Origin of the sequence: Nocardioides malaquae, assembly GCF_015070385.1 — a bacterium.
GTDB classification, from domain to species: domain Bacteria; phylum Actinomycetota; class Actinomycetes; order Propionibacteriales; family Nocardioidaceae; genus Nocardioides; species Nocardioides malaquae.
Map to the genome: position 1 here is coordinate 56,111 of NZ_JADCSA010000005.1, position 112,820 is coordinate 168,930.

At 70.7% G+C, this 112,820-nt stretch carries 114 protein-coding genes and 1 pseudogene (2 of these 115 running past the window's edge); 83 read left to right on the forward strand and 32 right to left on the reverse strand.

Going from position 1 to position 112,820, the window contains the following annotated elements:
* Positions 1-858, reverse strand: partial view of a universal stress protein gene (locus IEQ44_RS06485; protein ID WP_193637629.1) — the 5' portion only. 12 nt of this gene lie to the left of the window's left edge; the window shows 858 of its 870 coding nt (coding positions 1-858); it begins with the start codon at positions 856-858; the stop codon falls past the left edge of the window.
* Positions 859-969: 111 nt separating this feature from the next.
* Between IEQ44_RS06485 and IEQ44_RS06490 the strand changes: the two genes are divergently transcribed.
* Complete coding sequence (locus IEQ44_RS06490; RefSeq protein ID WP_193637630.1) at positions 970-1,308, forward strand: cupin domain-containing protein; 339 nt, start codon at positions 970-972, stop codon at positions 1,306-1,308.
* A gap of 88 nt (positions 1,309-1,396) precedes the next feature.
* On the forward strand, positions 1,397-1,669 hold the full coding sequence (locus IEQ44_RS06495; RefSeq protein WP_193637631.1) for a DUF7218 family protein: 273 nt from the start codon (positions 1,397-1,399) through the stop codon (positions 1,667-1,669).
* A gap of 41 nt (positions 1,670-1,710) precedes the next feature.
* On the opposite strand, the gene IEQ44_RS06500 is transcribed toward IEQ44_RS06495, so the two are convergent.
* Positions 1,711-2,115: a DoxX family protein gene (locus IEQ44_RS06500; RefSeq protein WP_193637632.1), complete on the reverse strand. Its 405-nt coding sequence runs from the start codon at positions 2,113-2,115 to the stop codon at positions 1,711-1,713.
* 109 nt (positions 2,116-2,224) lie between these two features.
* Between IEQ44_RS06500 and IEQ44_RS06505 the strand changes: the two genes are divergently transcribed.
* From IEQ44_RS06505 to IEQ44_RS06515, 3 genes are read left to right on the forward strand one after another with little or no spacing between them, the layout of a single operon-like run.
* On the forward strand, positions 2,225-3,079 hold the full coding sequence (locus IEQ44_RS06505) for a TspO-related membrane protein (RefSeq protein WP_227487039.1): 855 nt from the start codon (positions 2,225-2,227) through the stop codon (positions 3,077-3,079).
* A complete protein-coding gene (locus IEQ44_RS06510; RefSeq protein ID WP_193637633.1) occupies positions 3,079-4,092 on the forward strand; it encodes a DNA topoisomerase IB in 1,014 nt (337 codons plus the stop codon). Before IEQ44_RS06505 ends, IEQ44_RS06510 begins: the two co-directional genes overlap by 1 nt.
* Positions 4,093-4,150: 58 nt before the next feature.
* Complete coding sequence (locus IEQ44_RS06515; protein WP_193637634.1) at positions 4,151-5,116, forward strand: TIGR03557 family F420-dependent LLM class oxidoreductase; 966 nt, start codon at positions 4,151-4,153, stop codon at positions 5,114-5,116.
* Positions 5,117-5,135: 19 nt separating this feature from the next.
* On the opposite strand, the gene IEQ44_RS06520 is transcribed toward IEQ44_RS06515, so the two are convergent.
* Positions 5,136-5,315 carry a hypothetical protein gene (locus IEQ44_RS06520; RefSeq protein ID WP_193637635.1) on the reverse strand — a complete coding sequence of 60 codons (180 nt, stop codon included), beginning with the start codon at positions 5,313-5,315 and terminating at the stop codon, positions 5,136-5,138.
* A gap of 146 nt (positions 5,316-5,461) precedes the next feature.
* On the opposite strand from IEQ44_RS06520, the gene IEQ44_RS06525 reads away from it, so the two are divergent.
* From IEQ44_RS06525 to IEQ44_RS06580, 12 genes are all read left to right on the forward strand, one after another.
* Entirely contained in the window at positions 5,462-5,656 is a 195-nt protein-coding gene (locus IEQ44_RS06525; RefSeq protein ID WP_193637636.1) for a CsbD family protein, read from the forward strand.
* A gap of 76 nt (positions 5,657-5,732) precedes the next feature.
* Positions 5,733-6,353 carry a trimeric intracellular cation channel family protein gene (locus IEQ44_RS06530; protein WP_193637637.1) on the forward strand — a complete coding sequence of 207 codons (621 nt, stop codon included), beginning with the start codon at positions 5,733-5,735 and terminating at the stop codon, positions 6,351-6,353.
* An 82-nt stretch (positions 6,354-6,435) separates the two neighbouring features.
* Positions 6,436-7,593 carry an exonuclease SbcCD subunit D gene (locus IEQ44_RS06535; protein ID WP_193637638.1) on the forward strand — a complete coding sequence of 386 codons (1,158 nt, stop codon included), beginning with the start codon at positions 6,436-6,438 and terminating at the stop codon, positions 7,591-7,593.
* Positions 7,590-10,478, forward strand: coding sequence for an AAA family ATPase (locus tag IEQ44_RS06540; protein WP_193637639.1), 2,889 nt, complete (start codon positions 7,590-7,592; stop codon positions 10,476-10,478). Before IEQ44_RS06535 ends, IEQ44_RS06540 begins: the two co-directional genes overlap by 4 nt.
* Before the next feature lie 63 nt (positions 10,479-10,541).
* Positions 10,542-12,521 (forward strand): threonine--tRNA ligase, encoded by a 1,980-nt coding sequence (gene thrS / locus IEQ44_RS06545; protein ID WP_193637640.1) that lies wholly within the window; start codon positions 10,542-10,544, stop codon positions 12,519-12,521.
* A gap of 4 nt (positions 12,522-12,525) precedes the next feature.
* A complete protein-coding gene (locus tag IEQ44_RS06550) occupies positions 12,526-13,065 on the forward strand; it encodes an HIT family protein (protein WP_193637641.1) in 540 nt (179 codons plus the stop codon).
* Complete coding sequence (locus IEQ44_RS06555; RefSeq protein WP_193637642.1) at positions 13,062-13,844, forward strand: inositol monophosphatase family protein; 783 nt, start codon at positions 13,062-13,064, stop codon at positions 13,842-13,844. Before IEQ44_RS06550 ends, IEQ44_RS06555 begins: the two co-directional genes overlap by 4 nt.
* 11 nt (positions 13,845-13,855) lie before the next feature.
* Positions 13,856-14,485, forward strand: coding sequence for a phosphatidylinositol phosphate synthase (gene pgsA, locus IEQ44_RS06560; RefSeq protein ID WP_193637643.1), 630 nt, complete (start codon positions 13,856-13,858; stop codon positions 14,483-14,485).
* Positions 14,486-14,538: 53 nt separating this feature from the next.
* The gene (gene pdxS / locus IEQ44_RS06565) at positions 14,539-15,450 is read left to right on the forward strand and encodes a pyridoxal 5'-phosphate synthase lyase subunit PdxS (protein WP_193637644.1); all 912 of its coding nucleotides are present in this window, start codon (positions 14,539-14,541) and stop codon (positions 15,448-15,450) included.
* On the forward strand, positions 15,447-16,004 hold the full coding sequence (locus IEQ44_RS06570; RefSeq protein WP_193637645.1) for a DUF6891 domain-containing protein: 558 nt from the start codon (positions 15,447-15,449) through the stop codon (positions 16,002-16,004). The genes pdxS and IEQ44_RS06570 overlap by 4 nt, the downstream gene beginning before the upstream one ends.
* Positions 16,001-16,603: a pyridoxal 5'-phosphate synthase glutaminase subunit PdxT gene (pdxT, locus tag IEQ44_RS06575; RefSeq protein WP_193637646.1), complete on the forward strand. Its 603-nt coding sequence runs from the start codon at positions 16,001-16,003 to the stop codon at positions 16,601-16,603. Before IEQ44_RS06570 ends, pdxT begins: the two co-directional genes overlap by 4 nt.
* Before the next feature lie 38 nt (positions 16,604-16,641).
* Positions 16,642-17,406, forward strand: coding sequence for a YebC/PmpR family DNA-binding transcriptional regulator (locus IEQ44_RS06580; protein WP_193637647.1), 765 nt, complete (start codon positions 16,642-16,644; stop codon positions 17,404-17,406).
* Positions 17,407-17,409: 3 nt separating this feature from the next.
* On the opposite strand, the gene IEQ44_RS06585 is transcribed toward IEQ44_RS06580, so the two are convergent.
* Positions 17,410-19,515, reverse strand: coding sequence for a PhoX family protein (locus IEQ44_RS06585; RefSeq protein WP_193637648.1), 2,106 nt, complete (start codon positions 19,513-19,515; stop codon positions 17,410-17,412).
* Between the two features lie 213 nt (positions 19,516-19,728).
* Between IEQ44_RS06585 and ruvC the strand changes: the two genes are divergently transcribed.
* From ruvC to IEQ44_RS06615, 6 genes are all read left to right on the forward strand, one after another.
* Entirely contained in the window at positions 19,729-20,310 is a 582-nt protein-coding gene (gene ruvC / locus IEQ44_RS06590) for a crossover junction endodeoxyribonuclease RuvC (protein ID WP_193637801.1), read from the forward strand.
* Positions 20,307-20,900, forward strand: coding sequence for a Holliday junction branch migration protein RuvA (gene ruvA / locus IEQ44_RS06595; RefSeq protein WP_193637649.1), 594 nt, complete (start codon positions 20,307-20,309; stop codon positions 20,898-20,900). Before ruvC ends, ruvA begins: the two co-directional genes overlap by 4 nt.
* The gene (ruvB, locus tag IEQ44_RS06600; protein WP_193637650.1) at positions 20,897-21,985 is read left to right on the forward strand and encodes a Holliday junction branch migration DNA helicase RuvB; all 1,089 of its coding nucleotides are present in this window, start codon (positions 20,897-20,899) and stop codon (positions 21,983-21,985) included. The genes ruvA and ruvB overlap by 4 nt, the downstream gene beginning before the upstream one ends.
* Before the next feature lie 80 nt (positions 21,986-22,065).
* Positions 22,066-22,356 (forward strand): preprotein translocase subunit YajC, encoded by a 291-nt coding sequence (yajC, locus tag IEQ44_RS06605; RefSeq protein ID WP_193637651.1) that lies wholly within the window; start codon positions 22,066-22,068, stop codon positions 22,354-22,356.
* A gap of 77 nt (positions 22,357-22,433) precedes the next feature.
* Positions 22,434-22,952: an adenine phosphoribosyltransferase gene (locus IEQ44_RS06610; protein ID WP_227487069.1), complete on the forward strand. Its 519-nt coding sequence runs from the start codon at positions 22,434-22,436 to the stop codon at positions 22,950-22,952.
* A 97-nt stretch (positions 22,953-23,049) separates the two neighbouring features.
* Entirely contained in the window at positions 23,050-25,281 is a 2,232-nt protein-coding gene (locus IEQ44_RS06615) for a RelA/SpoT family protein (protein ID WP_227487070.1), read from the forward strand.
* A gap of 16 nt (positions 25,282-25,297) precedes the next feature.
* Here the strand turns inward: IEQ44_RS06615 and IEQ44_RS06620 are convergent, their stop codons facing one another.
* Positions 25,298-26,536, reverse strand: coding sequence for a DUF349 domain-containing protein (locus IEQ44_RS06620; RefSeq protein ID WP_193637654.1), 1,239 nt, complete (start codon positions 26,534-26,536; stop codon positions 25,298-25,300).
* Positions 26,537-26,644: 108 nt separating this feature from the next.
* Between IEQ44_RS06620 and IEQ44_RS06625 the strand changes: the two genes are divergently transcribed.
* The 21 genes from IEQ44_RS06625 to IEQ44_RS06725 all read left to right on the forward strand — a co-directional run bounded on the left by IEQ44_RS06625 (position 26,645) and on the right by IEQ44_RS06725 (position 48,663).
* On the forward strand, positions 26,645-27,367 hold the full coding sequence (locus IEQ44_RS06625) for an MBL fold metallo-hydrolase (RefSeq protein ID WP_193637655.1): 723 nt from the start codon (positions 26,645-26,647) through the stop codon (positions 27,365-27,367).
* 1 nt (position 27,368) lies between these two features.
* The gene (gene hisS / locus IEQ44_RS06630; protein ID WP_193637656.1) at positions 27,369-28,724 is read left to right on the forward strand and encodes a histidine--tRNA ligase; all 1,356 of its coding nucleotides are present in this window, start codon (positions 27,369-27,371) and stop codon (positions 28,722-28,724) included.
* On the forward strand, positions 28,721-30,511 hold the full coding sequence (gene aspS, locus IEQ44_RS06635) for an aspartate--tRNA ligase (RefSeq protein ID WP_193637657.1): 1,791 nt from the start codon (positions 28,721-28,723) through the stop codon (positions 30,509-30,511). The genes hisS and aspS overlap by 4 nt, the downstream gene beginning before the upstream one ends.
* Positions 30,512-30,586: 75 nt before the next feature.
* On the forward strand, positions 30,587-31,480 hold the full coding sequence (locus IEQ44_RS06640) for an ABC transporter permease (protein WP_193637658.1): 894 nt from the start codon (positions 30,587-30,589) through the stop codon (positions 31,478-31,480).
* A 56-nt stretch (positions 31,481-31,536) separates the two neighbouring features.
* A complete protein-coding gene (locus IEQ44_RS06645) occupies positions 31,537-33,252 on the forward strand; it encodes an ABC transporter substrate-binding protein (protein ID WP_193637659.1) in 1,716 nt (571 codons plus the stop codon).
* Positions 33,253-33,286: 34 nt separating this feature from the next.
* Positions 33,287-34,324, forward strand: coding sequence for an ABC transporter permease (locus IEQ44_RS06650; RefSeq protein ID WP_319804531.1), 1,038 nt, complete (start codon positions 33,287-33,289; stop codon positions 34,322-34,324).
* Between the two features lie 12 nt (positions 34,325-34,336).
* The gene (locus tag IEQ44_RS06655; RefSeq protein WP_438861842.1) at positions 34,337-35,713 is read left to right on the forward strand and encodes a replication-associated recombination protein A; all 1,377 of its coding nucleotides are present in this window, start codon (positions 34,337-34,339) and stop codon (positions 35,711-35,713) included.
* A gap of 11 nt (positions 35,714-35,724) precedes the next feature.
* Positions 35,725-36,228 carry a hypothetical protein gene (locus tag IEQ44_RS06660; protein WP_193637660.1) on the forward strand — a complete coding sequence of 168 codons (504 nt, stop codon included), beginning with the start codon at positions 35,725-35,727 and terminating at the stop codon, positions 36,226-36,228.
* Positions 36,225-36,527 (forward strand): DUF6167 family protein, encoded by a 303-nt coding sequence (locus tag IEQ44_RS06665; RefSeq protein WP_193637661.1) that lies wholly within the window; start codon positions 36,225-36,227, stop codon positions 36,525-36,527. Before IEQ44_RS06660 ends, IEQ44_RS06665 begins: the two co-directional genes overlap by 4 nt.
* Positions 36,527-39,241 (forward strand): alanine--tRNA ligase, encoded by a 2,715-nt coding sequence (alaS, locus tag IEQ44_RS06670; RefSeq protein WP_193637662.1) that lies wholly within the window; start codon positions 36,527-36,529, stop codon positions 39,239-39,241. Before IEQ44_RS06665 ends, alaS begins: the two co-directional genes overlap by 1 nt.
* Before the next feature lies 1 nt (position 39,242).
* Positions 39,243-39,704: a Holliday junction resolvase RuvX gene (gene ruvX, locus IEQ44_RS06675; protein ID WP_193637663.1), complete on the forward strand. Its 462-nt coding sequence runs from the start codon at positions 39,243-39,245 to the stop codon at positions 39,702-39,704.
* Positions 39,697-40,848: an endolytic transglycosylase MltG gene (mltG, locus tag IEQ44_RS06680; protein WP_193637664.1), complete on the forward strand. Its 1,152-nt coding sequence runs from the start codon at positions 39,697-39,699 to the stop codon at positions 40,846-40,848. The genes ruvX and mltG overlap by 8 nt, the downstream gene beginning before the upstream one ends.
* Positions 40,849-40,851: 3 nt before the next feature.
* Positions 40,852-41,685: a shikimate dehydrogenase gene (locus IEQ44_RS06685; protein WP_193637665.1), complete on the forward strand. Its 834-nt coding sequence runs from the start codon at positions 40,852-40,854 to the stop codon at positions 41,683-41,685.
* Complete coding sequence (locus tag IEQ44_RS17870) at positions 41,682-42,413, forward strand: prepilin peptidase (RefSeq protein WP_193637666.1); 732 nt, start codon at positions 41,682-41,684, stop codon at positions 42,411-42,413. The genes IEQ44_RS06685 and IEQ44_RS17870 overlap by 4 nt, the downstream gene beginning before the upstream one ends.
* Before the next feature lie 98 nt (positions 42,414-42,511).
* Positions 42,512-43,690: a chorismate synthase gene (aroC, locus tag IEQ44_RS06695; RefSeq protein ID WP_193637667.1), complete on the forward strand. Its 1,179-nt coding sequence runs from the start codon at positions 42,512-42,514 to the stop codon at positions 43,688-43,690.
* Complete coding sequence (locus tag IEQ44_RS06700) at positions 43,687-44,190, forward strand: shikimate kinase (protein ID WP_193637668.1); 504 nt, start codon at positions 43,687-43,689, stop codon at positions 44,188-44,190. The genes aroC and IEQ44_RS06700 overlap by 4 nt, the downstream gene beginning before the upstream one ends.
* Positions 44,187-45,302 (forward strand): 3-dehydroquinate synthase, encoded by a 1,116-nt coding sequence (aroB, locus tag IEQ44_RS06705; RefSeq protein ID WP_193637669.1) that lies wholly within the window; start codon positions 44,187-44,189, stop codon positions 45,300-45,302. The genes IEQ44_RS06700 and aroB overlap by 4 nt, the downstream gene beginning before the upstream one ends.
* A complete protein-coding gene (locus tag IEQ44_RS06710; protein WP_193637670.1) occupies positions 45,299-45,739 on the forward strand; it encodes a type II 3-dehydroquinate dehydratase in 441 nt (146 codons plus the stop codon). The genes aroB and IEQ44_RS06710 overlap by 4 nt, the downstream gene beginning before the upstream one ends.
* A 95-nt stretch (positions 45,740-45,834) precedes the next feature.
* Positions 45,835-46,398, forward strand: coding sequence for an elongation factor P (gene efp / locus IEQ44_RS06715; protein WP_193637671.1), 564 nt, complete (start codon positions 45,835-45,837; stop codon positions 46,396-46,398).
* 22 nt (positions 46,399-46,420) lie between these two features.
* Positions 46,421-46,828, forward strand: a complete 408-nt coding sequence (gene nusB, locus IEQ44_RS06720; RefSeq protein WP_193637672.1) for a transcription antitermination factor NusB — start codon at positions 46,421-46,423, stop codon at positions 46,826-46,828.
* A gap of 146 nt (positions 46,829-46,974) precedes the next feature.
* Complete coding sequence (locus IEQ44_RS06725) at positions 46,975-48,663, forward strand: glycoside hydrolase family 16 protein (RefSeq protein ID WP_193637673.1); 1,689 nt, start codon at positions 46,975-46,977, stop codon at positions 48,661-48,663.
* A gap of 13 nt (positions 48,664-48,676) precedes the next feature.
* Here IEQ44_RS06725 and IEQ44_RS06730 read toward each other — a convergent pair whose 3' ends face one another.
* A complete protein-coding gene (locus tag IEQ44_RS06730; RefSeq protein ID WP_193637674.1) occupies positions 48,677-49,384 on the reverse strand; it encodes a TetR/AcrR family transcriptional regulator in 708 nt (235 codons plus the stop codon).
* A gap of 47 nt (positions 49,385-49,431) precedes the next feature.
* Here IEQ44_RS06730 and IEQ44_RS06735 point away from each other — a divergent pair, with 47 nt between their 5' ends.
* Positions 49,432-50,445, forward strand: a complete 1,014-nt coding sequence (locus IEQ44_RS06735) for a DNA-3-methyladenine glycosylase family protein (RefSeq protein WP_319804532.1) — start codon at positions 49,432-49,434, stop codon at positions 50,443-50,445.
* 12 nt (positions 50,446-50,457) lie between these two features.
* On the opposite strand, the gene IEQ44_RS06740 is transcribed toward IEQ44_RS06735, so the two are convergent.
* From IEQ44_RS06740 to IEQ44_RS06765, 6 genes are all read right to left on the reverse strand, one after another.
* Entirely contained in the window at positions 50,458-51,711 is a 1,254-nt protein-coding gene (locus IEQ44_RS06740; RefSeq protein WP_319804533.1) for a phospholipase D-like domain-containing protein, read from the reverse strand.
* Positions 51,712-51,774: 63 nt separating this feature from the next.
* Positions 51,775-52,155: a DUF742 domain-containing protein gene (locus tag IEQ44_RS06745; RefSeq protein WP_193637675.1), complete on the reverse strand. Its 381-nt coding sequence runs from the start codon at positions 52,153-52,155 to the stop codon at positions 51,775-51,777.
* Positions 52,156-52,279: 124 nt separating this feature from the next.
* Positions 52,280-52,867: a GTP-binding protein gene (locus IEQ44_RS06750; protein ID WP_193637676.1), complete on the reverse strand. Its 588-nt coding sequence runs from the start codon at positions 52,865-52,867 to the stop codon at positions 52,280-52,282.
* Positions 52,848-53,213, reverse strand: coding sequence for a DUF742 domain-containing protein (locus IEQ44_RS06755; RefSeq protein ID WP_193637677.1), 366 nt, complete (start codon positions 53,211-53,213; stop codon positions 52,848-52,850). The genes IEQ44_RS06750 and IEQ44_RS06755 overlap by 20 nt, the downstream gene beginning before the upstream one ends.
* Before the next feature lie 11 nt (positions 53,214-53,224).
* On the reverse strand, positions 53,225-53,644 hold the full coding sequence (locus IEQ44_RS06760) for a roadblock/LC7 domain-containing protein (RefSeq protein WP_193637678.1): 420 nt from the start codon (positions 53,642-53,644) through the stop codon (positions 53,225-53,227).
* A complete protein-coding gene (locus tag IEQ44_RS06765) occupies positions 53,641-56,814 on the reverse strand; it encodes an ATP-binding protein (RefSeq protein WP_193637679.1) in 3,174 nt (1,057 codons plus the stop codon). Before IEQ44_RS06765 ends, IEQ44_RS06760 begins: the two co-directional genes overlap by 4 nt.
* Positions 56,815-57,015: 201 nt before the next feature.
* Here IEQ44_RS06765 and uvrB point away from each other — a divergent pair, with 201 nt between their 5' ends.
* The 5 genes from uvrB to IEQ44_RS06790 all read left to right on the forward strand — a co-directional run bounded on the left by uvrB (position 57,016) and on the right by IEQ44_RS06790 (position 63,420).
* Positions 57,016-59,145 carry an excinuclease ABC subunit UvrB gene (gene uvrB / locus IEQ44_RS06770; protein ID WP_227487040.1) on the forward strand — a complete coding sequence of 710 codons (2,130 nt, stop codon included), beginning with the start codon at positions 57,016-57,018 and terminating at the stop codon, positions 59,143-59,145.
* Positions 59,146-59,222: 77 nt separating this feature from the next.
* On the forward strand, positions 59,223-60,206 hold the full coding sequence (locus tag IEQ44_RS06775; RefSeq protein ID WP_319804534.1) for an NAD(P)/FAD-dependent oxidoreductase: 984 nt from the start codon (positions 59,223-59,225) through the stop codon (positions 60,204-60,206).
* A gap of 148 nt (positions 60,207-60,354) precedes the next feature.
* Complete coding sequence (locus tag IEQ44_RS06780) at positions 60,355-61,605, forward strand: glycosyltransferase family 4 protein (protein ID WP_193637680.1); 1,251 nt, start codon at positions 60,355-60,357, stop codon at positions 61,603-61,605.
* Position 61,606: 1 nt separating this feature from the next.
* Positions 61,607-62,326 carry a class I SAM-dependent methyltransferase gene (locus tag IEQ44_RS06785; protein WP_193637681.1) on the forward strand — a complete coding sequence of 240 codons (720 nt, stop codon included), beginning with the start codon at positions 61,607-61,609 and terminating at the stop codon, positions 62,324-62,326.
* Positions 62,326-63,420 carry a prenyltransferase/squalene oxidase repeat-containing protein gene (locus IEQ44_RS06790; protein WP_193637682.1) on the forward strand — a complete coding sequence of 365 codons (1,095 nt, stop codon included), beginning with the start codon at positions 62,326-62,328 and terminating at the stop codon, positions 63,418-63,420. The genes IEQ44_RS06785 and IEQ44_RS06790 overlap by 1 nt, the downstream gene beginning before the upstream one ends.
* Here the strand turns inward: IEQ44_RS06790 and IEQ44_RS06795 are convergent.
* The 4 genes and pseudogenes from IEQ44_RS06795 to trxA form a co-directional block, all read right to left on the reverse strand.
* Entirely contained in the window at positions 63,391-64,074 is a 684-nt protein-coding gene (locus IEQ44_RS06795; protein WP_319804535.1) for a class I SAM-dependent methyltransferase, read from the reverse strand. The genes IEQ44_RS06790 and IEQ44_RS06795 overlap by 30 nt on opposite strands.
* Positions 64,071-65,387: an alpha/beta hydrolase fold domain-containing protein gene (locus tag IEQ44_RS06800; protein WP_319804536.1), complete on the reverse strand. Its 1,317-nt coding sequence runs from the start codon at positions 65,385-65,387 to the stop codon at positions 64,071-64,073. The genes IEQ44_RS06795 and IEQ44_RS06800 overlap by 4 nt, the downstream gene beginning before the upstream one ends.
* Positions 65,369-65,683 (reverse strand): rhodanese-like domain-containing protein, encoded by a 315-nt coding sequence (locus tag IEQ44_RS16850; protein WP_369074438.1) that lies wholly within the window; start codon positions 65,681-65,683, stop codon positions 65,369-65,371. Before IEQ44_RS16850 ends, IEQ44_RS06800 begins: the two co-directional genes overlap by 19 nt.
* A pseudogene (gene trxA, locus IEQ44_RS16855) lies at positions 65,666-66,025 on the reverse strand (thioredoxin); the annotation flags it as partial. The gene IEQ44_RS16850 and the pseudogene trxA, both read right to left, overlap by 18 nt.
* A 286-nt stretch (positions 66,026-66,311) precedes the next feature.
* Between trxA and IEQ44_RS06810 the strand changes: the two are divergent.
* Positions 66,312-67,163: a hypothetical protein gene (locus IEQ44_RS06810; RefSeq protein WP_193637684.1), complete on the forward strand. Its 852-nt coding sequence runs from the start codon at positions 66,312-66,314 to the stop codon at positions 67,161-67,163.
* Positions 67,164-67,173: 10 nt separating this feature from the next.
* Here the strand turns inward: IEQ44_RS06810 and IEQ44_RS06815 are convergent, their stop codons facing one another.
* Entirely contained in the window at positions 67,174-67,848 is a 675-nt protein-coding gene (locus IEQ44_RS06815) for an MBL fold metallo-hydrolase (protein WP_193637685.1), read from the reverse strand.
* A gap of 176 nt (positions 67,849-68,024) precedes the next feature.
* On the opposite strand from IEQ44_RS06815, the gene uvrA reads away from it, so the two are divergent.
* The 12 genes from uvrA (at position 68,025) to IEQ44_RS06875 (ending at position 80,630) form a co-directional block, all read left to right on the forward strand.
* Entirely contained in the window at positions 68,025-70,940 is a 2,916-nt protein-coding gene (gene uvrA / locus IEQ44_RS06820) for an excinuclease ABC subunit UvrA (protein WP_193637686.1), read from the forward strand.
* A gap of 3 nt (positions 70,941-70,943) precedes the next feature.
* Positions 70,944-71,360, forward strand: coding sequence for a Rieske (2Fe-2S) protein (locus tag IEQ44_RS06825; protein ID WP_193637687.1), 417 nt, complete (start codon positions 70,944-70,946; stop codon positions 71,358-71,360).
* Between the two features lie 63 nt (positions 71,361-71,423).
* A complete protein-coding gene (locus IEQ44_RS06830) occupies positions 71,424-71,840 on the forward strand; it encodes a Rieske (2Fe-2S) protein (protein WP_319804537.1) in 417 nt (138 codons plus the stop codon).
* Positions 71,841-71,895: 55 nt separating this feature from the next.
* Positions 71,896-73,863 (forward strand): excinuclease ABC subunit UvrC, encoded by a 1,968-nt coding sequence (uvrC, locus tag IEQ44_RS06835; RefSeq protein ID WP_193637688.1) that lies wholly within the window; start codon positions 71,896-71,898, stop codon positions 73,861-73,863.
* Positions 73,863-74,729: an RNase adapter RapZ gene (rapZ, locus tag IEQ44_RS06840; RefSeq protein WP_193637689.1), complete on the forward strand. Its 867-nt coding sequence runs from the start codon at positions 73,863-73,865 to the stop codon at positions 74,727-74,729. The genes uvrC and rapZ overlap by 1 nt, the downstream gene beginning before the upstream one ends.
* A 29-nt stretch (positions 74,730-74,758) precedes the next feature.
* On the forward strand, positions 74,759-75,685 hold the full coding sequence (locus tag IEQ44_RS06845) for a gluconeogenesis factor YvcK family protein (protein WP_193637811.1): 927 nt from the start codon (positions 74,759-74,761) through the stop codon (positions 75,683-75,685).
* 87 nt (positions 75,686-75,772) lie between these two features.
* Complete coding sequence (gene whiA / locus IEQ44_RS06850; protein ID WP_193637690.1) at positions 75,773-76,759, forward strand: DNA-binding protein WhiA; 987 nt, start codon at positions 75,773-75,775, stop codon at positions 76,757-76,759.
* Positions 76,760-76,886: 127 nt separating this feature from the next.
* Positions 76,887-77,882 carry a type I glyceraldehyde-3-phosphate dehydrogenase gene (gene gap / locus IEQ44_RS06855; RefSeq protein ID WP_193637691.1) on the forward strand — a complete coding sequence of 332 codons (996 nt, stop codon included), beginning with the start codon at positions 76,887-76,889 and terminating at the stop codon, positions 77,880-77,882.
* Positions 77,883-77,911: 29 nt separating this feature from the next.
* A complete protein-coding gene (locus tag IEQ44_RS06860) occupies positions 77,912-79,111 on the forward strand; it encodes a phosphoglycerate kinase (RefSeq protein WP_193637692.1) in 1,200 nt (399 codons plus the stop codon).
* Positions 79,112-79,178: 67 nt separating this feature from the next.
* Positions 79,179-79,970, forward strand: a complete 792-nt coding sequence (gene tpiA, locus IEQ44_RS06865) for a triose-phosphate isomerase (RefSeq protein ID WP_193637693.1) — start codon at positions 79,179-79,181, stop codon at positions 79,968-79,970.
* Positions 79,971-79,999: 29 nt separating this feature from the next.
* Positions 80,000-80,233, forward strand: coding sequence for a preprotein translocase subunit SecG (gene secG / locus IEQ44_RS06870; protein ID WP_193637694.1), 234 nt, complete (start codon positions 80,000-80,002; stop codon positions 80,231-80,233).
* A 37-nt stretch (positions 80,234-80,270) separates the two neighbouring features.
* On the forward strand, positions 80,271-80,630 hold the full coding sequence (locus IEQ44_RS06875; protein ID WP_193637695.1) for an RNA polymerase-binding protein RbpA: 360 nt from the start codon (positions 80,271-80,273) through the stop codon (positions 80,628-80,630).
* Positions 80,631-80,636: 6 nt separating this feature from the next.
* Here IEQ44_RS06875 and pgl read toward each other — a convergent pair whose 3' ends face one another.
* The 6 genes from pgl to tkt are packed head-to-tail and all read right to left on the reverse strand — an operon-like array spanning position 80,637 to position 88,724.
* The gene (pgl, locus tag IEQ44_RS06880) at positions 80,637-81,362 is read right to left on the reverse strand and encodes a 6-phosphogluconolactonase (protein ID WP_193637696.1); all 726 of its coding nucleotides are present in this window, start codon (positions 81,360-81,362) and stop codon (positions 80,637-80,639) included.
* A complete protein-coding gene (locus IEQ44_RS06885; RefSeq protein WP_193637697.1) occupies positions 81,359-82,270 on the reverse strand; it encodes a glucose-6-phosphate dehydrogenase assembly protein OpcA in 912 nt (303 codons plus the stop codon). The genes pgl and IEQ44_RS06885 overlap by 4 nt, the downstream gene beginning before the upstream one ends.
* The gene (gene zwf / locus IEQ44_RS06890; RefSeq protein WP_193637698.1) at positions 82,270-83,808 is read right to left on the reverse strand and encodes a glucose-6-phosphate dehydrogenase; all 1,539 of its coding nucleotides are present in this window, start codon (positions 83,806-83,808) and stop codon (positions 82,270-82,272) included. Before zwf ends, IEQ44_RS06885 begins: the two co-directional genes overlap by 1 nt.
* Positions 83,805-85,448: a phosphoglucose isomerase-related protein gene (locus IEQ44_RS06895; protein WP_193637699.1), complete on the reverse strand. Its 1,644-nt coding sequence runs from the start codon at positions 85,446-85,448 to the stop codon at positions 83,805-83,807. Before IEQ44_RS06895 ends, zwf begins: the two co-directional genes overlap by 4 nt.
* Positions 85,445-86,551: a transaldolase gene (gene tal / locus IEQ44_RS06900; protein ID WP_193637700.1), complete on the reverse strand. Its 1,107-nt coding sequence runs from the start codon at positions 86,549-86,551 to the stop codon at positions 85,445-85,447. The genes IEQ44_RS06895 and tal overlap by 4 nt, the downstream gene beginning before the upstream one ends.
* A 52-nt stretch (positions 86,552-86,603) precedes the next feature.
* Positions 86,604-88,724 carry a transketolase gene (gene tkt / locus IEQ44_RS06905; RefSeq protein ID WP_193637701.1) on the reverse strand — a complete coding sequence of 707 codons (2,121 nt, stop codon included), beginning with the start codon at positions 88,722-88,724 and terminating at the stop codon, positions 86,604-86,606.
* Between the two features lie 102 nt (positions 88,725-88,826).
* Here tkt and IEQ44_RS06910 point away from each other — a divergent pair, with 102 nt between their 5' ends.
* On the forward strand, positions 88,827-89,786 hold the full coding sequence (locus IEQ44_RS06910) for a heme o synthase (protein ID WP_193637702.1): 960 nt from the start codon (positions 88,827-88,829) through the stop codon (positions 89,784-89,786).
* Positions 89,787-89,823: 37 nt separating this feature from the next.
* Here the strand turns inward: IEQ44_RS06910 and IEQ44_RS16860 are convergent, their stop codons facing one another.
* The 4 genes from IEQ44_RS16860 to IEQ44_RS06930 all read right to left on the reverse strand — a co-directional run bounded on the left by IEQ44_RS16860 (position 89,824) and on the right by IEQ44_RS06930 (position 93,782).
* Positions 89,824-91,050, reverse strand: a complete 1,227-nt coding sequence (locus IEQ44_RS16860; protein ID WP_227487042.1) for a L,D-transpeptidase family protein — start codon at positions 91,048-91,050, stop codon at positions 89,824-89,826.
* A 104-nt stretch (positions 91,051-91,154) separates the two neighbouring features.
* Positions 91,155-92,084 carry a COX15/CtaA family protein gene (locus tag IEQ44_RS06920; RefSeq protein ID WP_193637703.1) on the reverse strand — a complete coding sequence of 310 codons (930 nt, stop codon included), beginning with the start codon at positions 92,082-92,084 and terminating at the stop codon, positions 91,155-91,157.
* A gap of 4 nt (positions 92,085-92,088) precedes the next feature.
* Positions 92,089-92,853, reverse strand: coding sequence for an ABC transporter permease (locus tag IEQ44_RS06925; protein WP_193637704.1), 765 nt, complete (start codon positions 92,851-92,853; stop codon positions 92,089-92,091).
* Positions 92,850-93,782, reverse strand: a complete 933-nt coding sequence (locus IEQ44_RS06930; RefSeq protein ID WP_319804538.1) for an ABC transporter ATP-binding protein — start codon at positions 93,780-93,782, stop codon at positions 92,850-92,852. The genes IEQ44_RS06925 and IEQ44_RS06930 overlap by 4 nt, the downstream gene beginning before the upstream one ends.
* A 129-nt stretch (positions 93,783-93,911) precedes the next feature.
* On the opposite strand from IEQ44_RS06930, the gene IEQ44_RS06935 reads away from it, so the two are divergent.
* The 10 genes from IEQ44_RS06935 to IEQ44_RS06980 all read left to right on the forward strand — a co-directional run bounded on the left by IEQ44_RS06935 (position 93,912) and on the right by IEQ44_RS06980 (position 101,767).
* A complete protein-coding gene (locus IEQ44_RS06935; RefSeq protein ID WP_193637705.1) occupies positions 93,912-94,589 on the forward strand; it encodes a helix-turn-helix transcriptional regulator in 678 nt (225 codons plus the stop codon).
* 2 nt (positions 94,590-94,591) lie between these two features.
* Positions 94,592-96,010: a Fe-S cluster assembly protein SufB gene (sufB, locus tag IEQ44_RS06940; protein WP_193637706.1), complete on the forward strand. Its 1,419-nt coding sequence runs from the start codon at positions 94,592-94,594 to the stop codon at positions 96,008-96,010.
* 50 nt (positions 96,011-96,060) lie between these two features.
* The gene (gene sufD / locus IEQ44_RS06945; protein WP_193637707.1) at positions 96,061-97,254 is read left to right on the forward strand and encodes a Fe-S cluster assembly protein SufD; all 1,194 of its coding nucleotides are present in this window, start codon (positions 96,061-96,063) and stop codon (positions 97,252-97,254) included.
* Positions 97,254-97,589, forward strand: coding sequence for a non-heme iron oxygenase ferredoxin subunit (locus IEQ44_RS06950; RefSeq protein ID WP_193637708.1), 336 nt, complete (start codon positions 97,254-97,256; stop codon positions 97,587-97,589). The genes sufD and IEQ44_RS06950 overlap by 1 nt, the downstream gene beginning before the upstream one ends.
* 33 nt (positions 97,590-97,622) lie before the next feature.
* A complete protein-coding gene (gene sufC, locus IEQ44_RS06955) occupies positions 97,623-98,381 on the forward strand; it encodes a Fe-S cluster assembly ATPase SufC (RefSeq protein ID WP_193637709.1) in 759 nt (252 codons plus the stop codon).
* A gap of 2 nt (positions 98,382-98,383) precedes the next feature.
* Positions 98,384-99,646 carry a cysteine desulfurase gene (locus IEQ44_RS06960; protein WP_193637710.1) on the forward strand — a complete coding sequence of 421 codons (1,263 nt, stop codon included), beginning with the start codon at positions 98,384-98,386 and terminating at the stop codon, positions 99,644-99,646.
* A gap of 2 nt (positions 99,647-99,648) precedes the next feature.
* Positions 99,649-100,113: a Fe-S cluster assembly sulfur transfer protein SufU gene (gene sufU / locus IEQ44_RS06965; RefSeq protein WP_193637711.1), complete on the forward strand. Its 465-nt coding sequence runs from the start codon at positions 99,649-99,651 to the stop codon at positions 100,111-100,113.
* A gap of 128 nt (positions 100,114-100,241) precedes the next feature.
* Positions 100,242-100,592 carry a metal-sulfur cluster assembly factor gene (locus IEQ44_RS06970; RefSeq protein WP_264674444.1) on the forward strand — a complete coding sequence of 117 codons (351 nt, stop codon included), beginning with the start codon at positions 100,242-100,244 and terminating at the stop codon, positions 100,590-100,592.
* Positions 100,593-100,601: 9 nt separating this feature from the next.
* Positions 100,602-101,162, forward strand: a complete 561-nt coding sequence (locus IEQ44_RS06975; RefSeq protein WP_193637713.1) for an NYN domain-containing protein — start codon at positions 100,602-100,604, stop codon at positions 101,160-101,162.
* 11 nt (positions 101,163-101,173) lie between these two features.
* A complete protein-coding gene (locus IEQ44_RS06980) occupies positions 101,174-101,767 on the forward strand; it encodes an acVLRF1 family peptidyl-tRNA hydrolase (protein WP_193637814.1) in 594 nt (197 codons plus the stop codon).
* Positions 101,768-101,785: 18 nt separating this feature from the next.
* Here the strand turns inward: IEQ44_RS06980 and IEQ44_RS06985 are convergent, their stop codons facing one another.
* Complete coding sequence (locus IEQ44_RS06985) at positions 101,786-102,427, reverse strand: DUF3140 domain-containing protein (protein WP_319804539.1); 642 nt, start codon at positions 102,425-102,427, stop codon at positions 101,786-101,788.
* 64 nt (positions 102,428-102,491) lie between these two features.
* Here IEQ44_RS06985 and IEQ44_RS06990 point away from each other — a divergent pair, with 64 nt between their 5' ends.
* Positions 102,492-103,412, forward strand: coding sequence for a phosphotransferase (locus tag IEQ44_RS06990; protein ID WP_193637715.1), 921 nt, complete (start codon positions 102,492-102,494; stop codon positions 103,410-103,412).
* An 11-nt stretch (positions 103,413-103,423) separates the two neighbouring features.
* On the opposite strand, the gene ypfJ is transcribed toward IEQ44_RS06990, so the two are convergent.
* Positions 103,424-104,380 (reverse strand): KPN_02809 family neutral zinc metallopeptidase, encoded by a 957-nt coding sequence (gene ypfJ, locus IEQ44_RS06995; protein WP_193637716.1) that lies wholly within the window; start codon positions 104,378-104,380, stop codon positions 103,424-103,426.
* Positions 104,381-104,449: 69 nt separating this feature from the next.
* On the opposite strand from ypfJ, the gene abc-f reads away from it, so the two are divergent.
* The 5 genes from abc-f to IEQ44_RS16865 are packed head-to-tail and all read left to right on the forward strand — an operon-like array spanning position 104,450 to position 109,449.
* A complete protein-coding gene (abc-f, locus tag IEQ44_RS07000) occupies positions 104,450-106,048 on the forward strand; it encodes a ribosomal protection-like ABC-F family protein (RefSeq protein WP_193637717.1) in 1,599 nt (532 codons plus the stop codon).
* 50 nt (positions 106,049-106,098) lie between these two features.
* Positions 106,099-106,890, forward strand: coding sequence for an enoyl-CoA hydratase/isomerase family protein (locus IEQ44_RS07005; RefSeq protein WP_227487044.1), 792 nt, complete (start codon positions 106,099-106,101; stop codon positions 106,888-106,890).
* Between the two features lie 11 nt (positions 106,891-106,901).
* Positions 106,902-108,809 (forward strand): ABC transporter ATP-binding protein, encoded by a 1,908-nt coding sequence (locus IEQ44_RS07010; protein ID WP_319804540.1) that lies wholly within the window; start codon positions 106,902-106,904, stop codon positions 108,807-108,809.
* 27 nt (positions 108,810-108,836) lie between these two features.
* Complete coding sequence (locus tag IEQ44_RS07015) at positions 108,837-109,286, forward strand: SDR family NAD(P)-dependent oxidoreductase (protein ID WP_227487045.1); 450 nt, start codon at positions 108,837-108,839, stop codon at positions 109,284-109,286.
* Positions 109,186-109,449: an SDR family oxidoreductase gene (locus IEQ44_RS16865; protein WP_264674443.1), complete on the forward strand. Its 264-nt coding sequence runs from the start codon at positions 109,186-109,188 to the stop codon at positions 109,447-109,449. Before IEQ44_RS07015 ends, IEQ44_RS16865 begins: the two co-directional genes overlap by 101 nt.
* On the opposite strand, the gene IEQ44_RS07020 is transcribed toward IEQ44_RS16865, so the two are convergent.
* Positions 109,393-110,235, reverse strand: a complete 843-nt coding sequence (locus IEQ44_RS07020; RefSeq protein ID WP_193637719.1) for an SURF1 family cytochrome oxidase biogenesis protein — start codon at positions 110,233-110,235, stop codon at positions 109,393-109,395. The genes IEQ44_RS16865 and IEQ44_RS07020 overlap by 57 nt on opposite strands.
* A gap of 55 nt (positions 110,236-110,290) precedes the next feature.
* Here IEQ44_RS07020 and moaA point away from each other — a divergent pair, with 55 nt between their 5' ends.
* Positions 110,291-111,280, forward strand: a complete 990-nt coding sequence (moaA, locus tag IEQ44_RS07025) for a GTP 3',8-cyclase MoaA (protein ID WP_193637720.1) — start codon at positions 110,291-110,293, stop codon at positions 111,278-111,280.
* Positions 111,281-111,305: 25 nt separating this feature from the next.
* On the opposite strand, the gene IEQ44_RS07030 is transcribed toward moaA, so the two are convergent.
* Both IEQ44_RS07030 and IEQ44_RS07035 read right to left on the reverse strand, forming a co-directional pair.
* Complete coding sequence (locus IEQ44_RS07030; protein ID WP_193637721.1) at positions 111,306-111,515, reverse strand: acetone carboxylase; 210 nt, start codon at positions 111,513-111,515, stop codon at positions 111,306-111,308.
* Entirely contained in the window at positions 111,512-111,859 is a 348-nt protein-coding gene (locus IEQ44_RS07035; protein ID WP_193637722.1) for a DUF3099 domain-containing protein, read from the reverse strand. Before IEQ44_RS07035 ends, IEQ44_RS07030 begins: the two co-directional genes overlap by 4 nt.
* Positions 111,860-111,934: 75 nt before the next feature.
* Between IEQ44_RS07035 and IEQ44_RS07040 the strand changes: the two genes are divergently transcribed.
* Positions 111,935-112,663 (forward strand): beta-ketoacyl-ACP reductase, encoded by a 729-nt coding sequence (locus IEQ44_RS07040; RefSeq protein ID WP_193637723.1) that lies wholly within the window; start codon positions 111,935-111,937, stop codon positions 112,661-112,663.
* Between the two features lie 50 nt (positions 112,664-112,713).
* Positions 112,714-112,820, forward strand: partial view of an enoyl-ACP reductase FabI gene (gene fabI / locus IEQ44_RS07045; RefSeq protein WP_193637724.1) — the beginning only. Its footprint extends 664 nt past the window's final position; 107 of the gene's 771 nt are visible here — the first part of the coding sequence; its start codon is at positions 112,714-112,716; the stop codon falls past the right edge of the window.

Below are 112,820 nucleotides of genomic sequence, written 5' to 3' on the forward strand. Positions count from 1 at the left end.
CGAAGGCACGACGGGCACCACGGCGACCGAGCTCCGGGAGCGTTCGATGACCGCGCTCGCCACCGACCCGGTGACCAGCCGTGTCAGGCCCGACATGGGGTGACGCCCCACGACGACCAGCTCCCACGCTCCTTCTTTGGGGGCCAGGGCCTGGTCGGTCAGCCCGTGCTTGAGGCTCAGCGTGACCTCGACGTCGGGAAACTGCTCAGCCAGACCCGCGACGGCGGTGGCGAGGCCTGCGCGCAGCTCCTCCAGCTCGGGGTCCTGCACGTCTTCCCCCAACGCCTGGCGGTGCTGGGCCAGCGCGGCCGCGGCGTCCCAGTAGGAGTGCAGGACGGTCAACGGCAGGTCGCGCAGGGCGGCCTGGCGGTAGGCGAACTCCAACACCGGCCGTGACTCCGGGGCGCCGTCCGCGCCGACGACGATGCCGCGCCGCAGCGGCAAGTCGCCCGGTGGCCGCGACACCACGACGGGACAGCTCGCCCGGTGGCTCACCGCGGCGCCGACCGAACCCAGCAGCATGCTGCGCACCGTGCCGCGCCCCCGCGACCCGACCACCAGCAGGTGGGCGTGCTCAGAGACGTCCACGAGCACGTCACGAGGATCACCCGGCTGCACCGCGACCGTCACTCCTGTGGAACCGACGCCTGGCTCGAGTGAGCTCAGGGTCCGCGACAGGCTCTCCGTGTCGTCGGGATCGGTCAGGACGACGCCGAGTCGTCGATCCTCCAGGGCTGCCTGGTTGCTCGCCCACCGCAGGGCTCGCTCGGCGTGCGCGGAACCGTCCCACCCCACGACGACGTGGTCGCGGAGCTCGCGGAGGTCTGAGGTGTGACGGGGGCCCATGTCGGTGTCCATGCCATGAGGGTGGCGCTGCCGTCGTGTTGCCGCAACCCTTCCGTCCCACGTGTCGGGGATCGGCGTTGCGTAGGGTGGGCGGGAAACTGACTGCTGGAGGAGAGGAACGACATGGAGAGCGTCGGACTGGTCGACCTGGTAGGGAACCTTCTCGAGAAGGCGCGCAGCGCCAGTGCGGGCCGGAGCGCCCAGACGGTGCACGGCGGTCAGGACCACCACCTGCGTCAGACAGTCATCGCCCTGGCCGGGGGTCGCGCACTCGGGGAGCACGAGAGCCCGGGTGAGGCCACCCTGCAGGTGCTCGAAGGAACGGTGCGACTCCACGCGGGGGACGAGAGCTGGGAAGGCGCGGCGGGCGACTTCGTGCTCATCCCGCCGGTGCGTCACGACCTCGAGGCGGTCACCGACGCCGCGGTGCTTCTCTCGGTCGCGGTGCACGACATCTCCTGAGCCGGACCGGGGCGGCACCCGGGTCAGGGTTGACGCGCGAACGCCGGGGGTATGCGGTCCGAAACTGCGATCGAGGCGGAGGTGTGCCATGCCCGCACGGAAGGACCCCGGGCCCAGCGTCAAGGATCCCGAGCTCTACGAGTCGTTGCGTGACGACGGCGCCAGCAAGGAGAAGGCGGCAAGGATCGCCAACGCAGCTGCGCGTTCGTCGCGCGCGGAGGTCGGACGACGGGGTGGCGAGTCCGGCTCCTACGAGGACTGGACGGTCCAGGAGCTGCGCGACCGTGCGCGGGAGCTGGAGATCGAGGGCCGGTCGGGGATGCGGAAGTCCGAGCTCATCGACGCCCTGCGCCATCACTGACCGCCCGCGTCCGACCGCCCGCGTCGGGGCGGCGTACGCCCTCAGTCGCCCTGCTGGCGGCGCCGGAGCAGGCCACCGGCGAAGAGCGCCCAGAGCACCAGCAGGGGCTGGAAGAAGAGCCGGACCAGACGCTTGCGGTCGGTGTCGAGACCGAAGGCGTCGGTGCCCTCCACGTACTGGGCCACGTTGCCGGGGAAGATGACGACGAAGAACGCGGCGAGCAGGGCGCCGAAGAGGCGCTTGTGCCGTGGGAGGGCGACGAGGCCCGCGCCCAGCGCGATCTCGACGACGCCGGAGCCCACGACGGTGAGGTCCTCGTCGATCGGGAACCAGTCAGGCACCTGGGCCTGGAACTCCTGGCGCTGGGTCGTCAGGTGCATGACTCCCGCCCCGACCATCACGGAGCCGAGGGAGAGGCGGGCGACGGTCTGCGGCAATGAGGTCATGCGCGAAGCGTAGGCCCGCACGCAAGCAGAGTTTCGCCTCTCGGGGCGCCGGGTAACGCCTTGGTCAGGCGGTCGGAGCAGGTCCGGTCGCCGTGATCGGAGGCCCCGCATGGCAGGACGGACGACCGAGCGCAGCCACACGGGGGCCGGAACACCCACCTCAGGGTCTGCCGGGACTGCGAAGGCCTCGGCGGCGGATCGTGTCCGCCAGGCGGCGGTGCTGCTCGCGGCGGTCGTGTGCATCCTGGGTGGCGTGCTCGGTTCAGGTGTGTGGATCGGCGAGCCGGTGGCCGAGGCCGCAGGTGGTGCGCTCTCCGCCGACGCCACCTTCCTGGCTCCCGCGGGCGCGGCCTTCTCCGTCTGGTCGGTGATCTACGCCGCCCTCGTCGTCTTCACGGTCTGGCACACGTTGCCCGGCCGGGCCGCTGACGCGCTCGCGCGGACGGTCGGCTGGTGGGCCGCTGCCTCGATGGTGCTCAACGCAGTCTGGCTGTTGAGCATCCAGACCTCCTACCTCTGGCTCAGCATCCTCGTGATCCTCGGCCTCGCCCTCGTCCTGGGGCTCCTCCTCGTGCGTGCCAACGGCGTGGAGGGGGCCGGTGCCGGGCCGGTGGTCGTCGGGGTCACCTTCGGCCTCTACCTCGGATGGACGTCGGTTGCCACCTGCGCCAACGTCGCCGCCGTCCTGGTCGACGCCGGGGTGGACCCCGGGCGGCGCGTGGGCGAGCTGGTGGGGGTGGGCGTGCTCGCCGTGGTCTGCCTGCTGGTCTGGCTCCTGGCGACCCGGGTCGGCGTGGCGCGGTGGGCGGTCGTGGCCACCGTCGTGTGGGGGCTCGCCTGGATCGCCGTCGGACGTCTCGGTGACGAGCCGGAGTCCTTGGTCGTGGGAGTCGCCGCCGTCGTGGCGGCCGGAGCGAGCGTGCTCCTGACCGCCCTCGCCTCGCGGACCGTGCGCAGGTCGTGATGGCGCTGCGCCAGAGCTCCCCGGAGGAACCGGGCTGGACCCGGAGAAGATCCGGGAAGGGGTTCTCGTGGCGTGACGCCGACGGACACCTGCTCGGTCCTGCCGACCGGGACCGCGCGAAGGCACTGGTGATCCCGCCGGCCTGGGAGGACGTGTGGGTCTGCGCCGACCCGAACGGACACCTGCAGGCGGTGGGCACGGACGCTGCTGGCCGTCGTCAGTACCTCTACCACCCGCAGTGGCGCGCGCAGCGCGACGCCGAGAAGTTCGAGCGCTCCCTCGCCTTCGGGCAGGCCCTCGGTCGGGCCCGGGGCCTGGTGAGCAAGCACCTCGCGGACGAGGACGTCACCGCCCGGCGCGCGTGCGCCGTGGCCTTCCGGCTCCTCGACCGGGGCAGCTTCCGCATTGGCTCCGACGTGTACGCCGACGAGAACGGCAGCTTCGGCCTCACCACCCTCAGGCCCGACCACGTCAGGCTCAGCAAGGGGGTCCTCACCTTCGACTTCGTCGGGAAGTCCGAGGTGGAGCACCACGTCGAGGTCGACGACCCCGACGTCATCGATGCCATCTGCACGATGCGACGGCGCCGCTCCGCCAAGGGCACGCTGCTGGCCTACCGCGACGGGAGCGTCTGGCGCCAGCTCGCGCCCGAGGCGGTCAACGACTACATCCGGCAGGTCACTCGCCTCGACGTGACCGCCAAGGACTTCCGCACCTGGCACGGCACGCTGGTGGCCGCCGCCACGCTCGGTCTGGCGGGTCCCCGGAGCAGCGAGAAGGAACAGCAGGTGGAGATCCGCGGCGCGGTGCAGGCGGCGGCAGACCTGCTCGGCAACACTCCCGCCCTGGCGCGCAGCGCCTACGTCGACCCGCGCGTCCTCACCGCCTACGAGGAGGGTCGAGTGGTCCCTGCCGCCTGTGCCCGGCGCGCCCTCGGGGACGTGGCGCGGCTGCGCCCGCTGGAGCTGGCGCTCCTCAAGCTCATCCGGGCGGGTGAGGCCGTCGCCGCATGAGCCGGGCGGGCCCGGGGTAGGCGGACCGTCAGTGACGACCACCACCCAGGAGGCACGCATGACACGGTTCGGATACTTCCTCACCTGCGAGGAGTACACACCCGACGAGCTCATCGAGCAGGCAGTGCTGGCCGAGGAGGCCGGCTTCGAGGCCCTCTGGATCAGCGACCACTTCCACCCGTGGAACGACGAGCAGGGCGAGAGTGCCTTCGTCTGGTCGGTGATCGGGGCCCTCTCCCAGGCGTGCAACCTGCCCGTCACCACCGCAGTCACCTGCCCCACGGTGAGGATCCACCCCGCGATCGTGGCCCAGGCGGCAGCGACCAGCGCGGCGATGCTCAAGGGCAGGTTCATCCTGGGGCTGGGCAGCGGCGAGGCTCTCAACGAGCACATCCTCGGTGACCCGTGGCCGTCTGCGGACATCCGGCTCGAGATGCTCGAGGAGGCGGTCGAACTCATCCGCGAGCTGTGGAAGGGCGACTTCGTCACCCACCGCGGGGAGTACTACACCACCGACACCGCCCGGATCTACACCCTGCCGGAACAGCCGCCCGAGATCTGGATCTCGGGTTTCGGGCCCAAGGCGACCGACCTGGCGGCGCGCATCGGCGACGGCTACGTCACCACAACTCCGGACCGTGAGCTGTTGCAGCGGTTCCTCGACGGCTCGGGCGGCAAGCCCGCGATGATCGGGATCAAGGTCAGCTGGGCTCCCACGCAGGAGGAGGGCATCGACCACGCGCACCGTCTCTGGGGCACCAGCGGGTTGCCCGGTGAGCTCGCGCAGGTGCTCCCGTCGCCGCGTCACTTCGAGCAGGGGGCCGAGCTCGTGACCAAGGAGCAGACGGCCTCGACCGTCACGTGCGGGTCTGACCTCGACGCCCATGTCGCCGCACTCACGGAGTGTGTGGAGGCGGGGTTCGAGGAGGTCTACGTCGCCAACATGGGCCCGCACTGGCGCGAGATGATCCGCGAGTACGGGAAGTCCGTCCTGCCGCGACTGCGCGGGGAGGGGTCGGCCTGAGCGCCTCCCCGCGCGGCGGTCACGGCTTGCGGCGGCCCTTCGGGTCGCTGTCGGGCGTCACGTCCTGGCGGTCCGGGTCGTGGGCGACCTTCTCGGAACGACGGGCGTCGAGCCACCAGAGGAGGAAGAAGAGCCCGGCGAGGGCCACGACGGGGATGAGGTAGATCAGCACGGTGTCCATGGTGGTCTCGTTACCCACCTGCTCGAGGGTCTACGCACGGGGGATTCATCCGTCGGACAGCGGCCACCGTGAGCAGAAAGTCGCACCCGTCGAGTGTGGAACGTCGGTGAGCGGGTAGGTGGAGTGCCGTACGCCCGAGAGACACACCGACCCAGGAGGTAACGATGGGCTTCGACGACAAGGCCAAGCACAAGGTCGAGGACATGGTGGGCCGTGGCAAGGAAGCCACCGGCGCCGCGACGGACGACGACTCCCTGCGCGCGGAGGGCAAGGCCGACCAGACCAAGGCGGGCGTCAAGGACAAGGTGACCGACATCAAGGACAAGGTCAACGACAAGATCGACGACATCGGTTCCTGACCCTCCGTCAAAGGCCCCGCCCCACCACGTGTGCAACGTGGTCGGAGGCGGGGCTTCGTCGTGCTAGACACATGGGGTGCCGTCGTTCCCGCCCCTCTTCGTGGTCCTGGACCTCTGCGGCGTCCTGGCGTTCGCCGTCAACGGCGCGCTGACCGCCCTCCGTCTGACCCGCCTCGACGTCGTGGGGGTGGTCACCCTCGCCATGTTCACGGCTCTGGGCGGGGGCATGGTCCGCGACATCGTCCTGGGCGACCTGCCGCCTGCCAGCTTCCTCGACTGGCGTTACCTGGCCGTGGCGGCGACGGGAGGACTGGTTGCCTTCGTGTTCGGACGTCATCTCGAACGAGTCTCCGGACCCATCACCGTGCTCGACGCCGCGGGCTTGAGCCTCTTCGCGGTCGTGGGCGCCGCCAAGGCCCTCGAGTTCGGTACCGGTCCGGTGCAGGCGGTGATCCTCGGGACCGTCACCGCCGTCGGTGGAGGGACGTTGCGCGACGTCCTGATCCGGGAGGTGCCCACGGTCCTGGCCAGCGACCTGTACGCCATTCCCGCCATGCTGGGTGCGTCGCTCCTGGTGGCCTGCGCGGCCCTGGGCGTTCCGGCCCTCGCCGCTGCGGGCGTCGCGGCTCTCGGGTGCTTCACGCTGCGGATGGTCGGCGTGCGGTTCAACCTCCACGCGCCCGCACCGCGACGGTGATCGCCGCCGAACGACGCGGTGCCGACGCCCGCTCGAGCACCGCCCCGGACAGACTGTCGGTGGTCGTCCCTAGCCTGAAGGCATGAGGATCCTCCACACCTCCGACTGGCACATCGGGCGCACCTTCCACCAGCACTCGACCCTCGAGGCCTTGGGCCAGGTGCTCGACGCGCTGGTCGACCTGGTGGCCCGCCACGAGGTCGACATGGTCGTGGTCGCCGGAGACGTCTTCGACTCCTCCATGCCGTCCGCAGACGCGGTCCGGGAGCTCGACCGCGTCCTCGTGGCGTTGAGCCGCACGGGCGCCACCGTGCTGGTCACCAGTGGCAACCACGACTCACCCGTACGCCTCGGCGCCCGCGCCGCGTTCACGGCGGAGGTGGGGGTCCACGTCCTCACCCGCCCCGAGGAGCTGGCCCGGCCGGTCACGGTCCACGACGCCCACGGACCCGTGCACGTCTACGGCATCCCGTTCCTCGAGCCCACGTTGGTGCGGCACCTGTGGCCGGCCGAACGGGGGCGCAGCCAGGCCGCGGTCATGCGCTGTGCCCTGGCCGAGGTGCGCTCCGACCTGGAGTCCCGCGGCGGGGGCCGCTCGGTCGTCGTGGCGCACACGTTCGTCAACGGCGCCGAGGGGGAGTCCTGTGAGTCCGAACGCGGGATCACCTCCGGTGGGGTCGATCGCGTGCCGGTGCCGGCCTTCGACGGGTTCGACTACGTCGCTCTCGGCCACATCCACGGTCGGAGCACGTTGGCCCCGGGTGTCCGCTACAGCGGTGCACCCCTGCACCTCTCCTTCTCCGAGCAGGACAAGCCACGGGGGGCCTGGCTCGTCGACCTGGGGGAGGAGGGGCTGGAGGCCGTCACCTGGCTCGACCTGCCGGTCCCGCGACCGCTGGTGACGGTGGAGGGCGAGCTGACCGACCTCCTGGAGGATCCGGACCTCGCTGTCCACGAAGGCGCATGGGTACGAGCGCGTCTGACGGACCGCACCCGCCCCCTGGACCCGATGCGGCGTCTCCAGGTCCGGTTCCCCCACTGCGCGGTGCTGGACTTCGTCGGCAGGACACCGTCCTCTCCCGAGAGGACGGACCGGCAACGTCTGGTGACGCTCTCCGACGACGAGGTGGTGGGTGAGTTCCTGCGCCACGTGCGTGAGGGTGAAGGCCCGTCCGAGGCCGAGGAGGCCCTGGTGCACGAGGCGCTGGGTGCGGTGCGGGCCGGGGTGTCGTCACGATGAGGATCCACAGTGTGGAGATGGTGGGGTTCGGTCCGTTCCTGGCTCCCCAGCGGGTCGACTTCGAGGCCTTCGCCGACCACGGGATCTTCCTGATCCAGGGGCGGACGGGGGCGGGCAAGTCGAGCGTCCTCGACGCCGTGGTCTACGCCCTCTACAACAGCGCTCCCCGTTACGGCACACGAGCGGCCGACCAGCTGCGCAGTCACCACTGCGGCCCGTCGGACCCCACCTGGGTCGAGCTGGAGTTCACGGTGGGTCGTGAGCGCTACCGCCTGCGGCGCTCACCCGAGTTCGAGCGCCCCAAGAGTCGGGGCGAGGGGCTGACCACCGAGCGCGCCGCAGCGACCCTGTGGCGCGCTGACGGCGGGGAGTGGGTCGCGCTCGAGGCCAGCCCTCGGACGGTCGCCCAGCGCCTCGACGACCTGTTGCCCTTCAACCTGGCCCAGTTCCTGCAGGTGGTGATGTTGGCCCAGGGCCAGTTCGAACGCTTCCTCGTGGCCGAGAGTGCCGAGCGCCGGAGGCTGCTCAGCAAGCTCTTCGACACGCAGCGGTTCGACGACCTCGACACCTACCTGCAGGAGCGCGTCACGCAGCGACGCGTCGAGATCGAGCGTGCCGTCTCCACGAGTGACACCCTCGTGGCCACCCTGGCGGGGCACCTCGACGTCGACGCGCCCGAAGAAGTCGGTCACGACTGGCTGGAGGAGGTGGTGGCCCGGTGCGCCTCCGACGAGGCGACCGCCGCCGGTCGGCGCGCGGAGAGTCACCAGGTGCTGGACCGGCGGCGGGCAGAGGTGGAGGCCGCGCGTGACCTGCGTCGTCGACAGGTGCGGCTGACCGAGCTGCTGGGCCGCGAGGCCGCGCTGCACGGGGAGCGGGAGCAGGTCGAGCACTGGCGTCACCGGCTCGAGCGCGCGGGGGCTGCGCGGGCGGTCAGGTCCAGTCGGCTGGACCGCCAGCGGGCGGGTCGGCGTCTCGCCGACGCCGAGGAACAGATGGGGAAGGCGTCCGCGCTCCACGCCGAGGTCTTCGGTCATGAGGCGCCGGAAGGTCTCGACCAGCAACGCGACTCGCTCGTCGCAGCCATTCCGACTCTCGAGAGAGCTGCCCGTGCGGAGGCGCAGCTCGGGCGTGCGACGGCCGAGCTGGAGCAAGGTCGCCGTGAGCTGGACGAGCACCAGCGGCGCATCGCCCTCCTCGCCGAGGAGTCCACGCTCCACCGTGCAGTGGTGGCTCGTCCCCTCGAGGCAGAGCCCGAGGAGGTGGAGCGAGCAGTGCACGAGCTGCTGGCGGAGGTGGCGCGGGCCGGTCGGCTCGCACAGGCTCGGGAAGCGCGCGAGAAGGCCGAGCGCGCGGCCCTCGCCGCGGGTGAGCGCCGCACCCGGGCCTCGGCCGGGCTCGACGACCTCCGACGCCGGAGCATGGAACAGGTCGCGGGACGCCTGGCGGCAGACCTCGTCGACGGTGAGGCGTGCCAGGTCTGCGGTGCGACGGCCCATCCCGCTCCAGCGCAGCCCGTCGGCGACCAGGTCAGCCAGTCCGATCTCGACGCGGCCCAGGAGACGCTCGACGCGGCCCAGGCCGCGTGTCTCCGGGCCGAGGCGGACCTCGCGGCCGCCCGGGAGCAGGAGAGGGTGCACGCCGGACCCCTCACCCTCGAACGCGCTCGCACCCTCCTGACCGAGGCCACCGAACGCCAGAGTCGCGTGCGCGAGGCGGTCGCGGCCCGTGCGCGCGCCGAGGAGGAGCTGGCCAGGGCCGAGCGTGAGCGCCAGGAGGCCGAGGTGGCGGTTGCCGCGTTGACGGCCACCCAGGAGTCGCGCAGCGAGGGTGTGGAGGAGCTTCGCCACGAGGTGGAGCTGGCGCGGGGAGGCGCAGAGAGCGTGGCCGAGCGCCTCGAGGGGGTGCGTGGGCAGCTGGACGTCGTCAACGAGGTGCTGGCCTCCATCCGGGTCCTGGACCAGGCCGTTGCGGACCACGTCGCCGCGACCGCACGCCTGGATGCAGACCTCGCGAGTCACGGTTTCGCCTCTGCGCAGGAGGCGGAGGAGGCGGACCTCCCGGCAGACGTGGTGACCGACGCGCAGGAACGCGTCCGGGCACACGACGCAGAGTCATCGGTGGTCCGAGCCGCGCTGGCCGAGCCGCAGATGCAGGGGCTGCCGACGGACCTCGTCGACCTCTCAGGTCCCGAGGAGGCGCTGCGCGTCGCCTCCGAGGAGTACGACCTCGCGGCGGCAGCCGCCGGAGTCGCGCGCCAACGTCACCAGACCGCGCGCGAGATGGCTGCCCGGATCGTGGCCGCATGGTCGGAGCAGGCGGAGGACCGGCGCGAGTTCGACGTCCTGCGGCGTCTGGCGGCCACGGTGCACGGGGAGTCGCCCAACACGCGGCGGCTCCGGTTGGAGAGCTACGTCCTCGCCGTCGAGCTGGACCAGATCGTGCGCGCGGCGAACCGCAGGCTCGGCCTGATGTCGGAGGGTCGCTACGAGCTGGTGCTCGACGACCGGGTCGCGACGCGCGGCAACAACGCCGGCCTGGGCGTCCGGGTCCTCGACCAGCACACGCAGGAGGGTCGCGCACCGGAATCCCTCTCCGGGGGAGAGAAGTTCCTGGCCTCCCTCGCCCTGGCCCTCGGGTTGGCGGAGGTCGTCACGGAGCGCGCCGGTGGCGTCACGCTCGACACGCTCTTCATCGACGAGGGGTTCGGCTCCCTGGACGTCGAGACGCTCGACCTCGCGATGCATGCGCTCGACCAGCTGCGCGAGCACGGGCGTACGGTCGGCGTGATCAGCCACGTGGAGGCGATGAAGGAGCGCGTGCCGGCCCAGCTCGTCGTCGAGTGCACCGCCGGGGGCTGGAGCACGGTGCGCACCGTCGTCTGACTCCCACCCGCAGCGGCCGATAGCATCACCCCCGACCGTCCCACCCCAGCCCCAGGAGCGTTCGTGCCCGACATCAAGGTCCTCCGCGTCCACGCCGGCGAGCAGGAGGAGCGACCCGTCGCCACGGGCACGAAGGCGTGGGAGCTCTTCACCGACGTCCCGGACGTGATCGCGGCCCGCGTCGGCGGTGAGCTGAAGGACCTGTCCTACGTGCTGGAAGCAGGTGACGAGGTCGAGGGGGTCGAGATCGCCTCGCCCGACGGCCGCGACATCCTGCGCCACTCGACCGCGCACGTGCTGGCCCAGGCCGTGCAGCAGCTCTTCCCCGAGGCCAAGCTGGGCATCGGCCCCCCGGTCAAGGACGGCTTCTACTACGATTTCGACGTCGAGACGCCCTTCACGCCGGACGACCTCGCGAAGATCGAGACCGCGATGCGCAAGATCGTCAAGGAGAACCAGCGTTTCGAGCGCCGGGTCACCAACGACGACGACGCGCGCGTCGAGCTTGCCGACGAGCCCTACAAGATCGAGCTGATCGGTCTCAAGGGCAACTCCGCCGAGGCGGCCGAGGGTGCCTCCGCCGAGGTCGGTGCCGGTGAGCTCACCATCTACGACAACATCAACCGCAAGGGCGAGGTCGCCTGGAAGGACCTCTGCCGCGGCCCCCACCTGCCCACCACCAAGCGCATCCCTGCGTTCAAGATCATGCGCTCCGCGGCCGCCTACTGGCGCGGCGACGAGAAGAACAAGATGCTCCAGCGCATCTACGGCACGGCCTGGGAGTCCAAGGAGGCCATGGAGGAGTACCTCCACCGCCTCGAGGAGGCGGAGCGTCGCGACCACCGCAAGCTCGGCCGTGAGCTCGACCTCTTCTCGTTCCCCGACGAGCTCGGCTCGGGTCTTCCCGTCTTCCACCCGCGCGGTGGGGTGCTCAAGCGCGTCATGGAGGACTACGTCCGCCAGCGGCACATCGAGGAGGGGTTCGAGTACGTTGGCACGCCGCACATCTCCAAGGACGGCCTGTTCCACACCTCCGGCCACCTGCCGCACTACGCCGAGACGATGTTCCCGCCGATGGAGTTCGAGGGATCGAACTACCAGCTCAAGGCGATGAACTGCCCGATGCACAACCTCATCTACCGCAGTCGCGGCCGCTCCTACCGTGAGCTGCCCTTGCGGCTCTTCGAGTTCGGGTCGGTCTACCGCTACGAGAAGTCGGGCGTCATCCACGGCCTGACCCGGGTCCGTGGCTTCGCGCAGGACGACTCGCACTCCTACTGCACGCCCGAACAGGCCCCCGACGAGGTCAAGCACCTGCTCGAGTTCATGTTGTCGGTGCTGCGCGACTTCGGTCTCGACGACTTCTACCTCGAGCTCTCCACGCGCGATCCCGAGTCCGACAAGTTCATCGGCTCCGACGAGCAGTGGGCCGCCGCCACCCAGGTCCTGGAGGACGTGGCCGCCGAGACCGGTCTCGAGCTCGTCCCCGACCCCGGCGGCGCAGCGTTCTACGGACCCAAGATCTCCGTCCAGGCCAAGGACGCGATCGGGCGCACCTGGCAGATGGGCACCGTCCAGTACGACTTCAACCAGCCCGCCCGGTTCGAGCTCGCCTACCAGGCGGCAGACGGCTCGCGGCGGGAGCCGGTGATGATCCACTCGGCCAAGTTCGGCTCGATCGAGCGCTTCATCGGCGTGCTCGTCGAGCACTACGCCGGCGCGTTCCCGCCCTGGCTGGCGCCGGTGCAGGTCGTCGGCATCCCGATCGCCGAGCGCCACGACGACTACCTCAAGGGCATCGTCGCCGACCTCAGGGCGGCAGGGCTGCGCGCCGAGGTCGACCTCTCCGACGACCGGATGCAGAAGAAGATCCGCAACGCGCAGCTGCAGAAGGTGCCCTTCATGGTGATCGCCGGGGACGCCGACGTCGAGGCGGGCGCGGTCTCCTTCCGCTACCGCGACGGCCGGCAGGACAACGGGGTGCCCGTGGCGGAGGCCGTGGAACGCATCCGGGCCGCCGTCGACAGTCGCGAGCAGGTCTGAGCCCATGGAGCACGAGGGCGTGGAGCAGGGCGGTCTGGGGGAGTCCGACGGACTGCAACGGCTCTGGACGCCGTACCGGATGGCCTACATCCGCCGCGACGTCGGTGCGCCGCCCGACCGCGCGCAGGAGTGTCCCTTCTGCGCGATCCCGAGTGGGGACGACGCCGAGGGACTCGTGCTCGCGCGCGGGTCCGAGTGCTACGCCGTGCTCAACCTCCACCCCTACAACCCGGGCCACCTCATGGTCATCCCGTACCGCCACGTCGCGGAGCTCGAGGACCTCACCGAGGGCGAGGCCCACGAGCTGATGAGCATGACCCAGGCGGCCGTGCGCACCATCAAGAAGGTGAGCCAGCCCCGGGGGGTCAACGTGGGGCTCAACCTGGGCTCCGCCGCGGGCGGGTCGCTCTCCTCCCACCTGCACCAGCACGTGGTGCCCCGCTGGGTCGGGGACGCCAACTTCATCACCGTCACCGGCAACACCAAGGTCATCCCGCAGCTGCTGGGGCAGACGCGGGACCTTCTCGCCGAGGCCTGGGGATGAGGTCGCCGGGCGGCCACCTCTCCGACGCCGAGGTCGGGAGGGAGCTGGTCGCCGTCGGCGTCTCGACCGCCTACTCGGCGTGGTTGTCGGCGGGGCGGCAGGGGGTCCGCACGAAGTCGGACCTGACCGACGTGGTGAGCGTCGCCGACGAGGCGGCGGAGGCCGCCATGGTCTCCCTCCTGCGCCGGCACCGCCCCCGCGACTCGGTGCTGGGGGAGGAGGGCACGGCTCGTGAGGGGACGTCGGGTCGCACCTGGGTCCTGGACCCCCTGGACGGTTCGTGGAACTTCACCCGCGGCTCGGAGCGCTGGTGTTCCGCAGCGGCGCTCGTGGTGGACGACGAACCCGTGCTCGGCGTCGTCGCGAGTGGCACTGCGCACCGCACCTGGGTCGGCGGCGTGGACGTGCCGGTCACCGAGGACGAGCAGCCGCTGCCGCCGCTGGCCGACCGGCCCCTGGGCGAGTCGCAGCTGTTGACCTACCTGCACCCCCCGCACCACGCCACCGAGGTGGGACAGGCATGGCGACGCCTGGCCCATGCCGTGGCGACGCTGAGGATGACCGGTTCGGGGAGCCTGGACGCCACCGACGTGGCGGCCGGCCGGGCGGAGCTGAGCGTCCAGCACAGCGTGCCCCTCTGGGACGCGGCGCCCGGTGAAGCCCTGGTCCGGGCTGCCGGGGGCATCTCGCGCCGCGTACAGGCGGCCGGGGTGGAGTGGTTCCTGCTCGGGACCCCGCGCGCGGTGACCGAGGCCGAGCGCCTGCTCGTCGACCGGTAGCGTGACGTCTCGTGCTCGACAGGTTCAAGGACTTCTGGCAGGGCGTCGTGCTGGCGCCGATCGTCCGACTCCTCCTCTGGATGCGGGTGAGTCCTGACCTCGTCACCCTGGTGGGGACCCTGGGTCTGGTCGTCGCCGCACTCTGGTTCTTCCCTCGAGGAGACCTGCTCGTCGGCGTGCTGGTGATCACGGCGTTCGTCTTCTCCGACCTCGTCGACGGCGCGATGGCGCGGACATCGGGGCGCAGCTCGGTCTTCGGTGCCTTCTGGGACTCGACCCTCGACCGCTTCGGCGACGCCGCCATCTTCGTCGGCCTCGCCCTCTACTTCGCCGGCCCGGGAGATCACTGGATCAACCTGTGCCTGTCCCTCTACTGCCTCGTGACCGGATCGGTGACCTCCTACGCCCGGGCCCGGGCCGAGTCGCTGGGCATGGACGCCAAGGGGGGCATCGCCGAGCGCGCAGACCGTCTCGTGCTCATCCTCGTCGCCACCGGTCTGTCGGAGCTGCTGGACCTGCCCGTGCTGGTGCCGATCGCCCTGTGGGTGCTGGCCGTGGCCAGCTCGGTGACCGTCGCCTACCGCATCGTGAAGGTCTACCGGCAGGCGCGCGCCCTCGACGGTGTGGGCGTCATCACCTGACCGGATCGCGGGCAGGGTGTGGTCGGTGCACACCCCCACTTACCATTTGGGGCATGACTGACACCCCCGTCTCCGAGACCACTCCCGCCACCGGCACGACGCGCGTCAAGCGCGGCATGGCCGAGATGCTCAAGGGCGGAGTGATCATGGACGTGGTCACCCCCGACCAGGCCAAGATCGCCGAGGACGCCGGAGCCGTGGCGGTCATGGCGCTGGAGCGGGTGCCGGCCGACATCCGGGCCCAGGGCGGCGTCTCGCGCATGAGCGACCCCGACATGATCGACGGCATCATCGAGGCCGTCTCGATCCCCGTCATGGCCAAGGCCCGCATCGGCCACTTCGCGGAGGCGCAGGTCCTGCAGAGCCTGGGCGTCGACTACATCGACGAGTCCGAGGTGCTCACCCCGGCTGACTACGCCAACCACATCGACAAGTGGGAGTTCACGGTCCCCTTCGTCTGCGGGGCGACGAACCTGGGCGAGGCGCTGCGACGGATCACCGAGGGCGCGGCCATGATCCGGTCGAAGGGCGAGGCGGGCACCGGTGACGTGTCCAACGCCGTGACCCACATGCGTACGATCCGGGCCGAGGTCCGTCGCCTCGGCGCCCTCGCCGACGACGAGCTCTACGTGGCGGCCAAGGAGCTGCAGGCGCCCTACGACCTCGTGGTCGAGGTGGCGCGCACCGGCAAGCTGCCCGTCGTGCTCTTCACCGCCGGAGGCATCGCCACCCCGGCTGACGCCGCGATGATGATGCAGCTCGGTGCGGAAGGTGTCTTCGTCGGATCCGGCATCTTCAAGTCCGGCAACCCGGCGCAGCGCGCCGAGGCGATCGTCAAGGCCACCACGTTCCACGACGACCCCGACGTCGTCGCCAAGGTCTCCCGGGGGCTGGGGGAGGCCATGGTCGGCATCAACGTCGACGAGATCCCGCAGCCGCACCGGCTCTCCGAGCGCGGTTGGTGAGCGCCCCCGTCGGGCGCGACGAGGCGGAGCTGCGCGACCTGGCCCGGCTGCACGTGCGCGCCGGGCTCAGGTCGGGTGACGACCTGCGCGCCACGATGGTCGAGGCCGTCGAGGTGCAGATGCCCGGCACGGACGCCGACGTGCTGGCGCGCGCATGGGTGGCGGCTGCCCAGCGCGACCTCGCCGCCGAGGCCGCGACCTGGTCCGCGCCGACGGACCACGACCGGCTGGTGGCGGCGCTGGACGAGTGCCGGGACCACGGGGTCGTCGTCCTCGTGGGCGTCGACGACCCGGCCCGGGTCCGCGCTGCCGTGGAGGCGGCCCCCGCGACGCCCAGGGGGGCTCTCTGGTTCGGTGAGCAGGCCGTGTGGCGATCCGTCGACGACGCCGTCCTCACCCTGGGGCTGCACCACCCGGACGGATCGCTCGCCGGCCCGCAGTCACCGTTCACCGTCGCCGTGCTCGCCTGCCTCGCCCGTCACGGGATCACTGCCCGGTGGCACGAAGGTCGCCTCGAGGCACGCGTCCGCTGGCAGAGACGGCCCGGGCGGTGAGCCCGCGACCCAAGGTCGGCGTCCTCGCCCTGCAGGGCGACGTGCGCGAACACCTGGCTGCCCTGACCGCTGCGGGCGCCGACGCCGTGGGCGTGCGACGCCCCAGGGAGCTGGCTGCGGTCGACGCGCTGGTGGTGCCCGGCGGGGAGTCGACCACCATCTCCAAGCTGGCGGTGCACTTCGACCTGATGGAGCCCCTGCGCGACGTCGTGGTGCGCGGCCTCCCCGTGCTGGGGACCTGTGCCGGCATGGTGCTGCTCGCGGACCGGATCGTCGACGGCACGGCCGACCAACGGACCATCGGGGGGCTGGACGTCACGGTGCGGCGCAACGGATTCGGCCGGCAGGTGGACTCGTTCGAGCAGGACCTCGACATGGTCGGGGTCGAGGGTCGGGTGCACGCCGTCTTCATCCGTGCGCCGTACGTCGTCGACGTCGGGCCCGGCGTCGAGGTGCTGGCCGCGCTGGAGGACGGTCGGGACCCCGGTAGGATCGTCGCCGTCCGCCAAGGCTCCCTGATGGCCACCTCCTTCCACCCGGAGGTCGGTGGGGACTCCAGGGTGCACGGGTCGTTCCTCGACCTGGTGCGATCGGCCTGAGTGCGGGCGCGAGACGACCGACACGAGAGGGACCACCCATGGCAGGCCACTCCAAGTGGGCGACCACGAAGCACAAGAAGGCGGCGATCGACGCCAAGCGCGGCAAGCTCTTCGCCAAGCTGATCAAGAACATCGAGATCGCGGCCAAGACGGGCGGTCCTGACCCCTCCGGCAACCCGACGCTCTTCGACGCCATCCAGAAGGCGAAGAAGCAGTCGGTGCCCAGCAAGAACATCGACGCAGCGGTGAAGCGCGGTGGCGGCCTCGACGGGGGTGGCGTCAACTACGAGTCGATCATGTACGAGGTCTACGGCGCAGGTGGAGTGGGCCTGCTGGTCGAGTGCCTGACCGACAACAAGAACCGGGCAGCCATGGAGACCCGCACCGCCGTGAGCCGCAACGGCGGCACCATGGCCGACCCCGGCTCGGTCTCGCGCCTCTACGAGCGCAAGGGCGTCGTCGTGGTCGCCAAGGCCCAGGAGGGCAAGGACGTCACCGAGGACGACGTGCTCGAGGCGACGCTCGACGCCGGTGCCGACGAGGTCAAGGACCACGGCGAGAACTTCACCGTCATCTCCGACCCCAGTGACGTCGTCGCCGTGCGCACGGCGCTCCAGGACGCCGGCCTCGACTACGAGTCGGCCGAGGTCGAGTTCGTGGCCACGATGGACATCCCCGTCGACGCCGACGCCGCCGCCAAGGTCTTCCGGCTGATCGACGCGCTGGAGGACCTCGACGACGTGCAGAACGTCTTCGCCAACGTGGACGTCCCCGAGGACGTGCTGGCCGAGCTCGACGCCTGAGCCTCAGGCTCGACGTACGACGACGACGCCGGGGCGTGGCCACGCGTGGGTGTGGGGCCACGTGCTGGCCGGCGCCTCGAAGGAGGCACCGTCCACCTCGCCGGGATGCTGCACGGCGATGAGCACGGCCTGCTGGTCCGCGGTGACGAACGGCCCGCAGGTCTCCGCTCCCAGGGGCACGGTGAGGAACTGGTGGACCTGCCCCCGGCGGGGGCCGTCGACCGGCACGCGGAAGAGACCGTCGTTGGACCCCAGTGCGTTGCCGTCGGTGGAGACCCAGAGGTTGCCGACCGCGTCGAAGGCGACGTTGTCGGGGCAGCTGATGGGGCTGACCAGCTGCTTCGGGAAGCCGGCGAACCACGTCTCCTGGGCGTGCGGGTCGCCGCAGACGAGCATCAGGTCCCACGTGAAGTCGGACGCCGTGTGGTCGCCGCGCCGAGGCATCATCTCCAGCACGTAGCCGTTGCGGTTGCCCGACGCCGGTGTGAGGGGCGCGTCGAGTGAGCTGCGCACCATCGAGCGGGTCACCGGGTTGGCCTCGTCGGCGGGCAGCGCCGTGCCGCGCTGGGAGTTGTTGGTGAGGGCGACGTAGACCCGCCCGTTGACCGGGTTGACCTCGACGTCCTCGGGGCGGTCCATCCGGGTGGGGGAGACCCTGTCGGCCGCCAGCCGGGTGTCGATGAGCACGTCCGCCAGCGACATGCCCGGGACGTACGAGCGCCTCCAGTCGGCCAGCCTGATCCACTCGCCGGTCCCGTCGTGGCGCCCGTCCTCAGTGCCGTCGCCGGTCAGGCGGGCCACCGACAGGGTGCCGGCGCTCAGCAGGGTGAGGTTGTGCCGACGGGCACGGGTGGAACGACGGGGGTCGAAGCGGTCGCGCGAGACGAACCGGTAGAGGTAGTCGCCGCGCTCGTCGTCGCCCATGTAGGCCACCACGTGCCCGCTGCGGGCCACCGTGACGTTGGCGCCCTCGTGCTTGAAGCGTCCGAGCATCGAGTGCTTCCTCGGTGTCGATCGCGGATCGAGTGGGTCCACCTCCACGACCCAGCCGAACCGGTAGGGCTCGTTCGGCTCCTGCGCGAGGTCGAACCGCTCGTCGACCTGGCTCCACCCGCGCCCCTGGCCCGAGATGCCGTACCGCGCGAAGGACTCGCGACGACCAGCCGGCACCTCGCCGTCGAAGTACTGGTTGAAGTTCTCCTCGCCGCTCAGCACGGTGCCCCACGGGGTCGTGCCCCCGGCGCAGTTGTTGAAGGTGCCGAGCACTCTTCGCCCGGTGGGGTCGGCGGTGGTGCGGAGCCGCGGGTCACCTGCCGCGGGGCCGGTGACCTCGAAGGTGGTGCGGTCGTGCAGCCGTCGGTTGTAGCGCGCGGCGCGGGGGGAGACCACGCTCCACTGACCCGGCCTGCGCCCCTGCTGCACCTCCACGACCGACATGCCGTGGTTGGCGATGGCGACCTCCAGGACCTCCTCGGGAGTATGGGTGCCCGCGGGGAACATGAGGGGTTCGTCGGTGTACTCGTGGTTGACGACCAGCAGGGCCCTGTCCCGACGGGCCGGGTGGGGCACCAGGCCCACGTAGTCGTTGTTGTAGCCGAACTGGGTGCGGGCGGCGCGCGCGGTCTGTCGACGGACGTCGAAACGGACGGCGTCACGAGTGACCGGGTCGCCCCAGGCGATGAGGAGGTCGGCCGTGAAGCCGGGAGGCACGGTGACCTGGTCAGCGCGGTTGGGTGCCACGGGGTCGAACGTCCACGTGCCGGCGCCGGAGGCGGCACGACCCCGCCCGCGACCAGCACCTCGGCCGCGCTCCGGGTGGGCAGCCGCTGCTCCCGGCGACAGCGTCATCACGCCCACGGCACCGGCCGCCAGCCCGGTGCCGAGCACCGTACGACGGCCCACCACGCAGGCCGCGACGTCCTGGAAGGCCTCGGCGCCCGAGGTGTTCGGCACCGGTGCGTCGCACGCGTTGCCGCACCGGAAGGCACAGGTCATGGCGCTGCGCGATCCGTGCGGGCCCTGCTGGCGCGGCACCAGGGTGAGCACCGTGCGGGAGGTGGAGTCGGGGGCAACGGGCACGTCGGGGGTGGCGGGGCACTGCGGGGTCATGCGGTCCTCCGAGACGGTGGGGGTCGCACTCCACGACCCGGTGCCACGACCCTCGTGGCGGTGGCCGACGTGGGCGTGACCCGGGCGTGAACTGTCGTCGAACTGTCGTCGGACGCGTGTCGTCCCCGGTCATGGTGGAGGCACGGGCTAGCGTGGTGGTGCGAACAGGTGTTCGGACGTTCGCGCCACGGGATCGACACGGAAGGAGCGCCAGTGCGCGTGCTCGGCATCGACCCCGGCCTCACCCGGTGCGGCGTCGGAGTGGTGGAGGGGGCCCTCGGAAGGCCGCTGACCATGGTCGACGTCGGCGTGATCCGTACGAGCTCCCACCTGCCGGTCGCCGAACGGCTCGTCACCGTGGAGAAGGGCATCGACGCCTGGCTCGACGAGCACCGGCCGGACGCCGTGGCCGTGGAACGGATCTTCGCCCGCTCCGACTCCAGCACCATCATCGGCACCGCCCAGGCGAGCGGCATCGCGCTGGTCGCGGCGGCTCGCCGCGGACTTCCCGTCGTGCTCCACACCCCCAGCGAGGTGAAGGCGGCGGTCTCCGGCAGCGGTCGTGCCGACAAGGCCCAGGTGACCGCGATGGTGACGCGCATCCTGCAGCTCGACGCCCCACCGAAACCTGCCGACGCCGCCGACGCCCTCGCCCTCGCCATCACGCACCTGTGGCGTGGCGCGGCGGCCGAACGACTCGACCGGGCCGCGCTGCGCGCAGCCACCGCGCCCGCCCTGCCGGCGCGCACCACCCACCTCGTCACCACCAGCAGGATCCCCAGGAGTCGCCCGTGATCGCGTACGTCCGTGGCACCGTCGCCGCCGTCTCCCTCACCTCCGCCGTGGTCGAGGTGGGGGGAGTGGGGCTGCAGGTGCTCTGCTCGCCGGCCACCCTGGCCTCGCTGCGTCACGGCCAGGAGACGCAGTTGGCCACCAGCTTCGTGGTGCGGGAGGAGTCGATGACCCTCTTCGGCTTCCTGGACGACGACGAGAAGGCCTGCTTCGAGCTGGTGCAGACCGCCTCCGGCGTGGGACCCAAGCTGGCCCAGGCCGTGATGGCAGTGATGACCCCGGACGCCCTGCGACGCGCCATCGCCGACGACGACGTGAAGGCGTTGACCCGGGTGCCGGGCATCGGCCAGAAGGGCGCGCAACGCATCATCCTCGAGCTCAAGGACCGGATCGGTGTGCCGGCGACGGTCGGTGCCGACCGGTCCGTCGCGACCGACGACCGTCGGGACCAGGTGACCCAGGGACTCGTCGGCCTGGGCTGGTCGACGAAGGACGCCGAGAAGGCGCTCGACACGGTCACCGCAGAGTTGCCCGCCTCCGCCGACGTCGGTGCGCTGCTGCGCGCCGCCCTGCGCCACCTGGGCAAGGCATGAGCGCGGGGGAGGAGTGGGAGGACCCCGCGCTCCGTCAGGCTGAGGAGACCTACCTGCGCTCGCTCGTCGACGCCGAGGCGGAGGGTGACGAGCGTGCCGTCGAGGCCGCCCTGCGACCGAAGTCGCTCGACGAGGTCGTGGGCCAGCAGCGGGTGCGTGACCAGCTGGGACTCGTGCTCGAGGCGGCCAGACGACGGGGTCGGGCCCCCGACCACGTGCTGCTCTCCGGGCCCCCCGGACTCGGCAAGACGACGCTGGCCATGATCATCGCGGCCGAGATGCAGACTCCGCTCCGGGTCACCAGTGGTCCGGCGATCACCCACGCCGGTGACCTGGCGGCCATCCTCAGCGGCGTCAACGAGGGTGACGTGCTCTTCGTCGACGAGATCCACCGGATGTCGCGGCCGGCCGAGGAGATGCTCTACATGGCGATGGAGGACTTCCGCGTCGACGTCGTCATCGGCAAGGGCGCGGGCGCCACCGCCATCCCCCTGGACATTCCGCCCTTCACGCTGGTGGGTGCGACCACGCGCGCGGGTCTGCTGCCGGGTCCGCTGCGTGACCGGTTCGGCTTCACTGCCCACCTGGAGTACTACGAGCCCTCCGAGCTCGACCTGATCGTGCGGCGCTCCGCCGGGCTGCTCGGCGTCGACCTGACCAGCGAGGGAGCGGCAGAGATCGCGTCGCGCTCTCGCGGCACCCCGCGCATCGCCAACCGTCTGTTGCGCCGCGTGCGCGACTTCGCCCAGGTACGCGCCGACGGAGTGCTGGACCGCAAGGTCGCCCGCGCCGCGCTGGAGCTCTACGAGGTGGACGAGCTGGGCCTCGACCGGTTGGACCTCGCGGTGCTCGACGTGCTGTGTCGCCGCTTCGGTGGCGGTCCGGTGGGGGTCTCCACCCTCGCGGTGGCCGTGGGCGAGGAGCGCGAGACCGTCGAGGAGGTCGCCGAGCCGTTTCTGGTGCGCAATGGTCTGCTGGCGCGCACCCCGCGGGGACGGGTGGCGATGCCGGCGGCGTGGCAGCACCTGGGCCTGACGCCGCCGTCCGGTTCGTTGGGTGCCCAGCAGGCGCTGTTCGAGGACTGAGCCGCGGCACCGTCGTGCCCCCGGACGCAGGACCGTAGACTCGACGGGTTGCCGTCCCCCACTGGTTCGAGGTCTTTCGCGTGGAGTTCCTGCCCCTGCTCGCCGTCGTCGTCGTCTTCTGGCTCCTGATCGTGCGCCCCGCGTCGCGTCGCCAGAAGCAGCTGCAGCAGCTGCAGGCCGGGTTGGCGACGGGAGACCGCATCGTCCTGGCCTCCGGTCTCTACGGCACGGTCGACGGACTCGACGTCGAGAAGGTGCGCGTCGAGATCGCGCCGGGGGTCGTGGTCGACGTCGCCCGCGGTGCCGTCGCTGCGGTGGAGTCCGGTCCCGCGGACGCGACCGGTGACGTGCCGACCCACGAGGAGGGCTGATGTCCTCGCACCCCGCCCCCGAGGCGCCCAGTCTCGCGCCCCACGCGTCCCGGCACCGGGCCGCCGCGCTCGAGGCGATGTCACGCCTGGTCGTCGACGTGCCCGACTACCCCCAGCCCGGCGTCGTCTTCAAGGACATCACCCCGCTGCTCGCCGACCACGACGGCTTCCACGCCGCCATCCTCGCGCTCGCAGAGTCGGGCCGCGACGAGTCCGGCACCGTGGTGGTCGACAAGGTGCTCGGCATGGAGGCCCGGGGCTTCATCCTCGCTGCACCTGTCGCCCTCGACCTCGAGGCCGGGTTCGTGCCCGTGCGCAAGGCGGGCAAGCTGCCGCGTGCCTGTCTGTCGGAGTCGTACGCCCTCGAGTACGGCACGGCCACCCTCGAGATGCACGTCGACGCGGTGCAGCCGGGCGACCGGGTCCTGCTGGTCGACGACGTGCTGGCCACCGGAGGGACCATCGCGGCCACGCGTCGACTGGTCGCCGACGCCGGGGGCGTGGTCGTGGGGGCCGCGGTCCTGATGGAGCTGGGCTTCCTCCAGGGGCGTCGGGTGCTCGACGACGTGCCCTGCACCGCGCTCATGGAGATCTGAGCCCGACTAGACTGGACCAATGGTCGACGACAACCGCACCGCCGTGGATCGGGCCCGGCCCGCCGACTCCGGCGCCTCCGGGTCCTCCGCCCGGTCGATGCGCGCCCGGTTGGCCCGGATCGGGACGCGCAGCCAGTCGGCCAACCCGGTGCTCGAACCGCTCTTCAGGGCCGTTCGCACCAACCATCCCAAGGCTGACCTCGCGCTGCTCGAGCGGGCGTACCGCACCGCGGAGCGGCTGCACGCGCCGCAGAGGCGCAAGAGCGGCGACCCCTACATCACCCACCCGCTCGCCGTGACCACGATCCTCGCCGAGATCGGGATGACCGAACCGGTGCTGGTGGCCGCCCTGCTGCACGACACCGTGGAGGACACCCCCTACACGTTGGAGGAGCTGACCGCCGACTTCGGTGAGGAGGTCGCCCTCCTCGTCGACGGCGTGACCAAGCTCGACAAGGTCAAGTACGGAGCGGCCGCCCAGTCGGAGACGATCCGCAAGATGATCGTCGCGATGTCCAAGGACATCCGCGTGCTGGTCATCAAGCTCGCCGACCGCCTGCACAACATGCGCACCCTGCGCTACGTGCCGCAGGCCAGTCAGGAGCGCACCGCGCGCGAGACGCTGGACATCTACGCGCCCCTGGCCCACCGCCTCGGCATGAACACCCTCAAGTGGGAGCTCGAGGACCTGGCCTTCGCCACGCTGCACCCCAAGATCTACGACGAGATCGTCCGCCTGGTGGCCGAGCGGGCGCCGTCGCGGGACCAGTTCCTGGCCCAGGTCATCGCCCAGGTGGAGCAGGACCTGAAGGACGCGAAGATCCGGGCCAAGGTCACCGGACGCCCGAAGCACTACTACTCGATCTACCAGAAGATGATCGTCGGCGGTCGCGACTTCTCCGAGATCTACGACCTCGTCGGGATCCGCGTGCTCGTCGACGACGACCGTGACTGCTACGCGGTCATGGGTGTCCTGCACGCCCGGTGGAACCCGGTGCTGGGGCGTTTCAAGGACTACGTCGCCATGCCGAAGTTCAACATGTACCAGTCGCTGCACACGACGGTCATCGGCCCCACCGGCAAGCCCGTGGAGATCCAGATCCGCACCTTCGCGATGCACCGCCGCGCGGAGTACGGCGTCGCGGCCCACTGGAAGTACAAGGAGGACTCGCGGGCCGGTGCCGACACCGACCGGCCGGCCGAGAAGGACGACATGGCCTGGCTGCGCCAGCTCATGGACTGGCAGAGCGACGTCGAGGACCCGGGGGAGTTCCTGGACTCCCTGCGGTTCGAGATCAACCGGGCGGAGGTGTACGTCTTCACCCCGCGCGGCGACGTGATCGCACTGCCGACGGGCGCCACCCCCGTCGACTTCGCCTACGCGGTGCACACCGACGTCGGGCACCACACGATCGGCGCCCGGGTCAACGGGCGGTTGGTGCCGCTGGAGTCGGCGCTCGACAACGGCGACGTGGTGGAGGTCTTCACCTCGAAGGCGGCCACCGCCGGGCCCTCGCGTGACTGGCTCAACTTCGTCAAGTCGCAGCGGGCGCGTTCCAAGATCCGCCAGTGGTTCACCAAGGAGCGCCGCGAGGAGGCCATCGAGCGCGGCAAGGACGAGATCGCCCGGCTGATGCGCAAGGAGGGCCTGCCCCTCAAGCGTCTGCTCTCGCACGAGGCCCTCATGCAGGTGGCCGAGCACTTCAAGCTCGCTGACGTGACGGCGCTCTACGCCGCGGTCGGCGAGCACAACATCTCGGCCCAGACCGTGGTGCAGCGCGTCATGGCGTTGCACGGCGGCTCCGAGGGCGCCGCGGAGGACATGGCCGAGGCGGTCACCATCACGGGGCGCCGCAACCGGGGCACCCAGGCGACTCCGACCCACAGTGGGGTGGTCGTGCAGGGCAGCAGCGACGTCTGGGTCAAGCTGGCCAAGTGCTGCACGCCGGTGCCTCCCGACGAGATCCTCGGGTTCGTGACCAAGGGGGGCGGGGTCTCGGTCCACCGTCGCGACTGCACCAACGCTGCGAGCCTGGAGGCACAGGCCGAACGCCTCGTCCAGGTGCAGTGGGAGCCGAACGGTCAGAACACGTTCCTGGTCAATATCCAGGTGGAGGCGCTCGACCGCGCCCGCCTGCTCTCCGACATCACCATGGCGCTGGCCGACACCCAGGTCAACATCCTCAGCGCCACCCTCCAGACCACCCGCGACCGGGTGGCGAAGAGTCGCTTCACCTTCGAGATGGCCGACGCGACCCACCTCGACAACGTGCTCCGATCGGTGCGGGGCGTCCCGGGCGTCTTCGACGCCTACCGCGTGACCCAGTGACGCCCCCGCGCCGCGATCAGCCGGAGAACTCCTCGGCTGCCTTGCGGGCCATGTCGAGGAACGCCTGACGCGAGGCGAGGTTCTCCTCGAGGTCGCGCACCTTCTTCTCGTCGCCGGCAGCACGCGCCCGGTCCAGCTGAGCCTGCAGGTCGTCGATCGCGGCCTGGAGCTTTCCGACCATGTCGTCGGCCCGAGCGGACTTCTCCGGGTCGGTGCGGCGCCAGTTCTCGTCCTCCACGCCGCGGATGGCCTGCTCGACCTTCCGCATCCGACCCTCGAGGTCGCGAATGCGGTCGCGCGGCACCTTGCCCGCCTCGTCCCAGCGGTCCGCGATGTCGCGGAAGGCGGCCTTGGCGGCGTCCAGGTCGGTGACGGGCAGCAGTGCCTCGGCCTCGGCGAGGAGCGCCTCCTTGACGGTGGCGTTCTCGGCGAACTCCGCGTCCATGGCGGCGTTGGCGGCGTCGCGGTTGCCGAAGAAGGTGTCCTGCGCGCCACGGAAGCGCTTCCACAGCTTGTCCTCGAACTCGCGCGGCGCCGGCCCGGCGGCCTTCCAGTCCCTCATCAGGTCACGGAAGCGGCCCGAGGTGGGCCCCCAGTCGGTGTTGTCGGCCAGTGCCTCCGCCTCCGCAACGAGCCGCTCCTTGACGGCGCGCGCCGCGTCCCGCTTCTCGTGCTGCTCGGCGAAGTGCGCCTTGCGGTGCCGAGTGTAGGTGGTGCGTGCCGTGGAGAAGCGACGCCACAGCGCGTCGTCGGCCGCCTTGTCCAGACGCGGGAGCCCCTTCCAGGCCTCCAGCAGGTCGCGCAGGCGGTTGGCGCCGTCGCGCCAGTTCGTGCCCCGGGCCAGCTCCTCGGCCTCGGCGACGATCTTCTCCTTGGCGACCTTGGACTCGGCCTGCTTCGCCGCCCGCTCGGCCTTGCGGGCCTCGCGCTGGGTGGCGATCACGGGGCGCAGGGCGTCGAGGCGGGCCACCAGCCCGTCGAGGTCGCCCACGGCGTTGGCCTCGAGCACCTGGGCGCGGACGGTCTTGACGGCCGTCGTCGCCTCGTCGGGGGAGATCTTCGCGGCGTTGACCCGTTGGACGAGCAGCTGCACCTCGAACTCCAGGGCTGCGAACCGCTCGGTGAAGAACGCCAGAGCCTCCTCGTGCGTCCCCTCGGGGAAGGAGCCGACGGCCCGCTCACCCGTGCTGGTCCTGACGAATACGGTGCCGTCCTCGGCCACGCGGCCCCACTCGGACTGCTTCTCAGCGCTCATGGTCGCCCATGCTAGTCAATGCCGCGAGGTGGCTCGGTAGGCTGACTCCCTGCCAATGCGTCGCGAACCCCCGAAGTTCGCTGCTCCGTCGAACCGAAGGTCCCTCACGTGTTCATCGCCGGCTTCCCCGCAGGTCCCTGGGGAACCAACTGTTATGTCGTCTCCACCGGCCCCGGCAACGAGTGTGTCGTGGTCGATCCCGGCAAGGACGCCGCCAGCGGCGTCGCCGAGGTCGTGCGCGAGCACCGGCTCAAGCCGGTCGCCGTCCTGGTGACCCACGGGCACGTCGACCACATGTGGTGCGTCGCCCCGGTTGCGGGCACCTACGACGCCACGGCATGGATCCACCCGCGGGACCGGCACCTCCTCACCGACCCGATGGCCGGCATGTCACGGGAGACCAGCCAGATGTTGCTCGGCACCGGTCAGCAGTGGGCCGAGCCCGACGACGTGCGCGAGCTCTCCGACTCCCAGCGTCTCGAGCTGGCCGGGATCGAGTTCACCGTCGACCACACTCCCGGGCACACCGAGGGCTCGGTCACCTTCCGCACCCCCTACGGCGCGATGACCGGCACCACCGACGTCTCCGAGGTCATGTTCTCGGGCGACCTGCTCTTCGCCGGCTCGATCGGGCGCACGGACCTGCCCGGCGGTGACACCCCGACGATCATGCGCAGCCTGCGCGACAAGGTCCTGCCGCTGGCCGACGACGTGGTGGTGCTGCCGGGCCACGGCGAGCAGACCTCCATCGGGCGGGAGCGGGCGACCAACCCCTACCTGCTGGACCTGCTCGACGGCGGTACGCCCGAGCCCGCCGCACGGGGCCTGTGACATGAGTCGTCCCGGCCCGCTCAGCGGGTTCCCCGAGTTCCTGCCCGCCCAGCGCAGCGTCGAGGTCGAGGTCATCCAGACCCTGACCCGCACGTTCGAGCTCCACGGCTTCGCCGGCATCGAGACGCGCGCAGTCGAGCCGATGGACCAGCTGCTGCGCAAGGGCGACACCTCCAAGGAGGTCTACGTCCTGAAGCGGCTGCAGGACACCGAGGCCGGCGCCGACGCCGGCATGGGGCTGCACTTCGACCTCACGGTGCCCTTCGCCCGCTACGTCCTGGAGAACGCCGGCAAGCTCGAGTTCCCCTTCCGTCGCTACCAGGTCCAGAAGGTCTGGCGGGGGGAGCGGCCCCAAGAGGGGCGGTTCCGGGAGTTCACCCAGGCCGACATCGACATCGTGGGCCGTGACGACCTGCCGTTCCACCACGACGTCGAGGTCACCCGCGTGATGCTCGAGGCGTTGGCGCAGCTGACCTTCCTGCCCGGCTTCCGGCTGCAGGTCAACAACCGCAAGCTGCTCCAGGGGTTCTACGCCGGTCTCGGCCTTGCCGACGTCGACGAGGCGATGCGTCTGGTCGACAAGCTCGACAAGCTTCCTGCCGAGAAGGTCCGCGAGCTGCTCGTGGCCGAGGCCGGCCTCTCCGAGCAGCAGGCCGACAAGGTCCTCGGGCTCGCCGAGATCTGCACCGACGACGACTCCTTCGTCGAGCGGGTCCGGGCCCTGGGCGTGGAGCACCCGCTGCTCGACGAGGGCCTCGACGAGCTCGCACGCCTGGTCCGTGAGTGCCAAGACCTGGTCACCACCAGCGTTCGCATCGTGGCCGACCTCAAGATCGCGCGTGGCCTCGACTACTACACCGGCACCGTCTTCGAGACTCGCCTGGACGGCTACGAGTCGCTCGGCTCGATCTGCTCCGGCGGTCGCTACGACGCGCTCGCCTCGGACGGCCGGAACACCTACCCGGGCGTCGGCATCTCGCTGGGCGTCAGCCGGGTCCTGGTGCCGTTGCTGTCCAAGGGCGTGCTGGTCGCCGACCGACAGGTGCCGAGCTCCGTGCTGGTCGTCCTCGTCGACGAGGAGTCACGTCCCGCTTCGACGGCCGTCGCGACGGCGCTGCGGGCCAACGGCGTACCGTGTGAGGTCGCTGCCAGCGCCGCGAAGTTCGGCAAGCAGATCCGCTACGCCGAGCGACGTGGCATCCCCTACGTCTGGTTCACCCGCGACGACGGGACGCACCAGGTCAAGGACATCCGAACCGGCGAGCAGGTGGAGGCCGACCCCACCACCTGGATGCCGCCCGCTGCCGACCTGCGCCCGCAGGTCGTCACGCACACCCCCGAGAAGGAGCACCAGTGATCCGCACCCATGACGCCGGCACCCTGCGCGTCGAGCACGTCGGCCAGACCGTCACCCTCGCGGGGTGGGTCGCTCGCCGGCGCGATCACGGGGGAGTGGCCTTCCTGGACCTGCGTGAGGCCTCGGGCGTGGTGCAGGTGGTGGTGCGCGACGAGGACGTGGCGCACAGCCTGCGCAACGAGTTCTGCCTGAAGGTCGTCGGCGACGTCGTTGCCCGCAGCCCGGAGAACGTCAACGCCAACCTGGCCACCGGCGAGGTGGAGGTGGTGGCGACCTCCATCGAGGTGCTCAACACGGCGGCGCCGTTGCCGTTCCCGATCGATGACGCTGCCGCCTCCAAGGGTGGCGAGGTCGGTGAGGAGACCCGCCTCAAGTACCGCTACCTCGACCTGCGCCGCTCCGAGCCGCAGCGCCTCCTGCGCCTGCGCAGCAAGGTCAACAAGGCGATGCGCGACGTGCTCGACCGCCACGACTTCGTCGAGGTCGAGACGCCGACCCTCACCCGTTCGACCCCCGAGGGTGCGCGTGACTTCCTGGTGCCGGCCCGGCTCCACCCGGGCAGCTGGTACGCCCTGCCGCAGAGCCCGCAGCTCTTCAAGCAGCTCTTGATGGTGGGTGGCATGGAGCGCTACTACCAGATCGCGCGCTGCTACCGCGACGAGGACTTCCGTGCCGACCGCCAGCCCGAGTTCACGCAGCTCGACATCGAGATGTCGTTCGTCGACCAGGACGACGTGATCGCCCTGATGGAGGAGCTGATCGTCGAGGTCTGGGCCCAGGGCGGCCACCAGGTCCAGACGCCGATCCCGCGGATCACCTACGCCGACGCGATGGCGCGCTTCGGCTCCGACAAGCCCGACCTGCGCATGGGTCAGGAGCTCGTCGACTGCACCGACTACTTCGCCGACACCAGCTTCCGCGTCTTCCAGGCCCCCTACGTCGGTGCCGTGGTCATGCCGGGTGGTGCCGACCAGCCGCGTCGTCAGTTCGACGCCTGGCAGGAGTGGGCCAAGCAGCGCGGTGCGCGCGGCCTCGCCTACGTGACCATCTCGGCCGCGGGTGAGCTCGGCGGCCCGGTCGCGAAGAACCTCTCCGACGCCGAGAAGGAGGGCCTGGCCGCCCACGCCGGGGCCAACCCCGGCGACTGCATCTTCTTCGCCGCCGGTGCACCGAAGGCGAGCCGTGCGCTGCTGGGAGCCGCTCGGCTCGAGATCGGTCGCCGTTGCGACCTCATCGACGAGTCGGTCTTCGCCTTCACGTGGGTCGTCGACGCCCCGCTCTTCGAGCCGGCCGACGACGCGGTGGCCAGCGGTGACGTGGCCGTGGGGGCCGGTGCCTGGACCGCCGTCCACCACGCCTTCACCTCGCCGAAGCCGGAGTTCCTCGAGACCCTCGAGCAGGACCCGGGGGCCGCGCTGGCCTACGCCTACGACATCGTCTGCAACGGCTCCGAGCTCGGTGGCGGGTCGATCCGAATCCACCGCGAGGACGTCCAGAAGCGGGTCTTCGACATCATGGGCATCACGCCCGAGGAGGCCGACGAGAAGTTTGGCTTCCTGCTCGAGGCCTTCAAGTTCGGCGCTCCGCCGCACGGGGGCATCGCGCTCGGCCTCGACCGCGTGGTCGCCATCCTCGGTGGCGCCGACTCGATCCGCGACGTCATCGCGTTCCCGAAGTCGGGTGGCGGCTTCGACCCGTTGACCGCGGCCCCGGCGCCGATCACCGCTCAGCAGCGCGAGGAGGCCGGCGTCGATGCCTCTCCGGAGGACGACGTCGACGACGCCTGAGCCGGCCCCCGCACGCCCCGTCCGACGCCCCCGGTCATCGACCGCGGGGCGTCGGGCTGCTCTAGGCTCACGCAGGTGGACCGCGTCACGACTGCAGCCTCGGGGCTCCTGCTCCTGGTGGCCGCGTGTGCGCTGGCGACACCACTCCTGCTGACCTGGGGGTGGCTCGACCCCTACACGCCGGCGCAGCACCTGCTCGACGAGGACGGGATGCCGCGCGTCGGTGTCTCGTGGACGCACTGGCTCGGTGTCGAACCCGGTCTGGGTCGCGACGTCCTCTCCCGACTGTGGCTCGGCACCGCGCTCTCCTTGGCGGTCGCCGCAGCCGCCACGGCCCTGGCGGTCGCGCTGGGCGTGCTCGTCGGCCTCACTGCCGGCATGCAGGGCGGCTGGGTCGACGCCGTGCTGGCTCGTCTGCTCGAGCTCACGCTGGCCTTCCCCCAGGTCCTGCTGCTCGTGGCACTCGACGTCGTCGCCGTGACCGTCCTGGTGGAGGTCGTCGGACTTCCGGAGGGGACGCCGTCGCGGGGGATCTACGTGGTGCTGGTGCTCGGGCTCTTCGGGTGGACCGGCATCGCCGGGGTCGTACGCAGCCAGGTGCTCGCCCTGCGTGAGCAGGAGTTCGTCGTGGCGGCCCGGGCCTACGGAGCGTCGACCGCCCGTGTCTGGTGGCGCGAGGTGCTGCCCAACCTGCGTTCGACCGTGCTGGTGCAGGCCACGCTGCTCCTGCCCGCCTGCGTCGCCGCCGAGGCCGCGGTGGGCTACCTCGGGGTGGGCATCCAGGCGCCCACGCCCACGCTCGGCAACCTGCTCCAGGACGCGCTGCGCCACGCCGAGTCCGCGCCCCTCTACTTCTTCGCTCCCGCCGTGGTGCTCACCGTCGTGGTGCTCGCCCTCAACCTGGCCGGTGACGGGTTGCGCGATGCCGGTGACCCGCTGCTGCGCCCGGGGGCGGGGACGGCGCGGTAACGTCCGTCTCCGACCGGCAGTCAGCCACGGCCCGGCGTCGAGGTGAGGAGAAGTCCATGGTGGGAACCTGGCGCAGGGCCGGAGCCCTGGTCGTGAGCACGGTCCTGGGGGCGACGCTCGCAGGGTGTGGTTCGGACGACTCCGGCGCCGACGCGGGCACCCTGACCGTTCTCCACCACCAGCCCTACGAGAGCGCGGACCCGCAGCGCATCTACGTCGGCGCGCAGCTGGCCCACTTCCGTCGGCTCGTCTACCGCAGCCTCGTCGCCTTCCCGATGTCGGAGGACGAGGTGGAGGCGAGCACCCCGGTGCCTGACCTCGCCACCGACACCGGCACCTCCCGTCGTGGCGGCCGTGAGTGGAGCTTCACCCTCAAGGACGGCGTGACCTGGGAGGACGGCAGCGAGCTGACCTGCGAGGACGTGCGCTACGGGACCTCTCGCAGCTTCGCCACCGACGTCATCACCGGTGGCCCCACCTACATGGTCAACCGTCTCGACGTGCCGCGCGACCGCAGCGGCCGGCCCGTCTACCGGGGCCCCTACTCGGGGGTGGGGCAGCGCCACTTCGACCGCGCCGTCACCTGCGAGGACGACACCATCACGTTCCGCTTCGCCGAGCCCTGGGTCGACTTCCCGTTGGCCGTGGCCGCGACGATGATGGTCGATCCTTACCGCGAGTCGGAGGACCAGGGCGCCCGGTCGCAGTGGCGCGTCTTCTCGAACGGCCCTTACCGGGTCGAGGGCGGAGAGTGGTCACGCACGGAGGGCGCGACCCTGGTGCGCAACGAGGAGTACGACTCGGCGACGGACTCGCCCGAGGAGCTGCGCCGCGCGCTGCCCGACCGGATCGAGATGGTCGTCGAGGCCTCGGAGACGGCCGGCGAGCTCTTCAACGAACGACTCATCGAGGACGCCCCCGCCGACCGGCGCTCGATCACCATCGCCCGCGTGGGTCCGGCGCAGCTGCCGCGACTGACGGGCGACGTGGCGCGACGCTACGTCCGTTCTCCCTCGCCCTTCACCGGGTTCCTGGTGCCCAACACCGAGCGTCTCGACGACGTCGCGGTGCGACGGGCGTTGGCCCTCGCGACGGACACCGAGGGCTGGGTGACCGCCCTCGGAGGAGAACGGGTCGCCGAGCCGTCGGAGAACCTCGTCAACCCCTCGATCCCCGGGTGGACGGAGCTGGATGCGTTCTCCGGCAGCAACAGCGGAGACCCCGAGACCGCGCGCGACATGTTGCGCCGCGCCGGGGTGCGGACACCCGTCCCGCTCAAGGTCGCCTACCTGGGTGGTCCGACGACCGACAAGGCCATGGCGGCCCTCAAGGCCGGGTGGGACGCCGCCGGCTTCGAGACCACGCTCGACCCGTTGGGAGCCACCTACTACGACGTCATCTCCCGGCGCGACGACGAGTACGACCTCACCTGGGCGGGCTGGGCGGCTGACTGGCCCACGATGGCGGCGGTGCTGCCGCCGCTCTTCGACAGCCGGCCCAACTTCTCACCAGGCTCCTGCGGCCAGAACTTCGGCTGCTACCAGAGTGAGGAGTTCGAGACGCTGGTCGACCGGGCGCTGGCCGCGACCGACGTCGAGGAGCAGACCCGCATCCTCCAGGAGGCCAATGAGGTCCTCGCCCGCGACGTCGCCTACATCCCGCTCGAGGTCTCGACCACCAGCTGGGTGCACGGTTCGGAGGTCACTGGCTTCACGGTGACGGCGGCGTCCAACCACTTCCCCGAGATCGGCCTGATCGGCGTCGAGGACTGATCCGGCCCCTGACGAGGAGGAGGGAAGAGGGACCGTGGGGCTGGCCGGGTGGGCGCTGCGCCGGGTGGCGACCGGGATCGTGCTGCTGCTCGCGCTCTCGCTCGCGACCTTCGCGCTCTTCTTCGCCGCCCCCGTCGACCAGGCGCGGTTCGCCTGCGGCAAGGGCTGCACCGTCGACGAACGTGCGGAGGTCGCCCGGGCGCTGGGCTACGACCGCTCCGTCGCCGAGCAGTGGGGCGACTTCGCCCGGGGTGTCGTCGTCGGCCGCGACTATCCAGCAGACCCCGAGCTGCGCCGGACGAGCCCGGAGATCGTGACCCACTGCGAGGCGCCCTGCCTGGGCTGGTCGCACGTGAACGGTCGCACGGTGAACTCGCTGCTCGCGGACGCCGCCCCGGTCACGGCTTCGCTCGCGCTGGTGGCGTTCGCGTTCTGGGTGCTGGCGGGCGTCGGACTGGGCGTCCTGGCGGCCCGCATGGCCGGCTCGCCGCTCGACCGGGCCCTGGTGGGAGCCTCGATGCTGGCCTACGCCTTCCCGACGTTCGTCGTCGGCATCGTCGCGCTCAAGTACGTGGTGATCCGCTGGGACTGGGTGCCCTACCCGCAGTACGTGCCACCCACCGACGGGGTCGCCGCCTGGCTCGGAGGCCTGCTGCTGCCGTCGGCGGTGCTGGGCCTCGTCTTCGTCGGCGGCTACGTGAGGATGACCCGCTCGTTGGTGCTCGACGCCGCGGGGCAGGCGCACCACCTGACCGCTCGGGCCAAGGGGTTGGCGCCGTCCCTGGTGCTGCGCCGCCACGTGCTGCGCCCCGCGCTGCTGCCCCTGCTCGCCCTCGCTGGCATCGACCTGGGCGCCCTGCTGGGCGGCGCCGTGGTCACGGAGTCGGTCTTCGGCTACGACGGGCTGGGTCTGTTGACGCTGCGCGCCGGGCGGGAGCAGGACCTGCCCACGTTGGTGGGGGTGGTGCTGGTGGGCGGCGCCTTCGTCATCGTGACCAGCATGGTGGTCGACCTCCTCCACGCCATGCTGGACCCACGGGTACGCCTCGCCGGTCGGCATGGGGTCTCCTGACACACTGACCCGGTGGACCCAGAAGCCCTCTTCGACACCCCGGGACGCACGCCCTCCGGCGCGGCGTCCGGCGCTGGATCGCTGAGCGCGAGGACCCACGCGGCGCCGCTCGCGGTGCGGATGCGTCCCCGTGACCTCGACGACCTCGTGGGCCAGTCGCACCTGCGGGCCGAGGGCTCCCCGCTCCGCCAGCTGGTCGAGGGAGACCAGTCGATGTCGCTGGTCCTGTGGGGTCCACCCGGCACCGGCAAGACGACCATCGCGGGCATCGTGAGTCGGCAGACCGACCGGCGGTTCGTCGAGGTGTCCGCCGTCTCCGCCGGCGTCAAGGAGGTCCGGGCAGCCATCGACTCCGCGCGGGCCGAGCTGGTCGCCGGTGGGCGGGAGACCGTGCTCTTCGTGGACGAGGTGCACCGCTTCTCGAAGGCCCAGCAGGACGCCCTCCTGCCGGGCGTGGAGAACCGCTGGGTCACCCTCGTGGCTGCCACGACCGAGAACCCCTTCTTCTCGGTGATCTCGCCGTTGCTCTCGCGCAGCCTCCTGCTGCGCCTGCAGACCCTGGACGACGGTGACATCCACGAGGTGATCACGCGTGCCCTCGCCGACGACCGGGGACTGCGCGGGAGCGTGGAGCTCGACGACGACGCGCGGGAGCATCTCGTCCGGCTCGCCGGGGGTGACGCCCGCAGGGCCCTGACCTACCTGGAGGCGGCTGCGACGGCTGCCTCGAGCACGGGCGGGCAGGTGATCACCCTCGAGGTGGCCGAGACGGCGGTCGACCGGGCTGCGGTGCGCTACGACCGTGACGGCGACCAGCACTACGACGTGACGAGCGCCTGGATCAAGTCCATGCGGGGGTCCGACCCCGACGCCGCCCTGCACTACCTGGCCCGCATGGTCGAGGCGGGGGAGGACCCGCGCTTCATCGCCCGACGCCTGGTCGTGCACGCCAGTGAGGACGTCGGCCTCGCCGACCCCACGGTCCTGCAGACGGCCGTCGCGGCCGCCCAGGCCGTGCAGCTGATCGGCATGCCCGAGGCGCGGCTCAACCTCGCCCAGGCGACCCTGGCCGTGGCCACCGCACCCAAGTCCAACGCCGTCTACGCCGCCTACGAGGCCGCGGCCGCCGACGTCCGCGCGGGCAGGTCGGGCACGGTCCCGGCCCACCTGCGGGACTCCCACTACGGCGGCGCCAAGAAGCTCGGCCACGGAGAGGCGTACGTCTACCCGCACGACCGCCCGCACGGCGTGGCGACCCAGCAGTACCTGCCCGACTCGTTGGAGGGGGCGACCTACTACCGCCCGACCACCCGGGGAGTCGAGGGGCAGCTGCGCGAGACGTGGGAGCGCATCAGGAGCATCGTGAGGGGCGTACGCCCCGACAGGTAGGGTTCCTTCTCGTGAACGAGTGGAGCACGACGACCGTGGTGGCCGCGGCGGCCCTCGCGGCGGCGGCGCTGCTCCTGGCCCTGGTGGTGGCCCTCGTGGTCTCCGGTCGCCGGACGCGCGCCGAGCTCGCTGCCACCCGCCGTGCCCAGGCTGAGCTGTTGGAGCGGGTGGACGCCCTCGCGGTGACGTCCGCTGCGCGGCACCCCGACGTCGAGGCAGCCGAGTTCGTGATCACCGACGTGGGCAGCGACGCCTCCGTCGACGGCCCGGACACGTCCGGCCCGGCCCCGGGTCGCATCGACGGACGACTCTTCGCCGACATCGTGGCCCGCGAGACCGTGGTCAAGGCCGCGTCGTGGAGCTACGGCCTGCGGCGCGCGCTCTCCGCGGAGAACCGCAACCGGATCCGCTTCGAGGTCAGGCGCGAGACCAAGCGCGCCACCAAGCAGCGCCGGGCCGACGTCAAGGAGGCCCTGCGCCAGTACTACGCGCGCCAGGGAGGTGACGCCGCGTGAGCCGCGGACTCTGGTTCGTGGCCGGTGCCGGCGCCGGGGCCTACGCCCTCACCCGCGCCCGCCGGATGGCCGAGTCGATGACCGCCGAGGGCCTGAGGGCCAGGTGGCAGGGGCTCGCCCACGGTGCCCGGCTGCTCTCCGAGGACGTGCGCACCGAGCAGGCCCGGCGCGAGGTCGAGCTCCGCGAGTCGCTCGGCCTCCCCGCGCCACCGCCTCCCGACCGCCAGCTCCCGGGCCCCGCCAGCACGGTGCGCCCCTCCCTGGTCCCCCCGATCGACGACAGGAAGAACGACCACTGATGGACACCTCCGAGATCCGCCGCCGCTTCACCGCGCACTTCGAGGCGGGGGGCGCCTGGGGTGCCCACACCGTGGTTCCGTCGGCGTCGTTGCTGCTCGACGACCCCAACCTGCTCTTCGTCAACGCCGGCATGGTGCCCTTCAAGCCCTACTTCCTGGGCCAGGAGAGCGCGCCCTACCCGCGGGCCACCAGCGTGCAGAAGTGCGTGCGTACGCCCGACATCGAGGACGTCGGCAAGACCACCCGCCACGGCACGTTCTTCGAGATGTGCGGCAACTTCTCCTTCGGCGACTACTTCAAGCAGGGGGCCATCGAGCTGGCCTGGGACCTGCTCACCAAGCCCGTGGCCGACGGCGGGTTCGGGCTCGAGGAGAGCCGGCTCTACCCGTCCGTGCTCGCCGGCGACGACGAGGCCGCCGAGCTGTGGATGAAGGCGACCGGGCTCCCGCGCCACCGCATCGTGGGCCTCGGTCGCAAGGAGAACTACTGGTCCATGGGCATCCCGGGCCCGGGTGGTCCGTGCTCGGAGATCCTCTACGACCGTGGTCCCGAGTACGGCCCGGACTTCGACCCCGCCACCCTGGGCCCCGACATGCCCGTGGAGCTCGAGGACCGCCTCCTCGAGATCTGGAACCTCGTCTTCATGCAGGACGAGCTCAGCGCCGTCCGGTCGAAGGAGGACTTCGACGTCGCCGGCCAGTTGCCGAAGAAGAACATCGACACCGGCATGGGTCTGGAGCGCGTCGCGTTCCTGCTGCAGGGCAAGCAGAACATGTACGAGATCGACGTGATGTATCCCGTGATCGCGCGTGCCGAGGAGCTCACCGGCCGGCGCTACGGTGCCGACAAGGTCGACGACGTGCGCCTGCGCGTCGTGGCCGACCACGTGCGCTCCTCCATGATGCTCATCGGTGACGGCGTCACCCCGGGCAACGACGGTCGGGGCTACGTGCTGCGTCGCCTCCTGCGGCGCGCCGTGCGTTCGATGCGCCTGCTCGGCTTCGAGGACCGCGCCCTGCCCGAGCTGATGCCGATCAGCCGCGACCGGATGGGGGAGACCTACAGCGAGCTCGTCACCGACTGGGACCGCATCGCCCAGGTGGCCTTCGCCGAGGAGGACGCCTTCCGCAAGACGCTGCAGGCCGGCACCCAGATCTTCGACCTCGCGGCCACGGAGGTGAAGTCCAGCGGTGGCGGCGTGCTCACCGGCGACAAGGCGTTCGCGCTGCACGACACCTACGGCTTCCCGATCGACCTCACCCTCGAGATGGCGGCCGAGCAGGGCCTGGCCGTCGACGAGGAGGGTTTCCGTGGCCTGATGGCCGAGCAGCGCCAGCGTGCCAAGGCTGACGCCCGGGCGAAGAAGGGCCAGCACGCCGACACCTCGGTCTACCGCGGCATCCTCGACGCCCACGGCCCGACCGAGTGGCTGGCCTACGAGACCCTGACGACCGAGTCGAAGCCCCTGGCGCTGCTGCGGGAGGGTCTGGCGGTGCCGGTCCTGGGCTCCGGCGAGGTGGGCGAGCTGGTGCTCGACCGCACCCCGTTCTACGCCGAGTCCGGCGGTCAGGCCGCCGACGCCGGTCGGATCGAGTTCGACGGTGGCGTGCTCGAGGTCCTCGACGTGCAGCGACCGGTGCGTGGGCTCGTCGTCCACCAGGTTCGCGTGCTGGAGGGTGAGGTGCCCGCGGACGTCCGCGAGCTGCACGCCAAGGTCGACCCCGAGTGGCGTCTGGGCGCCCGCCAGGCGCACTCCGGGACCCATGTCGTCCACGCGGCGCTGCGCGAGGTGCTCGGACCCACGGCGTTGCAGTCCGGCTCCTACAACCGGCCCGGCTACCTCCGGCTCGACTTCGGCTGGACGACGTCGCTGACCCCCGAGCAGCTGCGCGACGTGGAGCAGGTCTCCAACGAGGCCCTGCGCGCCGACCTGCCGGTCGGGTGGCAGTACATGACGCTGACCGAGGCGAAGGAGTGGGGCGCCATCGCGCTCTTCGGCGAGACCTACGACGACACCAAGGTGCGCGTCGTGGAGATCGGCGGCCCCTGGTCGCGCGAGCTCTGCGGCGGCACGCACGTCGACCACTCCTCCCAGATCGGCACCGTCGTGGTGACGGGGGAGTCCTCCGTGGGTTCGGGCAACCGGCGCGTCGAGGCCTTCACCGGTGTCGAGGGGTTCCGCTACCTGGCCCGGGAGCGCGACGTGGTGGCCCAGCTCACCGGCATGCTCAAGGCCCAGCCCGACGACCTCGTCTCCCGCATCGGTGACATGGTCGACCGGCTCAAGGCCACCGAGAAGGAGTTGGAGAAGGTCCGTCTGGCCCAGCTGCTCGCGGGGGCCGGCGAGATCGCGGGCGCGGCGCGCGACGTCGGTGACGTGGCCGTGGTGGCGCGCCGCCTCGACGGCGCGGGCGGCGGCGACGTGCGTACGCTCGCCACGGACGTCCGCGCGCGGCTGGACGCCGGGCGCCCCGGTGTCGTCGTGCTCCTCGGCGTCCAGGACGGGAAGGTCTCGGTCGTGGCCGCCACCAACGACGCGGCACGAGCAGCCGGACTCTCCGCCAACGACCTCGTACGCGCCACCGCGCCGCACATCGCCGGGAAGGGCGGCGGCAAGCCGGACATGGCGCAGGGGGGCGGCACCGACGTCACCGGCGTCGACGCGGCTGTCGAGGCGGTGCTCGCCGAGGTCGGCCGGGTGCGGGGCGCCTGACGTGCGACCAGGCGTACGCGTCGGCATCGACCCCGGAGACGCCCGGATCGGCGTGGCGCGCAGCGACCCCTCCGGGGTGCTGGCCACGCCGGTCGAGACGGTCCCGCGGGGCAAGGGCGACGTGCGCCGCATCGCTCGCATCGTGCGGGACGAGGAGGCCGTGGAGGTCGTCGTCGGACTCCCGAGATCGCTGAAGGGAGGCGAGGGCCCGGCCGCGCTCAAGGTCCGTGACTTCGCCGCCACCTTGGCCGCGCGGGTCGACCCCGTCGTCGTCCGCCTGGTCGACGAGCGCTTGACCACGGTCACCGCAGAGACCATGCTTCGCGACCAGGGTCGCAAGGGGGGCAAGCGGCGCGCGGTCGTCGACATGGCGGCCGCTGTCGTGATCCTGCAACACGCACTTGACACGGAGCGTGCCAGCGGCACCGCCCCGGGAGAGATCATCGAGGTCGACCATGCATGACGACGGCGCAGCCGCCACCCACGAGCGCAGCCATCCGCCGGAGGGAGGTGCGCGCAAGGCGAGGAAACGCCGCGGCCCCGTGGGGATCGTGGTGATCCTCCTGGTCGTGGCGCTGGCCTGCGCGGGGCTCTACCTCGGCGTGAGCAAGGGCGTCGACTGGGTCCAGGCCCAGTTCGGAGCGGCCGAGGACTACTCGGGTGCCGGCGCCGGCGAGGTCCTCTTCGAGGTGAAGCCCGGCGACTCGGCGGCGGCGATCGGCCGTGGCCTGAAGGAGGCCGGCGTGGTGGCCTCCGTGGACGCCTTCATCAACGCCGCCACTGCGGACTCGCGCTCGTCTGGCATCCAGGTGGGTCACTACCGGATGCGGGAGCAGATGAGCGCGACGCAGGCGCTCGAGACTCTCCTCGACCCGGCCAACCAGGTGCGCAACACCGTGACCGTGCCCGAGGGGCTGCGGGTCGTGGACATCGTCGACATCCTCGTCGAGAAGACCGACTTCGGGCGGGGGCAGTTCGAGAAGGCGCTCGACGACCCCGAAGCGCTCGGCCTGCCCGACTACGCGCAGGGGAACCCGGAGGGCTACCTCTTCCCCGCCACCTACGACGTGGGGCCGAAGGACCGCCCCGCCGACATCCTGGCCGCGATGGTCGACCGCTGGCGTCAGGCCGCCGACGACGCCGACCTCGAGGGACGCGCCGACGCGATGGGCATCTCGCCCGCCGAGCTGATGACCGTTGCCTCACTCGTCGAGGCCGAGGGCCGGGGCGACGACATGCCGAAGATCGCCCGGGCCATCTACAACCGGCTCGAGCCCTCGAACACCGAGACGAACGGCCGGCTGCAGATCGACGCGACCGTCAACTACGCGCTGGGACGCAAGGGCATCGTGACGGTCGACGCGGACGACCGGGCGGTCGACTCGCCCTACAACACCTACGCCAACGCTGGCCTGCCGCCGACGCCGATCGAGGCTCCCGGCGACGACGCCATCTCGGCGGCGGCGAACCCGGCCGAGGGACCGTGGCTCTACTGGGTCACGGTCAACCTCGCCACCGGGGAGACGAAGTTCGCCGAGACGTTGGCCGAGCACAACGTCTACGTGGCGGAGTACCGCGAGTACTGCACCACCTCCGACGCCTGCTGACCGATGACGGCCCATGTCTGCGGGGTCCTGGGTGATCCCGTCGCCCACTCCCTCTCACCCGTGCTGCACCGGGCGGCCTACCAGGCGCACGACCTGGACTGGACCTACGACGCCCACCGGGTCGGCGCGGGCGGCCTCCAGCAGTTCCTCGCCGGGCTCGACGAGTCGTGGCGCGGCCTCTCCCTGACGATGCCGCTCAAGCGCGAGGCCATGGGTCTGGTGGACACGCTGAGCGACGTCGCCAGGGTCTCGTCGGCGGTCAACACCGTCGTCATCGAGCACCAGGGTGGGAGTCGTGTCCTGCACGGTGACAACACCGACGTACCCGGAGCGGTGGCCGCCCTGCGGGAGCGTGGCGGTGCCGAGGGACCCCAGCGGGCCACCATCCTGGGCGGAGGCGCGACGGCGACCTCGGTGGGCCTGGCGCTCCTGTCCATGGGGGTCCGGGAGATCGACCTGCTCGTCCGCACGCCAGAACGTGCGACGGAGACCCGTGACGTGCTGGTCGGGTGGGCCGCGGACGCCCGGGTCCGCGTGCTCTCCCTCGACGCAGTCGTGGTCCCGGGTGACGTGGTGGTCTCCACCGTGCCGGCGGCGGCCCAGGGGGAGGCGCTCGTCGAGCGTCTGGCGGGTGCTGCGGTGGTCTTCGACGTGGTCTACGACCCCTGGCCCACTCCGCTCGTCGCGGCGTGCGACGGTGTGGTGGTCTCGGGGCTCGACCTCCTCGTGCACCAGGCCACCTTCCAGTTCGAGCTCTTCACCGGGCGGCCGGCACCGCTCGCGGTGATGAGGGCCGCGGGCGAGCAGGCCCTCGCGGCCAGGAACGCCGGTCGGTGAGCGCCGTCTGGGGAGTCGCGCTCATCTGTGCCCTGGGGGGACTGCTCGTCGCCCCGCTCGTGCGACGCATCCCGGAGCCCGAACCCGAGCCCGATCCTGAGTCAGCAGCCGGCGAGTCGGGGGAGCCCGGACATCCGGCGGAACCAGCCAAGGAGCTCTACCGCGACATCGGCTCCCGTCGCGGCCTCCCGGCGCTGGCCGTCCTCCTGTCGGCGGGGGCCGGGGGAGTCCTGGGGTGGTGCCTGGGCTGGTCCTGGTCGCAGCTCTTCCTGGTGCCGCTCGTCCCGGTCCTGGTGGCGTTGGCGGTGGTGGACTGGCGTACGCGCCTGTTGCCCACCTGGCTCATCGCCCGCACCTACGCCGCGCTCGTGCCCCTGGTCCTGCTGGTCGGCGTCGTGACGCAGGAGTGGGACGACGTCATACGCGCAGGGTGGGGCTGGCTCATCACCGGGGCGCTCTACTTCGTGCTCTGGTTCGTGAACTCCTCCGGGCTCGGCTACGGAGACGTCCGGCTCTCCGGGGTCCTGGGTATGGCGCTCGGCCACCTGGGCTGGGGAGAGCTCTTCGCGGGCGTCTACGCCGCCTTCATCCTCGGTGGGGTCGTCGGCGGGGTGCTGGCGCTCGCGAAGGTCGTGGACCGCCGAGGAGTGCCGTTCGGGCCCTTCATGGTGGCGGGGGCGCTGGTGGGCGTCCTGCTGGGGCCCTGGACGGCCGGCCGCTTCGGCTGACCTCCCAGCAGCGCACGCCGTGGGCCTGCATGCTGCCGCCATGGACACAGCGCGGTCCCGCGAGGCCGGCCCTCACGAGGCATGGAACAATGCGGCCCATGTTGCGTTGGCTCACTGCGGGTGAATCCCATGGCCCCTCACTCGTCGCGATCCTCGAAGGACTTCCGGCCCACGTCGCCGTCACGACCGCCGACGTCGACGACTCGTTGGCCCGCCGCCGGTTGGGGTACGGCCGCGGCGCCCGGATGAAGTTCGAGCAGGACGTCGTCACCTTCATCGGAGGTGTGCGCCACGGCGCCACCCAGGGTGGGCCGGTCGCCATCCAGGTCGGCAACAGCGAGTGGCCGAAGTGGGAGAAGGTCATGTCGGCCGACCCCGTCGACCCCGACGAGCTGGCCGCAATGGCACGCAACGCACCGCTGACCCGTCCGCGCCCCGGCCACGCCGACCTGGTCGGGATGCAGAAGTACGACTTCGACGAGTCCCGCCCCGTCCTGGAGCGCGCCTCGGCGCGCGAGACCGCGGCCCGCGTCGCCCTGGGCCGGGTGGCTTCCAACTTCCTCGAGCAGGCGGTGGGTGCGCGGATCGTCTCCCACGTCGTCGAGCTCGGGGGTGTGCCTGCCCCGGCCGGCCTCGTGCCCGTGGCCGACGACGTGGCCCGACTGGACGAGGACCCCGTGCGCTGCCTCGACCCCGAGGCCTCGGCTGCGATGGTCGCCCGCATCGACCAGGCCCACAAGGACGGCGACACGCTGGGCGGCGTCGTGGAGGTCGTGGTCCACGGGCTTCCGCCCGGCCTCGGCTCCCACGTGCACTGGGACCGGCGGCTCGACGCGCGCCTGGCCGGCGCGCTGATGGGCATCCAGGCGATCAAGGGTGTCGAGGTCGGTGACGGCTTCGAGCTGGCGGCGACCCCGGGCTCGCAGGCGCACGACGAGATCGTCACCACCGACGACGGCCTGCGACGCACCTCCGGACGCTCGGGCGGCACCGAGGGCGGCATGAGCACCGGCGAGGTGCTCCGCGTCCGCGCCGCCATGAAGCCCATCGCCACGGTCCCTCGCGCCCTGCGCACCGTCGACGTGGCCACGGGTGACGCTGCCGTCGCCCACCACCAGCGCTCCGACGTCTGCGCCGTGCCCGCGGCGGGCATCGTCGCCGAGGCGATGGTGGCGCTGGTCCTCGCTGACGCCGTGGTGGAGAAGTTCGGTGGCGACTCCGTCGCCGAGACCCGTCGCAACGCCGAGTCCTACCTCGCGCACCTGAAGTTCCGGTGACGGGTCCGCGAGTCGTCCTGGTCGGCCCGATGGGGGCCGGCAAGTCGACGGTGGCCGAGGTACTCGGCGAGGCATGGGGGCTCGAGGTCCGCGACACCGACCAGGACATCGTGGCAGCCCAGGGCCGTTCGGTGCAGGACATCTTCGTCGACGACGGTGAGGCGCACTTCCGCGAGCTCGAGGTGGCAGCCGTCGCGAAGGCGCTTGACGAGCACCACGGCGTGCTGGCCCTGGGCGGCGGCGCAGTCCTGGACCCGCGCACCCGTGAGGCCCTTGCCGGCCACCGGGTGGTCTTCCTCCGCGTGGGTCTCGCAGAGGCGGTCAAGCGCGTCGGCCTGGGCACCGGGCGCCCGCTGCTGCTGGGCAACGTGCGAGCCCGGGTGAAGGCCCTGCTCGACGAACGGACCCCCGTCTACGAGTCGGTCGCGCGGCTGACCGTCGACACTGATGAACGGACCCCTCAGCAGGTGGCCGAGGAGATCATGGAGGCCCTGGCATGACGCAGCCGCAACCCCGCGACGTCGAGATCCTGCACGTCGGTGGCGCCTCGCCCTACGACGTCGTCGTCGGACGCGACCTGGCAGCCCTGCTGCCCGACCTGCTCGGCAGCGGCGTCCAGCGGGTGGCCCTGCTGTACGCGGGTGGTCTCGGCGCGCTCGCCCAGCCGGTCGCCGACGTGCTGGCGCAGCACTACGACGTGCTGGCGCTCGGGCTCCCCGACGGTGAGCAGAGCAAGACCTCGTCGGTGGCCAACGACTGCTGGGAGGCGCTGGGGGAGGCGGGCTTCACCCGCTCGGACGCCGTGGTGACACTCGGCGGCGGCGCCACCACGGACCTGGGCGGGTTCGTCGCCGCCAGCTGGCTGAGGGGCGTGCGCGTCGTGCACGTGCCGACCACGGTGCTGGCCATGGTGGACGCAGCCGTGGGTGGCAAGACCGGCATCAACACCGGCGCCGGCAAGAACCTCGTCGGCGCCTTCCACGAACCAGCTGGCGTGCTCTGCGACGTGTCCCTGCTCCAGACCCTGCCACGCGAGGAGCTGGTCGCTGGTCTCGGCGAGGTCGTCAAGTGCGGCTTCATCGCTGACCCCGAGATCCTGGCGATCGTCGAACGCACCGACCCGGCCGCACTGACCCACGACTCCGCGGAACTGCGCGAGCTGGTGCAGCGGTCGATCCAGGTGAAGATCGACGTCGTCGTCGACGACCTGCGTGAGGTGGGTGGCCGCGACGGGCATCCCGGTCGCGAGGTGCTGAACTACGGCCACACGATGGCCCACGCCATCGAGCGCGCCACGGGCTACGAGGTCCGTCACGGGGAGGCCGTGGCGATCGGCTGCGTCTTCGTGGCCGAGCTGGCCCGCCGTGCCCAGGGGCTGGACGACGACCTGGTCACCCGGCACCGCACCGCCTTCTCACGCGTGGGCCTGCCCACCGGCTTCTCCGGCGCATCCTACGAGGAGCTGCGCGCCGCCATGGCGGTCGACAAGAAGTCGCGCGGCGACCAGCTGCGCTTCGTCGTGCTCGAGGGACTCGCGACACCCCGCGTGCTCGCCGGACCCTCGGAGGAGCACCTGCGAGCTGCGTACGACGTGATGGTGGGGCTCGCGTGACCCGCCGCGTCCTCGTGCTCAACGGCCCCAACCTGGGCCGGCTGGGCCGACGTCAGCCCGAGATCTACGGCACCACGACCCACGACGAGCTGGTGGAGCTCTGTCGTGGCTGGGGTCGCGAGCTGGGGCTGGAGGTCGAGGTCCGTCAGACGAACCACGAGGGCGAGCTGCTCGACTGGCTGAACACCGCGGCCGACGACGCGGTGCCGGTGGTCCTCAACGCCGGGGCCTGGACCCACTACTCGCTCGCTCTTCACGATGCCTGTGCCCAGCTCGAGGCGCCGCTGGTGGAGGTGCACATCTCCGATCCGCGCCGCCGGCCCGAGTCGTTCCGGCACGTCTCCTACGTCGAGCCCCACGCGGTGGCGACGATCGCCGGGCGCGGGGTCGACGGCTACCGGGCGGCCCTGGAGCTGCTGGTTCCCGCAGGCTCCTGACGCCACGCCCGCCCGCCGGTTTACGCGCAGGTCCCGGCCGCCACTAGACTCCTGCGACGGCTCTCCATCCCCGAGACGAAGGCGACTCTGCGCACATGGCATCGACGAACGACCTCAAGAACGGCATGGTTCTGAACCTGGAGGGCCAGCTGTGGTCCGTGGTGGAGTTCCAGCACGTCAAGCCCGGCAAAGGACCGGCCTTCGTCCGCACCAAGCTGAAGAACGTGGAGTCCGGCAAGACCGTCGACAAGACGTTCAACGCCGGCACCAAGGTCGAGACGGCCAACGTCGACAAGCGCACCATGCAGTACCTCTACAACGACGGCAGCTCCTACGTCTTCATGGACACCCAGACCTACGACCAGCTCGAGGTCGCGCCGGAGAGCGTGGGCGACGCCAAGAACTTCCTCCTGGAGAACCAGGAGGCCATCGTGGCCACCAACGAGGGGCGTGTGCTCTACGTCGAGCTCCCGGCCTCGGTCGAGCTCCTGATCGCCGAGACCGAGCCCGGCCTGCAGGGCGACCGGTCGACCGGTGGCACGAAGCCGGCCACCCTCGAGACCGGCCACGTCATCCAGGTGCCCCTCTTCATCACCAGCGGCGAGAAGGTCAAGGTCGACACGCGCGACTCGTCCTACCTCGGCCGCGTCAAGAGCTGACGGCGAGCGGTTCCCCACGACCATGACTGCCCGCAGCAAGGCGCGCAAGCGCGCGCTCGACATCCTCTTCGCCTCCGAGATGCGAGGCGAGGATCCCGTGCAGGCTCTCGAGACGGCGGTGGCCGCGGGTGAGGGGCCGACCAACCCCTACACCGAGGTGCTGGTGCGTGGCGTGCAGCAGCACCGCGCCCGCATCGACGAGGTGCTCGCCGACTACGCCCAGGGCTGGACGCTGGACCGGATGCCCGCGGTCGACCGCAACGTCCTGCGCATCGGCGCGTACGAGCTGCTGTGGAGCGAGGACGTGCCGGCGGAGGTGGCGGTGAGCGAGGCCCTGGGCCTGGTGAGCGACCTGTCGACCGACGATTCACCCGCCTTCGTCAACGGTGTCCTGGGCGCGGTGCAACGCGACCGCGCCCACCTCGTCTGACGACCGATCCTCCGGGCCCCGGTGCACCGCGCCGGGGCCCACCCATGTTCGACCGGCTGCAATTGCACCAAACCGCCGGAGCTGACCCCCGACCTCTGGGAGCATCAGGGGCGGTACCCCTGCCCGACCCATCTCCCGGAGACACCATGAGCAACCAGAAGCGGCGCGGACTCGCCGCCCTCATCACCCTCAGCGTCCTGACGGGCGGTGCACTGAGCGTCACCACCAGCTCCTCGGCCTCCTCCGGGGGCGACGACCGTGGGGCCGCGGTGGCGGCCGCCTCCCCTGCGGCTGCCCCGGCCCGCTTCGCGCTGGACCCGGTCGTGCCCGACACGGTGATTCGCAACACCCAGGTGCGCGTCATGGGGCGCCTCGGCGAGAAGTCCGCACGCAAGGTCGTCCTCGAGATCCGCACCTCGTCGAAGCGTCGTGTGCTGGCCAAGGGGAAGTCGAAGAAGAACGGCACGTTCGCCTTCTCCAAGGTCAAGCTGACCGAGACGGGGCAGCTCGTGGCGGTCTCCCCGAAGCAGACCGTGAAGGGTGACACCAGCAAGGCTGCCAAGCGTGCGCTGGCCAAGGCCAAGGCGAAGCAGAAGGCAGCCGCCAAGAAGGTGCGCCAGACGAAGGCCGCCGTCAAGAAGGCCCGCTCGAAGAAGGCCAAGATCAAGGCGCAGAAGGCTCACAAGGCGGCAGTGAAGGCACTGAACCGCGCCAAGAAGGCGACCCAGAAGGCCAAGGACCGGATCCGTAAGGTCTACAAGCGCTCCGAGTCGAACCCGGTCCCGGTGGCCGTCGTCGCGGGGCAGTCGTCGACCGCCGCCGCGCTTCCGCCCGTGGCCCAGGCCGGTGCCACGCCTGCGGCCCCGCGCACCGACGCCGTGGTCTCCTTCAAGTTCGTGCCCGCCCGGGCCGGACGCACGGTGCGCCTGGAGGAGCTGGTCAACGGCAGCTGGAGCCAGGTGGCGACCCAGGGACAGGACCGTTCGGGCCACGCCGTCTTCAGCGTGCCTGCCGGGCGCACCTACCGGGCGCGCACCGACCGCACCACCGAGCTCGCCCAGGTGGTGAGCTCGGTGGTGACGACGAAGTCCTACACCCTCGACTTCTCCGACACCTTCGACGGCTCCGCCCTCGACCCGAGCACCTGGGTCGCGCAGCAGCGACCCGTGGGCACGGGCATGCGCAGCTGTGCCCGCACCGACGGCTCGTCCTACAGCGTCGGCGGCGGGGTCCTGCGCCTGGGCGTCTCCTACGACCCGACCCGGTCGGACGCCTGCAGCTACGTCGACGGCAAGGGCCAGACCCACCTGCTTCCCTACATGCGCAACACCCAGATCGCCACCGAGCGCAACTACACCTACCAGTACGGCACGCTCGCCGCCCGCGTGAAGGTGCAGTCGGCCGTGGGCATGCACTCGGCCGTCTGGAGCCAGCCGCTGCAGGGGACCGTGCCGGGGGACCCCGCCCGCGGCATCGAGGCCGACGTCATGGAGTACTTCGGTGACTCCCTGGGTGCCGACACGCCTGTCGCGTCGTTCCAGCACGTCCTCCGGGCCGACGGCACCCTGGAGAAGATCGGCGGCACCTTCCCCGAGTCGGCGAAGATGAAGGGCACGGAGGCGTTCTCGGCGAACTACCACGTCTTCTCGCTGGAGTGGACGCCGACGGCGTACGTCTTCCGCGTCGACGGTCGGGAGTACCACCGCAGCACGCGCGACATCTCGCACACTCCGCAGTACCTGCTGCTGTCGAACCTCACCTCCAGCTACGAGTTGGTCAACCTGACCGACGTCGACGACGTCGCCTCGGTCGACTGGGTCCAAGTCTGGAAGTGAGCCGCGGCACGCCTCAGGCCTGCGGGGGCCGATAGGTCGCCAGCGCCACCGCGGAGTGCACCAGGTACTCCTTGGTCTGGGCGACCGTGATGGGACGGACCACCGGGTGGTCACCGGAGTGCTCGACCTGGAGCCCGACCCTGGCCAGCTGGAGCGTGCCGAGCCCGGTGGCGTAGAGCAGGTTGGCCACCGTCTCCGGTGAGTCGACGTGGAAGTCGCCGGTCCGGCGGCCGGCGTCCAGGATCGTCGCCAGCAGCCCGAGCGGTGTCGCCATCGCCCGGCCGAGCCGTAGGGCTGCATCCTCGCTGACCTCCTCGAGCAGCTCGGTGCCGGTCCGCCGCATGAGGGACTGGGCGCAGTCGACGAACGCCGGGTGGGCCACCCCGAAGTCGACGAACGCGCCCACCACCTGCGCGAGTCGTGCGGCAGGCGGCTGCTCCGGGGCGTCGACGGCCGCCAGTGCCGCGTCCAGCTCCTCGAGGTAGGTGACGAGGGTCAGCGCGAAGAGCTCCTCCTTGCCGGAGAAGTGGCGGTAGACGATCGCGCGGTTGATGCCCACGGCCCTCGCCACGTCCTCGATCTGGGCCTCGCCCAGCCCTCGCTCGTCGAAGAGCGCCCGGGTGGCGGCCAGGATCTCCTGGGTCCGTGCACGCCTGCGCGACGCCGTCGCCGTGCGTGGACTTCTCGCCCGTGGGGCCGGGGCGGCACTGCTCTGCTCCATGGAGCGAAGTGTAATTCTTTGTGCAACTCACTGTGACACTGAGCAGCGTGACACTGAGCGGTGTGACGCTGGGCGGTGCGACGCTGGGCGGTGCGACGAGGGCGCCTGCTGGTGGCGACGCGTACCGTGGCGATGTGGCTGACTCGACGATGGAGCGGACGTGGCGCCCGGGGTGGCCCTGCCCCGTGACGACCGTGCTGCGCCAGCAGCGACGGGGAGCCGGCGACCCGACCTCCCGCTTCGCGCCCGACGGCGTCTGGCGTACCGCGCGTGCCCCGAGTGGGCCGGCCACCCTGCGCGTCGTCGTCCTCCCGGCCGGGGAGGTTCGGGCCACGGCGTGGGGGCCCGGTGCGCAGTGGGTCCTCGACGGACTGCCGGCGTTGCTGGGAGCCGACGACGACGTGAGCACGTTCGACCCGCGCACGGAGGTGGTCCGTGAGGCGTGGCGACGCCAACCCCACTGGCGACAGGGCCGGACCGGTCTCGTCCTGGAGTCGCTGGTGCCCTCGATCCTGGAGCAGAAGGTCACGGGCCAGGAGGCGTTCGCGGCCTTCCGCCGCCTCGTCCTGCGTCACGGTGAACCGGCGCCCGGGCCCGGGGCGGAGCTCGGGCTGCGGGTGCAGCCGACGGCGCCGACCATCGCGTTGCTGCCTTCCTGGGAATGGCTACGACTCGGGGTGGACCAGGCGCGGTCGGCCACGGTGGTCCGCGCAGCCCAGGTGGCCGACTCCCTCCAGCGCATCGTCGAGCAGCGTCCGCACGACCTGGACGAAGCACTACGCTCCGTCCACGGCATCGGTCGCTGGACGAGCGCCGAGGTCACCCAGCGGGTGCTGGGAGACGTCGACGCCGTCTCCTACGGCGACTACCACCTGGCGACCCAGGTTGGTTGGGCGCTGGGGCACACCCGCTTCTCCGACGCCGACATGGAGGCCTACCTCGAGCCGTGGCGCCCACACCGCGGCCGGGTCGCCCACCTGCTCCGTGGCATCGGCATGTCCCGCCCGCGACGGGGGCCACGGATGGCGCCCCGCACGCACCTCCCCACGCGTGGACACTGACTCCGGGACGCGTCAGAGCAGCGGACCAAGGGGCGCCAGCACGGCCTCGGTGAACTTCCGGTGCCACTCGCGTCGGTCCCACTCCTCCCGGGTGAGCTCCACGCAGTTGGTGAGGTCGACGCGGAAGATCTCCTCCATCGCCCGAGCCATCGACTCGTCGATGATCTCGACGTTGATCTCGTAGTTGCCGGTGAGGCTGAGTCGATCGATGTTGGCCGTGCCGACGGTCGTCCAGTTGCCGTCGATCGTGGAGGTCTTCGCGTGGACCATGGCCCCCTGGTAGCGGAAGATCCGCACCCCGGCCGCCAGGAGCTGACCGTAGTAGCCTCGCGAGATCCAGTCGGCCACGATGTGGTTGGAACGGTGGGGGAGCAGGATCCGGATGTCGACCCCCCGGTCGGCGGCCAGCAGGAGGGCGTCGACGAAGTCCTGGTCGGGGATGAAGTAGGCGTGGGTCATCCAGATGCGTTCACCGGCACGGTTGATCGCGTCGAGGTACATCGACCGGATCGGGAACATCATCAGCCGGGGTACGTTGCGCGAGAGCCGGATGTGCGCCTGCCACGGAGCCTTGGCCTCCAGCAGGAGCGGCTGCTCGCTGGGGCGCAGACGGTGACGGCGGTGGAGGTTCCAGAAGTCGGCGAACGCACGCATGACGTCCCAGACCGCGGGCCCTGTGATCGCCACGTGGGTGTCGCGCCACTCGGTGGCGTAGGGGGCTCCGATGTTGTAGCCGCCGAGGAACGCGACCGTGTCGTCGACGACCATGATCTTGCGGTGGTCACGTCCGTAGTGGCGGAAGTCCCAGAACCGGAACCCGGCGTTGTAGATCGGGAACCGGAGGACGTTCACGTTGGAGGGAAAGCGCTTGAAGCGCGGGGAGACCACCAGGTTGGCGAAGGCGTCGTAGACGCAGTAGACCTTCACTCCCCGGTCGGCTGCCGCAGCCAGAGCCCGCTTGAAGGACTCGCCGACCTCGTCGCCCTTCCAGATGTAGGTCTCGAACAGGATCTGGTGCTGGGCCCCGTCGATGGCCGCGAGCATGGCGTCGTAGAGGTCCTGGCCGTAGGTGTAGACGGTCACGCTGCCGTCCTCGACCTCCACCTCGGTGGGGACGCTCCGAGGGAAGGGGGAGCTGTTCTTGCCCTCGCGCCGGTAGCGGTCCACGAGCGTGAGCCCGATCGCGAGCGCGAACGGCGTGACGAAGAGCGCGAGAAGGAGTCGTCGCACCACGCGGACGGCACTGAACGACTTGGGGGAACTCACGCCGTCAGCCTATCCGGACGATGAGTGCGCAAGGCGCGCGCCGACGGCGCGCCGCAGGCCACGTCAGCTGACGAGAAGACCGGCGAGGGTGCGCTGCAACAGGTCGCGGCGCTCGTCGAGCGACGTGTCGTCGGTCAGGGTGCGACGCACCTCGACCTTGCCGTCGGCGACGAGGTCGCCGACGAGGACGCGCACGACGCCGATGGGCAGGTCCATCTCGGCCGCAATCTCGGCTACGGAACGGCCGTCGCACAGCTTGAGGGCCTCGGCGTGCTGGCCGCGGACGGGGGAGTCAGGGTTCTTGTCTGTCACGACGAGTGTGGCCTCGAAGGGGAGGTCGACCCGGGGAACTGCGCGCCCCCGAGTGAGCGTGAATGAGCGGACGAACGCCGGCGGAGCAGGCTCGGCGGCGTGCCTTCCGTGGGTGACGTCACGATGGCTCATGGAGTCATGATGAGCCATGGGACCAAGTCCGGGCCAATTCCGGGGTCCGCTGGGTGGACACCGGTCTGGCCCGGGGCCACGGCCGGCCCCTGCGGACCGGCCGTGTGACGTCCCCCGGAAGGGTTCAGCTGACGGGCACCTGGCTGGCGAGTCGCTCCAGGGCGTACTCGGTGACCCGGATCAGGGCGCCCTTGGCGGACTCGCGGTCACGCGCGTCGATACGGATCATCGGCACGTGGGCCGGGAGGGCCAGGGCCTCACGGACGGCCTCGAGCTCGAACTGGGGCCCCTGGTCGAACTGGTTGAGCGCCACGATGAAGGGCAGGCCCTTCTCCTCGAAGTAGTCGAGCGGCGAGAAGGCCTCGTCCAGGCGGTTGGTGTCGACCAGGACGATCGCGCCGATCGCACCGAGGCAGAGGTCGTCCCACATGAACCAGAAGCGCTTCTGGCCGGGGGTGCCGAAGAGGTAGAGGATCAGGTCCTCGCCCAGGGTGATGCGGCCGAAGTCCATCGCGACCGTGGTCGTGTGCTTCGTGGGCACCTGGGAGATGTCGTCGACACCCTCCGACTCGTCGGTCACCAGCGCCTCGGTGCGCAGGGGGTCGATCTCGGAGACGGAACCGACCAGGGTCGTCTTGCCGACGCCGAAGCCGCCGGCGATGACGATCTTGGTGGACGCGGCGCCACGGTTGTTAGAAGGCTCGAAGTCCACGGAGGGTCCTTTCGATGAGGTCGCGACGCTGGTCACTGGTGGAGTTGGCGGAGATGGTGGCCTGCACGGCGACGTGCCCGGCCTCGATGAGGTCGGCGAGCAGCACGCGGACGACCCCGATGGGCATGGAGACCAGGGCCGAGACCTCGGCGACCGACCGGAGGTGGCACACGTCCACGACGTGGGCGATGGAGGCGTTGGGCCAGGAGCGGCCGTGGGCGTGCTCCTGCAGGCGCAGGGTCGCCTCGACCGGGAGGTCGACCTTGGGTCGCGTGCGACCTGCAGTGATCGTGAAGGGGCGGACGATGCGCGGTGCAGGCGCGTCGTCCCAGTCCTCGTCAGCCATCGTCAATCACCTCATGAAGTGGGCTGGGGCACCCGAGCCTGCGCCTGGACCATACGGCCCACGCGCTCGACCAGGAGCGCCATCTCGTAACCGACCTGGCCGATGTCGGCCGAGTCCTGGGTGAGCACCGCGAGGTTGGAGCCGTCGCCGACCGCCATCAGCAGCAGGTAGCCCAGCTCCATCTCGATCACCGTCTGCAGGACCGGCCCACCCTCGAAGAGGCGGGAGGCACCCACGGCGAGCGACGCGAGACCGGAGGAGACCGCTGCCACCTGCTCGGCCCGGTCCTCGGGCAGCCGGTCGCTGGCGGCCATCAGCAGGCCGTCGGCGGAGACGAGCACCGCGTGCGCGGTCCCGGGGACCTCCTGGATGAACTTCGTGACGATCCAGTTGAGCCCGGAGTCCTGAGCAGGTGCGCTTTCGTTGGTCATGCCGGACCTTCCTTCTGGGTGTTGGCGTTGGTGGTTGCGGTGCGGCCGCGAGAGACACCGGCCGCGTGCGCCGCCAGACGCTTGCGGATTGCTTCCGGGTCACGGGTGGGGGCAGTACGCGTCGGGGCGACGCTGCCGGGGACGAGACGGCGGCCGGGCTGACGCTGGGGCAGTCCGGCGTTCGTCGTGGGTGAGGACTCGGGCTCGGCAGCACGGTGCGCTGCCTGCCATCCCGCGTCGGCGGTGGTGGGGAACTCGGTGGTCTCGTTGCCGGCGAGCCAACCGGACGCGTTGGCAGCCGAGCCGTTGGCCTGCTGCGGGGCCAGGGTGTGCGAGCCGGGCGTGCGGGTGGGGAGGTCGGCGGGCGCGGCGGGCGCGTCGTCGACCTTCGCGGCTGGAGCCTCCTGCGTGGAGTCGGCCGTTGCCGGGTCGGTGGTGGCGTCCTCGGTGCTCTCGGAAGCGGCCCCGGTGGAGCTGGGGCGGTCGAGGCCGAGCGGGTCCTCCGAGGAGATGGCCGGCTCCACGGTGCTCGAGGGGGCCTCGGCGTCCTGGTCCCGCTTGGTCGCGCCGTTGCGAGCCTCGCGCAGCGAGAAGATGCCCAGGGCACCGGCCTCTGCCTTGCCGTCGGTCTCGGTCGAGGCGTCGGAGGAGTCGGCGTGCGGGCGGGCGAACATGCTCACCGGCTCGGCTGGCTCCGGAGCGGCCGGGGCCTCGGGCTCGGGGGCGGGCGCGGAGAAGAGGCTGCTGCCGGTCGGCTGCACCGCGGCGCGGCGGCCGGGCACGGTCGCACCGGGGTTGCGCTTCGGCAGGCCAGGCGCGGCGCCGGACTCCGCTTCCTGCGCCGGCTCCGACCGGTGGGCCGCGGGTGCCACAGGGGCGGCGGGCTCAGGGGCGACGGGCTCGGCCGGCGCCACCGGCGTCGCGGGGGTGGCCGGGGCGAAGAGGCTGCCACCACCCACGGGCTCGACGGCCCCGCGGCGGCCGGGGCCGCTGGCGCCAGGACGTCGCTTGGGCAGCTCGGTGACCGCGCTGATCGCCGCGTTGATCTGGTCCACCTGGTCGTCGGTGGCCGTCTCGGTGCTGGAGGCGGCGGGCGCCTCGAGCGGGTCGGTCAGCGGGTCGCTGAGGGGGTCGCTCAGCGGGTCCGGCTTGGCCACGGGGGTGATCGTCGGTGTGTCGTCCCGCTCGGCGGCCTTCTGGGCCACCTCCTCCGGGGCGATCGGGGTGATCAACGGGGCGTCCTCGCGGACCGGGGTCGCCTGCGCGGGCACGTCGATCACCGGGGTGTCGACGACCGGGGCCGGAGGGGCGGCCGGTGCCGTGCCGGGCACGATCAGGTGGTCCGCCAGGGCCACGGAGGCGGTGATGCCGCCGCGGGCGTTCTTGCTCAGGTGGATGTCGATGCCGTGGCGGTGGGCCAGGCGGCTCACCACGAAGAGACCCATGCGGCGGGCGGCGTCAGGGGTGATGCCGACGTCCTTCTGCAGCATGCCGTTGAGCTGGGTCAGCACGTCCTCGGGCAGGCCGAGTCCGCCGTCGCTGATGGTGATGACGGTCTGTCCGGCGGCGACGGTGGTGCTGACATGGACGGACTCGGTCGGGGGCGAGAACGACAGGGCGTTGTCGATCAGCTCGGTGAGCAGGTGGACGACGTCGTTGGCCGCCGACCCCACGATCTTGGCGGGGGAGGAGCCCTGCATCTCGACGCGCTGGTATTCCTGCACACCGGCCGTCGCGGCCTGGAGTGCGTCGCTGACGGCCAGGCTCTGGCTCTCTCGCTGGCGGACCGGGGCGTCCGACAGGATCACGAGGCTCTCCGCCGTGCGGCGCATGCGGGCGGCCAGGTGGTCGAGGCGGAAGAGGCTCTCGAGACGACGGGGGTCCTGCTCGTCGCGCTCCAGCTCCTCGATCAGTCCGAGCTGCTGGTTGATCAGGGTGGTGTTGCGGCGCGAGAGCGTCACGAACATCTCTCCGACCTGGGACCGCAGGTGGGCCTCGCCCTGGGCGAGGTTGACCGCGGTCTGGTGGAGCTCGTCGACCGCGCGGGCCATCTGGCCCATCTCCTCGTTGGTCGTGACACCGATGGGCTCGATGGCCCCCGGGTCGCCGCCGGCGCGGATGGTGGCCACGGCGCGGGGCAGCTGGTTGCTGGCGACGTCGCGGGCGCTGTCACGCACGATCCGCACGGGGCGGGTGATGAGGCGCGCGATCAGCCAGGCGAAGAGGAGCGTGGCGACCAGGGCGGCGGCGAGGATCGCGATGCTGGCGAGTGCCTGCTGCCGTGCGGCGGCGGCGTTCTCGTCCAGGGCCTCGATCGACTCGGTGAGCACGGTCGAGGTCAGGTCGTCGTAGAGGGCCAGGGTCTCCTCGTAGGCGAGGGCGCCCTCGCCCGCCTCCACGGTGGTGAACCGCGCGGCGTTGAGGGAGCGCAGGTCGAGCACGGACGGGGCGTCGTCGCGGGCTCTCGCCAGCTGGGCGATCGCGGCGTCCTCGACACCCAGCTCGGAGAAGACCTGGGCGGTGTTGGTGATGCGGTTGCCCGAGTAGGCGACCTCGAGCTGCTGCATGGTGAAGGCCAGGCGGCCCTCCATCACGTAGCTGATCTGCTGGAGGACGGGCTCGGGGGAGTTCTGGCCGTTGAGGATCGACTGGTAGAAGTCGCTCACGCCGTTGTGGAGCTGCGCGACCTGCGAACGCGACTGCAGCAGCGTCTCGTAGGCGCGGCCGTCACGCAGCTGGTCGCTCAGGGCCACGAGGCCGGCGAGCTGCGCCTTCTGGTTCTCGGTCAGCGCCTCGTCCTCGAGCAGGCCCTCCACCTTCTCGGCGGCCTGGCGGACCTCCTCGACCGCGGCGGTGCGCGCGGCCGAGTTGGAGGCCGTCTCCGACCGGGCGATGACGGTGGCCGTCTCGGCCGCGTAGAGGTAGTCGACGGTCGGCTCGAGGACGCGGATCTGGCCCGCGGTGGCCTCGTGCTCGGCCTGTACTTCCCAGGACTCGGTTGCGTTGTCAACCGCGAACCAGGAGGCGGCCACCATCGGGAAGGCCAGCGCGAGGGCGATCTTGTTGCGCAGCTTCCACCCGGAGACGCGCCACCATCCGGTACGCGACTGGGCGTCCTGGTCGGTCGAGACCGACGAGGACGACGACACGTCGTTCTGCTTGGTGGCCATGAGCTCCCCGTTGTGGTGTGGCGTGGAACGTCCGAGGACGGAGGGGCCGGGTTTGGGCCCCGACGACAACATAAGGAGTTCTGCCGCTCCGTGTGGGCCAAATGGCAGGACTCGTGTGACGAATGTTCCGGTTGGGTCGCCGTTTCGGGCCCATGAGGCCTTGTGGGCGGCGCTGTCGGCGTGACCCCGTACGCTCGAACCATGCGGCCAGTGAGCGACCTGGAGCGCCGCGTGGCGCCCTTCACGGTGAAGTCCGACTTCGAGCCCTCGGGCGACCAGCCGACGGCGATCGCGGAGATCTCCCAGAGGATCCGTGACGGGGAGAAGGACGTCGTGCTGCTCGGTGCCACCGGCACCGGCAAGACGGCCACCGTGGCCTGGGTGGCCGAACAGCTCCAGCGGCCGATGCTGGTGCTCCAGCCGAACAAGACGCTGGCGGCTCAGTTTGCCAACGAGCTGCGCCAGCTCTTCCCCGACAACGCCGTCGAGTACTTCGTCTCCTACTACGACTACTACCAGCCCGAGGCGTACGTCCCCCAGACCGACACCTATATCGAGAAGGACTCCTCCATCAACGAGGAGGTCGAGCGGTTGCGGCACTCGGCGACCAACTCGCTGCTCACCCGCCGCGACGTGATCGTCGTGTCGACCGTCTCGTGCATCTACGGCCTCGGCACCCCGCAGGAGTACGTGGACCGCATGGTGCGCCTGAAGGTCGGGGAGGAGCGCGACCGCGACCAGCTGCTGCGTCGCCTGGTCGACAACCAGTACACGCGCAACGACCTCAGCTTCACCCGGGGTACCTTCCGCGTGCGGGGCGACACCGTCGAGGTCTTCCCGGTCTACGAGGAGATGGCGGTGCGCATCGAGTTCTTCGGCGACGAGGTCGAGAGGCTCAGCACCCTGCACCCGGTCACGGGGGAGGTGCTCACCGACGACGAGGAGATCCACATCTTCCCCGCCACCCACTACGTGGCCGGCCCGGAGCGCATGGAGCGCGCCATCCGGGGGATCGAGGCCGAGCTGGCGGCGCGCCTGGAGGAGCTGGAGCGGCAGGGCAAGCTCCTCGAGGCCCAGCGCCTGCGGATGAGGACCACCTACGACATCGAGATGATGCGGCAGGTCGGCTCCTGCTCGGGCATCGAGAACTACTCGATGCACATGGATGGCCGCAACAGCGGCAGCGCCCCCAACACGTTGCTGGACTACTTCCCCGAGGACTTCGTCCTGGTCATCGACGAGTCCCACGTCGCCGTGCCCCAGATCGGCGGGATGTACGAGGGCGACATGTCGCGCAAGCGCAACCTCGTGGAGCACGGCTTCCGGCTGCCCTCGGCGATGGACAACCGTCCGCTGCGGTGGGAGGAGTTCCTCGACCGCATCGGCCAGACCATCTACCTCTCGGCCACCCCCGGCAACTACGAGCTCGATCGGGTCGGCGGTCCACAGAACGCGGTCCAGCAGATCATCCGGCCCACGGGCCTCGTCGACCCGGAGGTCGTGGTCAAGCCCACCAAGGGTCAGATCGACGACCTGATCCACGAGATCCGCGAGCGCGTCGAGCGCAACGAGCGGGTGCTGGTGACCACGTTGACGAAGAAGATGTCGGAGGACCTCACCGACTACCTGCTCGAGGCCGGCATCCGCACTCGCTACCTGCACTCCGAGGTCGACACGCTGAAGCGGATCGAGCTGCTCCGTGACCTGCGACTGGGTGAGTACGACGTGCTGGTCGGCATCAACCTGCTGCGGGAGGGCCTCGACCTGCCGGAGGTGTCCCTGGTGGCCATCCTGGACGCGGACAAGGAGGGCTTCCTGCGCTCGGACAAGTCGCTGATCCAGACGATCGGGCGAGCGGCGCGCAACGTCTCCGGCCAGGTCCACATGTATGCCGACCGGATCACCCCGTCGATGGAGGCGGCCATCGAGGAGACGAACCGTCGTCGCGCCATCCAGGTCGCCTACAACACCGAGCACGGCATCGACCCGCAGCCGTTGCGCAAGAAGATCGCGGACATCACCGAGATGCTGGCGCGGGAGGACGAGACGACCCAGGAGCTGCTGCAGACCTGGGCTGACGTCGGTCAGAAGGGCCGCGCCGGCGGGGTCAAGCCGAAGGGGGCTCCGACGCCGATGCTTTCCAAGGTCCACCGGGAGCTCCCCGACACTGCGGGGGTGCCCACCTCCGACCTCGCGGAGCTGGTGCAGCAGCTGACAGACCAGATGAAGGCGGCGGCCGCGGAGCTGCAGTTCGAGGTGGCAGCGCGGTTGCGTGACGAGATCAGCGAGCTCAAGAAGGAGCTGCGCCAGATGATGGAGGCCACCCGCTGATCCGCAGCGCCTGCAGGTGCGGTGCCCTAGGCTCACTCGCAAGTGAGACGTTGATCACACGTCAGGGGTGAGCGCGGGTGGACGGTGCGGCGATCGACCTGGAGACCGACCTGGTCGTGCTGGGCGCAGGACCCACAGGCCTCTTCGCGACCTACTACGCGGGGTTCCGCGGACTGCGTGTGGCGCTGGTCGACTCCCTGCCCGAGCTCGGTGGGCAGGTGACGGCGATGTATCCGGAGAAGCTCATCCACGACGTCGCAGGGTTCCCCGCGGTCAAGGGTCGCGACCTGGTGTCCGGGCTGGTCGAGCAGGCCCTCTCAGCGGATCCCACCCTGCTGCTGGGACGCACGGCCCGCACGCTCGTCGAGGAGGACACGGGCGTACGCGTCGGACTCGACGACGGGTCGTGGGTCCGGGGCGGCGCCCTCGTCGTCGCGGCGGGCATTGGCACCTTCACCCCTCGGCCCCTGCCGCACGGGGAGGAGTGGCTGGGCCGCGGCGTGGCGCACTTCGTCGCCGACTTCGAGCCCTACCGCGGCCTGGACGTCGTGATCGTGGGGGGTGGTGACAGCGCCTTCGACTGGGCCCAACACCTCGAGCCCCTCGCCGCATCGGTGACGCTGGTCCACCGCCGGGACGCGTTCCGTGCGCACGCCCGCACCGTCGCGGCGGTGCGTGCCTCCTCCGTGCGCCTGCTGACGAGGGCCCAGGTGGTCGAGGTGCGAGGCGTCGAGCGCGTGCAGAGCGTCGTCGTCCAGCTCGACGACGGCGCGATCGAGGAGCTCCCCTGCCAGGCGGTCGTCTCCGCGCTCGGCTTCGTCGCCGACCTCGGGCCGTTGCAGGAGTGGGGGCTGGAGACGTCGCGGCGCCACCTCGTGGTCGACCAGGCCATGCGCACCAACCTGCCTCGCGTCTTCGCGGCCGGCGACGTCACGGAGTACCCCGGCAAGGTCCGACTGATCGCGGTCGGGTTCGGCGAGGCGGCGACAGCCGTCAACAACGCAGCGGTCGTCATCGACCCCGCAGCGCACGTCTTCCCCGGTCACTCCAGCGACCGCTGAGCAGTCGGCCACGCGGGCGGCCCCGTGACGGGCTGCATGCATCACCGTGGAAGAGTAGGGGATGCAGGTCCGTGGACCGGCAAGAGCGAAAGTCCCGGGCGCCGGCGTGGTAACAATGCGGGTCCCCACACCCAGGAAGGCCCCAGCCTTGCGCATCGCACTTCTGTCCTACCGCAGCAAGCCGCACGTCGGTGGGCAGGGCGTCTACATCCGGCACCTGAGCCGGGAGCTGGTCGCCCTGGGGCACGAGGTGGAGGTCTTCTCCGGGCAGCCCTACCCGATCCTCGACGAGGGCGTGAAGCTGACGAAGGTGCCCTCGCTCGACCTCTACCGCGAGCCGGACCCCTTCCGCGTGCCGAAGCTGCGCGAGTTCCGCGACCTGGTGGACGTGGAGGAGTTCCTCACCATGTGCACCGCGGGCTTCCCCGAGCCCAAGACCTTCAGCCGTCGGGTCGCGAAGGTGCTGCGCGAGCGTGTGGCCGACTTCGACGTGGTGCACGACAACCAGGTGCTTGGCTACGGCATCCTCGACGTGGAGAAGATGGGCCTCCCGCTCATCACGACGCTGCACCACCCCATCACCTTCGACCGCCGGGTCGAGATCGCGGCGGCCCCCACCCTGCGCAAGAAGCTCTCCCTGCGCCGCTGGTACGGCTTCCTGCGGATGCAGGGGAAGGTGGCCCGCCAGGCTCGCCGCATCCTCACGCCGTCGGAGTCGTCGAAGCGCGACATCGCCACCGACTTCGGGGTCGACCCCGCCCGCATGCAGGTGATCCTCCTCGGGGTCGACGACGCCTTCGTGCCGCCGAGCGAGCCGCGCGTGCCCGGTCGCATCATGGCGATGGCGAGCGCCGATGCGCCCATGAAGGGCATTGCGACCCTGCTGGAGGCCTTCGCCAAGCTGCGCACCGAGCGCGACCTCGAGCTGGTGCTCGTGACGAAGCCCGTCGAGGGCGGTCGCACCGAGCAGCTCATCGAGCAGCTCGGGATCGGCGACCACGTGCGCTTCGTGCACGGCGTCTCCGACGCCGAGCTGGTGAGGCTCATGGGGTCGGCCGAGCTCGCCTGCGTGCCCTCGCTCTACGAAGGGTTCTCACTGCCGACCGCGGAGCTGATGGCCTGCGCCACGCCGCTGGTGGTCTCCCGCGCCGGAGCCATTCCCGAGGTGGTGGGAGCGGACGGCGAGTGCGCCGACCTGGTGACGCCAGGTGACGTCGGTGAGCTGGCCCGGGCGATCGCAGCCCTGCTCGACGACCCGGAGCGGCGTGCCCGCATGGGGCGCGCAGGCCGGCAGCGGGTGCTCGACCTGTTCAGCTGGCGAGCCGTGGCACAGAAGACCGCGGACGCCTACCAAGAAGTGATCAACGACTACCGGGCCGAGAAGGCCAAGGGGGAATGACGTGCTGACCGTCGACTTCGACCGACTGGGACTCAAGCCGGGTGAACGCGTCCTCGACATGGGCTGCGGGGCCGGACGCCACGCCTTCGAGATGTACCGCCGCGGCGCCGACGTCATCGCGCTCGACCAGGACGTCCAGGAGCTCGAGAACGTCCGCGAGCTCTTCGTGGCGATGAAGGAGGCCGGCGAGGTGCCCGAGGGCGCCGAGGCGGACGTGAAGGAGGGCGACGCCCTTGCCCTGCCCTTCGCCGACGGCGAGTTCGACCGGGTCGTGGCCGCCGAGGTGCTCGAGCACATCCCCGCCGACATCCAGGCGATCCAGGAGCTCGTCCGGGTGCTGCGCCCCGGCGGGACCCTGGCGGTCTCGGTGCCGCGCTGGCTGCCCGAGGTCATCAACTGGAAGCTCTCCGACGACTACCACAACGTGCCGGGTGGCCACATCCGGATCTACACCGACAAGGAGCTCGTCGACAAGATCACCAAGGCCGGCCTCAACTTCACGGGCAAGGAGTACGCCCACGGCCTCCACGCGCCCTACTGGTGGATCAAGTGCGCCGTCGGCGTGACCAACGACGACCACCCCCTCGCCAAGGCCTACCACAAGCTCCTGGTCTGGGAGATCATGAAGCAGCCCAAGGTGCTGCAGTGGGCCGGCAAGGTGCTCGACCCCGCGATCGGCAAGAGCATGGTGCTCTACTTCACCAAGCCCCTCACCGCCTGATGGCACACCGCCTGCCCGAGGTGCCGGGTGTCCTGACGGCCGCCCAGGTGGCCGAGACGGCTGCCTCGATCGCGGCGATGCAGGAGCCGAGTGGCGCGATCCCGTGGACGCCCGGCGACAAGACCGACGTCTGGAACCACGTCGAGGCTGCGATGGCCCTCCTGGTAGGCGGCCAGGTGGAGGCTGCGCAGCGTGCCTACGAGTGGGTGCTGGCCACCCAGCGGCACGACGGCTCGTGGCCGATGAAGATCGTCGAGGGCGCGGTCGAGGACCACAGCGGCGAGACCAACATGTCGGCCTACCTCGCCGTCGGCGTCTGGCACCACTGGCTGGTCCGGCAGGACCGCGCCTTCGTGGACCGCTTCTGGCCCGCCGTCCGTGCCGGCCTCGACTTCGTCGTCTCTATGCAGCTGCCCTCCGGAGCCATCGCGTGGTCGCAGGAGTGGCACGACGGACACCCGGCGACCGTCAACACTGACGGGCTGGTCGCCGGCTCGTCGTCGATCCACCACGCGCTGGCAGCGGGGTGCGCCCTGGGCGAGCTGGTGGGTGATGTGCAGCCGGAGTGGGAGTTCGCCGGCGCGCGTCTGGCCCACGCCCTGCGTGACCACCGTGACCTCTTCCTGGACAAGTCCGAGTTCTCGATGGACTGGTACTACCCGGTGCTCGGTGGTGCCGTGCGTGGACCGGCTGCCGAGGAGCTCTTCGCCGAACAGTGGGACACCTTCGTCGAGAAGGATCTGGGCATCCGCTGCATCGCCCACAACCCGTGGGTGACCGGGGCCGAGACGTGCGAGCTCGTGATGGCGCTGGAGGCCAACGGGGACCGCGACCGCGCGCTCCAGCTCTTCGCCGACATGCAGCACCTGCGCCACGAGGACGGGTCCTACTGGACCGGGTGGGTCTTTCCCGACCAGGCCCACTGGCCGGGGGAGCAGACCACCTACACCGCAGCGGCGGTCATCCTCGCGGCCGACCAGCTCTCGGGCGCGACCCCTGGGTCGGACATCATGCGCGGGCACACGCTGCCGACGTTCGGCGACCTCGGCTCGCGGTGCTGCGGGTCAGCCGACAGCCTCGCCGGCATCTCCTGAGACCCGCCCGAGCACGCGCATCGAGCCCAGCGCCCCGACCTCGGTGAAGCAGCCGCTCGCGAGCGCCCGCTGGAAGACGTGGAAGGGCGGCTGGCCCCCGTCGGCAGGGTCAGGGAAGACGTCGTGGATGACGAGCAGCCCACCGCGCATGACCCACGGCGCCCACCCGGAGTAGTCGTTCTGGGCGTGCTCCTCGGAGTGGCCTCCGTCGATGAAGAGCAGCGACAGGGGAGTGCGCCAGTGTCGGGCCACGGTGACTGACTGTCCGACCAGCGCCACCACCTGGTCCTCGAGGCCGGCGTCCTCGATGGTGCGGCGGAAGAAGGGCAAGGTGTCCATCCGTCCCGTCCGCGGGTCCACGACCTCGGTGTCGTGGTGCTCCCACCCGGCCTGGTTCTCCTCGGAGCCGTGGTGGTGGTCCACCGTGAAGACGGTGCCACCGACCTCGCGGGCCGCGGCGCCCAGGTAGACCGCGGACTTGCCGCAGTAGGTGCCGACCTCCAGCGCGGGCCCGTGCGGGAGCCTGATCCGGGCGTACCGGTGGAGCAGCTCTCCCTCCTCGGCGGGCATGAAGCCCTTGGCCGCGAGCGCGTGCTCGAGCAGGTCGGCCGGCATCGACGGGGCGGAGGGGGAGGGCGTGGCAGGTGAGGTCACCTTGCCATTGTTCCCTCCGGCTCGTCGGGCACCGCGGCGGGTCCCGCGACGTGGCGCCGGTGGTGCCACTGGAGGTAGTTGGCCACGGCCCGGACCATGTGGCCGGTGCGGGTGCTCTCGAAGATGTCGAATGCGTGCTGGGCGCCGCGCAGCTCGGTGTAGACCACGTGGGCGGTCGACTTCTCCCGCAGCGCCTCGACGAAGCGCCGCGCCTGGTTGACGTCGACGAGGGAGTCGGTGTCACCGTGGATGACGAAGAAGTCGGGGGCGTCCTCGGTGATCCTGAGGATGGGTGACGCCTGCTCGAACGCCTCCGGGTCCTGGCTGAACGACTTCTGCAGGATCCGCGGCGCCAGGAAACGATCGCGCATCGCCTCGACGCTGCGCAGGCCGGTCACCCCGGCGAAGTCGTACACCCCGTACACCGGGACGGCCGCCCGGACGCTCGTGTCGGCCTCCTCGAACCCCGGCTGGAGGACCGGGTCTCCCGGAGTCAGCGCGGCCAGGGCGGCGAGGTGCCCGCCCGCCGACCCGCCGGTGATGACCACGTAGTCGGGGTCTCCGCCGTGCTCGGCGACGTGGTCCCTGATCCAGGCGAGCGCCCGCTTGACGTCGATGATCTGGGCGGGGAACGGGTCGCGGGGGGCGAGACGGTAGTTGATGGCGACGCAGACCCATCCGAGGGACGCCATGTGCTGCATCAGCGGGACGGCCTGCACCTCCTTGCTCCCGATCGTCCAGCCGCCGCCGTGCACCTGGAGCAGCACGGGTGCGTCCACTGGCACCTCGGCCGGGCGGTACACGTCTAGCAGCCCTCGACGCCCGGCGTCGGAATACCTGATGTCACGGACCACCACGACGTCCTCACGACGGCGGGGCAGGGGGTGGACGCTCCTGCGCCAGGTGCGTTGGGCGTCGCGCGGCGCGATCGGTTCCAGCCCGTCCACCTTGCCCAGGCTCGCGAGGGACTCGTTGAATCCCTGGGGAGTCGCGCGGCTGAGCGCGATCTCGCGGAGCAGGCCTGCCCAGGCGAGTGCTGCGAGGGCGACGCCGAGAGGGGTGGCGCGACGCCGGGCCGCAGCCTGTGCGGTATCCACCGTGCTCGCGACCAGGAGCTGGGGAGCCCACTCAACGGTGACCCATCCCAGGAGGAAGGACAACGCCCCTCCCCGGAACGTGCGGGAGGGGCGGAGTGCGTTGGCGGTGAGCGCCGCGAGGAGAGCTTGGCGTACGAGGTGTCCCACGACTGGGATCGTAGCCGCGCGCCCCAGGGAGCGGATGTCGTGGCTGGCGCTCAGCGCTCCAGCGGCCACCCGCGCTCGGCCCAGCCCATGGTGCCGTCGGAGACGTTGATCGCCTCGCGGCCCTGTGAACGGAGAAATTCGCACACCTGGCGGCTGCGGTTGCCGGAGCGGCAGATCACCAGCACGCGCCCCTCGGGAAGCTCGTCGAGGCGCTCGCCCACCTGACCCATCGGGATGTGGACGGCACCCGGTACGTGTCCGTCCGCGTACTCGTCGTCCTCGCGGACGTCGAGCACGAAGCCGCCTGCGGCGTGCTCGGCCGCGAACGCGTCGAGGTCGAGCTCGCCGGACTCCGCGGCCGCGATCTGGCGTCGGGCCTCGTCCATGTCGATGGCGCGTACGCCACCGATGAGCTCCTCGAGGGCCGCCGCCGGCAGGGCGCCGGGCTGGGAGAAGACCAAAATGCCGTCGCGGAAGGCCATGATCGTGGGGATCGAGGTGATCTGGGCCATCGCGGCGAGCTCGCGCTCGGCCTCGGTGTCGACCTTGCCGAAGACGACGTCAGGGTGCTTCTCGGAGGCGGCCTCGTAGACGGGCGCGAACTGCTTGCAGGGGCCGCACCACTCGGCCCAGAAGTCAACCAGGACGATGCCGCCCTCGGTCACGGTGGATTCGAAGGTGGCGGCGGTCAGCTCGGTCGTCGTCATGGCTTCACCGTACCCGGCGGGTTGCGGACCCCCAGGAAGCACCGGGCTGGTCTGGACATCCACTCGTTAGTCGATCGGTGAGCGCACGCAAACGCACGTTCTAGCAGAGATGTGCGTGGCCCCACCACCCCCCAAATCGGGTAGACGTAGGTCAGATGACCGGGTCCATGCTCCGAGACGTCGTTGACTTCTCGTGACAGCTCCCTGTCCGCCGCGGACTCAGCACCCGCGGTTTCGTCACGCATGAGGTTGCCGCTCCTGGCGGCGCCTCGAAGGGTCATCTCACATGTCAGTCAGCACGTCACGCCGCAGCCTGCTCCGAGCCGGCGCCTGGGCCGCCCCCGCCGTCGTCATCGCCTCGGCGTCCCCGGCCTACGCCACATCCGGCGCAACGCCCGCGCCGCTGCCGCTTTGCAAGGAGGCGCTGTACACCCTCGCGTGGGCCGGAAGTGGCTACTCCTTCTCTCGCACGTCCCCCACCGGTTCGAGGGAGACCGGGCGTGGAACCGTTCGCGCCGTAGTGACGACGGCTGGCCTGACCGCGGCCGAGATCCGCGACGCAGCCCCCTTGATGGTGGTGGCGTCCAACGTCTTCTTGGGGTCGCGGGTGCGGGGACGCACCGCTCCCGACAACGCGCAGAACATGCGTGTTTCTCCCTTCGGCGTCGGCAACCTGGGCAAGCGTGGACTCACCCTGCTGCAGGACTACTCCAACGACAGCGACCTGGGCTCCAGCGCGGCCGCCCGTCGGACTCACGGTCAGGAGTTGATGCTGCAGTTCAGCCGTCCGGTGAAGAACCTTCGGTTCACCGTGACGGACATCGACAACGCATCGTCAGAAGCTCCCCGGCAGTACCAGGACCGGGTGGCGGTGAGCGGATCTCCGACCGTCTCGTTGCCCGCTGCGCTTCGTGGCGCGGGCACCGTGTCGGATCCCATCCGGAACGTGGTGACTAGCGCTTCCTACCATCCCAGCACGTCGGCTGCAGGGAACGCAGTCTTCCAGTACCGATCCGATGTGCCGATGGACACTGTCAAGATCACCTTCTGGAACGACCAGTCGGGCACCCTGTCGGGGGCGGGTCTACAAGGCATCTTCATCTCCGACCTGACCTTCACCGCCAGCACCTGCGCCTGACGCCCTCGGGTCACCAGCCGCGCTCGCGCCACTCCGCCAGGTGGGGACGTTCGGCGCCCAGCGTCGAGTCGTCCCCGTGGCCGGGGTAGAACCACGTGTCGTCGGGCAGCGTGCCGAAGATCCGTTCCTCGACCTGGTCGATGAGGGTGGCGAAGGCGTCGGCGTCACCGAACGTGTTGCCCACGCCGCCGGGGAAGAGCGAGTCGCCGGTGAAGAGGTGGGGGTGCCCCTCCGGGTCGCGGTGCACCAGGCAGATCGACCCGGGGGTGTGACCGGCGACAGCGATCACCTCGAGCTCCACGTCGCCCACCCGCACCAGCGCACCGTGCTCGAGGCGCCGGGCGACCTCGACCCCGGTCTGCTCCGTGATGGCGTCGGCGTCCGGGGCGCCGGCGAAGGCCTCGGCCCCTGTCGCCTCGACGACCTGCGCCAGGGCGCGGTGGTGGTCCCAGTGCTGGTGGGTGGTGACCACGGCAGCCAGGCCACGCGCACCGATGAGCTCCAGGAGCACCTCCGGCTCGGCAGCGGCATCGACGAGCAGCTGCTCGCCGGTCGTAGTGCACCGCAGCAGGTAGCAGTTGTTCGACATCTTCTCGTCGACCGCGACCTTGGTGATCGACAGCGCGTCGAGCGTACGGGTCTGGGCGGGGGCGCCCGGCGTCACGGCACCGGTGTAGGCAGTCATGCAGCCATCCTGCCCGCAGGGGTGCGCAGTCGCCCTGCGGGCAGCGTCGGACGTGGTGCCCGCGTGTGGTGCTGCGTGCAAGAGTGGAGTGTCGTCCCACGTCGTGTGGCCCGCCCGCCTAGGATGACGAACATGCGTTCGAACGAACGCTCGTGACGCACAGGCAGAGGAACCTCGTGACAGACCAGCTGATCATCCGTGGCGCCCGGGAGCACAACCTCAAGGACGTCTCGCTCGACCTCCCTCGCGACTCCCTGATCGTCTTCACCGGGATGTCCGGCTCGGGCAAGTCCTCCCTGGCCTTCGACACCATCTTCGCCGAGGGGCAGCGGCGCTACGTCGAGTCGCTCTCGGCCTACGCCCGGCAGTTCCTGGGGCAGATGGACAAGCCCGACGTCGACTTCATCGAAGGCCTCTCCCCGGCGGTCTCCATCGACCAGAAGTCGACGTCGAAGAACCCCCGGTCGACCGTCGGCACGATCACCGAGGTCTACGACTACCTGCGTCTGCTGTACGCCCGTGCGGGGCGTCCGCACTGCCCCACCTGTGGGGCGCCGATCGAGCGGCAGACCCCGCAGCAGATCGTCGACCGGGTCCTCGCCCTCGAGGAGGGTCGCCGGTTCCAGGTCCTGGCCCCGGTGATCCGGGGTCGCAAGGGCGAGTACGTCGAGCTCTTCGCGAGCCTCCAGACCCAGGGCTTCAGCCGCGCCCGGGTCGACGGTGAGACCTATCCGCTGGACTCGCCGCCCACGCTGGAGAAGCAGAAGAAGCACACGATCGAGGTGGTCGTCGATCGGTTGGCGGTCAAGGAGTCCGCCAAGCGTCGCCTCACCGACTCCGTGGAGACCGCCCTCGGCCTGGCCGACGGGCTCGTGGTCTTCGACTTCGTCGACGAGGAGAAGGGCTCCGAGACACGCGAGCTGGCCTTCTCCGAGCGCATGTCGTGCCCCAACGACCACGTCATCGACACCGATGACCTCCAGCCGCGCTCCTTCTCCTTCAACTCTCCCTTCGGCGCCTGCCCTGCCTGCCACGGCATCGGAACCCGGCTGGAGATGGATCCGGAGCTGGTCGTGCCCAACCCCCAGGCTTCGCTGGGTGAGGGCGCCATCGCCCCCTGGAGCGGCGCCCACGTACGCGACTACTTCCTCCGGTTGATGGGAGCGCTGGGGGAGGAGCTCGGGTTCGACCTCAACACCCCGTGGGAGAAGCTGCCGGCCAAGGCGCGCAAGGCGGTGCTGGAGGGCCACCCGACCAAGGTCCACGTCGTCACCCGCAACCGCTACGGACGCCAGCGTTCCTACTACGCCGAGTTCGAGGGCGTGAGCCAGTACATCGAGCGGCGCCACGGCGACGCCGAGTCCGACACCACCCGCGAGCGGTTCGAAGGCTTCATGCGGGAGGTGCCGTGCCCGACCTGCCACGGCAGCCGCCTCAAGCCGGTCTCCATGGCCGTGACCCTGGGCGGCCTCTCCATCGCCGAGCTCTGCGCGATGCCGCTCAACGAGACCGCCGAGTTCCTGCAGCGTCTCGAGCTCTCGCCCCGCGAACGCCAGATCGCGGAGCGGGTGCTGAAGGAGATCCAGGAGCGTCTGCGCTTCCTGCTCGACGTGGGGTTGGACTACCTCTCGCTCAACCGGCCCAGCGGATCCCTGTCGGGCGGTGAGGCGCAGCGCATCCGGCTGGCGACCCAGATCGGCGCCGGACTCGTCGGCGTCCTCTACGTGCTCGACGAGCCCTCGATCGGTCTGCACCAGCGTGACAACGCCAAGCTCATCGAGACCCTCGTGCGCCTCAAGGAGCTCGGCAACACCCTGATCGTGGTGGAGCACGACGAGGACACCATCCGCACGGCCGACTGGGTCGTCGACATCGGCCCGGCCGCCGGCGAGCACGGCGGACAGGTCGTGCACTCCGGAACGGTGCAGGGACTGCTCGACCACCCGGACTCGATGACCGGGCAGTACCTGTCCGGCCGTCGGGAGATCCCCGTGCCTGAGCTGCGTCGTCCGCGCACGTCCGGGCGGCAGCTGGTCGTGAAGGGGGCGAAGGAGAACAACCTCCAGAACATCGACGTCACCTTCCCGCTGGGCATGTTCGTCGCGGTCACGGGTGTGTCGGGATCGGGCAAGTCGACGCTGGTCAACGACATCCTCTACACGTCGCTGGCCAAGCAGGTCTACAACGCACGCACGGTCCCCGGCCGCCACCGCACCATCACCGGTGTCGAGGAGGTCGACAAGGTGATCCACGTCGACCAGTCGCCGATCGGACGGACACCCCGATCCAACCCGGCGACCTACACCGGCGTCTTCGACCACGTCCGCAAGCTCTTCGCCCAGACGCCGGAGGCCAAGGTCCGGGGATACATGCCCGGCCGGTTCTCCTTCAACGTCAAGGGCGGCCGCTGCGAGGCCTGCCACGGCGACGGCACCCTCAAGATCGAGATGAACTTCCTCCCGGACGTCTACGTGCCGTGCGAGGTCTGCCACGGGGCGCGGTACAACCGCGAGACCCTCGAGGTGCACTACAAGGGCAAGACCATCGCCGAGGTGCTGGACATGCCGATCGAGGAGGCGGTGGAGTTCTTCGCGGCGGTGCCGCCGATCGCTCGGCACATGAAGACCTTGACCGAGGTCGGCCTGGGCTACGTGCGGCTCGGGCAGCCGGCCACGACCCTCTCGGGCGGCGAGGCCCAGCGGGTCAAGCTCGCCAGCGAGCTCCAGAAGCGCTCGACCGGCCGCACGCTCTACGTGCTCGACGAGCCGACGACCGGCCTGCACTTCGAGGACATCCGCAAGCTGCTGCTGGTCCTGGGCCGGTTGGTCGACCAGGGGAACACGGTGCTCGTCATCGAGCACAACCTGGACGTCATCAAGACGGCCGACTGGATCATCGACATGGGACCCGAGGGTGGCTCCCGCGGCGGCACCGTGGTCGCCGAGGGCACGCCCGAGGAGGTCGTGCAGGTGGCCGAGAGCCACACCGGTCGCTACCTGGCGCCCCTGCTGGAGGGCCGCACCGCGAGCGTGGCGTCGAAGCCCGCCAAGAAGCGTCCGGCCCGGAAGGCCGGCCAGAAGACGGAGGGGTAGCTCATGTCGCTTCCGATCACGCGTTGCGGAGTCCTTGCGTCCGGCTCCGGGCTGGCCGCCGTGCCGCTGCTCGCGGCCTGCGGCGAGGAGTCGGGCGAGGTCGACGTGCCACCTCCCCCCGCTTCGGGCACGGCCCTGGTCGCCACCTCCGACGTGCCGGTGCAGGGGTGTGCGGTGCTCGCCGAGGAGAAGATCGTCGTGACCCAGCCGGCGGAGGGCGAGTTCAAGGCGTTCAGCGCCGCCTGCACGCACCAGGGGTGCCTCGTGTCGTCGTCGAAGGACGGGGTCATCCCCTGCACGTGTCACGGGAGCGAGTTCTCCCTCGCCGACGGAGCTGTCCTGAAGGGGCCCGCCGAGGCTGCTCTCACCGAGGTGCCGGTCGAGGTGCGTGACGGAGTCGTCACTGCGACCGAGCGCTGATCGACCGGTGCCGAGCCGTCACCAGCGGCTGCCTATGCTGTCGGCGAGTCGTCAGGAGGACGTGTGAGTCAGCCCCCCAGCCGCCGTCGTGTGCTCGCCGCAGGAGCAGGTGTCGCGATGGCCCCCGTCGCTGCAGCGTGCGGCAATCCGTCGGAGGACCCGCAGTTCTCCCAGGTTCGTCCCCCGGTGCCCGGTGGCGAGGTCGCCCTGACCACCGACGTGCCCGTCGGTGGTTGCCAGGTATTCGCCCCCAAGGGCACCGTCGTCACCCAGCCGGTGGAGGGTGACTTCCGGGCCTTCGAGGCCGAGTGCTCCCACAAGGGGTGCTTCGTCGCCTCCTCCACGGAGGGTCACATCCCGTGCCGCTGCCACGGGAGCCGGTTCGACCTGACCGACGGCTCGGTCCTCGGCGGCCCCGCGAGATCGGCGCTGCCTCCGGTCGAGATCGAGGTCCGCGACGGACGGATCTTCACCGCCTGAAGTACCCGTGCGGGTCACACGGACCCTGCCTCGCGCCGATCCGTAGGCTGGACGCGTGGCCAGCCCAGCAACGTACCGACCCGCCCCCGGGTCGATCCCCACCCAGCCGGGGGTCTACCGCTTCCGGGACTCCCGCGGTCGGGTCATCTACGTGGGCAAGGCGAAGAACCTGCGCTCCCGTCTGTCGTCCTACTTCCAGGACATCTCCCACCTGCACCCACGCACCGCCACCATGGTCACCACGGGGGCGAGCGTCGAGTGGACGGTCGTGCGCACGGAGGTGGAGGCCCTCCAGCTCGAGTACTCCTGGATCAAGGAGTTCGACCCCCGCTTCAACGTCAAGTACCGCGACGACAAGTCCTACCCGTGGCTGGCCGTGACCGTCGGCGAGGAGTTCCCCCGGGTGATGGTCGGCCGGGGCGCCAAGAAGAAGGGTGTCCGCTACTTCGGGCCCTACGGGCACGCGTGGGCGATCCGCGAGACGGTCGACCAGCTGCTGCGCGTCTTCCCGATGCGTTCCTGCACGAAGGGCGTCTTCAACCGGTCCGGCCAGATCGGTCGCCCGTGCCTGCTGGGCTACATCGACAAGTGCGCGGCCCCGTGCGTGGGCAACGTCAGCGCCGAGGAGCACCGGCGGATCGTCGACGACCTCTGCGACTTCATGGCCGGCAACACCGACGCCTTCGTCAAGCGGGTGGAGCGGGAGATGTACGCCGCGTCCGAGGCCTTGGACTTCGAGAAGGCGGCGCGGCTGCGTGACGACCTCGGGGCACTTCACCGCGCCCTGGAGAAGCAGGTCGTGGTGCTGCCCGACGGCACCGACGCCGACGTCGTGGCCCTGGCCGAGGACCCGCTCGAGGTGGCCGTCCAGGTCTTCCACGTGCGTGGTGGACGCATCCGGGGGCAGCGTGGCTGGGTCGCCGACCGTGCGGACGAGAGCGGCACACCCGAGCTGGTCGAGGAGTTCCTGCTGCAGCTCTACGCCGACGACCCCGACGCCATCCCGCGGGAGGTCCTCGTCCCCGCCCTGCCGCCCGACGTCGCCACCATCGAGGAGCTGCTGACCTCCCTGCGCGGCAGCCGGGTGCGTCTGCGCGTGCCGCAGCGGGGCGACAAGAAGACGCTCCAGGAGACGGTGGCCCGCAACGCCGCGCAAGGACTTGCGCTGCACAAGACGAAGCGGGCCAGCGACCTGACGACCCGCAACAAGGCCCTGGAGGAGATCCAGGAGGCGTTGGAGCTGGACGAGGTGCCGTTGCGCATCGAGTGCTTCGACGTCTCCAACCTGCAGGGCACCGAGGTCGTCGCGTCGATGGTCGTCTTCGAGGACGGACTGGCGCGGAAGTCGGAGTACCGCCGCTTCGTCGTGCGTGACGTGGAGGGACAGAACGACGTCGCCTCCATGCACGAGGTCATCACGCGCCGCTTCCGGCGACTCCTCGACGAGCAGGGGCGGGTCGCGGAGTCGTCGACCGCCGAGGGCCCCGTGCTCGTGGACCCCGACACCGGCCGCCCGCGCAAGTTCGCGTACGCCCCCTCGCTGGTGGTCGTCGACGGCGGCGCACCACAGGTGGCCGCGGCAGCCCGGGCCATGGAGGAGCTGGGGGTGGGCGACATCCCGGTCTGCGGACTGGCGAAGCGGCTCGAGGAGGTCTGGGTGCCGGGGGAGGAGGACCCCGTCATCCTCCCGCGCACCAGCGAGGGGCTCTACCTGCTCCAGCGGATCCGCGACGAGGCCCACCGGTTCGCCATCGCGCACCACCGCGGTCGCCGCTCCCGGACGATGGTGGAGAGCCTGCTCGACGACGTGCCGGGCCTGGGGGAGATCCGCCGCAAGGCGTTGCTGCGCCACTTCGGGTCACTCAAGAAGCTGCGCGCCGCGCAGGTCGAGGAGATCGCCACCGTGCCGGGCATCGGTCCCGCGACGGCAGCCGCGATCGTGGACGCACTCACGCGTCAGGACGGGGCGCGTCAGACTGGGCCCCGGATCAACACCGCCACAGGCGAGATCGAGGAGGAGTGATGGGCGACCAGCCAGGCGAGCTCGTGATCATCACCGGCATGACCGGGGCAGGACGGAGCACGGCCGCGAAGGAGCTGGAGGACCTCGGCTACTTCGTCGTCGACAACCTGCCCCCGACCCTGGTGCCCGACGTGGTGGCGATGGTGGACGCCGAGCGTGGCGTCTCGCAGCCGGTGGCCGTGGTCGTGGACGTACGCTCCGGCACGTTCTTCGAGGACCTCGCCTCCCAGCGCTACGAGGGCAGCACCGGACGCCCGACCACGATCGTCTACCTCGAGGCCACCGACGACGAGCTGGTCCGTCGCCAGGAGGCGGTGCGCCGTCCTCACCCGCTGCAGGGGGCGGGACGACTGCTCGACGGGCTCGAGCGGGAGCGGGTCGTGCTGCGCAAGCTCCGGGGCCGCGCCGACCTGCTCATCGACACCACGGGCCTCAACGTCCACCAGCTGACCCACCGCATCGCCAGCCACTTCGGCTCGGTGGAAGCCCGCAAGCTCAAGGTGACCGTCATCAGCTTCGGCTTCAAGTACGGCATCCCCGTCGACGCCGACTTCGTGGCCGACATGCGGTTCCTGCCGAACCCCCACTGGGTGCCGGAGCTGCGCCCGCACACCGGTCGTGACGCCGACGTCGCCGAGTACGTGCGCAGCCAGCCGGGGGCCGAGCCCTTCCTGGACGCCTACCTTCCCGTGCTCCAGCTGGTGGCGGACGGCTTCCTCAACGAGGGCAAGCGCTTCATGACGGTGGCTGTCGGGTGCACCGGGGGCAAGCACCGCAGCGTGGCGATGGCCGAGGAGATCGCTCGCCGGCTCGCCGACGCCGGTCTGGACGTCCGCTCGGTCCACCGCGACCTGGGACGGGAGTGACGGTGCCCGTCTCCCAGGCAGTCGTGGCGATGGGTGGGGGCCACGGGCTGCACGCGACGCTGAGTGCCTTGAGGACGTTGCACGACTCGCTGGACGTGGACACCATCACCGCGGTGGTGACGGTCGCCGACAACGGTGGGTCGTCCGGGCGACTGCGCCAACAGTTCGGTGTGCTTCCGCCCGGTGACCTGCGGATGGCTCTGGCCGCCCTGTGCGGCGAGGACGAGTGGGGCCAGACCTGGGCGCAGCTCTTCCAGCACCGCTTCGGCGGCGAGGGCGACATGCAGGGTCACGCGATCGGCAACCTCGTGCTGGTGGGACTCTGGGAGCTGATGGGCGACCACGTGCGGGCCCTCGACTGGGCCGGGACCCTGCTCGGTGCCCGGGGCCGGGTGCTGCCGATGGCCACCACCCCGATGGACATCACCGCCCTGGTGCGGGACCAGCAGTCCCAGGGCGAGGTGGTGCGCACCGTGCGTGGCCAGGTCGAGGTCGCCAGCGCGGCGGGCGACATCCTCTCCGTCGCCCTCGACCCGGTGGCCCCCGAGGCCTGCCCGGAGGCGGTGCAGGCGATCCTGACGGCCGAGTGGGTGGTGCTCGGACCCGGTTCGTGGTTCACCTCGGTGATCCCGCACCTGATGGTGCCCGGCCTGCGACAGGCACTGCTGACCACCTCGGCCCGCATCGTCGTGGTGCTCAACCTCACCGACCAGGAGGGCGAGACCCAGGGCTTCGGTCCCTGTGACCACGTACGTGCCCTGGCGCGCCACGCTCCCGGCCTGGAGGTCCACGCCGTGGTCGCTGACCGGGGTGCGGTGCCCGACGTGGAGGCACTGCAGCGCGACGTCGCCGCGCTCGGCGCGACACTCGTGCTCGACGACGTGGCGGTGGCCGGGGAGCCCCGTCACGACCCCGTGCGTCTGGCCGCGACGCTGCGTCAGCTGATGACGTGGTGAGTGCGGGCGGGCACCGGTGACGTGGGTGGAGGGCGAGCTGCGTGCTGGGCGCCCTGTCACTTGCCCGCGCGTGGCAGGATGCCGCCCATGGCGATGACGGCACAGGTCAAGGCGGAGCTGGCGAACACACAGATCACCAAGACGTGTTGTCGCAAGGCGGAGGTGGCCTCCCTCCTGCGCTTCGCCGGTGGACTCCACATCGTCTCGGGCCGCGTGGTCGTCGAGGCCGAGGTCGACACCGGCGCCGCCGCGCGCCGGTTGCGCAAGGACATCGCGGAGATCTACGGACACCAGTCCGAGGTCGCGATGGTGCAGGGCAACGGCATCCGCAAGGGCACCCGCTACCTCGTACGCATCGTGCGGGACGGCGAGGCACTGGCCCGCCAGACGGGTCTGCTGGACGGCCGCGGGCGCCCCGTCCGCGGTCTGCCGCCGGCGGTGGTCTCCGGGGGTGGTTGCGACGCGGTCGCTGCGTGGCGTGGCGCGTTCCTGGCCCACGGCTCACTCACCGAGCCGGGTCGCTCGTCGTCGTTGGAGGTCACCTGCCCCGGCCCCGAGGCCGCCCTCGCGCTCGTCGGTGTGGCCCGGCGCCTCGGCATCCAGGCCAAGGCCCGCGAGGTCAGGGGAGTGGACCGCGTCGTGATCCGGGACGGGGACGCCATCGGCGCGCTCCTCACCCGGCTGGGCGCCCACGAGACCTTGCTGGCGTGGGAGGAGCGGCGGATGCGTCGCGAGGTGCGCGCCACGGCCAACCGGCTGGCCAACTTCGACGACGCGAACCTGCGGCGCTCCGCCCGGGCTGCCGTGGCCGCGGGAGCCCGGGTGGAACGGGCCCTGGAGATCCTGGGCGAGGAGGTGCCCGACCACCTCAAGCAGGCGGGGTCGCTGCGCCTGGAGCACAAGCAGGCCTCCTTGGAGGAGCTCGGTCAGCTCCACGACCCGGTGCTCACCAAGGACGCGATCGCGGGGCGGATCCGTCGGCTGCTCGCGATGGCCGACAAGCGTGCCGAGGAGCTCGGCGTGCCGGACACCGAGTCCTCCCTGACCCCGGAGATGCTGGCCGAGGAGGGGTGACCCCCTCCCCGCACGGCGGGGGTACCGACCGCGGCCGCGGTCCATCGGCGGACCGCGGCGCGAAGCCGCGCGTCGGGTCGCGATAAAGTCGCGGTTGTCGTTCGACCACCGCTACTCAGGAGTGACTGTGACTGTTCGTGTTGGAATCAACGGCTTCGGCCGCATCGGCCGCAACTTCTTCCGTGCCGTCCAGGCGTCGGGTGCCGACATCGAGGTCGTCGGCGTCAACGACCTGACGGACAACGCGAGCCTGGCCCACCTGCTGAAGTACGACTCGATCCTGGGCCGTCTCGAGGGTGACGTCACCTCCACCGACAGCTCGATCAAGGTCGGGGACCAGGAGATCGCCGCGTTCGGCGAGCGCAACCCGGCCGACCTCAAGTGGGGCGACCTGGGTGTCGACGTCGTCGTCGAGTCCACCGGTTTCTTCACCGACGCCACCAAGGCTGCCGCCCACCGCGAGGCCGGCGCCAAGAAGGTCATCATCTCCGCCCCCGCCTCCAACGAGGACATCACCGTGGTGATGGGCGTGAACCACGACCTCTACGACGCCGACAAGCACCATGTCATCTCCAACGCGTCCTGCACCACCAACTGCCTGGCTCCGATGGCGAAGGCGCTCAATGACGCGCTCGGCATCAACAAGGGCCTGATGACCACCATCCACGCGTACACCGCGGACCAGAACCTGCACGACAACATCCACAAGGACCTGCGTCGTGCGCGCGCCGCCGCCCTCAACATCGTGCCCACCTCGACCGGTGCGGCGAAGGCGATCGGCCTGGTGCTGCCCGAGCTGAAGGGCAAGCTCGACGGCTACGCCCTGCGTGTGCCCACGCCGACCGGCTCCCTGACCGACCTCTCCTTCGAGGCCGGCCGCGAGACCACCGTCGACGAGGTCAACGAGATCGTCAAGGCGGCCGCCGACGGCAAGTTCCTGCGCTACTCCACCGACCCGATCGTCTCCTCCGACATCGTCACCGACCCGGCCTCCTGCATCTTCGACGCGCCCCTGACCAAGGTCATCGGCAACCAGGTCAAGGTCGCCGGTTGGTACGACAACGAGTGGGGCTACTCCAACCGCCTGGTCGACCTCATCGGTCACGTCGGCGCCTCGCTCTGACCCACGGCGTCGAGGAGACACCAGCAGACATGAACACCATCGAGTCGCTCGGCGACCTGCGCGGCAAGCGCGTCCTGGTCCGGTCGGACCTCAACGTCCCCCTGGACGGTTCCACCATCACCGACGACGGACGCATCCGTGCGTCGGTCCCGACCCTGCGCCGGCTCACCGCCGCCGGCGCCCGCGTGGTCGTGACCGCCCACCTGGGTCGTCCCAAGGGTGAACCGGACGCGAAGTACAGCCTCGCTCCCGTCGCCGAGCGGCTCGGCCAACTCCTGGGCCAGCCGGTCGCCTTCGCCACCGACACGGTCGGTGAGTCCGCGAGCCAGGTGGTCGCCGGCCTGGGCGACGGGGACGTCGCGCTCCTGGAGAACGTGCGCTTCAACGCCGGTGAGACCAGCAAGGACGACGCCGTGCGCGGTGCCTTCGCCGACCAGCTCTCGCAGCTGGCCGACGCCTTCGTCTCCGACGGCTTCGGCGTGGTCCACCGCAAGCAGGCGTCCGTCTACGACGTCGCCCTGCGTCTCCCGAGCGCCATGGGCGACCTGGTGTCGGCCGAGATCGACGTGCTCCGCCGGCTCACGGTGGAGCCGCAGCGTCCCTACGTCGTCGTGCTCGGCGGGTCGAAGGTGTCGGACAAGCTCGGCGTCATCGACAACCTGCTGGAGAAGGCCGACAAGATCCTCATCGGCGGCGGCATGGTCTTCACCTTCCTCAAGGCCCAGGGCCACGAGGTGGGCAAGAGCCTCCTCGAGGAGGACCAGCTCGACACCTGCCGCTCCTACCTCGAGCGCGCCGAGGCGAAGGGGGTCGAGATCCTGCTCCCCAGCGACGTCGTGGTCGACACGCAGTTCCCGTCCGGGGACGTGACCCCCACGCCTCGCGTGGTCGCCTCCTCCGAGATCCCGGCCGACGCGCTCGGTCTCGACATCGGCCCGACGTCGGGTGCCGCGTTCGCGGCGGCGCTCGCCGACGCGCGTACGGTCTTCTGGAACGGCCCCATGGGCGTCTTCGAGGTCGACGCCTTCGCGGAGGGCACCCGGGCAGTGGCCCAGGCGCTCACCGAGGTCCCGGGTCTCTCCGTGGTCGGTGGCGGCGACTCCGCCGCTGCGGTCCGAGCCCTCGGCTTCGACGAGACGGCCTTCGGGCACATCTCGACCGGCGGTGGGGCGAGCCTGGAGTACCTCGAGGGCAAGGAACTGCCCGGCATCGCCGTCATCGAGCGCTGACGCACCCACCCGTTCCGGCCCACCCGGGTCGGCCCACCCACAGACCCTGACACGAGGTAGCACACCGATGGCTTCGCGCACGCCCCTGATGGCCGGCAACTGGAAGATGAACCTGAACCACCAGGAGGCTGTCGTCCTGGTGCAGAAGCTCGCCTGGACGCTGGAGGACAAGAAGCACGACCACGAGCAGGTCGAGGTCGTGGTCGTCCCGCCGTTCACCGACCTCCGCTCGGTCCAGACGCTGGTCGACGGTGACCGGCTCAAGATCAAGTACGGCGCCCAGGACGTGTCGGTGCACGAGTCGGGGGCCTACACGGGGGAGATCTCCTCGGGCATGCTCGCCAAGCTCGGCTGCAGCTACGTCGTGGTCGGTCACTCGGAGCGGCGCGAGTACCACGCCGAGACCGACGCCGTCGTGAATGCGAAGGCCCACCAGGCGTTGGGCGCCGGCATGGTGCCCATCGTCTGCGTCGGTGAGGGCCTCGAGGTGCGCAAGGCCGGGGAGCACGTGCCCCACACCCTTGCGCAGGTCGACGGCTCCCTGGCCGGCTTCACCGCCGAGCAGGTGGCCGGTCTCGTGGTCGCCTACGAACCCGTCTGGGCCATCGGCACCGGAGAGGTCGCCACCCCCGACGACGCCCAGGAGGTCTGCGCGGCCATCCGTGACCGGGTGCGTGAGGTGCACGGCGACGCGGCCGCCGACGGTCTTCGCGTGCTGTACGGCGGGTCCGTCAAGGCCGCCAACGTCGCCGGCATCATGGAGAAGCCCGACGTGGACGGTGCGCTGGTCGGCGGTGCGAGCCTGCAGGCCGAGGAATTCGCGGGGATCTGCCGCTTCCGTGACATGCCGGTCCTCTGACACCCCCGACGTGACGTAAGGTTCCTGACGTGGAAATCGTTCTTCAAGTCCTGCTCGTCCTGACGAGCCTGACCATGATCCTGTTGGTCCTGCTCCACAAGGGACGGGGCGGTGGTCTTTCGGACATGTTCGGTGGCGGCATGTCGAGCTCCCTCGGGGGTTCGTCGGTCGCGGAGAAGAACCTCGACAGGTTCACTGTGGCCGTGGGCGTCCTCTGGTTCGCCTCGGTCATCGCGCTGGGACTGTTGACCGCCTACAGCTGAGCGTCCAACGGCATTTCACTCTGGGGAGGGGTTTGAAGTGGCAGGTGCAGGAAACGCGATTCGAGGGAGTCGGGTCGGTGCTGGTCCGATGGGGGAGGCCGAGCGGGGGGAGGCCGCACCGCGCAAGCAGGTGACCTTCCACTGCTCACGGGAGCACCGGTCGGTGATGTCGTTCGCACGCGACGCCGTGGTCCCGGAGTCCTGGGACTGCCCGAAGTGTGGGCTCCCCGCCAGCCTGGACGCGGAGAACCCGCCGCCGGCTCCGCGGATCGAGCCCTACAAGACCCACCTGGCCTATGTGAAGGAACGGCGTTCCGACACCGAGGCCGAGGACATCCTGCAGGAGGCCATCCAGCTCCTGCGTTCGCGCCGCAAGTCGGGCGAGATCATCTTCTGAGGACGTTCAGGTCCCCAGCTCGCTGGCGGCGCCCTCGTCCAGGAACCACCCCGTCTCGACGCGGCCCCTCACGGCGCGCGCCGGGCAGTCGAGCGCGGGGCCCGGCTGGTGGGCTGCGGCAACGGCGGCGGACTTCCCGCTGCCCGCAGCGATGAAGAGCACCGAACGGGCGCTGTTCAGCACCGGGAGTGTGAGGCTCACCCGCAGGGGTGGGGGCTTGGGGGAGTCGTGCACGGCCACGGCACCGAGCGTCGTGTCGGAGACCTGGTGACGACCGGGGAAGAGTGACGCCACATGTCCGTCCGGGCCGAGCCCGAGGACCACGACCTCGAACCCGTCCACACCGTGGGTGGCGAGGGCGTCCGTGTAGAGCGCGGCAGCCGACTCGACTGACTCCGTGGCGTCGGAGGAAGGCACCCGGTGGACGTGACTGTCCGGCACACCTGCCGGTCCGAGGAGCTCGGCCATGGCGGAGATGTCGTTGCGCTCCTCGGATCCGCCCGCGACGAAGCGTTCGTCGCCCCACCACCAGTGCACCCGTGTCAGGTCGACTCCGGCCTCCGGGGCACCGAGCCGCACCTCCCGGTGGAACGGGTCGGCCAGGCTGCCGCCGGTCAGTGCGACATGGGGCGTACGGCCCGCAGCCTGCGCGGCAGCCAGTCGACGGAGGAACCACCTGGCGGCACCCGTGCACAGTGCGTCAGTGGTCGGGTGGACGTACAGGTCCTTCATGACTCCTCCTCGGCGGCGACCAGCGCGGCGACCGTCTCGGCGTAGGCCTCGTCGGGGTCCAGGTGGCGCAGCTCCTCGGAGAGGAGCTCGGGCCAGTCCCGGATGCGGAGCGAGATCGTGCGGTCCGGACGCCCGGGGGTGCGCAGCGTGGCCTGCCCCCCGTCCGGACGGGAGATGGAGAGGTCGCCCTCCGCAGTCTCCAGCACCACCTCTGTGACGGCGGGTCCCTCCGACCTCTCCAGGGCGATGTCGACCTTGAGCCGGTCGGCCAGCCAGGCTCGGAGGAGCGACGCGCTCGGGTGGCCTGCCTCGCTCCGCACGCGGCCGCCCGTCACCTTCACCTGGTGCTGGTCGAGCACCGCCGCCAGGACCGCGCGCCACAGCGTCAGTCGCGTCCAGGCGAGGTCCGTGTCACCCGGCTGGTAGTGCCGGAAGCGACGTAGGGCTGCCGTGGAACGCGGGGAGGCCTTCTGGCCGAGGTCGGTGAGGCGACGTGTGGCCAGGGAGCCGAGCGGATCACCCGAGGGATCGTCCGGTCCGTCGGAGGCCCACCACACCGCGACCGGCGAGTCGGGCAGGAGGAGCGGCAGCACCACCGACTCGGGATGCTTGACGACCGCGCCCCGGAGCCGGATCAGGGCGGCCTCACCACCCCAGCGTCGGCCCACACCCACGTGGGCATCCACCCTGCCGCGTCCGCGGGCCTGCCCCAGGATGATCCCGAGCACCCTGGAGGGATGGCCCCGGGTCGCCTCGCGCGCGACCTCCATGACCTGGTCGGCCTCGTCCTCGTCCACCACCACCACGAGGGTGAGGACCATGCCCATCGTCGGGCCGCCCGCCCCCCGGCGGTCGCGGACGAACGCCTGGGCGATCTGCGACGACGTGGTGTCTTCCAGCTCGATCATCAGGGCCTCCTCCACTGCCGACCGTCACGGGCGAGCATCTCGTCGGCCGACGCGGGCCCCCAGGTGCCCGCCGGGTAGGTGTCCGGGGTGCCTCGGCGGGCCCAGTGCTCGAGGACGGGGTCGAGGATCTGCCAGGAGAGCTCGACCTCCTCGTGCCGCGGGAAGAGGGGAGGGTCGCCCAGCAGGACGTCCAGGATGAGGCGTTCGTAGGCCTCGGGGCTGGACTCGGTGAAGGAGTCGCCGTAGTCGAAGTCCATCGTGACGTCACGGATCTCCATGTGGGTGCCGGGCACCTTGGAGCCGAATCGCATGGTCACACCCTCGTCGGGCTGGATGCGGATCACGATCGCGTTGGACGTCAGCTCCTCGGTGGCCGTCTCGGCGAAGGGCAGGTGGGGTGCGCGCTTGAAGACGACCGCCACCTCCGTCACCCGCCGCCCCAGTCGCTTCCCGGTCCGCAGGTAGAACGGCACCCCAGCCCAACGGCGGTTCGCGACGTCGAGGCGCACCGCCGCGTAGGTCTCGGTCGTGGAGCCCGGGTCGATGCCTTCCTCCTCGAGGAAACCCACGACCTCGCGCCCGCCCTGCCAGCCAGCGGCGTACTGGGCGCGAGCGGTGTGCAGGTCGAGGCGACGCGGCAGCACCACCGAGGCCAGCACCTTCTCCTTCTCGAGGCGCAGTCCGTCGGCCGTGAAGCTGGTCGGTTCCTCCATCGCCACGAGCGCCATGAGTTGCAGCAGGTGGTTCTGGATCACGTCGCGAGCGGCCCCGATGCCGTCGTAGTAGCCGGCGCGACCGCCGATGCCGATGTCCTCGGCCATGGTGATCTGCACGTGGTCGACGTAGTTGGCGTTCCAGATGGGCTCGAACAGGTTGTTGGCGAAGCGCAGGGCCAGGATGTTCTGGACGGTCTCCTTGCCCAGGTAGTGGTCGATCCGGAAGACCGAGCCGGAGGGGAAGACCTCGGCCAGAGCGCGGTTGAGTTCCTGGGCGGACTCGAGGTCGTGGCCGAAGGGCTTCTCCACCACGACTCGACGCCAGGCGTCCTCGCCCCCGTCGACCAGCGAGTGCTCCTTGAGCTGGTGGGCGACCGTGGCGAAGAGGCCCGGGGGGATCGCCAGGTAGAAGGCGTGGTTGCCCCCGGTGCCGCGCTCCCGGTCGAGCTCGCCCAGGGTCGTACGGAGCTGGTCGAAGGCCACGTCGTCGTCGAAGTCACCGGCGACGAACCGGAAACCCTCCGACAGCTGCTCCCACACCTCGGCCCGGAACTCCGTGCGCGCGTGCTGCTCCACGGCGTCACGGACGACCTGGGCGAAGTCCTGGTCCTCCCAGTCCCGTCGGGCGAAGCCCACGAGGCTGAACCCGGGCGGCAGGAGGCCACGGTTGGCGAGGTCGTAGATCGCCGGCATGACCTTCTTGCGCGACAGGTCGCCGGTCACCCCGAAGATGACCATGCTGCAGGGGCCGGCAATCCGCGGCAGCCGTCGGTCGCGCAGGTCCCGCAGGGGGTTGGTGTACGGACGACGGCTGCCGGTCATGCCCGGGCCTCCGCACCGCCGGCGAGTGCCTCGCGCAGATGGGAGAGTGCCTCGGGCCGGCCCACGTGGAGGCGTAGCACCGGGCGACCCCGCCCGCCCAGGACCTGCGCGTCGCCGGCAGCCTGTGCCTCGATGAACTCGCCGAAGGTGAAGGGCCGTCCGGGCACGGCGAGGTCACCCTCCACCGCTCCGGTGAGCTGGAGGAACACACCCTGCGGGGGTCCACCCTTGTGGTACTGGCCCGTGGAGTGGAGGAAACGGGGGCCCCACCCGAAGGTGACGGGACGGCGGGTCCGCAGCGCCAGTGCGTCTCGCAGTGCGAGCACCTGGTCGTCCCGGTCGCGGTCCAGGTAGGCCTGCACGGCGAGGTAGCCGCGGTCAGGGTCCACCAGGGAGAGCAGGTGGTCGACGGCGTCACCCACGCTGTTCACGCCGCCCGGCAGCCACTCCCCGGCCACGAAGACCTGGACGTCGCCGTCGGTGAAGGCCGGGGGCCAGGTCTCCGCGGCACCCTCCAGCATCTCTCGCGCGGCCGCCTTGGCGCTCTCGACGTCGGGCTGGTCGAAGGGGTTGATGTCGAGCAGTCGGCCGGCCACGGCGGTGGCCACCTCCCAGGTGAGCATCTGCGCCGCGAGCGAGCCGTCGAGCGCGGCCGACCACCCCGAGGGGGCCTGCGGCACGGCGGACTCCGAGCCCAGCGCCACCAGGACCGAGTCGGCGGAGGCCGGGGAGAAGGTGGGAGCCAGGACGGATCCCACGTCGATGGGCAGCGTGCCCCTCGACTCCTTGCCGGTGGACTCCGCGACCAGCTGCTCCACCCAGGCCGCGAAGCCGTTGGGGGAGCGGGAGGCGTCTCCGAGCACCACCTTGTCGACACCGCGCTGTGCGGCCGCGGCGAGCAGGGCACCGAGGCGCAGCCCGGGATTGTCGGCATCGTCGGCCGCGAGCCGCGGGAGCAGTTCGGCGGCGTCGTCCAGCAGGGCAGCGACGTCGACGCCCGCCAGCCCGGAGGGCACCAGCCCGAAGGCGGAGAGTGCCGAGTAGCGGCCACCGACCTCCGGGTCGGCGAGGACGACCGTCATGCCGTGCTGCTGGGCGTACTCCTCCAGTGCCGAACCGGGGTCGGTGACCACCACGATCCGCTCGGACGGGTCGATGCCCGCGTCGGTGAAGGCCTGCTCGTAGGCGCGGCGCTGGCTGTCGGTCTCCACCGTGCCACCGGACTTCGAGGAGACCACGACGACCGTGCGCGCGATCTCCTCGTCGACGACCCGGCGCACGACGTCGGGATGGGAGGAGTCGAGCACGACCAGGTCGACGCCGGCGTCCGCGCAGATGACCTCGGGCGCGAGGGAGGAGCCCCCCATGCCGCAGAGCACCACCCGATCGACCCCTTGGCCCAGGAAGCGGTCACGCAGCGTCTCGACCCGACCCACGAGGGGACGCGAGCTGTGCGGGAGGTCGACCCACCCAAGCCGTTGCGACGCCTCCTCCTCGGCGGCGGGGCCCCAGAGCGCGGAGTCACGGGCAAAGAGTCGGCTGGCGACCTGTTGGTCGACGAGCTGGGCCAGGATGGCCTCGGCGTCTGCCCCCTCCGGCAGCGAGGTGCGGAGGACCAGGTCGTTCCGCGAGTCGCTCATGCCTGGGCGGCCTTGTCCAGGTTGTCACGCACCGTCTCGAGGAGCTCGTTCCAGGACGTCACGAACTTCTCGACGCCCTCCTTCTCCAGGGTCGCGATGACGTCGTCGAGGTCGATGCCTGCGGAGGAGAGCTCCTGCATCGTGCGCTCGGCCTCGTCGTAGTGCGGCGTGACCTGGTCGCCCCGCACCTGGCCGTGGTCGGCGAAGGCCTCGAGCGTCGGCTCCGGCATGGTGTTCACCGTGCCCGGCACCACCAGGTCCGTGACGTACATCGTGTCGGGGTAGGCGGGGTTCTTGACGCCCGTCGACGCCCACAAGGGACGCTGCGCCCGGGCGCCCTGGGCGACGAGGGTGTCCCACCGGTCACCGGCGAAGAACTGGGTGAACTCGCGGTGGGCGAGTCGCGCGTTGGCCAGGGCGGCACGCCCCTTGAGGGACGGGTCGGCACCCAGGGCGTCCAGTCGGGCGTCCACCTCGCTGTCGACGCGGGAGACGAAGAAGGAGGCGACCGAGTGGATCCGCGAGAGGTCGTGACCGTTGCGTGCGGCCTGCTCGAGCCCGGCGACGTACGCCTCCATCACCTCGCGGTAGCGCGCGATGGCGAAGATCAACGTGACGTTGACGCTGATGCCGCGACCGATCACCTCGGTGATCGCCGGAAGGCCAGCCCGGGTGGCCGGGATCTTGATCAGCAGGTTGGGCCGGTCGATGGTCTCCCACAGGCGCACGGCCTGGTCCACCGTGGCCTCGGTGTCGTCGGCGACGACGGGAGAGACCTCGATCGAGACGCGGCCGTCGACGCCGTCACTCGCGGCGTGGACGTCGGCGAAGACGTCACAGGCATCCCTGACGTCGTCGCTGGTCAGGCGGAAGACTGCCTCCTCGGACTCGACTCCCTCGGCAGCGAGCCGACCCACCGCCTCGTCGTACCCGTGCCCCTTGGCGAGGGCGCTGGCGAAGATGGTCGGGTTGGTCGTCACTCCGACGACCGAGGAGGAGGTGACCAGGCCGGCGAGCGTGCCGCTGGTCAACCTCTCCCTCGACAGGTCGTCGAGCCAGATGGACACTCCGGCCTCGGCCAGGGACGTGAGTCGTTCGGACATGCAATGCCTCCCAAGTGCTGTGTGGTCCGGGCCGGAGTGCGTCAGGTGGTGCTCAGGCCTCCACCGCGGCGATGCTGTCGAGCGCGGCGGTGACGACGGCCTGCGCCGTCATGCCGTACTCGTCGAAGATGCGGGCGAACTCCGCACTTGCCCCGTACTGCTCGATCGAAACAATCCGGCCGGCGTCGCCGACGACCTCACGCCACCCCTGGGCGATGCCGGCCTCGACGGCCACGCGCGCCTTGACGATCGGCGGGATCACCTCGTCGCGGTAGGCCTGCGGCTGCTCGTCGAACCACTCGCGGCACGGCATGGAGACGACCCGCGCCCGGACGCCCTGCTCGGCGAGCAGGGCCCGCGCCTCGACGGCGAGCTGGACCTCCGAACCGGTGGCCACCAGCACCACCTGCGGCTGCCCGCCCTCGGCCTCCTGCAGCACGTAGGCGCCCTTCGCGACGGCGTCGGTGCCGGCGAACCCGTCCGTGCCGCGCGGGAACGTGGGCACGTTCTGCCGGCTGAGGCAGAGCCCCGTCGGGCGGTCGTGGCGCTGCAGCAGGGCGCGCCAGGCGGCAGCCGTCTCGTTGGCGTCAGCCGGGCGTACGACGTCCAGCCCGGGGATGGCGCGCAGGGCGGCCAGGTGCTCGATGGGCTGGTGGGTGGGGCCGTCCTCGCCAAGGCCCACCGAGTCGTGGGTCCAGACGTAGGTCACCGGCAGGCCCATCAGCGCCGCGAGGCGGACCGAGGGACGCATGTAGTCGGAGAACTGCAGGAAGGTCCCACCGAAGATGCGGGTGTTCCCGTGCAGGGCGATGCCGTTCATGATGGCGCCCATGGCGTGCTCACGGATGCCGAAGTGGAGGACCCGCCCGTAGGGGTTGCCCTGCCAGTGGGCGGTGGAGTGCTCCGCGGGCACGAAGGAGTCGGCACCCTTGATCGTCGTGTTGTTCGACTCCGCCAGGTCGGCGGAGCCACCCCACAGCTCGGGCACGCGCGCAGCCACGGCGTTGATGACCTCGCCGGACGCCTTGCGGGTCGCGATCCCCTTGGGGTCGGCGTCGTAGACGGGGAGGTCGCTGTCCCAGCCCTCCGGCAGGACCCCGGCACGCAGACGCTGGTGCACGGCGGCCCGCTCAGGGTTCGCCTCGGCCCACTCCTGGTAGGCGGCGTTCCACTCCTCGAGAGCCTGCTGACCGCGTTCGCGGGCGGCCCGGGTGTGGGCCAGCACCTCGTCCTCGACCTGGAAGTTCTGGGCGGGGTCGAAGCCCATGACCTCCTTCGTCGCGGCCACCTCGGCCTCGCCGAGAGCGGCGCCGTGCGAGCCACCGGTGCCCTGCGCATTGGGGGCAGGCCAGGCGATGATGGTGCGCAGCACGATGAGGGAGGGCTTGTCGGTGACCGCCTTGCCCGCCTCGATGGCGGCGTAGAGGCCCTCGACGTCCTCGTCGTAGGCGTCCCCACCCGTGCGGTCGCCGGCCCAGTCGACCACCTGGACGTGCCACCCGTAGGCCTCGTAGCGCTTGGCCACGTCCTCGGTGAAGGCGATGTCGGTGTCTTCCTCGATGGAGATCTTGTTGTCGTCGTAGATCAGCGTCAGGTTGCCCAGCTGCTGGTGGCCCGCGATCGACGACGCCTCGGCGGAGACGCCCTCCTGCAGGTCGCCGTCGGAGGCGACCACGTAGACGTGGTGGTCGAACAGCGACTCGCCCACCGGGGTGTCGGGGTCGAGCATCCCGCGCTCACGACGGGCGGCCATGGCCATGCCCACGGCGTTTGCCACGCCCTGGCCCAGGGGCCCGGTGGTGGTCTCGACACCGGCGGTGTGGCCGTACTCGGGGTGACCCGGCGTCTTCGAGCCCCAGGTGCGCAGTGCCTTGATGTCGTCGAGCTCGAGGCCGAAACCGGCCAGGTAGAGCTGGGCGTAGAGGGTCATGGAGGTGTGACCGCAGGAGAGGACGAACCGGTCCCGGGCGCTCCAGTGGGGGTCGGTCGGGGCGTGCCGCATGACCTTCTGGAAGAGGAGGTAGGCCACGGGTGCGAGGCTCATCGCCGTGCCGGGGTGTCCGTTGCCCACCTTCTGCACCGCGTCGAGCGCCAGGAGTCGGGCGGTGTCGACCGCGCGACGATCGAGGTCCGTCCACTCGAGTTCGGTGGATGACTGGCTGGGTGACGTCACGGGGTTCCTCTCGGAGCGGGGGGCGTACGGCGAGTCCGATCCTACTGAGGCGAGCGGTTAGACTCGACTCCGCACCACTTCCCGAGTCCTGAGGTTCTGCACGTGACGTACGTCGGCCCGTCGGCTTCGCATGCCGAGAAGTCCCATCCCACCGAGGAGGGCACCGTGGGCAGGGCGACCGTCAAGGACGTCGTGGCTGCCTACGTCGGGCTCACGAAGCCGCGAGTGATCGAGCTCCTCCTGCTGACGACCATCCCGGTGATGTTCTTCGCCGAGCGTGGCGTGCCGGACGTGTGGAAGGTGCTCGCCACCGTCGTCGGCGGCGCCCTGAGCGCCGGCGCGGCGTCGGCCTACAACTGCGTCTACGACCGCGACATCGACGAGCAGATGAGGCGCACCAAGCGTCGCGCCCTGCCGCGTCACGTGGTGACCCCCCGGGCCGCGCTCGTCTTCGCGACCGTGCTGGCCGTCCTCTCCACGGCGGTGCTGTGGCAGTTCGTCAACGGGCTCAGTGCCGCCCTCTCGGTCACCGCGATCGCCTTCTACGTCTTCGTCTACACCATGCTGCTCAAGCGGCGTACGACCCAGAACATCGTCTGGGGCGGGATCGCCGGGTGCTTCCCCACGCTGATCGGATGGACGGCCGTGACGGGAGAGCTGGCCTGGGAGCCCGTGGTGCTCTTCATGGTCGTCTTCTTCTGGACGCCGCCGCACACGTGGGCGCTGGCCCTGCGTTACCGCGAGGACTACGCCAACGTCGACGTCCCCATGCTGCCGGTCGTCGCGCCCGCGGCCACGGTGGGGCGTCAGATCGTGCTCTACAGCTGGGTCATGGTCGCCACGTCACTCTTGCTGTGGCCCGTCGCCGGAACGGGATGGTTCTACCCGGTGGCCGCCGTCGTCCTCGGGGCCGTCTTCCTCGTCGAGGCGCACCGCATGTGGGGTCGGACGCGCCGCTCCGACGTGCTGTCGGAGATCGCGCCGATGCGCCTCTTCCACAACTCGAACCTCTACCTGTCGCTGCTCTTCGTGGCCGTGGCCATCGATCCACTGATCGGCTGACCCCGACTTAGACCCCGGCCGCCTTGGCGGGAGGGGGTCAGGAGCGGAAGACGACGACCTTGTCGCCCAGCACCACCCGGTCGAAGAGCTTCTCGATGGCCTTGCGGTTGCGGATGTTGACGCAGCCGTGCGAGGTGCCGTTGTACCCGTTGGCCTTGAAGTCGGGGGAGTAATGAACGGCCTGCCCTCCCGAGAAGAACATCGCGAACGGCATCGGGGTGTGGTAGATGCTCGACACGTGGTCGCGAGACTTCTTGAAGACCCGGAAGAGGCCTTCGCGGGTCGGGTAGTGCGGGTCGCCGAAGCGGGCGTCGAGGCGCATGCCGACCTTGCCGCGAACGACCCACTTGAGCGACCGCGTGGTCTTGTCGATGCACATGACGCGGCCCTTCAGGCACCGGGAGTCGAGGTCGAAGCCCCAGTTGCGCAGCTCCGACCTGGTCGGACGCCGCGTCACCGCGTGCAGCCGCTCGAGCGTACGAGCGTCGACCGCACCGGTCACCGGGATCTTGACCGCTTTCTGGAAGGAGCGGACCGCCCGGACCGTGCGGCGGTCGTATCGGGGGCCCACCCGGCCGCGGAAGTGCTTGACCTGGGTCAGGCGCGCCTCGAGGTGGCGCACCTTCGGTGACCGCATTCCCCTCTTCAGGAGGGGCGGACCCGGCGTGTAGACGTTGTCGAGCTCGTCGCGGGTGGGAGCGCGGGTCAGCTCCACGAGGCGCGTCCAGGTGCGCTCGTTGACCACTCCTGGCCGACCCGGCAGGCTCTGGGCGCGCTTGAAGGCCACCACGCCTCGTCGGGTCTCGGCGTCGAAGAGCGAGGTGATCACCTCAGAGTGCAGCTCGAGCTGGTGCAGGCGGCTCTCGAGCACCCGGATGCGCTGCGAACGCTCGCCCATCCTCATCGGCTCGAAGGGTTCGGGCTCCGGCGTGGGCTCGGGTGTCGGTTCCGGCTCGGGCTCCGGCGTCGGCTCGGGCTCCGGCGTCGGCTCGGGGTCCGGGGTTGGCTCGGAAGTCGGTGTGGGGTCGGGCTCCGGCGTCGGCGTGGGGTCGGGAGTCGACTCAGGGGCGACTGGGCTCGGTGACTCGGTCGTGGGGGTGGCGGTCGAGGACTCCACCGGCTCGGCACCCGGCGTGGCAGCGGCAACGGGAACGGTCACGAGGAGCGAGCACGCAACCACCGCCACGGCAGCGGCGGCGAGGCGACCGGCTCGAGGGGTGGCGACCCTTGGCGTGGGCCGGTTCTTCGTCACTCGTCGCTTCATCGTCTTCCCCCAGCTCCGGGCACCCGAGCGTGTGCCGTCGCCCAAGCGTACGTCCTGCGAGGCGTGAGGCGGTCGGGCCGCGCGGCGTGGAGGGTGTCCATGCCTCAGCGGGTGGCGGTGCTGCCGCTGGCCCACGCCAGCAGTCGGCCACCAGGCTGGTCGCCGGCCTCGTGGGCACGCGTGGCGAGCCAGACCCGGGCGAAGCCCGCGGCCAACAGGCCTGCTCCGAGCATGTGGAGCGCCACCAGCACCTCGTTGAGGTCGAGCAGGTACTGCGACCACCCCACCACTCCTTGCGCCAGCTCGAGCACGAGCAGCGCGGAGACGACGACCGTGAGCCACCGGTCACCTCGTCGCCGGACGAGGAGGAGGAGGGCCACGGTGAGGGCGACCAGCAGGTAGACGCTGGCCGCGTGGACCTGGGCCATGACGGCCGGGTCGAGACCGTTGCGCACGGCCTCGGCGTCACCCGCGTGCGGGCCGGCTCCCGTCACCACGGTCCCGAGGTAGAGCACCACCCAGCCCACGACAAGGACTGCCAGCGCCAGGGCACGCTCGTGTCGGGGCGCCGCGGGCCGAGTGGGGCTGCGCAGGTGGTCGAGCAGGCCCAGGCAGACCATCACCATCGCCATCGAGGCGATGAAGTGCAGGGAGACGATCCACGGGTTGAGGTCGGTGAGCACGGTGAAGCCGCCGATCACGGCCTGCAGCGGCACCCCCAGCAGCACGACCAGGCTCAGGCCGACGGCCTTGCGGTCGCGCGACCCCACGGCGGCGGAGAAGCAGAGGATGGCGACGGCGACGAGCACGAAGGTGAGCATGCGGTTGCCGAACTCGATGGCGCCGTGGATGCCCATGCTGGGGTGAGTGACGTAGGAGTCATCGGTGCAACGGGGCCAGGTGGGGCACCCCAGTCCCGAGCCGGTCAGGCGCACCGCGGCACCCGTCACGACGATGCCGATGTTGGCCAGGAGGTTGGCGACCGCCAACGGCCAGAGCCAGACGGCGAGACGTTCGAGGAGACGGACGATCACAGGGTCACTCCCAACGGAAGGTTCGAGCGGTGAGCACGCCGCCGATGAGGCTCCAGCAGGCGAGGACCAGGAGGGCGGACCAGTCGACGTGTCCCTGGCCCAGCGCGGCACGCATGCCCTCGCCGAGGGCACCACTGGGCAGGAGGGCGATCACGTCGCGAGCCGGCCCGTACTGGTCGGCGGGGACCACGACGCCCCCCGCGACCATCAGCAGCAGGTAGACGAGGTTCGCCAGCGCCAACGTCGCCTCCGCGCGCAGGACGCCGGCCAGGAAGAGACCGAGGGCACCGAAGGCTGCGGTGCCCAGCAGCCACGTGGCGACGGCACCCAGCACCGAGACGTCGGGGCGCCAGCCGAGCAGGCCGGCAGCCACGCAGACGACGACGACCTGGAGGAGCTCCACCAGGACAAGGGCGGCGACCTTGCCCAGCAGCAGTCCGTGACGGGGCAGGGGAGAGGCGCCGAGCCGCTTGATGAGTCCGTAGCGGCGCTCGAACCCGGTGGCGATGGCCACGGACGTGAAGGCCGTGGACATGATCGCGAGGGCGAGCACCCCGGGGGCGAGGACGTCGATCGGCTTGCCGTCGATCCCGAGGTCGACCCGCTCAGCTGCGTAGAGGCCACCGACAAGGACGACGAGCGGGATCACCACGGCGAGCAGGAGCTGCTCGCCGTTGCGGAGCATGAGCAGCGCCTCCATGCGGGCCTGCGCGCGCACCTGGCTGAGCAGCGGCGCGCCGCCGGGCGCGGGGGAGAAGGTGCCGTTCACGCGGACATCTCCCGTCCGGTCAGCTCCAGGAAGACGTCCTCGAGGGTGCGTTGCCCCAGGGTGAGGGAGACGGGCAGCACCTCGTGGTGCTCGTACCACCGTGCAACGGCGGCCAGCGTGGCTCCGTCAGCCGGGGCGGCGACGTGCACCATCCCGTCGCGCACGGAGACCTCCATGCCCTCCCCGAGGATGGCGCCCAGCTCGGAACGAGCGGCGTCGTCGAGCGCGGGCAGGCTCATCCGGAGGCGGGCGCGGGCCGCGGACCTCGTCAGCTCGGAGGGAGTGCCCGAGGCGACGAGACTGCCCCGGTCGATGATGTGCACCCAGTCCGACAGGCGCTCGGCCTCGTCCATGTGGTGCGTGGTGAGGACCACGGTGACACCGTCGGAGCGCAGCTCCTCCAGCAGCTCCCACGTGGACCTGCGCGCCTGGGGGTCCATCCCGGCGGTCGGCTCGTCGACGAAGACGAGCTCGGGTCGACCCACCAGCGCCAGCGCGAGCCCGAGACGCTGCTGCTGGCCCCCGGACAGGCGGCGGTAGGGAGTGCGACCGCACTCTGCGAGACCCAGGCGCTCGGAGAGCATGGCCGGGTCAAGGGGGTGCGCGTGCAGGCGCGCCACGTGGTCCAGCATCTCCGAGGCACGGACCCCGCTCCACGCGCCGCCGGACTGGAGCATGACGCCGATGCGGGGGAGCAGGGCGCGACGGTCGCCCTGGGGGTCGAGGCCCAGCACCCGGACCCGGCCGCGCTGGGGGCGCCTGAAGCCCTCGCAGGTCTCGAGGGTGGTCGTCTTGCCCGCGCCGTTGGGGCCCAGGACGGAGGTGATGGTGCCTCGCTCCACGACCAGTGAGAGGTCGTCGACGGCCACCTTCTCGCCATAGGTCATGGTGAGGCGGTCGATGACGACCGCAGGTTCAGCGGGGGGCACCGGGTCAGTCTAGGGATCGGTACGCAAGGAGCAGTCGCCACGGTCGTCGCTGAGAGCCTGCTCACACCAGGACGGGTTCTTAGGCCCCCCTTACTTGAAGCGGCCCCGGATTAAGCGCACGATGGCGTTGTGGAATTCGATCGGACGACGCCTCCGCCCAGTGGCGATGCGTCGACCCGTGAGCGGGTGGCCCGATCGATCCTGGAGAACGGACCCTCGACCGCCGCCCAGCTGGCGCAGCGTCTCGAGCTCACCCCGGCCGCCGTGCGGCGCCACCTCGACCACCTCCTGGCGGAGGGTGTCGTCGAGGCCCGCGACCAGAAGGTCTACGGCCACCGGGGCCGGGGCCGACCGGCCAAGGTCTTCGCGGTGACCGACGAGGGTCGGCGCCACTTCGCACAGAGCTACGACGACCTGGCCGCCCAGGCCCTCCGGTTCCTGCACGCCACCGGCGGGGACGCGGCGGTGCGGGAATTCGCCGAGCACCGCGCGACGTTCATCGAGAAGGACTACGCCGACGTGCTGGCCCGGGATCCGGGCCTCAGCCCCGCCGAGGCGTTGGCCCGGGTGTTCACCCGCGAGGGCTACGCGGCCAACGTGCGTACCCTCCCGGGGGGCGTCGCGGTCGACCAGCTCTGCCAGCAGCACTGCCCGGTCTCCCACGTCGCGCACGAGTTCCCACAGCTGTGCGAGGCGGAGACCCAGGCCATCGGCCGCGTCGTCGGCACCCACGTCCAACGACTTGCCACCATCGCCCACGGCGACGGCGTCTGCACCACAAGCATCCCGAAGAAGAAGGAAGGCTGAACATGACCTCCATCGAGGAGTTGAACCCGGAGCTCAAGGGCATCGGGAAGTACGAGTTCGGCTGGGCCGACCGCGACGACGCGGGCGCCGAGGCGCAGCGCGGCCTCAACGAGGCGGTCGTACGCGACATCTCGTCGAAGAAGTCGGAGCCCCAGTGGATGCTCGACATGCGGCTCAAGGGCCTGAAGCTCTTCGAGCGCAAGCCCATGCCGACCTGGGGTTCGGACCTCGACGGCATCGACTTCGAGAACATCAAGTACTTCGTGCGCTCGTCGGAGAAGCAGGCCCAGAGCTGGGAGGACCTGCCCGAGGACATCAAGAACACCTACGACCGGCTCGGCATCCCCGAGGCCGAGAAGCAGCGCCTCGTCGCCGGGGTCGCGGCTCAGTACGAGTCGGAGGTCGTCTACCACTCCATCCGTGAGGACCTGGAGGAGAAGGGCGTCATCTTCGTCGACACCGACACCGCGCTCAAGGAGCACGAGGAGCTCTTCAAGGAGTACTTCGGCACCGTCATCCCCACTGGTGACAACAAGTTCTCGGCCCTCAACACCTCGGTGTGGTCGGGCGGATCGTTCATCTACGTGCCCAAGGGCGTCCACGTGGACATCCCGCTGCAGGCCTACTTCCGGATCAACACCGAGAACATGGGCCAGTTCGAGCGCACGCTGATCATCGTCGACGAGGACGCCTACGTGCACTACGTCGAGGGCTGCACGGCGCCGATCTACTCGTCGGACTCGCTGCACTCCGCCGTCGTGGAGATCATCGTCAAGAAGGGCGGCCGCTGCCGCTACACGACGATCCAGAACTGGTCGAACAACGTCTACAACCTCGTCACCAAGCGCGCTGTCTGCGAGGCCGGCGCCACCATGGAGTGGGTCGACGGCAACATCGGCTCGAAGGTCACCATGAAGTACCCGGCCGTCTACCTGATGGGCGAGCACGCCAAGGGTGAGACCCTCTCGATCGCCTTCGCAGGCGAGGGCCAGCACCAGGACGCCGGCGCCAAGATGGTCCACGCCGCCCCCCACACCTCGTCCTCGATCCTGTCGAAGTCGGTGGCCCGTGGCGGTGGCCGCACCTCCTACCGTGGCCTGATCCAGGTCAACGAAGGCGCCCACGGCTCCAAGTCCAACGTGCTCTGCGACGCGCTGCTGGTCGACCAGATCAGCCGTTCCGACACCTACCCCTACGTCGACATCCGCGAGGACGACGTCTCGATGGGCCACGAGGCCAGCGTGTCGAAGGTCAGCGAGGACCAGCTCTTCTACCTCATGTCGCGCGGCATGGAGGAGGACGAGGCGATGGCGATGATCGTGCGCGGCTTCGTCGAGCCGATCGCCAAGGAGCTCCCGATGGAGTACGCGCTCGAGCTCAACCGGCTGATCGAGCTCCAGATGGAGGGTGCGGTCGGCTGACCGCCCCGTTCCACTGCGAGTCGATCACCACCGAAACGGAAAGAACTGACGTGACTGTTACTGACACTGCCCGCGAGTCGGTCTCCGCGGCGTTGGAGCAGGGCAAGGTGGAGTCCCACCTGCACCCGACGGGCTCCTACGACGTGGCGGACCACTCCCCCCCCACGGGCCGTGAGGAGATCTGGCGCTTCACCCCGCTCAAGCGGCTCAAGGGTCTCGCGGCGGACGCCACCTTCCACGCCTCGACGACCCAGGTGTCCCTCGAGGTGCCCGAGGGCGTACGCGTGGAGACGCTGTCCGGTTCCGAGGCGCAGGACCTGCGGGGCATCTCGGGCTACAAGCCGAGCACCCTGTTCGGCGCGCGGGTGCTGGCTGAGGTCGACGAGACGCTGCTCGTCGACGTGCCGGCTGAGGCTGAGATCGCCCAGCCCGTCGTGGTCGACCTGGTCGGCACCGACGCCGACACCACCGAGGCCGGCCACGTCGTGCTGCGGTTCGGCAACTTCTCCAAGGCCGTGGTGGTGCTGCGCCACACCGGCTCCGCAGCCCTCGCCCAGGTGGTCGAGGTGCGCGTGGGTGACTCCGCGCAGGTGTCGGTCGTCTCCCTGCAGGACTGGGCCGACGACGCCGTCCACCTGACCCACACCGAGGCCCTGGTGGGTCGCGACGCGCACTACAAGCACACCGCCATCACCTTCGGCGGCGACCTGGTGCGCATGGACGCCAACGTGCGTTACTCCGGGCCCGGAGGCACGGCGGAGATGCTCGGGCTCTACTTCGCCGACGAGGGTCAGCACATCGAGCACCGCCTCTTCGCCGACCACAACCAGCCGCGCACCCGCTCCAACGTGGTCTACAAGGGCGCCCTCCAGGGGACCGGTGCCCACACCGTGTGGATCGGCAACGTGCTGATCCGCAAGGAGGCCGAGGGCATCGAGACCTACGAGGAGAACCGCAACCTCATCCTCACCGACGGCACCCTGTGCGACTCGGTCCCCAACCTGGAGATCGAGACCGGCGAGATCGAGGGGGCCGGCCATGCCTCCGCCACCGCCCGCTTCGACGACGAGCAGCTCTTCTACCTGCGCTCGCGCGGCATCGAGGAGAAGGAGGCACAGCGCCTCGTCGTACACGGCTTCTTCAACGACCTCATCCGCAAGATCGACGTGCCGGCGATCGAGGACAAGCTGGTCGAGACGGTCGAGGCCGAGCTGGCCAAGAACGTCACGGGCGAGCTCGCCTGATGGCCTTCCAGCGCGCCTGCGGCCTCGACGAGTTCCGTGACGGCGAGGCTGTCGCGGTCCAGCTCGACGGCGTCGACGTCGCCGTCGCCCGTGACGGTGACGAGGTCTTCGCCCTGCAGGACCTCTGCTCCCACGGCCACGTGGCGCTGTCGGAGGGCGACGTGGAGAAGTGCACCATCGAGTGCTGGCTGCACGGCTCCGCCTTCGACCTGCGCAGCGGGAAGCCCCTGTCGCCGCCGGCCACCGAGCCCGTGTCGACCTTCCCGGCCGAGGTGCGCGGCGACGACGTCTACGTCGACGTGAGCACCACCCTCAACGGCGTCACGCCGTCCTGAACCACGACTTCCAGAGAAAGACGAGACACACAGATGAGCACGCTCGAGATCAAGGACCTGCACGTCACGGTGGAGACCGAGGACGGCGCCAAGGAGATCCTGAAGGGTGTCACGCTGACCATCAAGGACGGCGAGACCCACGCGATCATGGGGCCGAACGGCTCCGGCAAGTCCACGCTGGCCTACACGATCGCCGGCCACCCGAAGTACACCGTCACCGGCGGGGAGATCCTCCTCGACGGCGAGGACGTGCTGGAGATGTCGGTCGACGAGCGCGCTCGTGCGGGCCTCTTCCTCGCCATGCAGTACCCGGTCGAGATTCCCGGCGTCTCCGTGGCGAACTTCCTGCGCACCGCCCGCACCGCCATCGACGGCGAGGCGCCGAAGCTGCGCACGTGGGTCAAGGAGGTCAACGCCGCGATGGAGGCCAACGGCCTGGACGCGACCTTCTCCCAGCGCTCGGTCAACGAGGGCTTCTCCGGTGGTGAGAAGAAGCGCCACGAGATCGCCCAGCTGGGTCTGCTCAACCCGAAGGTGGCGGTGCTGGACGAGACTGACTCCGGCCTGGACATCGACGCCCTCAAGGTCGTCTCCGAGGGCGTCAACCGGTTCGCTGCCAACGGCGACAAGGGTGTCCTGCTGATCACGCACTACACGCGGATCCTGCGCTACATCAAGCCTGACTTCGTCCACGTCTTCGTCAACGGTCGGATCGCCGAGCAGGGTGGGCCCGAGCTGGCCGACCAGCTCGAGGCCGAGGGCTACGACAAGTACATCAAGGCCGCGGTCTGAGCATGACTGCACTCGAGGGCCTGCTGCCGGACCTGGAGGTCATCCGCAAGGACTTCCCGATCCTCGAACGCACCCTGCCCGGTGACCGGCGGCTGGTCTACCTCGACAGCGCGAACACCTCGCAGAAGCCACAGGTCGTGATCGACACCATGGTCGACCACCTGGAGCGGCACAACGCCAACATCGCGCGCGCGATGCACGTGCTGGGGGCGGAGTCGACGGAGGCCTTCGAGGGCGCCCGCGACCGGGTGGCGTCGTTCATCAACGCTCCCTCCCGCGACGAGGTCGTCTTCACCAAGAACGCCTCGGAGGCACTCAACCTGGTGGCCCAGACGCTCTCCGGCGCGGGGCCGCTGCAGATCGGCGAGGGCGACGAGATCGTCATCACCGAGATGGAGCACCACTCCAACATCGTGCCGTGGCAGATGTTGGCCGAGCGGACCGGTGCCACCCTGCGGTGGTTCGGGTTGACCGACGACGGTCGGCTGGACCTCTCCGACATCGACGACCTGCTGAACGAGCGCACCAAGGTCGTGTCGTTTACCTGGGTCTCCAACATGCTCGGCACCATCAACCCGGTGGCCGAGATCGCCGCACGCGCCAAGAGCGTCGGCGCGTTGGTCGTGGTGGACGCCTCGCAGGCGGCGCCGCAGCTCCCGGTCGACGTGCAGACCTGCGGTGCGGACCTGGTCGCGTTCACGGGTCACAAGGTGGTCGGTCCGACCGGCATCGGCGTCCTGTGGGGACGCCGGGAGGTGCTCGACCAGCTGCCGCCCTTCCTCGGCGGCGGGGAGATGATCGCGACCGTCTCGATGGAGCGCTCCACCTACGCCCCGATCCCGCACAAGTTCGAGGCCGGCACCCCGCCGATCGTCGAGGCCGTCGGGCTCGGTGCCGCCGTGGACTACCTCGCGGCGGTGGGGATGGAGGCCATCCACGCGCACGAGCAGGCGATCACGGCGTACGCCCTCGAGGGCCTGCAGTCGGTACCCGGCCTGCAGGTGCTCGGCCCGCTCGAGGCCACGGCCCGTGGCGGCGCCATCTCGTTTGAGCTCGACGGTGTGCACCCCCACGACGTGGCGCAGGTGCTCGACACGCTCGGCATCGCGGTGCGAGCCGGACACCACTGCGCCAAGCCGGCGCACGCCCGCTACGGCGTGCAGAGCTCGACGCGCATGTCGTCCTACCTCTACACCGAGCCGTCGGAGATCGACGCGCTGGTCGAGGGCCTGAACTACACCCGTTCCTACTTCAAGGTGGGTTGACCGTGTCTGCTGAACTCGACGCCCTCTACCAGGAAATCATCCTGGACCACTACAAGAACCCGCTCCACGCCGGCCTGCGAGAGCCGTTCGGCGCAGAGGTGCACCACGTCAACCCGACCTGCGGTGACGAGATCACCCTGCGCGTCCAGGTCGAGGGGGACACCGTCGCCGACGTGTCGTACCACGCAGAGGGCTGTTCGATCTCCCAGGCATCGGCCTCGGTGATGAGCGACCTCGTGATCGGCAAGCGGGTCGACGAGGCGATGGAGCTGCACACCGAGTTCCTCACCCTCATGCAGGGCAAGGGACTCGTGACCCCCGACGAGGAGGTGCTGGAGGACGGCATCGCCTTCGCCGGGGTGGCCAAGTTCCCGGCGCGCGTCAAGTGTGCGCTACTGGGATGGATGGCCTGGAAGGACGCCACCGCGAAGGTGCTCGGCACCGACGTCATCGAGGAGAACGCATGAGCCAGCACACGCACGACCACGACCACGCCGGGCACGACCACGCCGGGCACGACCACGCCGGGCACGACCACGCCGGGCACGACCACGCCGGGCACGGTCACGGCCACGGGCACGGCCACCACGACGACCTGCCCAAGGTCAACCTGGCGGCCGCCTCGTCGAGTGCCTCGTCGGTGGCCGTCGAGGACGTCACCGAGGCCATGAAGGACGTGGTCGACCCCGAGCTCGGGATCAACGTCGTCGACCTGGGGCTCGTCTACGGGATCCATGTCGACGAGGAGTCCAACGCCGTCATCGACATGACGTTGACCTCGGCAGCCTGCCCGCTCACCGACGTGATCCAGGACCAGACGCAGATGGCGCTCGAGGGCCTCGTCAACGACGTCGCGATCAACTGGGTCTGGATGCCGCCGTGGGGCCCGGACAAGATCACCGACGACGGACGCGAGCAGCTGCGCGCCCTCGGCTTCAACGTCTGAGCCCGGGCAGTGGGCCAGCACGACGCGGGAGGACGGCTCACCTACGTCCTCGTCGACGGTGAGAACATCGACGCCACCCTGGGCAACTCCATCCTCGGGCGCCGACCGCGCCCCGAGGAGAGACCGCGCTGGGACCGTGTCCTGGAGTGGGCCGAGCAGGCCTTCGAGCAGGAGGCGCGGGGACTGTTCTTCCTCGCCGTCAACGACGACCTGCCGATGCCGTTCATCCAGGCGCTGACCGCCATCGGGTTCCGCCCGGTGCCCCTGCGCGGTGAGGGCAAGGTCGTCGACACGGCCATCCAGCGCACGGCCGAGGCGATCGCCGCCCGGGAGGCGGACGTCGCGCTGGTGAGCCACGACGGAGACTTCCTGCCCCAGGTGCGTCAGCTGTGCGACGGCACCCGGCACGTGGCCCTGGTGGGCTTCGGGGAGTTCGTCAACGCCGGGTTCCGGGGGCTCCCTGGCCTGCGGGTCGTCGACATGGAGCACGACGTGCGCGCGTTCAACTCGCCGCTGCCCCGGATCAGGATCATCGGGATCGACGAGTTCGACCCGCTGGAGTTCCTCTGAGCCGGAACGTGATGGTCCCCGCCGGGCGTTTCGCCCGGTGGGTCAGCAACTTCGTGACGGCGCACGGTGCCACCTTCCACAGCGCGGGTCCAGGGCTGGAAGGTAGGGCCGAGGACGGGTCCTGGTTCCGGGCCTCACTGCCCTTCGGCACTGTCTATGACGGGCCGGCCGAGGTGAGCGACTTCCTGGACGCGTGGACGGCACCCGCCGACTGGGGTCTTCTCCTGGCCCGTCGCGGGGGATACGCGGTGGCACGCCTGCACGGTGAGCGGATCGTCTCCTCCAAGGTGGGGCAGCGCCACGTGCAAGGGCGTACGAAGGCCGGCGGTCAGAGCCAGCAGCGTTTTGCCCGCAGGCGTGACAACCAGGCACGGGTCGCGTGGCAGGCCGCAGCGGAGCACGCCGGTACGCACCTGGCGGGTCTGCGTGGCCCGCTGACCGTCGGGGGCGACCACGCCGGCGTCGTGGCGGTCGTCGAGATGGCGGGCCTGGAGGACCTGCCCCAGCACTGGATCTCCGACGTGCCGGGGACGCCGCGCCGAGCCTCCCTGGAGGCAGCCGTCGGCGACGCGCTCAGCCTGGCCGTCGAGGTCCACAACTCCTGACGTCATCGGCCAGGGGTCTCACCATCCCTCGAGCACGAGCGCCGGCGCGCCCGGTGCAGGAGCACGCCAGTGCCGTCGGGCCAGCCTCTCGACCACGCCGGGCGCCGCGCCCGTTGTGAGGACCTCCACACGACCGTGGTGCTCGACCGCCACCAAGTGCAGGACGGCAGTGCCGATCCCACGGCGCTGCCAGACCTCGTCCAGCTCGAGGCGCTCCACGGTCGCGACGGCTCCGGACGTGACGTCGAGGTCGAGCCGGCCCACGGGGTGGGAGTCGACCAGCACCTCCCGTCTCCCGCGCTCGTCGCCGGGGGAGAGGGTGAGTCGCGTCCCCCACAGGGGGTCGTGACCCCAGTTGCGCAGCGCATGGCGCCAGCGGCTGCCGGCGACGTCGCCGCGCGGCCACTGTGCGCGGTGACGCCGGACGAAGCCCGTCACCCTGCGGACGTGCGCCCACTCAGACGCTGTCCACTCCTCCAGGGGCATCTCGAGGAGCTCAGACGTCCGCATGCCGGCCAGCTGTCCCACGCTCCACCTGTCTCCAGGTCGACGGGTTCCGACGGCCGCCGACTCGGCGGTGGTGTGCCACTCCTCGATCTCGGCGGCGGAGCAGTTGACGACCCGCTGCCAGTGGGCGAGGAGGTCAGCGGAAGCCTGCACGCCACCGATGGTAGCCACGCGGCAATTCCGGCCCCGGGGTGCGGACTTCTGCCACGATGGCCCCATGTGGCAACCGGAGCCGGGGTGGGAGCGTCTGCCCACCGGCCCTTCCAGTGTGGGGGCGTGGGCGGCCGACATCGGCGGGCATCGGGTCGTCGTCAAACGCTTCGAGCGACCCGGACCTCACGACGCCACCGTGCTCGACGACCCCGGCCACCCTGCCTACTGGCGCCGTGACGTCGACGTGGCTGCCTCGGGGGCGGTCGAGCACACCCCGGGTCTGCGTGGCCTGCCCGCGGTCGAGGTCGAGGAGGATGCCGACGGGGCGACGGTCGTGACGCCCTGGGTCGACGAGGTCGCCCACGACGGGCTCTGCCTGGCCCGGGGCCTCGGACGGTTTGCGACGGCCACGGTTCCCCGGGTGGACTGGTTGGCGCGCAGCCAGTTCGCGTTGCGGGTAGGGGAGGTGGAGAGGCGCGGCGGCTGGGCGACGTTGGCGCGCACTCCGGTCGCGGACCTGGCCGACGCGGTGTGGCGCCGACGAGGGCAGGTCGTGGCGCGCCTCACCGAGCTGCCCTGGGTGCTCCAGCACGGCGACCCCGTGCCGGCCAACCTGCGAGGGAGGCAGGACGACACCATCCTTGCCATCGACTGGTCCTCGCTCGGCGTGGGGCCGGCCGGCGCCGACCTCGGATATCTGGCCCTCAGCGTGCCCGAGGACCTGGAGGACCTGCTCTCCGCCTACCTCGACGGTCTGGGGCACCGGGACGACGCGGTCCCCGGGGCAGGACGGGGCGACGTCGCCTTCGCCGCGCGGGCCGTCGTGACCTACACCGTGCTCACCCGGGCCGACTGGGCCCTGGCCCGCGTGGCCGGCGGCGAAGGTGCCCTGGCCGGCAAGTTCCGGCACCCCAGCGTGGCGCCCTACATCCGGGCCATGCAGCGCCACCTTCCCCACGTGGTCGCGGTGGCCCAGGGAGGCTGAGCGCCTGGATGTCAGAGCTGGTTGGCGGCGAACGTGTCGCAGGCTCCGAGGTCGCCGCGCTCGTAACCGGTCATGAACCAGCGCATGCGCTGCTCGGAGGATCCGTGGGTCCAGCCGTCCGAGTCCACCCGGCCGCCCGAGCGCTGCTGGATCCGGTCGTCGCCCACGGCCTTCGCCGAGTCGAGCGCCTCCTCGATGTCACCCCGGTCGAGCTCGGCGAAGATCGCCACCCCCTCGACGTCGCTGGTGCCCTCGGCCGCGCGGGTCCACATCCCTGCGTAGCAGTCGGCCTGCAGCTCGAGGCGGACCGCGTCGCTCTGCGGCCCCTGCTGCGTGCGTACCTTCCCCATCGTGCCGAGCAGGTTCTGGACGTGGTGGCCGTACTCGTGCGCGAGGACGTACGGCTCCACGAAGTCACCGCCGTTGCCGCCCAGTTGCTTCTCCAGGACGTCGGAGAAGAAGGAGTCGTCCAGGTAGATGCCCTGGTCGGCGGGGCAGTAGAACGGACCGACCTGGCTGGATGCCTGGCCACACCCGGTGCCCACCCCGCCGGTGAAGGTGGTCATGCTCGCGGGACGGAAGCGCGCCCCGCCGCGAGTGAAGACGTCGCTCCAGTACTGGAAGAGCGAGTTCTCCACCGCGACCCGCGCGCAGTCCACGTCCTCGTTGGCGTCCTCGCCGGTCTCGCAGTGGTCGTAGCGGCCCGAGTCGGTCATCCGCGAGGTGTCCGCGCCGGCGCCCTGGTCGATCATGCCTCCGGGGGCGCCCAGCCCACCACCGCCACCGTCGTTGCCCAGGCAGCTGACGAGCACCACGAGGAGCACGATCAGCAGGGTGCCGAAGCCACCGCCCGCCGCCACGCCACCGGGGATGGGAAGTCCACCGCGACCTCCGCCGCCGAGTCCGCCGGAACGACCTCGATCCGCCACTCGTCCGGTGTCCAGACGTGCCCTCGGGTTGAACCGCATCGCCGTCGACCTCCTCGCAGGTTCGCCGATGGGGTCAGTACCCCGTGACCTCCGTACACTAACCACGCGATGATCACTGCCCAACAGCTCGAGGTGCGCGCGGGTGCGCGACTCCTCATGGAGAACGTCAGCTTCCGCGTCGCCGCGGGGGACAAAGTGGGTCTCGTGGGGCGCAACGGTGCCGGCAAGACCACGATGACAAAGGTGCTGGCGGGGGAGGCCCTCCCGGCGTCGGGAGAGGTGGTCCGCGGCGGCGAGGTCGGCTACCTGCCGCAGGACCCGCGTACGGGCGACCCGGAGGTGATCGCCAGCGACCGCATCCTGTCGGCCCGAGGCCTCGACGACGTCGTACGTCGCATGCGCCGCGCCGAGGAGGAGATGGGCAGCGACGACCCGGACGTGCGCGAGAAGGCGATGCGGCGCTATGCGCGCGCCGACGACGACCTGCACGCCAACGGCGGTTATGCCGCCCAGTCCGAGGCGGCGACGATCGCCAGCAGCCTCGGCATCGAGGAGCGCATCCTCAACCAGCCGCTGAAGACCCTCTCCGGTGGTCAGCGACGCCGCATCGAGCTGGCCCGGATCCTCTTCTCGGGCGCCGAGACGCTGATCCTCGACGAGCCCACCAACCACCTCGACGCCGACTCGATCGTGTGGCTGCGTGAGTTCCTCAAGAACCACAAGGGCGGCTTCATCGTGATCAGCCACGACAACGCACTGATGGAGCAGGTCGTCAACAAGGTGCTCCACCTCGACGCCAACCGCGCCACCATCGACGTCTACAACATGGGCTGGAAGCAGTACCTCACCCAGCGCGAGACCGACGAACGGCGTCGGCGTCGTGAGCGCCAGAACGCCGAGTCGAAGGCCAAGGTCCTCACCGACCAGGCCAACCGGATGCGCGCCAAGGCGTCCAAGGCCTCCGCGGCCCAGTCGATGCTCAAGCGTGCCGACAAGATGGTCGCCAACCTGGAGAGCGAGCGCCAGCAGGACAAGGTCGCCGCCATCAAGTTTCCGGCCCCCGCGCCGTGCGGCAAGACCCCCCTCATGGCCGAGGGGCTCTCGCGGTCCTACGGTGCGCTCGAGATCTTCACCGGCGTCGACCTGGCCATCGACCGCGGTTCGCGTGTGGTCATCCTCGGGCTCAACGGCGCCGGCAAGACCACGATGCTGCGACTCCTGGCGGGGGTCGACGAGCCCAACAGCGGCAAGGTCCTGCCGGGCCACGGCCTGAAGGTCGGTTACTACGCCCAGGAGCACGAGACCCTCGACACCGAGCGCACGGTGCTGGAGAACATGCAGAGCGCCGCTCCGCAGCTCACCGACACCGAGGCCCGCTCGGTGCTGGGGTCGTTCCTCTTCTCCGGCGACGACGCGCACAAGCCGGCCAAGGTGCTCTCCGGCGGGGAGAAGACCCGACTCGCCCTGGCGAGCCTGGTCGTCTCGAGCGCCAACGTGCTGCTCCTCGACGAGCCGACCAACAACCTCGACCCCGCGTCGCGCCAGGAAGTGCTGGCCGCCATCCGGACGTACGAGGGAGCGATCGTGCTGGTGACCCACGACGAGGGGGCCGTGCACGCGCTCGAGCCGGACCGGGTGCTGCTCCTGCCCGACGGCGACGAGGACCTGTGGAGTGACGACTACGCCGAGCTGGTCTCGCTGGCCTGAGTGCCGCGCCTTGCTACCGGTGAGTAGTTCCGCGGCCTAGGATGCCGTGCATGACTCCTGAGGAACTCTCCGCCGTCGGTCTCCGCTACGAGGTCGAGGGGCCGGTCGCCACGATCACCCTGTCCCGTCCCGAGGTGCGCAACGCCCAGACCCCCGCGATGTGGCGAGCCCTGGCCGGTCTCGGTGCCGCCATTCCGGACGAGGTCCGCGTCGTGGTCGTCCAGGGGGAGGGCGAGCACTTCTCCAGCGGCCTCGACCGCAGCGTGCTCGACCCGCGCGGCAACGCGGCCGGTGGAGAGTCCGTGCTCGCCCTGCTGGCCGGATCCGACGAGGCGATGGCGGACACCATCGGCGAGTACCAGGAGGGGTTCACCTTCCTGCGGGACTCGCGGTTCGTCTCCGTCGCCAAGGTGCGCGGCTACGCGGTGGGCGCCGGCTTCCAGCTGGCACTCTCCTGCGACGTGCGGATGGTTTCCACCGACGCCCGCTTCTCCATGAAGGAGTCGGCACTGGGCCTCGTGCCCGACCTCACGGGAACAAAACCCCTGGTGGAGGCAGTTGGCTACAGCAGGGCGCTGGAGATCTGCGCCACCGCACGCATGGTGGAGGCTGACGAGGCCGTGAGGATCGGGCTCGCCCTCAGCGCCCACGGTGCGGACGAGCTGGACGAGGCGGTGAACCGGATGGCGCAGACGCTGGTCGGCACCATGCCGGACGTCCTCTCCGAGACCAAGACCCTGCTCCAGGGGGCCGCCGACCGGTCGCTCGACGACCAGCGTCGGCTGGAGCGCGAGGCCCAGACCCGCCGCTTCCGAGCAGTGGCAGCCGCCATGGGCGGCTGAGAGGAGATGCCATGTCGATGACGGGACGCGGCGGGGGACCCGCCATGCGCCACCTGAGGGCTGACCGGACCGTCGTCGACGCCCGGGTGGAGCGACGCACGCTGCGCCGCGTCCTGTCGTTCGCCCGACCGCACCGCCGGTTGATCGCGGTCTTCCTCGCCGTCACCGTCCTCGACGCAGCCCTGGTCGCGGTCCCGCCCCTTCTGCTCCAGCGCATCATCGATGACGGGGTCGCCACGGGCGACGTGGGGCTGGTCGTCTGGTTGTCGGCAGGGGTGGCGCTCGTCGCCGCTCTCGGTGCGACGTTCACCGTGGTCAACGGCTGGTTCTCCAGCCGCATCGGTGAGGGACTCATCTTCGACCTGCGGACGCAGGTCTTCGGCCACGTCCAACGTCAGTCGCTCGCCTTCTTCACGCGGACGCAGACCGGCGCGTTGGTGAGTCGCCTCAACAACGACGTGATCGGCGCCCAGCGCGCCTTCACCTCGACGTTGCAGGGCACTGTCTCCAACCTGGTGTCGGCCGTGGTCGTGGGGGCCACCATGGTCTTCCTCAGCTGGCAGGTGACCCTGCTCTGCCTGCTCCTCTTTCCCCTGCTGCTGCTCGCCTCACGCTGGGTGGGCAACCGGTTGGCAGGTCTCACTCGAGCCCAGATGGACGGCAACGCCCACCTGGGCAACGCCATGACGGAGCGGTTCAACGTCGGTGGAGCGATGCTGCTCAAGCTCTTCGGCCGTCGCGACGAGGAGGACCAGCGCTACGCCGAGAAGGCCGCTGTGGTGCGCGACCTCGGCATCCGCATCTCCTTGCTGACTCGCATCTTCATGGCCGCGATGGGACTCGTGCCCGCCCTGGCGACCGCCCTGGTCTACGGACTCGGCGGGGTGATGGCCATCCGCGGCGATCTGTCGGTGGGCACGGTGGTGGCCCTGGGCATCCTGCTCACCCGTCTGCTGGGTCCCTTGCAGGCGCTCTCGAACGTGCGCATCGACATCATGACCGCACTGGTCTCCTTCGACCGGGTCTTCGAGGTCCTCGACCTGCCCTCACCGATCCAGGAGAAGCCCGGTGCCGTGGCGTTGCCGGCATCGAGCTCGCGCCTGGAGTTCCGCGACGTCCACTTCAGCTATCCGCGGGCCGAGGACGTCTCTCTGGCCTCCTTGGAGGGCCTGGCGCGCACCGAGAGTCGGGACAACGGCGAGGTGCTGCACGGCGTCTCGTTCGTCGCCGAGCCCGGGCAGATGATCGCGCTCGTGGGCCCCTCGGGGGCCGGCAAGTCCACCATGACCCACCTGGTGGCGCGCCTCTACGACGTGGACTCCGGGGCCGTGCTGGTGGGCGGTGAGGACGTCCGAGACGTCCAGCTCGAGTCGCTCGAGGCCGTCGTCGGCTACGTCACGCAGGACGCGCACATGTTCCACGACACCATCAGGGCCAACCTCGTGTACGCCCGCCCCGACGCCGGAGAGGCCGACGTCTGGAAGGCCCTGGAGGCCGCGCACGTCGCCGACCTGGTGCGGTCGCTGCCCGACGGCCTCGACACCGTGGTGGGCGATCGCGGCTACCGGCTGTCCGGTGGTGAGCGCCAACGTCTCGCCATCGCCCGGCTGCTCCTCAAGGCGCCCGCAGTGGTGGTGCTCGACGAGGCCACCGCGCACCTCGACAGCGAGTCGGAGGCGGCTGTCCAGCGCGCCCTGGACAGCGCGCTCGAGGGGCGAACCTCGCTGGTCATCGCCCACCGCCTGTCCACGGTCCGCAACGCCGACCAGATCCTGGTGCTGGAGCAGGGGCAGGTCGTCGAGCGAGGCACCCACACCGAGCTCATCGTGGCCGGGGGGCTCTACGCCGACCTGCACCGGACCCAGTTCCTCGGGGCGGAGCGCGAGGTCGCCACCGAGGGAGTCACCGCGACAGGCTGACGCGCGCCGGGTCCCTGGGGTGGCCCCATGGACCTCCACCTGCGTGACCGCGTCTTCCTGCTCACGGGTGCCAGCCTGGGCCTCGGCCGGACCACCGCACGCTCCTTGGTCGAGGAGGGCGCCCGGGTGGTGGTCTCGGGTCGCGGTGCCGCCGCGTTGGACGATCTGGCCCACGAGCTCGGGACCGACCGGGCCGCGACGGTGACCGGCGACAACGCCGACCCCCTCACCACCCGCAGGATGCTCGAGGTGGCCGAGTCCCGGTGGGGTCGGGTCGACGGCGTGCTCGTCAGCGTGGAGAGGACGAAGGCACCACTGACCGGTCTGGGCATCTCCAACGGGCTGCGGCCCCGGCCTGGCCATGGTGGCCAAGGAGATGGCCGACGAGTGGGGTCCGCGTGGGATCCGGGTGCTGAGTCTCCTGCCGGGCCGGATCGACACCGACCGCGTGCAGCAGCTCGACGCGAGCACGGGTGACGCCGCCGCGGCGCGGGAGAGGGTGTCGGCAGCCATTCCGCTGCGTCGCTACGACCGGCCCGAGGAGTTCGGCGACGTCGCGGCCTTCATGCTCTCGCCGCGGGCCTCATTCGTGAACGGCGTCGCCCTCGCGGTCGACGGCGGCCTCCTGCGCAGCCTCTGACCGTCCCTCTTCCTCCGACCGTCGGTCCGCCTCAGACCGGCTAGCCGCCTGCGTCTCGGCCCGCCGGTCGCGCCACTCGTCGTAGAGCAGGTAGAAGAAGCCGAAGATGGCCAGGGCACCGAAGAACCACCACTGGAGTCCGTAGAAGAAGTGGGGTCCCTCGTCGAGCTCCGGCTCGTCGGGCAGCGTCAGGGGTGTGGCGGCTTCGGGGGACTCCTCGACGAGCTCCACGAAGCCGCCCAGGGTGTCACGACCGAGGGCCTCGCCGATCTCGACGCTGGAGATGGCCCGGGTGCCGCGGTCGCTCACCCGGGCGGCGTCGCCCGTGGCGTCGGCACGCACCCGACCCAGCACCTCGACCTGCCCGGTCGGCGGGGCGGGGACGTCGTCGGGGATCTCGCCGCGGTTCGCGGTCTGCCACCAGCCCCGGTCCACCAGCAGGGTGGCCCCGCTCTCCAGCTGCAGGGGCACGACCACCTGCACGCCGGAGGCGCTGCGGTGGGTGCGGTAGCGCACGAAGACCGTCTCGTCGGCGGCGTAGGTGCCGGTCGCGCGCACCAGGCTCCACTCCTCGTCGGCCTCGACCGCCTCGCCCACGGACAGGACGGACTCGGCGTCGACGGGATCCTGACGGTCGTTGCGCTCGATGATCGCGTTGCGCTCCCGGCGGTCCTCCAGCCGGTCGAACTGCCACTGCCCCAGCTCCCAGGCGAGCCAGGAGAGGAGGGCCACGGCCACAAGGAAGAAACCCCACCTCTTGCTGACGAGGAAGCCAAGACGTTGCACGCCCCGAGGCTATCCGTCTGGCCCAACGCCGCCACCGGGAGCCTATGCTGGGCAGATGATCGCGCTGCGGGACCGCCACGGGCGGACAGCGACCGACCTGCGGGTGTCGCTGACTGATCTCTGCAACCTGCGGTGCACCTACTGCATGCCAGCCGAAGGCCTGGCCTGGATGCCGCGGGAGGAGCAGCTCACCGACGACGAGGTCGTGCGTCTCGTACGCCTCGGGGTGGATCGGCTGGGCATCCGTGAGGTGCGCTTCACCGGGGGTGAACCCCTGCTCCGGCGAGGGTTGGTGGACATCGTGCGGCGGTGCGCCCACGACAGCGCGGCCGAGTTCTCGTTGACCACCAACGGCATCGGGCTCGCCCGGCAGGCCCAGGCCCTGGCTGAGGCGGGACTCACCCGGGTGAACGTGAGCCTCGACACCGTGCGCCGGGAGACCTTCCGCGCCCTGACCCTGCGGGACCGTCTGGACGACGTCGTCGCCGGCCTGGCCGCCGCCGCGCAGGCGGGACTCGCCCCGGTGAAGATCAACGCCGTCCTCGTGCGTGGCGTCAACGACGACCAGGCCTCCGAGCTGCTGTCCTGGTGCCTGGAGCGCGACTACCACCTGCGCTTCATCGAGCAGATGCCTCTCGACGCCCAGCAGGGCTGGCGTCGCAGCGAGATGGTCACCGCGGCCGAGATCCGGGAACGTCTGTCGCTCACCCACGTACTGACGCCGGCGCCGGGCGAGCGGGGGAGCGCCCCGGCCGACCTGTGGACGGTCGACGGGGGCCCGGGGACGGTGGGTGTGATCGCCTCGGTCACCGAACCCTTCTGCGGGGCCTGTGACCGCGTCCGGCTGACTGCCGACGGCCAGGTGCGCAACTGCCTCTTCAGCACCACGGAGTCTGACCTGCGGAGCGCGTTGCGCTCGGGTGCCGACGACGCACGGATCGCCGAGCTGTGGGCCGCCGCGGTCGCCTCCAAGCTGCCGGGTCACGGGATCAACGACCCGACGTTCCTCCAGCCGCCGCGCCCGATGTCGGCCATCGGCGGCTGACCCGCCGCGAGCGCGGCCCCGGGCCTCAGGGGTGGACGACGACGTCCTTGAGGAAGCCCCGGGCGCGCAGGAAGTCGCCCAGGGAAGTGACGTGCTCGGGACAGGCGAGCCACGTCTTGCGCCGCTCGGGCGTGTGGATCTTCGGGTTGTTCCACAAAAGGGCGTGGGCTGCGGGCGCCGTGCAGCTCTTGGCCGAGCACGTGTCCACGTCGGGGCCGTCGCTGGGGTGGATCATTCAGGTTCCTCGCTCTCGGTCTGGTCGGGGCCGCTGAGCGACGGCCGGTCCCCGGGGCCCTCGAGCTGCGGGTCGGTGATCACGCGGCCCAGGGACTGGTCCTCGCTGCGGAGGTCGACCGCGTTGGCCATGACGACGGCGACGTAGGGCAGGAAGACGGCACCCGCCATCAGCACCCAGCGCAGGACGCCGGGGCCCACGGCGACGGCCGCGCCGAAGCAGACGACGCGGACCGTCATGGACACGAGGTAGTTGCGGATCCGACCGTCACGCTCCTCGCCGCGCCGGGTCCGGGCGGTGGTGATGCGGACCGCCTCGGTGTCCCGAGACCTGCTGCGTGCCATGCCCTCCAGCATACGTGCGGGCCGTGGGGCGAGGTCTTTTCGCGTACCCCGGAGTAATGGTTACGGTCGGGACGCGTGACTGTCCACGACACTTCCCAGTCCCCCCGTTCGGTCCTCGTGACCGGAGGCAACCGCGGCATCGGCCGCGCGATCGCCGAGGCGTTCCTCGCCCAGGGCGACAAGGTCGCCGTCACCACCCGCACCGGCGGTGCGCCCACCGGCGCGCTGGACGTCCGGTGCGACGTGACCGACCCGGCGGCCGTCGAGGCTGCCTTCAAGGACGCCGAGGAGGCGCACGGACCGGTCGAGGTGCTCGTGGCCAACGCCGGCGTCACCGCCGACACGTTGCTGCTGCGCATGAGCGAGGACGACTGGCGCTCGGTCATCGACACCAACCTCACGGGCACGTTCCACCTGGCCCGCCGCGGCGCCAAGCAGATGCTGCGCCTGCGTCGCGGGCGCATCATCCTGATCTCCTCGGTCGTGGGACTGCTGGGCTCGGCCGGCCAGGTGAACTACGCGGCCTCCAAGGCGGGCCTGGTCGGAATGGCTCGTTCGATGGCCCGGGAGCTCGGCAGCCGCGGCATCACGACCAACGTCGTGGCGCCCGGCTTCATCGACACCGACATGACCGCGGCGCTCAGCGACGCCCAGCGCGCCGCCATCACGGCCCAGGTGCCGCTGGCGCGCTACGGCGACCCGCACGAGGTCGCCCACGCCGTGACCTGGCTGGCCTCGCCGGGCGCGGCCTACGTCACCGGTGCCGTGATCCCGGTCGACGGCGGCCTCGGCATGGGCCACTGACCCACCCTCCGCACCCCACACCTTCCGCACGAGAGAAGCAGGTATCAGCCATGGGCATTCTGGACGGCCGCACGATCCTCGTTGCCGGCGTGACGATGGAGTCCTCCATCGGGTTCGCCACCGCACGCGTCGCCCAGGAGCAGGGGGCCACGGTCCT

What these genes read in the sequence shown, in the direction of transcription:
- IEQ44_RS06490 (WP_193637630.1), top strand. Translation starts at nt 970, where the DNA reads ATGGAGAGCGTCGGACTGGTCGACCTGGTAGGGAACCTTCTCGAGAAG.
- IEQ44_RS06495 (WP_193637631.1), top strand. Translation starts at nt 1,397, where the DNA reads ATGCCCGCACGGAAGGACCCCGGGCCCAGCGTCAAGGATCCCGAGCTC.
- IEQ44_RS06500 (WP_193637632.1), bottom strand. Translation starts at nt 2,115, where the DNA reads ATGACCTCATTGCCGCAGACCGTCGCCCGCCTCTCCCTCGGCTCCGTG.
- IEQ44_RS06505 (WP_227487039.1), top strand. Translation starts at nt 2,225, where the DNA reads ATGGCAGGACGGACGACCGAGCGCAGCCACACGGGGGCCGGAACACCC.
- IEQ44_RS06510 (WP_193637633.1), top strand. Translation starts at nt 3,079, where the DNA reads ATGGCGCTGCGCCAGAGCTCCCCGGAGGAACCGGGCTGGACCCGGAGA.
- IEQ44_RS06515 (WP_193637634.1), top strand. Translation starts at nt 4,151, where the DNA reads ATGACACGGTTCGGATACTTCCTCACCTGCGAGGAGTACACACCCGAC.
- IEQ44_RS06525 (WP_193637636.1), top strand. Translation starts at nt 5,462, where the DNA reads ATGGGCTTCGACGACAAGGCCAAGCACAAGGTCGAGGACATGGTGGGC.
- IEQ44_RS06535 (WP_193637638.1), top strand. Translation starts at nt 6,436, where the DNA reads ATGAGGATCCTCCACACCTCCGACTGGCACATCGGGCGCACCTTCCAC.
- IEQ44_RS06540 (WP_193637639.1), top strand. Translation starts at nt 7,590, where the DNA reads ATGAGGATCCACAGTGTGGAGATGGTGGGGTTCGGTCCGTTCCTGGCT.
- IEQ44_RS06550 (WP_193637641.1), top strand. Translation starts at nt 12,526, where the DNA reads ATGGAGCACGAGGGCGTGGAGCAGGGCGGTCTGGGGGAGTCCGACGGA.
- IEQ44_RS06555 (WP_193637642.1), top strand. Translation starts at nt 13,062, where the DNA reads ATGAGGTCGCCGGGCGGCCACCTCTCCGACGCCGAGGTCGGGAGGGAG.
- pdxS (WP_193637644.1), top strand. Translation starts at nt 14,539, where the DNA reads ATGACTGACACCCCCGTCTCCGAGACCACTCCCGCCACCGGCACGACG.
- IEQ44_RS06580 (WP_193637647.1), top strand. Translation starts at nt 16,642, where the DNA reads ATGGCAGGCCACTCCAAGTGGGCGACCACGAAGCACAAGAAGGCGGCG.
- IEQ44_RS06585 (WP_193637648.1), bottom strand. Translation starts at nt 19,515, where the DNA reads ATGACCCCGCAGTGCCCCGCCACCCCCGACGTGCCCGTTGCCCCCGAC.
- ruvB (WP_193637650.1), top strand. Translation starts at nt 20,897, where the DNA reads ATGAGCGCGGGGGAGGAGTGGGAGGACCCCGCGCTCCGTCAGGCTGAG.
- IEQ44_RS06610 (WP_227487069.1), top strand. Translation starts at nt 22,434, where the DNA reads ATGTCACGCCTGGTCGTCGACGTGCCCGACTACCCCCAGCCCGGCGTC.
- IEQ44_RS06615 (WP_227487070.1), top strand. Translation starts at nt 23,050, where the DNA reads ATGCGCGCCCGGTTGGCCCGGATCGGGACGCGCAGCCAGTCGGCCAAC.
- IEQ44_RS06620 (WP_193637654.1), bottom strand. Translation starts at nt 26,536, where the DNA reads ATGAGCGCTGAGAAGCAGTCCGAGTGGGGCCGCGTGGCCGAGGACGGC.
- hisS (WP_193637656.1), top strand. Translation starts at nt 27,369, where the DNA reads ATGAGTCGTCCCGGCCCGCTCAGCGGGTTCCCCGAGTTCCTGCCCGCC.
- IEQ44_RS06645 (WP_193637659.1), top strand. Translation starts at nt 31,537, where the DNA reads ATGGTGGGAACCTGGCGCAGGGCCGGAGCCCTGGTCGTGAGCACGGTC.
- alaS (WP_193637662.1), top strand. Translation starts at nt 36,527, where the DNA reads ATGGACACCTCCGAGATCCGCCGCCGCTTCACCGCGCACTTCGAGGCG.
- mltG (WP_193637664.1), top strand. Translation starts at nt 39,697, where the DNA reads ATGCATGACGACGGCGCAGCCGCCACCCACGAGCGCAGCCATCCGCCG.
- IEQ44_RS06685 (WP_193637665.1), top strand. Translation starts at nt 40,852, where the DNA reads ATGACGGCCCATGTCTGCGGGGTCCTGGGTGATCCCGTCGCCCACTCC.
- aroC (WP_193637667.1), top strand. Translation starts at nt 42,512, where the DNA reads ATGTTGCGTTGGCTCACTGCGGGTGAATCCCATGGCCCCTCACTCGTC.
- aroB (WP_193637669.1), top strand. Translation starts at nt 44,187, where the DNA reads ATGACGCAGCCGCAACCCCGCGACGTCGAGATCCTGCACGTCGGTGGC.
- efp (WP_193637671.1), top strand. Translation starts at nt 45,835, where the DNA reads ATGGCATCGACGAACGACCTCAAGAACGGCATGGTTCTGAACCTGGAG.
- nusB (WP_193637672.1), top strand. Translation starts at nt 46,421, where the DNA reads ATGACTGCCCGCAGCAAGGCGCGCAAGCGCGCGCTCGACATCCTCTTC.
- IEQ44_RS06725 (WP_193637673.1), top strand. Translation starts at nt 46,975, where the DNA reads ATGAGCAACCAGAAGCGGCGCGGACTCGCCGCCCTCATCACCCTCAGC.
- IEQ44_RS06730 (WP_193637674.1), bottom strand. Translation starts at nt 49,384, where the DNA reads ATGGAGCAGAGCAGTGCCGCCCCGGCCCCACGGGCGAGAAGTCCACGC.
- IEQ44_RS06745 (WP_193637675.1), bottom strand. Translation starts at nt 52,155, where the DNA reads ATGAGCCATCGTGACGTCACCCACGGAAGGCACGCCGCCGAGCCTGCT.
- IEQ44_RS06755 (WP_193637677.1), bottom strand. Translation starts at nt 53,213, where the DNA reads ATGGCTGACGAGGACTGGGACGACGCGCCTGCACCGCGCATCGTCCGC.
- IEQ44_RS06760 (WP_193637678.1), bottom strand. Translation starts at nt 53,644, where the DNA reads ATGACCAACGAAAGCGCACCTGCTCAGGACTCCGGGCTCAACTGGATC.
- IEQ44_RS06765 (WP_193637679.1), bottom strand. Translation starts at nt 56,814, where the DNA reads ATGGCCACCAAGCAGAACGACGTGTCGTCGTCCTCGTCGGTCTCGACC.
- uvrB (WP_227487040.1), top strand. Translation starts at nt 57,016, where the DNA reads ATGCGGCCAGTGAGCGACCTGGAGCGCCGCGTGGCGCCCTTCACGGTG.
- IEQ44_RS06790 (WP_193637682.1), top strand. Translation starts at nt 62,326, where the DNA reads ATGGCACACCGCCTGCCCGAGGTGCCGGGTGTCCTGACGGCCGCCCAG.
- IEQ44_RS06810 (WP_193637684.1), top strand. Translation starts at nt 66,312, where the DNA reads ATGTCAGTCAGCACGTCACGCCGCAGCCTGCTCCGAGCCGGCGCCTGG.
- IEQ44_RS06815 (WP_193637685.1), bottom strand. Translation starts at nt 67,848, where the DNA reads ATGACTGCCTACACCGGTGCCGTGACGCCGGGCGCCCCCGCCCAGACC.
- IEQ44_RS06825 (WP_193637687.1), top strand. Translation starts at nt 70,944, where the DNA reads ATGTCGCTTCCGATCACGCGTTGCGGAGTCCTTGCGTCCGGCTCCGGG.
- rapZ (WP_193637689.1), top strand. Translation starts at nt 73,863, where the DNA reads ATGGGCGACCAGCCAGGCGAGCTCGTGATCATCACCGGCATGACCGGG.
- IEQ44_RS06845 (WP_193637811.1), top strand. Translation starts at nt 74,759, where the DNA reads ATGGGTGGGGGCCACGGGCTGCACGCGACGCTGAGTGCCTTGAGGACG.
- whiA (WP_193637690.1), top strand. Translation starts at nt 75,773, where the DNA reads ATGGCGATGACGGCACAGGTCAAGGCGGAGCTGGCGAACACACAGATC.
- IEQ44_RS06860 (WP_193637692.1), top strand. Translation starts at nt 77,912, where the DNA reads ATGAACACCATCGAGTCGCTCGGCGACCTGCGCGGCAAGCGCGTCCTG.
- tpiA (WP_193637693.1), top strand. Translation starts at nt 79,179, where the DNA reads ATGGCTTCGCGCACGCCCCTGATGGCCGGCAACTGGAAGATGAACCTG.
- pgl (WP_193637696.1), bottom strand. Translation starts at nt 81,362, where the DNA reads ATGAAGGACCTGTACGTCCACCCGACCACTGACGCACTGTGCACGGGT.
- IEQ44_RS06885 (WP_193637697.1), bottom strand. Translation starts at nt 82,270, where the DNA reads ATGATCGAGCTGGAAGACACCACGTCGTCGCAGATCGCCCAGGCGTTC.
- zwf (WP_193637698.1), bottom strand. Translation starts at nt 83,808, where the DNA reads ATGACCGGCAGCCGTCGTCCGTACACCAACCCCCTGCGGGACCTGCGC.
- IEQ44_RS06895 (WP_193637699.1), bottom strand. Translation starts at nt 85,448, where the DNA reads ATGAGCGACTCGCGGAACGACCTGGTCCTCCGCACCTCGCTGCCGGAG.
- tal (WP_193637700.1), bottom strand. Translation starts at nt 86,551, where the DNA reads ATGTCCGAACGACTCACGTCCCTGGCCGAGGCCGGAGTGTCCATCTGG.
- IEQ44_RS16860 (WP_227487042.1), bottom strand. Translation starts at nt 91,050, where the DNA reads ATGAAGCGACGAGTGACGAAGAACCGGCCCACGCCAAGGGTCGCCACC.
- sufB (WP_193637706.1), top strand. Translation starts at nt 94,592, where the DNA reads ATGACCTCCATCGAGGAGTTGAACCCGGAGCTCAAGGGCATCGGGAAG.
- IEQ44_RS06950 (WP_193637708.1), top strand. Translation starts at nt 97,254, where the DNA reads ATGGCCTTCCAGCGCGCCTGCGGCCTCGACGAGTTCCGTGACGGCGAG.
- sufC (WP_193637709.1), top strand. Translation starts at nt 97,623, where the DNA reads ATGAGCACGCTCGAGATCAAGGACCTGCACGTCACGGTGGAGACCGAG.
- IEQ44_RS06960 (WP_193637710.1), top strand. Translation starts at nt 98,384, where the DNA reads ATGACTGCACTCGAGGGCCTGCTGCCGGACCTGGAGGTCATCCGCAAG.
- IEQ44_RS06980 (WP_193637814.1), top strand. Translation starts at nt 101,174, where the DNA reads ATGGTCCCCGCCGGGCGTTTCGCCCGGTGGGTCAGCAACTTCGTGACG.
- IEQ44_RS06990 (WP_193637715.1), top strand. Translation starts at nt 102,492, where the DNA reads ATGTGGCAACCGGAGCCGGGGTGGGAGCGTCTGCCCACCGGCCCTTCC.
- ypfJ (WP_193637716.1), bottom strand. Translation starts at nt 104,380, where the DNA reads ATGCGGTTCAACCCGAGGGCACGTCTGGACACCGGACGAGTGGCGGAT.
- abc-f (WP_193637717.1), top strand. Translation starts at nt 104,450, where the DNA reads ATGATCACTGCCCAACAGCTCGAGGTGCGCGCGGGTGCGCGACTCCTC.
- IEQ44_RS07005 (WP_227487044.1), top strand. Translation starts at nt 106,099, where the DNA reads ATGACTCCTGAGGAACTCTCCGCCGTCGGTCTCCGCTACGAGGTCGAG.
- IEQ44_RS07010 (WP_319804540.1), top strand. Translation starts at nt 106,902, where the DNA reads ATGTCGATGACGGGACGCGGCGGGGGACCCGCCATGCGCCACCTGAGG.
- IEQ44_RS07015 (WP_227487045.1), top strand. Translation starts at nt 108,837, where the DNA reads ATGGACCTCCACCTGCGTGACCGCGTCTTCCTGCTCACGGGTGCCAGC.
- IEQ44_RS16865 (WP_264674443.1), top strand. Translation starts at nt 109,186, where the DNA reads ATGGCCGACGAGTGGGGTCCGCGTGGGATCCGGGTGCTGAGTCTCCTG.
- moaA (WP_193637720.1), top strand. Translation starts at nt 110,291, where the DNA reads ATGATCGCGCTGCGGGACCGCCACGGGCGGACAGCGACCGACCTGCGG.
- IEQ44_RS07030 (WP_193637721.1), bottom strand. Translation starts at nt 111,515, where the DNA reads ATGATCCACCCCAGCGACGGCCCCGACGTGGACACGTGCTCGGCCAAG.
- IEQ44_RS07035 (WP_193637722.1), bottom strand. Translation starts at nt 111,859, where the DNA reads ATGGCACGCAGCAGGTCTCGGGACACCGAGGCGGTCCGCATCACCACC.